The sequence below is a fragment of the Paraburkholderia terricola genome, assembly GCF_900142195.1.
Classification (GTDB): domain Bacteria; phylum Pseudomonadota; class Gammaproteobacteria; order Burkholderiales; family Burkholderiaceae; genus Paraburkholderia; species Paraburkholderia terricola.
Genome location: NZ_FRAB01000009.1, coordinates 94,075 through 198,953, shown reverse-complemented (window position 1 = coordinate 198,953; position 104,879 = coordinate 94,075). Strand labels below are relative to the sequence as shown.

Genomic DNA, 104,879 nt, shown 5'->3' with positions numbered 1-104,879 from the left:
ATACCATTGCCTCGAGCGTGGGCTACGCCATTTCGCAGCAAAAGCGCAAGTTGATCGAACAAGGCTTCGGGTGGGCCAAGACCGTGGGGCGCATGCGCCAGGTGGTGGTGCGCGGGTTGAAGAAAGTGGACCAGATGTTCGTGTTGAACATGGCTGCCTACAACCTCGTGCGCATGCGCTCACTGACACAAGTCCGTCTGTAGCAGCGAAAAACGCGGCAATGAAGCCAGAAATTGGCCTCAAACTGCCGAACAAGCGTGGAATTCACGTTGAAATTGCACAATGCGATAAACCTTGTGGCGAGAGCCGCGTAAGTGCAGAAAGGCTGCTTCTGTCGGACTGTATTTCAGCAGCCTGTTAAGGCAGTTCACGCACCCGATCAACGGCGAAGGCATATGCCGGCTGATTCATCGCCGTTATGCGAGCGCCGAAACGCAGACCTCAACAACGGAAGTGATCGATGTTCTGCCCAGCGTAAATCGCACGCGCGAGCCAGTCCGGCTTGTCGCCGTGACCGTCCCACGTATTGCCGAAGGCGTCGCGATACATCACGGCTCGCGTCTTGGCTGCGTCGGCCTCGATCGCCTCGGCTAGCGCTTCGGTCGTGATGCCGTATTCGTCCATGCGTCGGCGTATCCACAGGATCAAGCGCTCACGCGCATTCCCGTCGAGGTCGAACAGCCTTTGTTCTTCTCGCTCTTTCATAACGTACCGGTTTCGCGGCTGATAATGCTCGCGTTGGATATACAAAGAGTTCGCTAAAACAACGCGAAGCTTATGCGTGATTCAGATAGGCACGTGCGAATCGAACTCGCGACGCCTCTCCCGATGCGGGGAAACTCGCACCTGGAAATCATGCCCAACAAATCCTGGATTTCGGGGAATTGGCCGGCAAACGGCTCGAATTCGGCCCACGACTTGCCTCAGTGTTCCGAGGCTGCTTCAGCGTATGGAAGGCAATTCTAGCATCCAATTTCTTATGTTTGCAGCAAGGGTTTGCTTTACCTGCGATGTGGGGGTTTTCAAATTCTTATTGGGTTATTAGGGTCGCCCGCGCAGGCGCGCAGTTAATTAACCTTGAGACAGCAAGGATAGATACTGGCGCAAAGCTAAACACAATCCGCACGGAAAAACGCAAATGCAAGACCACACCCACTCATGCTATGTTTCATTGATTAACATCCGAGCGTACAGGAGACACACAACATGCCCGCATCGACCGCTATCGTCACGATTCTCGCCGCGCTGCTGCTCGGTGCGATGAGTCCCGGCCCGAGCTTTGTCATCGTGGCCCGCAATGCCATCGGACTATCGCGCGGCGACGGTCTCGCCACCGCGCTCGGCATGGGCATCGGCGGCGTGTTCTTTAGCGGCGTGGCGTTGCTCGGCCTATACACGTTGCTCGCCACTGTCGAATGGCTGTACATCGGCCTGAAAGTGGCGGGCGGTCTCTACCTGATCTACCTGGCGTCGAAAATCTGGCGCGGCGCGGCCAAACCGCTCGCATTCGATGCAGCCCAAGCCGCCCCGGCCAATGTGCGCAAATCTTTCTGGATCGGCCTGAGCACGCAACTCAGCAATCCGAAAACAGCCGTCTACTACGGCAGTATCTTCGCGGCCCTGCTTCCGCAACATCCGCCGCTGTGGTCCTACTTCGCATTGCCGCCCGCGATCTTCGCTATCGAAGCCGGCTGGTACACGATCGTCGCACTGTGCTTTTCGAGCAAGCGACCGCGCGAAGTCTATTTGCGCTGGAAAGCGTGGATCGATCGCGTCGCGGCGGGCGCGGTTGCGGCGCTTGGACTGCGCCTCGTTTTGACGGCACATAAAGTCGGCATCTGAAACCTCGCTTGCCGTGGTTCGGCTTGGCGCGCCGAGCCGCTTATGGTGCCGCATCGCGCGACACGCCGAACCACGGCCGCAAGGTATGCCCCGGCGAGGAGCAATAGGCCCTTTCCGAAACAGTTACAAGTTAAGTGTTGACGCTGGCATGCCCCGGCGGTTACTGTGGCGATCGAAGTTCAAGAAGTTCGATTGCTGTTCATCAATGTTCGCTCCTCAGCGGTATTCGTTGTCCTCTCCCTCCTTGACGCTTCAAGCGCTCCTCAACAGAGCAAATCTTTCTATTTTTTCCTCAAGGATTCTTCATGGATACCGGTACCGTTAAGTGGTTCAACGACAGCAAGGGCTTTGGCTTCATCACCCCGGACAAAGGCGGCGACGACCTGTTCGCGCACTTCTCCGAAATCAGCGGCGACGGCTTCAAGACGCTCGCTGAAAATCAGAAGGTGAGCTTCGAAACGAAGCAAGGCCCGAAGGGTCTGCAAGCGGCTAACATCAAGCCGCTGTAAGTTTGAAGGGCTCGGTGTCCGGCAACGGGCATCGGGCTGCAGCGACATCCTCGCGGAGCTTCGTCTCCCACAGTTGGCGCGATCGCTTTTAGCTGCACGTGTTTTTCGCAGCAAGCCCAAAGCGCCAAACGCCTCGTTGCACCTCTCATTCTCCCTCTGGCTTCAACGCCCTTTTTTCGCTTTCCGACTGCGTCGTGATTCGGCTTGCAATGGCTTGAATCGGCTCGTCCGCGTGACTCGTACAACGGTCCGCCCGGCAGGCACGCACTCGTACATCATTAAAATAAAATGACAAACAAACATAGGCATCACTACAACGGCTATGCCGTCCAACCCTCGGCGCATCGTTTGCCCGACGGCAGCTTTTCATCCAACCTGTTGCTCGAACGCGCTGACAGCGCGCGTGCCGAAGGGCGCTACCAGTTCTATTCGCTCGATTACTTCACGAACGAAGAACAGGCTTTGCAGCACTCGGCAAGCTGGGCACGCAACTGGGTCGACACGCGCGGTTAAGCGCGCGGCCCACGGCTCTACGCGATGACGCGCGCATGATTTGCGCGCGCATCTCGCGACATGACGTAGTGCGCCATGCGACACGCTTTGCAATCGCAGGCGGCCTTACTCGCCCTGCTCCGCCTTGATTCGCGCGCGCAGTTCAAACTTCTGAATTTTTCCCGTCGACGTCTTCGGCAATTCGCCGAAGCGCACCGCTTTCGGCAACTTGTATCCCGCAAGAAAGAGCCGGCAGTGCGCGATGATCTCTTCCGCGCTCACCTGAGCGCCTTCCTTGAGTTCGACGAATGCGCACGGCACCTCGCCCCATTTCGGATCGACCATCGCCACCACGGCGGCAACCGATACCGCGGGGTGACGGTACAGCGTGTCCTCGACCTCGATGCTCGAAATGTTCTCGCCGCCTGAAATGATGATGTCCTTGCTGCGATCGCGAATGCGAATGTAGCCATCGGGCATCCGCACGCCCAGGTCGCCGGTGTGGAACCAGCCGCCGCTGAACGTGGCCTCGGTGGCGCGCTCGTTCTTCAGATAGCCCTTCATGCAGATGTTGCCGCGGAACATGATCTCGCCGATCGTCTCGCCGTCGTCAGGCACGGGCGCGAGCGTGTCCGGGTCGAGCACCGTCACGGCCGCTTGCAGGTGGTAGCGCACACCTTGCCGCGCGTTCAGTTCGGCGCGTTCGCTGTCGCCGAGCGCTTCCCACTCCTCCTGTTTCGCACAGACGGCGGCCGGCCCATAGGTCTCGGTGAGTCCGTACACGTGCGTCAGATCGAAACCGATTTCCTTCATCTTCGCGATCACGGCCGGTGGCGGGGCCGCGCCGGCCACCATGGTCGACACGCGATGCTCGATGCCGTCTCGCCATTCGGCCGGCGCATTCGCCAGTGCGCTCTGCACGATCGGCGCGCCGCAATAGTGCGTGACGCATTCGCGGCGGATCAGGTCGAACACCGTCTTCGCGTCGAACTTGCGCAGACAGACGTTGACGCCGGCGCGCGCCGCCACCGTCCACGGAAAACACCAGCCGTTGCAGTGGAAAAGCGGCAAGGTCCACAGGTAAATTGCATGCTTGGGCATATCCCATTCGAGGATATTGCTGAGCGCATTCAGATAAGCGCCGCGATGGTGGTAGACCACGCCTTTGGGATCGCCAGTCGTGCCCGACGTGTAATTCAGCGCGACGGCGTCCCACTCGTCGGCCGGCATGGTCCACGCGAATTGCGGATCGCCCGATTGCAGCAACGCTTCGTAGTCGGTCGCGCGGATGAATTTGCCGGGGTCGGCGGGCATCGCGTCCGCCACGCTGATGACGTGAAGATCGGGGAACTCCAGCGCGGCGCGATGCGCGAATTCGCCGTACTCGGTATCGACGATCAGCGCCTTCGCCTCGCCGTGACGCAACATGAACAGCAGCGACGGCACGTCGAGCCGCGTATTCAGTGTGTTGAGCACGGCACCGGCCATCGGCACGCCGAAGTGCGCTTCTATCATCGGAGGAATGTTGGGCAGCAAGGCGGCGACCGTGTCACCGCGTTCTATGCCGGCCTGCCGCAACGCGCTGGCAAGACGCCGCGCGCGTTCATAGGTCTCGCGCCAGTTGCGGCGAATCTCCCCGTGGACGACCGCCGGCCGCTCACCGTAGACTTCGGCTGCGCGTACGATGAAATCGATGGGCGTCAGCGGGACATAATTGGCCTCGCGCCGCTCGAGGCCTTCTTCGAACATGTGCTTCATCACGTCGTCTCCTGAGGCGCGGGCCGCGCCGTCGATTGTTTTGATTGATGATTCAAGCCTAGCAACTGTCATGGTGAACTGTCTGTCATTCAAATGACAGAGTAGCGCGCGCCGGCTTTTGTGAATCGGCTTCGTCGGCATACGTATCCTTAACCGCTCATGAACGACGCTCCTCTCACCGCCCCGTCGGACGCTCGCTCGCACCGGCCGGCGCGGGTAGCGTGCGCCGACCTGCCGCGGCTATTCGCCACCTGCGCCTGGTTTCGCGCGCTCGCCGCCGAGCACCAGGCCATGGTGCTCTCCAGCGCGCACGCGGAGCACCTGGAAGCCGGCGCGTGGGTCGCGCGCCGCCAGGAACCGTCGAACTACTGGATCGGCGTGCATTCCGGCCTCATCAAGCTCGCGATCTACAACGCGTCGGGCCGCAGTTGCACGCTCTCCGGCGTGCCGCCCGGCGGCTGGTTCGGCGAAGGCAGCGTGATCAAGCGCGAATTGCGCAAATACGATGTGGCTGCGATTCAGCCTTCGCTCGCGATGTTCGTGCCGTCCGACACATTCCATGCACTTCTGGAATCGAGTCTGCCGTTCACCGGCTTCGTGATCCGGCAACTGAACAACCGCATGGGCGAATTCATCGCCTCGATCCAGAACAGCCGGTTGCTGGATGTGGATGCGCGCGTCGCGCAGTCGCTCGCGCAATTATTCAATCCCGATCTCTATCCCGACACGGGCCGAACGCTCGCCATTTCGCAGGAAGAAGTCGGCCTCCTGGCGGGCGTATCGCGCCAGCGGATCAATCAGGCGCTGCAAAACCTGGAAAAGCTGCGGATTCTGCGCCTCTCGTACAACCAGATCGAGGTGCTCGATCTCGAACGCCTGTACGCGTTCGGCCGTGAACAGATCTAGCGCTTACGCGCATTTTCCATGCACGGTTTCGCCGCGCGTTCAGCGGCGACCCGCCTTCTATCAGCCCACATTTTGAGCATCAGGATAAAGAAAGCACCGCAAAAGCCGTTATGCGAGCTATGCAGCGCAGATTGCAGCCCTTCCCCATTCCGAGCTCAACGTCCTGGCCAAGCTGATAATGAACCGTCTGACACTCAAACAGAAGTTGTGGGTCCCGTTGCTGCTTTGCTGGGTGGCGCTCCTGATCGTGACCGTTGTGAACGCGTTGGAAGCGCGTAGCGCTCAAATGGACGCGCGGCGCGCGGATCTGGCCGACGTCACCGACATGGCGGTATCGATCGTCGCCGACTACGCGAAGCAGGCCGACGCCGGCAAGCTCTCCGTCGACGAAGCGAAACAGCAGGCCATCGCCCGCATCAATGCGCAGCGCTATGGCACGTCCGGCTACGTGACGATCGTGCGCGGCGATTCGGTGATGATCACGCATCCGATGAGCCCGAAGCTGAACGGCAAGGACATGAGCGCCTTTCGCGACGCCAAGGGCAACGCGCTGTATCAGGACATCGCCCAGGCCGGCGGCTCGGCGGCGGGCGCCGGATATCTGCGCTACTGGTGGCCTAAACCCGGCGCAACGGCGCCGAGCGAAAAGATCGGCTACGTGAAGCGCTTCGTTCCGTGGAATTGGGATTTCATCGCCGGCGCCTATATGGACGACATCCAGGCGCAGTTCTATGCAACCCTCGGGCGTTCGGCCGGCATGCTCGTGCTGCTTGGCGTGCTGGTGTCGTTCGTGGCGTCGCGCGTGGTGCGCAATGTGTCGCGCTCGATCGGCGGCGAGCCTTCCAGCGCGGCGGCCATCGCCATGCAGATCGCCCAAGGCGATCTCGCCACGCACATCGACCTGCGCCGCGACGACACGTCGAGCCTGTTGTTCTCGCTGCATGAGATGCGCAATCAGCTTGCCGCCACGGTCGCGCGAATCAAGACCTCCGCCGAGACGATCACCGTCGCCTCGAAGGAGATTGCGGCAGGCAACCTCGATCTGTCGAGCCGCACCGAGGAACAGGCGGCTTCGTTGCAGCAAACGGCCGCCAGCATGGACGAACTGACGAAGACCGTCACACAGAATGCCGACAATGCGGCGACCGCGTCCGAACTGGCGACCGATGCATCGAATATCGCCGCGCGCGGCGGTCAGGTGGTCAACGACGTGGTCGAGAAAATGGCGGGCATCACCGAGGGTTCGCGCAAGATCGGCGAGATCATCAGCGTGATCGAAGGCATCGCGTTCCAGACCAATATCCTCGCGCTGAACGCCGCGGTGGAAGCGGCGCGCGCCGGCGAAGAGGGCCGCGGCTTCGCGGTGGTCGCGGGCGAAGTGCGCAATCTCGCTCAGCGCAGCGCGACGGCGGCCAAGGAGATCAAGGTGCTGATCGACCAGTCGGTGGCGCAAGTCGGCGAGGGCTCGACGCTGGCCGGGAGGGCGGGCAGCACGATCGGCGAGGTGGTCGACGCGGTGCACCGCGTGACGGCGATCATCAACGAGATTTCGGCGGCTTCGAAGGAACAGAGTTCGGGCATCGGCGAGATCAATCTCGCGATCCGGCAAATGGACGACGTGACGCAGCGTAACGCGGCGCTCGTCGAGCAGGCCGCGGCCGCAGCCGGTTCGCTCGATGAACAGACGGAACGGCTCCGGCATGCCGTTGCCGTGTTCAAGGTCGAGCAACATGCCTGATTGAGCGGGGCACTTTCCGCTTCGATTGAAAAAGGCCGTCACGGGCTGATCCGGTGACGGCCTTTGTTTTTGCGCTTTTCTGCGCGGTGAGGGAGGCCCGCAATCGATGCAAACGGTGCGGGTGTCAGCCATCGGTCCAAACCGCGCGTCCATAAAAAAAGGTGCCGCGAACGGCACCTTTTCGTACGACAACCAGCTTCTGCTGAAGCTTAGAAGCGGTGACGCAGACCGACCGTAGCAGCCGTCTGGTTCTTCGACGACGACGGCAGTTGCGACACGTCGCCGCTGTAGATCGACGCGACACCGCCGTCGCCCATTGCGTGCTGGTACACGGCTTGAGCGTAGACGTCCGTACGACGCGACAGCGAGTAGTCGGCTTGCAGGCCGATCTGGTGGTAACGGGTCTTCAGATCGTTGCCGTCCGCGTTGGTACCGTAACCGCGTGCGTCCGTGAACGTGTAAGCGATGCCCAGGCCCAGAGCCGGCGTCACGTTGTACTTGCCGTTGACTTCGTAGTTGTTCGAGCGGCCTTGGCGTTGGCCCACTGCGGCGCCGACGAGGTTGTCCACGCGCGATTGCGTCCATGCGAGACCGACGGTAGCCGGGCCGAATGCGTACGAAGCAGCTGCGCCGAACTCACGTTGACGGAAGTTGCCGGTAATGACGCCGGAGTTGTTCGCCAGTACGCCGTCCGAAGCACCGGTGGCGTTTGCCGCCGGATTGTTTTGCTGTGCGTAAGCCGCGCCCAAACGCAGACCTTGGAACTGGTATGCAGCACCAACGCTGTATTCACGGTTGTTCGCGAATGCGCCAGCCTGGTTCGAGAAACCGTACGTGCCGCCGAACGTGAAGCCAGCGTAGTTAGCGCTCGAGTACTTGATCGAGTTGTTGACGGAGTAGCCGCCGTTCGTGTTCAGGTTGTCGTTGTTGAACGGATGCGCGAAGTACGTGCCGCCCCAGCTGCCCGTTGCGGTCAGCGGTGCCAGGTAGTCTTGCGCAGCATCGTATTGACGACCCAGCGTGACCGAACCGAACTGGTCGCTCGCCAGACCGACGAACGCCTGACGGTTGAACATACCGTTGTTGTTAGCGAACTTGCCGTTGTTGATGTTGAAGCCGCTTTCCAACGTGAAGATTGCCTTCAGACCGCCGCCCAGGTCTTCCGAGCCGCGCAGACCGAACATGCTTTGATTGATGCCACCGCTGCCAGCGGCCCACTTCGAACTGTGGTTGACGTTGCTGGTGTAGGTCAGGCCGGCATCCAGCAGACCATACAGGGTCACGCTGCTTTGTGCGTGAGCGACGGAAGCGAACGATGCGGCAACCGCAACGACGATGAGACTCTTTTTCATGCGTGGGACTCCAGGTTCGATAATTTACGCGGGGAGCGGGACCTGCCTCAACGGCGCCTGCATCACACGCCGCCGCCCCGTTTGCTGAACCGCTTCGGATCAGCCAGGCACCCTCTGAAACGAAGCGTGAGTGTAGGTGGACACCCTGGTATCGACGCCTGCAATTCGCACAACATGATTTTTCCGAATCAGCAACAATCAGCCCGCAATAAGTAATAGTCCTTGTATTTCAGCCATTTAGCGCAAGACACAACATGTCTCGCGTCTGCCTGAGACGTAAATTATCCGCAACCAATCAATATAAAAGTTGTGCGTCTGCAACAGCGTTTTAACACTCCAGACTTAATCGGGCAGAAGTAAGAAGTTGATTCGTTAAAGAACATCGCCAATTGCTCTGCCGTTCGAATGCGGCATAAATTTATTTTAGAAATTTTGGAACTTAATAGATTTAAGACAGTCGCCCCTCTCTGGATAAAAGAAAGGGCGCGATCTTATCGCCGTGGATTGCCTCGCAATCATTTTTTGATTTGAATTCCGGCTCTTCTTCTAAGACCGAAATTTTCTCTTAGCCGCTCGGCAGTCTGTGGGCCGGGCCCCGGTGGCGGTCGCCGCCGCACGTGGGGCGGCGCGGATAAGAACCGCCGTTTAGGCGGTCACGCATTCCTGAGCTAAAGCGCACATCACTTTGCTTGGAAAAAGCCAATGCGCTGAAAGAGGGAAGCCTTCAGCACGGGCGTTGCCCGGAGGTGAATTGCGGCGCCGGCCGCCGCGTGACAAAACCCGTGCTGAGAGCGGACGGCAAACATCTAACAGCCTTCCTGATTTACTTAACGGCGCTGCCGTACCCTTTTTTACACGGAGTTTCCCTACTTTGAGGCTGGCCAGCCTTATGGCCGGTCTCGCGATCGGCCAAGCGTCTCTTCGTCTTCGGGCGAACTGCCTGGTGCGAGCGGATCGGTTTCCGGCTGCGTGTCCGGTCTGTCTGGCGACGGACGCGGTTGCTCATCTGGCTCATCTGGCTCATCTGGCTCATCGAGCGGCTGGCCGGCGGGATCGGCGATGGGATCAATGGTGGGATCGGTTTGCATGACGGGAACGTCCTCCTGGATGGGAATGCCTTCCGCCGTTCCACGCGCAACGAATATTCCCGGAACCGGGCAGCGCTTGCGAAGAATCTTGAGCGGGCAGTAGGACGACGCAGTCGGGAATCAAATCAGCGGCAATTCGCGGTGTCGGTGAGAAGACGACGGATAAAGGCCGCCTTCTAAATAACCGAATCAAATTGCTCAGCCCGATTAACACCGCAATAGAAGGGGCATATTGCCGCGCTTGATAGCCGGCTTCATGCAATAAAAAAGGGCTCCGAAATCTCGGAACCCTTCTTTTACATCCTTGGTGGGCCGGGTCGGAGTCGAACCGACGATGTCCTTTCGGAGGCGGATTATGAGTCCGCTGCCTGCAACCAGCACGGCGTCCGGCCCAAGAAAAAGACCCGGTCTCAAGGCCGGGCCTATTCGCTGATTGGCCGACATACTACACGAAAAAGGGGGCTGCGCAACCGCCTCGCCGGCGCGAAACAACCGCAACAGCCCCTTCACAGCGCTAGATCGCCAGCCGCACGTCGCGCGCTTCGGTCAATTCCCTTCGAGGAATGACTTCAGCTTGTCCGAGCGGCTCGGATGGCGCAGCTTGCGCAGCGCCTTTGCCTCGATCTGACGGATCCGTTCACGCGTCACGTCGAACTGCTTGCCGACTTCCTCGAGCGTGTGATCGGTGCTCATTTCGATACCGAAACGCATGCGCAGCACCTTCGCTTCGCGCGGCGTCAGCGAGTCGAGCACGTCTTTCACGACGTCGCGCATGCTGGCGTGCAACGCCGCATCCGCCGGCGCGACCGTGTTCGTATCCTCGATGAAGTCGCCCAGATGCGAATCGTCGTCGTCGCCGATCGGCGTTTCCATCGAGATCGGCTCTTTCGCGATCTTCATGATCTTGCGGATCTTGTCTTCCGGCATTTCCATCTTTTCCGCCAGCGTTGCCGGATCCGGCTCGAGACCGGTTTCCTGCAAAATCTGACGCGAAATGCGGTTCATCTTGTTGATCGTTTCGATCATGTGAACCGGAATCCGGATCGTACGCGCCTGGTCCGCAATCGAACGCGTGATGGCCTGGCGAATCCACCACGTTGCGTACGTGGAGAACTTGTAGCCGCGGCGATATTCGAACTTGTCCACCGCCTTCATCAGACCGATGTTGCCTTCCTGAATCAGGTCGAGGAATTGCAGACCACGGTTCGTGTATTTCTTCGCGATCGAGATCACGAGACGCAAGTTCGCCTCGGTCATCTCGCGCTTCGCCTGCCGCGCCTTCAACTCGCCCGCCGCCATCTGACGGTTGGTTTCCTTCAGGTCCTTCAGCGGCAGCACCACGCGTGCTTGCAAATCCAGCAGACGTTGCTGCTGTTCGCGGATCGCCGGAATGTTACGCGTGAGGATCGCGCTGTACGCGTGACCTTCGGCAACGATCTTGTCGGCCCATTCGAGATCCGTTTCACTGCCGGGGAAGCGTGCGATGAACTCGGCGCGCGGCATGCCGCACTTGTCGACCACCGTATGCAGAATCTGACGCTCGACCTGACGCACTTCGTCCACCTGCGCGCGCAGCGTGTCGCACAGACGCTCGACGGTACGCGCGGTGAAGCGGATCGTCATCAGTTCGTTCTGGATCGTTTCCTGCGCCTTCAGATAAGACTTGGACTTGTAGCCTTCCTTCTCGAACGCGCGACGCATCTTGTCGAACCATTCGCTGATGAGGGCGAATTTTTCGAGCGACGCACGCCTGAGCGCTTCCATCTGCGCCGCGTTGGCCGTGGCTTGCGCCGTGCCGTCGTCTTCTTCCTCGTCCTCTTCGGCTTCTTCCTCGACTTCCTCGTCCTCGCTCTCGATCGCCTCGGCCTCTTGCGCGGAGAAACCGTCCGCATCTTCCGCGTTGGCGTCGATCAGACCGTCGACCAGTTCGTCGATACGGATTTCCTCGTTCGCGACGCGTTCAGCCATCGCCAGAATGTCGGCGATCGTGGTCGGACACGCGGAGATCGCCATGACCATGTGCTTCAGGCCGTCTTCGATCCGCTTGGCGATTTCGATTTCGCCTTCACGCGTAAGCAGTTCGACCGTACCCATTTCACGCATATACATGCGGACCGGGTCGGTGGTGCGGCCGAATTCCGAGTCGACGGTGGAAAGCGCGACTTCCGCTTCCTCTTCCACTTCGTCATCCGACGAAGCGGCCGGCGCGTTGTCGTTCAGCAGCAGCGTTTCAGCGTCCGGCGCCTGCTCGTACACCGCCACGCCCATGTCGTTGAACGTGCTGATGATGCCTTCGATCGCCTCGGTTTCCGTGAAGTTGTCCGGGAGGTGATCGTTGATTTCAGCGTAGGTCAGGAAACCACGCTCCTTGCCGAGCTTGATCAGCGCGCGCAGTTTGGAGCGGCGCTCCTCGATTTCCTCGACCGTGCCGGGCTGCGACGACGCGAACGCGTCTTTCAGCAGCGCTTTTTCCTTGGCACGACGATCGCGAGCCTTGACCTTTTCCACCTTGCCGGGAACGGCTGCAGGGGTTTCTTCGCTCTGGGTTGCGTCGTCATCGACGGGTACTTCATTCAGCTTTTTCGTCATGGAGTTCGCCGTACCGGCTGTAGTCTCGACTCGCGGCTGGTGGACAACAGCCGGTTGAACCGTGGATACTGGAGTCTCGCGCACTACCGCATCGTCCTTCGCGGCAGCCGCTTCCCTTGCGCTTCTGACACCCGGCCGCCTGGCCGCGGGTGATACAGCTTTCGCCGCCCTGACCGGCTCCGCTCGCGCAGCTGAAGTGGTCGAGGATTTCTTCCCCGCAGCCGGCGCAACGCTGACGGCAGACGCCTTCTTGGCGGAAGAAGCTAACTTGGCTTCGGTGACCTTTCCGGTCCGCTCCCTGGAGCGCGTGCCTGCCGCTTTCTTTCCGCCCGTGGTCCCGTCTGAAGTCTTTGCCATCGCATCGCCTTTTCGCCTTTGCTAGGAAAACCCTTTGAAAAACAAACCGCTGGAAACCTTTAATTATACCACCCAGGTTTCCGGCGTTCCGCCTACAACCCAAGCTGACGCTTCATGTCAGCCCGCTTCCGATTCAGCTCCGAGAGTTCCGCGAACTCCTCCGGCGTATGCCGGGATTGCCGCGAAAGCTGCTCGAGACGATCGCAGTAAGCGTCGTAACGCATCTTCAGAATCGCCGCCTTCAGTTCTTCGCCAACGATCCGTTCCTGCTCGCGCCGTTCCTCGATGACGGTCGCATCTTCCGGATCCTTCAGCAGCAAATCCCGGACGTTTTCATCATAGTCTAGAATTTTGCGAAAGATTTCCTCGAAAGTTGGGGCGTTTGCGCCGTTGCGCAACAGATCCGACAACAATTGAAATTCCGCCGAATCGCCCAGCGCGCGTGCATGCGTCGTCACTTCCTCGAACAGCTCTCCGTGCCGGGTGACGCTTAGAAGCGCCTGTTCCGACTCTTCGTCGAGCACCGCCACCGTGCGCGGGTACATCACCAGATTGCGCAGCGTTTTCTCTTCGATCCCGGTCACGCTGCGCCGGTCCTTGCGTGCCGGGGCCGAACGGGCCGCCGCCGCGATGCGTGAATCGACCTCGCACAGCGCCGCCACTTCGTCGAATGGCACGTCCAGCCGGTCGGCGAACATATGCATGACCTGGGCGCGCAACGCATTGGCCGGCAGCGCCTGCAGCAGGGGCTTGGCGTCGAATAGCGCGCGGGCGCGGCCTTCCGGCTGGTCCAGCTCCTTGCCTGTCAGTACTTCGTTCAGCATGAACTGGGAGAGCGGCATGGCACGCTCGACCTGCTCGGCGAACGCCTCGGTGCCGAATTCACGCACGTAGCTGTCCGGATCGTGCTCGGACGGTAAAAAAAGGAACCGGATCGTCCGGTTGTCCGCCGCATGCGGCAGACAGGCATCGAGCGCACGGCGCGCCGCGCGCCGTCCCGCCGAATCGCCGTCGAAACTGAAGATGACCGTGTCGGTCTGGCGCATCAGTTTCTGGACATGAATCGGCGTGCAGGCCGTGCCGAGCGTGGCGACCGCGTTCTGGAACCCTAGCTGGGCCAGCGCAACCACGTCCATATAACCTTCAACCACCAGCACGTAATGCTGTTCGCGAATTGCCAGGCGCGCCTCGAATAGCCCGTACAGCTCGCTGCCCTTGTTAAATAGAGGCGTTTCCGGGGAATTCAAATATTTCGGCTCGCCACCGTCCAGCACGCGGCCGCCGAAGCCGATCACCTGCCCCTTCACATTGCGTATCGGGAACATGATCCGTTCGCGAAAGCGGTCGTATCGACGGTTCTGACCCTGTGCGTCGGACTTTTCGCTGACGATTACAAGGCCGGACTCGACCAGCGCGTCGTCACGGTAGTTCGGGAAAGCGGCTTCGAGGTTCTGCCAGCCGTCCGGCGCGTAGCCGAGCCCGAAGCGGGCCGCGATCTCGCCCGTCAGGCCGCGCTTCTTCAGATACTGGATCGCGACCGGCGCGCCGCGCAATTGCTTGCGGTAAAAGTCGCAGGCGGTCTGCATGACCTCGGAGAGCGCCGTGGTCACCGCCTTTGACGCCGCCGGCGCATAACCGCCGGAACCCCCACCGCCGCCGCCATACCCCGGCGAAGGCTCGTTCGGCACGGTCAGACCCACCGACTGCGCGAGTTCGTTGACCGCCTCGGGAAACGAGGAGCCCACATGCTCCATCAGGAAACCGATGGCCGTACCATGCGCGCCGCAGCCGAAGCAGTGATAGAACTGCTTGGTCGGGCTAACGGTAAACGAAGGGCTCTTCTCGTTGTGAAACGGGCACAGCCCCATGAAGTTCGCGCCGCCCTTTTTCAACTGCACATACCGGCCGACCACGTCGACGATATCGACGCGGTTCAGCAGGTCCTGCAGGAATGACGGTGGAATCACAGTAAATGACGCTGCCTGAAAAGCTCGAGGCCGCGCGAGCCGAGCCGCCGAGCGGCGGCAGGCGCGGACTGGAAATAGGGAATTACTTCGCGAGCGCGGCTTTGACTTGCGCCGAGACGGCGGTCATGTCGGCACGGCCGGCGAGTTTCGGCTTGAGCACGCCCATGACCTTGCCCATGTCCTGCGGGCCGGCCGCGCCGGTTTGCGCGACGGCGGCCTGGACTTCGGCGACGATCTCCGCCTCGGACATCTGCTCCGGCATGTAAGCGGACAGGATGGCCAGTTCGGCCTTTTCCTTGTCGGCGAGATCCGTGCGGCCGGCCGCTTCGAACTGGCTGATCGAGTCCTTGCGCTGCTTGATCATCTTGTCGATGACAGCGGTGATGGCGGCGTCGTCGAGCGTGACGCGCTCATCGACTTCACGCTGCTTGATCGCGGCCAGCAGCAGACGGATCGTGCCGAGACGCTCGGTCTCGCGCGCCCGCATGGCGGCCTTCATATCGTCGTTGATCTGGTCCTTGAGACTCATCACTCACCTGAATGCGTTGGAATTGAAAAACCGGCCGCGCTGCCAATTGCATCAACACAGATACCCGCTTGGGACTGCTTCCTCAAGCGGGTTGGCGCAATGTGCGTAGTGGATGCGACCCTGCCGGCTGGCCCGAAGGGCCGTGTTTTCCGTGATGGCGCCAGTTGCGCCTTCACCGTTGGATGTCGCCGCTCCGTTCGACAAGAACCGCGGCAACGCCAGAATCAGTAGAACTTCCTTGGCAGCATCTGGCTCCGCAGACGCTTGAAATGACGCTTCACCGCAGCCGCCTTCTTGCGCTTGCGCTCGGCCGTAGGCTTTTCGTAAAACTCGCGGGCGCGAAGTTCCGTCAACAAGCCGGCTTTCTCCATGGTGCGCTTGAAACGGCGCATGGCAACTTCAAACGGCTCGTTGTCTTTTACGCGGATGGTCGTCATTTTTCAATAACGGAACTTTGTAAAGGTTCAGGAGTATAGCAGAGCTTTCTCATAAAGCCATGGCGCCGTCAAGCCCCGCGGACGTACTCCGCGGCCGCCTGGCCGGCCGCCACGCCCGACGCCCACGCCCATTGAAAGTTGTAGCCGCCGAGCCAGCCGGTCACGTCCACCGCTTCGCCGATGAAGTACAGACCGGGCGCGCGGGCGCTCATCATCGTCGACGACGACAGGTCGCGCGTGTCGACGCCGCCGCGCGTCACTTCGGCCTTGCGGTAGCCTTCGGTGCCGTTCGGGGTGAGCGTCCAGCGCGACAAAGCCTCGCCGATGCGGCGCAGGGTCTTGTCGGGCAAGTCGGCGACGCGCGCTTCGGCGGCTATCTGGTGGGTCTCCAGCCACACGTGAGCGAGCCGCTGCGGCACCCAGTCCGACAACAGATTCGCAATCTGACGCTTCGTGCCGGTTTTCGCTTCGAGCAACGCCGTCACGGCCTGCTGCTCCGGCAGCAGGTCGATGTGAATCGGCTCGCCAGGCTGCCAGTAGCTCGAGATTTGCAGAACGCCGGGGCCGGACAGGCCACGGTGCGTCAACAGCAGGTCTTCGTTGAATTCGGCGCCGGTCTTTTTATCGCCGGTCGCCAGCCGCACTTCCAGCGACACCCCGGAAAGCGCCGCGAACGGCTCCCAGTCGGCGGGCGCGAAGGTCAGCGGAACCAGTGCTGGGCGCGTGTCGATCAGTTTGTGGCCGAATTGCTTGGCGAGACGGTAGGCGAAATCGGTGGCGCCGATCTTCGGAATCGACAAACCGCCGGTCGCGATCACGAGGGCGCGCGCCATGATCGGACCCGAGTGCGTGTCCAGCGTGAACCGTCCTTCGGCATCCTGCCGCACCTGTTCGACCGACAGCGGGGCGCGCCATGCAATGCCGCCCGCGTCGCACTCGTTCTTCAGCACATTGATGACGGCGTCGCTCGTCTGGTCGCAGAACAGTTGCCCCTTGTGCTTCTCATGCCATGTCACGTGATGGCGCTTGAGCAGCGCCATGAAGTCGCGCGGCGTGTAGCGCGCCAGTGCCGAGCGGCAAAAATGCGGATTCGCCGACAGATAATTGGCCGGCCCGGCGTACAGATTCGTGAAGTTGCAGCGGCCGCCGCCGGAGATGCGGATTTTTTCCGCGAGACGCTGCGAGTGGTCGATCAGCACCACGCGGCGGCCGAGTTGCCCGGCCACGGCCGCGCACATCATCCCGGCCGCGCCCGCGCCGATCACTGCGATATCGAAGGATTCCATGGGGCCGCATTGTACCTGCGCGTCCGCGGCCGGCTGCCCGCACTGCTATACTTTCAGGCTTGCTTTTTCACTTCCGGACGCCTGCCGCGCGTCCTTTCAGGTTCACCTCACCATGCTCGTTCTCGGCATCGAAAGCTCCTGCGACGAAACCGGTCTCGCGCTCTACGACACCGAGCGCGGCCTGCTCGCGCACGCGCTGCATTCGCAGATCGCGATGCATCGGGAGTACGGCGGCGTGGTGCCGGAACTGGCGTCGCGCGACCATATCCGGCGCGCGCTGCCCCTGCTCGAAGAGGTGATGGAGCGTGCGGGCGCGGCGCGTGGCGACATCGACGCGATCGCTTATACCCAGGGCCCCGGCCTCGCGGGCGCGCTGCTGGTGGGCGCGAGCATCGCCAATTCGCTGGCGATGGCGTGGGACAAGCCGACCATCGGCATTCACCATCTTGAAGGGCACTTGCTGTCGCCGCTGCTGGTGGATGAGCCGCCGCCGTTTCCGTTCGTCGCGTTGCTGGTTTCCGGCGGTCATACACAGTTGATGCGCGTGACGGACGTGGGCGTCTACGAAACGCTCGGCGAAACGCTGGACGACGCCGCCGGCGAAGCCTTCGACAAAACCGCCAAGCTGCTTGGCCTCGGTTATCCGGGCGGCCCGGAAGTCTCGCGCATGGCGGAGTTCGGCACGCCCGGCGCCGTGGTCCTGCCGCGCCCGATGCTGCATTCCGGCGACCTCGATTTCAGCTTTAGCGGCCTGAAGACCGCCGTGCTCACGCACGCAAAAAAACTTGGCGGCGCGAACATCTGCGAGCAGGCGAAAGCCGATCTGGCGCGCGCTTTCGTCGACGCGGCGGTCGAAGTGCTGGCGGCCAAGTCGCTGGCCGCGCTCAAGCGGACCAGGCTCAACCGGCTGGTCGTGGCGGGCGGCGTGGGCGCGAACCGGCAGTTGCGCGAGGCGCTTTCCGCTGCCGCGAAGAAGCGCAATTTCTATGTCCATTACCCGGACTTGTCCCTGTGCACGGACAACGGCGCGATGATCGCGCTCGCCGGCGCACTGAGGCTGCAACGCTGGCCCGATCAATCGGGAAAAGACTACGCGTTCACCGTCAAGCCGCGTTGGGACCTGACTTCCTTGGCGCGCTAATGCCGCGGCAAAACCGCGACACCATTAAAAAAGCCGCTTCTGACAGCGGCTTTTCGTTGAATCCGGCGAGCGGCTCGCCGAACTCGTGCGTCAAGGCACGCGCTTATCCCGCTCGATCACCGCATACGCGCTGTGATTGTGAATCGACTCGAAGTTCTCCGCTTCGAGCACATACGCGACGATCCGCTCATCGGCATTCAGACGCTGCGCGACGTCGCGCACCAGGTCCTCAACGAACTTCGGGTTTTCATACGCACGCTCGGTGACGAACTTCTCGTCCGGACGCTTGAGCAAGCCCCACAATTCGCACGACGCCTCTTCCTCCGCAATACGGATCAGGTCTTCCACCGCCACCTCGCCCGCCAGTTCGGCGTTGATCGTGACGTGCGAGCGCTGGTTATGCGCGCCGTACTGCGAGATCTTCTTCGAGCACGGGCACAGGCTCGTGACCGGCACCAATACCTTGATGAACAGACGCGTCGCGCCATTACGAATCTCGCCCGTCAACGTGACTTCGTAGTCGAGCAGGCTTTGCACGCCGGAGACCGGCGCGGTCTTGTTCACGAAGTAAGGAAACGACACCTCGATGCGGCCCGCCTCGGCTTCGAGCTTTTCGAGCATCGCGGCAAGCAGGGTGCGGAACGTGGCCGCCTCGAGCGGCGCCTTGTTCTCTTCGAGCAGCGCCACGAAACGCGACATATGCGTGCCCTTCTGGTCGGCCGGCAGATGCACATCGAGATTCCACATACCGACCGTCGGCTGTACCTCGCCGTCTTGCGTACGCACCGTCAGCGGATGACGCACCGCCTTGACGCCGACCCGCTGAATGGGAATCTGACGGGTATCGGGCGTGCTTTGCACATCGGGCATCACGAAGGCGGGATTCATCTGATTCATCTTTTTGTCCTCACATGCCATGCGGATCTCGACGCGCAATGGCGAACGCCGGCTCCTGCCGGCGTTGGGTGATGGGCCCGATGGCCCATCGATTCAAGTTGGAGATTGCTTGGGCCGCTATCGCCGCGGCATAGCGCACCGCAGGACGGACGAGCGACGCGACGAGCGACTCAACCAGGCTAAGCGACCCGCTTCACCGATGATTGACCGGCCATCGCGCCGCTGGAAAGAAAGCGCTCGCGAATCGACCTGGCGATGCCCGCGCCGTCAAGACCGCACGCCGCCAGCAGCTTGGCCGGATCCCCATGATCGATGAAGCGATCCGGGAGGCCCAATTGTAGTACGGGCCGCATAACCCCACTCGCGAGCAGGGCTTCGACGCAAGCCGAGCCCGCGCCGCCCATCACGCAGCCTTCCTCGACCGTGACGATAGCGTCGTGCGTGTCGGCCAGTTCACGGACCAGGTCGGCGTCCAACGGCTTCACGAAGCGCATGTTCGCGACCGTGGCGTCGAGTTGTTCGGCGGCGGCGAGCGACGGCGCCACCATCGTGCCGAACGCCAGAATCGCAATGCGCTTGCCGGCCGGCTGCGACGTCTCGCGACGAATCTCGCCCTTGCCGAGTGGCAGGGCGGCCATCTGCTTGATGGTCGCCACACCCGTGCCGGCGCCGCGCGGATAGCGCACCGCCGTCGGGTTCGGCTGCTGGAGCGCCGTGTACAGCATCTGCCGGCATTCGTTTTCGTCGGATGCGGCCATCACCGTCATGTTCGGGATGCAGCGCAGGAACGCGAGATCGTAAGCGCCCGCGTGCGTGGCGCCATCCGCGCCGACGAGACCCGCGCGGTCGATCGCGAAGACCACCGGCAGGTTCTGCAGCGCGACGTCGTGGATCAACTGGTCGTAAGCGCGTTGCAGGAAGGTCGAGTAGATCGCGACCACCGGCTTCATGCCGTCCGCGGCCAGGCCGCCGGCGAACGTCACCGCGTGCTGTTCGGCGATACCGACGTCGAAGTAGCGGTCCGGGAAGCGCTTCTCGAACTCGACCATGCCGGAGCCTTCACGCATGGCCGGGGTGATGCCGATCACGCGCGCGTCCAGTTCGGCCGCGTCGCACAGCCATTCGCCGAACACCTGCGTGTAGGTTTTCTTCGACGGCGTGGTGGCGGGCTTGATGCCCTCAGCCGGATTGAACTTGCCCGGGCCGTGGTACAGCACGGGATCGGCTTCGGCCAGCTTGTAGCCTTGGCCCTTCTTCGTGACGACGTGCAGGAATTGCGGACCGCGCAATTCCTTGATGTTCTGCAGCGTGGGGATCAGCGAATCGAGGTCGTGACCGTCGATCGGGCCAATGTAGTTGAAGCCGAACTCCTCGAACAGCGTGGCCGGCACGATCATGCCCTTCGCGTGCTCCTCGAGCTTGCGGGCAAGATCGAGCATGGGCGGCGCGACGCGCAGCACGCGCTCCACGCCCGCACGCGCGGCCGCATAGAAGCGGCCCGACATCAGACGCGCCAGATGGCGATTCAGCGCGCCGACCGGCGGCGAGATCGACATATCGTTGTCGTTGAGGATGACGAGCAGCGGCACGTCGTCTTCGACGCCGGCGTTGTTCATCGCCTCGAAGGCCATGCCGGCCGTCATCGCACCGTCGCCGATCACGGCGATGCCCATGCGGTTGTCGCCTTGCAGCTTGCTCGCGATCGCCATGCCGAGCGCGGCCGAGATCGAGGTGCTGGAGTGAGCGGTGCCGAAGGTGTCGTATGCCGACTCGTCGCGCTTCGGGAAGCCCGAGATGCCGCCCAACTGGCGCAGCGTGTGCATCTGGTCGCGGCGGCCCGTCAAGATCTTGTGCGGATACGTTTGATGGCCGACGTCCCACACGATGCGGTCATGCGGCGTATCGAACACGTAGTGCAGAGCAATGGTCAACTCGACCGTGCCGAGGTTGGACGAAAGATGGCCGCCCGTCTGCGATACGCTGTCGAGCACAAAGGCGCGCAACTCGTCTGCAAGCGGTTGCAATTGGCGGCGATCGAGGCGGCGCAGGGCTGCCGGGTCGTCGATGGTTTTCAGCAAGTCGTACATCGTCGTTCCATTGTAGGAAAACTTACGCGCCCGCACTTCATACATGCACCCCGTAGCAAAGGTGCGCGGCGGCGGGCTTTCGCGCTCAGCTAACCCGGTTCACCACCAGGTCGGCCAATTCGGCAAGACGCTGTGCCCGGGCGCCAAACGGCGCGAGGGCAGCATGGGCGTCGCTGCGCAGCTGTGCTGCGAGCGAGCGCGACGCGTCGAGGCCAATAATCGACACGTAGGTCGGCTTGCCGTCCTTCGCGTCTTTACCTGCGGTCTTGCCGAGCGTCGCGGAATCGGTCGTCACGTCGAGAATGTCGTCGACGACCTGGAACGCGAGGCCCACGGCGGCTGCATAGGCATCGAGCGAACGCATCGCCTCGGCGCCCGGCGTTTCGCCGGCGAGCGCGCCCATGCGCACCGAGGCGCGCAGCAGCGCGCCGGTCTTCATCCGGTGCATGGTTTCCAGTTGCGCGCGCGTGAGCGTATGACCGACGCTTGCGAGGTCGATCGCCTGACCGCCGCACATGCCGATCGAGCCGCTCGCCAACGCCAGTTCGCGCACGAGCGATGCCTGCTGCGCGGGCGGCAGAACGTCCGATGTCAGCGCAACGAAAGCCTGCGATTGCAGTGCGTCGCCGACCAGCAATGCCGTTGCTTCGTCATATTTGACGTGTACCGTGGGCTTGCCGCGACGCAATGCGTCGTCGTCCATGCAGGGCATGTCGTCATGCACGAGCGAATACACGTGGATCATTTCCAGCGCCGCCGCCGCCGCGCCGAGGCACTCGGCGCGCGCGCCGGTCAGTTCGCCCGCCGCGTGGCACAGCAGCGGACGAACCCGCTTGCCGCCGCCCAGCACCGCATAACGCATCGCTTCGTGCAGCCTGGCGGGCTCGGTTGCCTCGGTGGGCAGGTAGTGTTCCAATGCCGTTTCGACGCGCTCGAGCACCGAGCGGGTCCATTGTTCGAATGTCATAGGTCGTCCCCGCTTTCAGCAGCGGCTGTGCCTGCGTTATTCATAGGCAGCGGCTTGAGCGTCTCGCCGTCGAGCACGCGCACCTGCTGCTCGACCTTTTCGAGCTGCTGCTGGCAAAACGCCACCAGCGCCGCGCCGCGCCGATAGGCGGCGAGCGATTCCTCGAGGCTGAGATTGCCGCCTTCCATGCGCGCGACAAGCCCTTCCAGTTCGGCCTGCGCAGCCTCGTAATTCCCGGGCAGCGGCGTGGTGTCGACGCCCTCGGCAGGCGCGGCAGCAGGATCGTTCGACGCGGTCTTCGCCATGAATAATCGCAAAATTAAAACAAGTCGGACATTCTACGGCAAAAGCGCAATTTCCGATCCGCTCGCCACCCTGCGTCCCGCCTGCGCCCAACGCGCCGCCCTTGCAGTCTCCAGAAAAAAAACGATCGGTCTGCGGCGAAAAGCGCGAACTTCCTTGACATTTTTGACCCAAATCAGGCACTTAAGCGCCCCACATAAGGGGAAACGGGTATAATTGCGGGCTCCCTAAATCGAATCTTCGATGGTTGGGTTGTTCACTGCTTTCACGTCTTCATCGGGAGTGGGAATGTCCAATCTGAGCAATGCATTGCAGTTGCGGTCTGTTCACAGCCAGCTGCCAGTCACGGCTTACTTTGACGAAGCGCTTCTAACGCGCGAAATCGACACCCTTTTCAAGAAAGGTCCACGCTACATCGGGCACGAACTCATGGTGCCGGAAGCGGGGAATTATTTTGCCTTGCCCAGCGAGAGCGAGGGGCGTGTACTCGTCCGTAACCAGCAGTCGCAAGTCGAACTGCTGTCGAACGTGTGCCGTCACCGGCAGGCCATCATGCTCAACGGCCGCGGCCAGACGGAGAATATCGTCTGCCCCCTGCATCGCTGGACGTACGATCTGAACGGCCAGCTTCTCGGCGCACCTCATTTCGCGGACAACCCCTGCCTGAATCTCGGCGCCACGCCGCTGCAAAACTGGCAAGGCCTGCTGTTCGAAGCGCAGGGGCGCGACGTCGCGCGCGATCTTGCGCGGCTCGGCACGCGGCAACATTTCGACTTTTCGGGCTTCATGTTCGATCACGTCGAAGTACACGAGTGCAACTACAACTGGAAGACCTTCATCGAGGTCTATCTGGAGGACTACCACGTCGCGCCGTTCCATCCGGGCCTCGGCAGCTTCGTCAATTGCGACGACCTGACGTGGGAGTTCGGCGACTGGTACAGCGTCCAAACGGTGGGCGTGCACAAGTCGCTCGAACAGCCGGGTAGCCCGACCTACCGCAAATGGCACGACGAAGTGCTGCGCTTCCGCGGTGGACAGCCGCCGGAGTTCGGCGCGATCTGGATGGTGTACTACCCCGGCATCATGATCGAGTGGTATCCGCACGTGCTGGTGGTGTCATGGCTGATTCCGCGCGGTCCGCAGAAGACCACCAATGTGGTGGAGTTCTATTATCCTGAGGAAATCGCGCTGTTCGAACGCGAGTTCGTCGAAGCTGAGCGCGCCGCCTATATGGAAACAGCCCGCGAAGATGATGAAATCGCCGAGCGCATGGACGCCGGCCGCCGCGCGCTGATGGAACGCGGCGAATCGCAGGTCGGCCCGTATCAGAGCCCGATGGAAGACGGCATGCAGCACTTCCACGAGTTCTTGCGGCGTGAGCTCGGCACGATCTGACCGGTGCTCGCCCCACGCTCGATCCGATTCTTGCGCGGGCACCAGCAATGCATGGAAAGACGGACTTCGGTCCGTCTTTTTTTGTTTAGACTAACAATATAGCCCTGCCATCCGCCAACGGCGTCAAGCCGCCGGAAGCAGCCGCCATCGCCTGTATCGAGGAGACGACGTCATGCCCCACACTCACTACACCACTCTGATCTCCGCGGCCAATCTCGCGGAGCGGCTGGCCGCCGCGCCGGGCAGCGTATTCGTCGTCGATTGCCGTTTCGATCTTGCCGACACCGAAGCGGGCGAAAAGGCCTATCTCGCAGGACATCTGCCGGGTGCTCATTATCTGCATCTGGATCGCGATCTGTCGGGGCCGAAGAACGGCACGAACGGGCGTCATCCGTTGCCGGATCGCGCACGGCTGGTCGAAACACTGGAATCGCGCGGTCTGAAGCAAGGCCAGCAAGTGGTCGCCTACGACGCGCAAGGCGGCATGTACGCCGCCCGTGCCTGGTGGCTGCTACGCTGGCTCGGACATGACGCGGTCGCGCTGCTCGACGGCGGGCTGCAAGCCTGGCAAGCCGCCGGCCAACCGCTGACGCAAGACGCGCCGGCACAGAACACCGGCGATTTCAAAGCCGGCGCGCCGCTGTCGGTCACGGTCGACGTGCAAACGGTCGAGCGCAACCTCGGCTCGAAGGAACGCGTGGTGGTCGACGCGCGCGCGCCCGATCGCTATCGCGGCGAGAACGAAACGCTGGATCCGGTCGGCGGCCATATCCCCGGCGCGCTCAACCGCTTCTTCAAGGACAACCTCGCCGCCGACGGCCGCTTCAAGCCGGCCCACACGCTGCGTGAGGAATTCCACGCGCTGCTCGCCGACACGCCGCCGGAACATGTGGTCCTGCAATGCGGCTCGGGTGTGACCGCATGCGTGAACGCGCTGGCGATGGAAGTCGCCGGTCTGCACGGCGCGGCGTTGTATGCGGGATCGTGGAGCGAATGGAGTTCGGATCCGAAGCGGCCGGTTGCCACCGGGCCGAATCCTTGAACGTGAACTGAGCCGGTTGTTGGCAAAAGGCCGTTGCTGCTTTTACGCAGCAACGGCCTTTTCAATTCACGCAGGCAAAAATGACCCGACGTTCATCGCGGGCACCCGCTTCGGCCAAACGCCTCAAGCTTGAGCCTCAACCCACCCCATGCTGCTTGAACCAGGCGAGCGCCCGGCGCCAGCCGTCTTCGGCATCGGCCTTCTTGTAGCTCGGCCGGTAATCCGCGAAAAACGCGTGCCCCGCGTCGTCGTAGACGACGAATTGTGAACCGCGCCCCGCCTGCGGACCTTGCGCGATCGCCTGCTTCATCTGCTCCAGCGTGTCTTGCGGGATGCTTTGATCCTGCCGCCCATAGAGGCCGAGCACCGGCGCGTGCAGGTCCGCCACGCGGTCGAGCGGATTAGCCGGCGTCATCGCGCTCTTGTCGCCCGTCACGCGGCCGTACCAGGCGACGCCCGCCTTCAGCTTCGGGTTGTGCTCGGCGTACAGCCACGCAATCCGCCCGCCCCAGCAGAACCCGTTCACGCCAACCCGATTCAGATCGCCGCCATGCTCGCCGGCCCACGCTACAGCCGCATCGAGATCGCCCAGCACCTGCTCGTCGGGCACCTTGCTGACGAGTTGCTCGTTGAGCTGCTGCATGCTCTTGTAAACCATGGGATCGCCCTGCCGCTCATACAGATTCGGCGCGATCGCCAGATAACCCTGCTTGGCGAAGCGCCGGCACACGTCGGCGATATGTTCATGGACGCCGAAAATCTCGTGCACGACGATGATCACCGGCAAATGCGTCTTGCCTTTCGGCTGAGCGCGATACGCCGGCACGATCGTATCGCCCGAACGCACGGACACTTCGCCGGCTTCGAGGCCGTCGCTATCGGTATGGATGGTTTGCGCCGACACCGGCAACACGGCCGCGGCAAAACCGGTGCCGAGCGCGGCCTTGATGAAGGTGCGTCGATTGAAGGGAACGTGCGGGACCAGGCTGTCGATATCGGGTTTCAGCATGCGGCGCTCCTCGCGGTTGACTCGTGTGAATCGGTTGAACGTTGGAGGCAACAGGATACGCCTCGCGCGCGTCCTGTTGCATCTGCAACGTTCGCGAGCACCGTCAGTGCAGCTTGACCCGCGGCAGCGTGGTGCGCCGCAGCCAGTGCGCGAAGGTATCGAGCACCATCCGCGCATAGCCGTGCAGGGCGGCGATGTGCAGCCGGTACAGCGACATGTACATGAAACGCGCGAACAGCCCCTCGATCAGCATATTGCCGCCGATCACGCCGCCCATCAGATTGCCGACCGCGCTGAAGTGCCCGAGCGACACCAGCGAGCCGAAGTCGCGATACGTGAATTCCGGCAGCGGCTTATTGTCGAGCCGCGCCGCCAGCGCCTTCAGCAGAAAGCTCGCCTGCTGGTGCGCCGCCTGCGCGCGCGGCGGCACGTTGCGCTCATTGCCCGGCCACGGGCAGGCGGCGCAATCGCCGAGCGCGAAGATGCTGTCGTCGATTTCGGTTTGCAGCGTGCGGCGCACGTTCAGCTGGCCCAGCCGATTGACCGGCAGGCCGTCGAGTTCGCTCAGAATAGGCGGCGCCTTGATGCCCGCCGCCCACACCGTCAGATCGGCGCGCACGGTTTTGCCGCTGGCCGTGCGGATGATGCCTGGCGCGACCTCGGCCACCGTCTCGCCGGTCATCAGCTTCACGCCGAGCTTGGTGAGCAGTTCGGCCGTGGCTGTCGAGACACGTTCCTGCAAGGCCGGCAAGATGCGCGGTCCCGCCTCGATCAGCACGATGCCGACGTCGTGCCGCGGATCGAGCTTATGCAAGCCATACGCGGACAACACCTGCGCCGTGTTACGCAGTTCAGCCGATAGTTCGACGCCCGTTGCGCCACCGCCGACGATCGCCACCTGGATGCGCGGCTCCGTGGAAGGCGAGGTGCCCGGTCCCGATTCGACGGGTTCATGCACCTGATGCTCGGCGCGCATGCATGCCGCGATCAGCCGCTTGCGGAAACGCTCGGCCTGGCCGACCGTATCGAGCGCGAGGGAGAATTCGGGTGCGCCTTTCACGCCGAAGAATGCCGTGGTGCTGCCGATCGCGATGATCAGCGTGTCGTATTCGAGCTGGCGTTCCGGCAGCAGCTCAGCGCCATCGTCGTCGAGCACGGTGCCGAGCGTGATGCGTTTGTTCGCGCGGTCGAGTCCCGTCAGGTCGCCCTGCTGAAACTCGAAACCATGCCAGCGCGCCTGCGCCGCGTATTCGAGCTCCTGCGTGAACGGGTCCATGCTGCCGGCCGCGACTTCATGCAGCAGCGGCTTCCAGATGTGGGTGGGATAGCGGTCGACGAGCGTGACATGCGCCCGCACGCCGCCCTTGTTCTTGTGGGGCGCATAGCGATCACCCAGGCGTGTCGCCAACTCCAGCCCCCCCGCGCCTCCGCCAACGACGATGAAACGATGCATTGAACTCTCCGTGTTTGCCGATGGGTTATGCGTCGCGACGGCGCGCGTGAAACGCGCTGTCTTTCAGAGATTGTCCGCGAGCCGCACGGTTTGTCACAAGCCATCAATACGGATGTGTGACATGCGCACGACGATATCGCCCGGTATCTCCGATACCGACCGCTATCGCGCGCGCCGTCACAGGCTTGTCAATGCGCTTCTTCCCAGTTCAGGCCGGCGCCCACCTCGGCGACCAGCGGCACCTTCAGGTCGGCGACACCGCACATCAACTCGGGCAAGCGCTTGCGCACGTCGGACAACTCTTCGTCCGGTACTTCGAGAATCAATTCGTCATGCACCTGCATGATCATGCGCGTGCCGATCTTCGAGTCCTCGATCCACTTCTGCACCGCGATCATCGACAGCTTGATGAGGTCGGCAGCCGTGCCTTGCATCGGCGCGTTGATCGCGGCGCGCTCGGCGGCCTGGCGGCGCGGACCGTTGCCGCCGTTGATCTCCGGCAACCACAGGCGGCGGCCGAACACGGTCTCGACGTAGCCCTTGGCCTTCGCGCTCACGCGCGTTTCGTCCATATAACGCGCGACGCCCGGATACCGTGCGAAATAGCGGTCGATATACAGCTTGGCCGCATCGCGCGTAATGCCGAGATTCGAGGCGAGACCGAACGAGCTCATGCCGTAGATCAGGCCGAAGTTGATGACCTTGGCCACGCGCCGCTGATCGTTCGAGACTTCGAGCGGCGTCACGCTGAAAATTTCCGCGGCGGTGGCGCGGTGAATGTCTTCGCCTTGCGAGAACGCGCGCAGCAATGATTCGTCGCCGGAAATGTGCGCCATGATGCGCAACTCGATCTGCGAGTAGTCCGCGGACACGAGCTTATGGCCCGGCGGCGCGATGAACGCCTCGCGAATCCGACGGCCCTCGCCGGTTCGCACGGGGATGTTCTGCAGATTCGGATCGTTCGACGCCAGCCGGCCCGTGACCGCGACGGCCTGCGCGTAATTCGTGTGCACGCGGCCCGTGGTGGCGTTGACCATGCGCGGCAGCTTGTCGGTGTAGGTCGATTTCAGCTTCGACAAACCGCGGTGTTCGAGCAGGATCTTCGGCAGCGGATAGTCTTCGGCGAGTTTTTGCAGCACCTCTTCGTCGGTGGACGGCGCGCCGCTCGGGGTCTTCTTGACCACCGGCAATTCGAGCTTTTCAAAAAAGATCTGACCGATCTGCTTCGGCGAGCCGAGGTTGAATTCGCCGCCGGCCAGCACGTAGGCTTCGCTTTCGAGCTGGATCAGCCGCGTGGCGATTTCACTGCTTTGCTGACGCAGCTTTTCAGCGTCGATCAACACGCCGGTGCGCTCCATCTTGCGCAACACCCGCGAGGTCGGCACCTCGATGTCGCGATAGACGTGCTCGAGCGTCTTCTCGGCGGCCACTTGCGGATACAAGGTCTGGTGCAGACGCAAGGTGATGTCGGCGTCTTCGGCCGCGTATTCGGCGGCCTTGTCTAACGCGACTTCGTCGAAACCGATCTGCTGCGCGCCCTTGCCCGCCACCTCTTCGTATTTGATCGTCTTGACGCCGAGATGGCGCAGCGCGAGGCTGTCCATGTCGTGCGTGCGGTGCGATTCCAGCACGTACGATTGCAGCAGCGTATCGTGTTCGATGCCGCGCATTTCGATGCCGTAGTTGGCCAGCACCTGCTCGTCGTATTTCACATGCTGGCCGACCTTCTTGTGTTCAGCGCTTTCGAGCCACGGCTTGAGCTTGCCGAGCACTTCGTCGCGCGGCAATTGCACGGGCGCGTCCGGGCCGCGATGCGCGAGCGGCACATAAGCGGCGCGCCCGGCTTCCACCGCGAACGACAGACCGACGATCTGCGCGGTCATCGGATCGAGCGAGGTGGTTTCCGTATCGAACGAGGTCAGCTCGGCCGCGTTGAGCCTTTCGAGCCACGCGTCGAATTGCTCCCACGTCTGCACGGCTTCATAGTGGCGTTCGTGGTCGACGGTTAGCGCCGGCGACACGTCCGTTTCCGGACCTTCCACCGCGTCCGCGATTTCCACTTCGCGCAGCCAGGTCTTGAAGCCGTGGCGCGTGAATACCTCGCGCAACTCCGCGCGCGATTCCGGCTGGCTTTGCAGGCTTTCCTCGATCGACACGATATGGTCGGTCAGATCGCAATTGCGCTCGACGGTGACGAGTTTCTTCGCCATCGGCAGAAAATCGAGCGCACGCCGCAGATTGTCTCCTACCGCACCTTTGATTTCGTCCGCATGTGCGACGATGCCATCCAGCGTCTCGTATTGCGCGAGCCATTTGAGCGCGGTTTTCGGCCCGCATTTCTCGACACCCGGCACGTTGTCGACGGTATCGCCGATCAACGACAGGTAGTCGACGATGCGCTCGGGCGGCACGCCGAACTTGGCGAGCACGCCGGCGCGATCGAGCGTTTCGTTGGTCATCGTATTGATGAGGGTGACATGATCCGACACGAGCTGCGCCAGATCCTTGTCACCCGTCGACACGATCACCTTCATGCCGCGCTTTTCCGCCTCGGTGCTGAGCGTGCCGATCACGTCGTCGGCCTCGACGCCGTCGATCATCAGCAAGGGCCAGCCGAGCGCGCGCACGGCGACGTGAATCGGCTCGATCTGGCGCGAGAGATCGTCCGGCATCGCCGCGCGATTCGCCTTATAGTCGGCGTACCAGTCGTCGCGAAACGTTTTGCCCTTGGCGTCGAACACGCACGCGCTATACTCTGCTGTGACTTCCTTGCGCATGCGCCGCAGCATGTTGATCATTCCATAGAGCGCACCCGTCGGACCACCTTCGGGCCCGCGCAGATCAGGCATCGCATGGTAGGCCCGGTACAGATAACTCGAACCGTCGACCAATAGCAGGGTCTTACCTTCAAGGCTTCGTTCTTCAGGCATTATGACTAAGAGAAAAGTGATTCCGAGTCTGCGATCACTCGCAGATCAAGAGCGCGCAACGGCAAAAAAGGCCCGCGCATCGTGGCAGATGTTCACGATTATGGCAGAGTTTATCGAGGCGACCGAGTACCTCTCGGAGATTCGCCCGGCTGTCAGCATCTATGGTTCGGCGCGCCTGAAACCGAACTCGCCGTACTACAAACTGGCCACGCAAATCGCGCGCAAGCTGTCCGACGCCGGCTTCGCGGTGATCTCCGGCGGCGGCCCCGGCATCATGGAAGCGGCCAATAAAGGCGCACATGCAGGCAAGGCGCCGTCGGTCGGCCTGAACATCGAACTGCCGCACGAGCAATCGGGCAATCAGTGGCAAGACATCTCGCTGCGCTTCCGCCATTTCTTCACGCGCAAGGTGACCTTCGTGAAGAATTCGGATGCGGTGATCGTGATGCCGGGCGGTTTCGGCACACTCGACGAGCTCGCCGAAGTGCTCACGCTGATCCAAACCAAGAAGTCGCGTCATGTGCCGATCATCCTGGTGGGCGCCGAGTTCTGGGAAGGTCTGCTCGCGTGGTTCAAGAATTCGCTCACGCCGATGGGCCTGATCAATCCGACCGATATGGACTTGATGCAGGTGATCGACGATCCGGACCAGGTGCTCGAGGCGGTGCTGAAGTTCTACGAAGACCGCGAAGAAGCCGAACCGCATCCGGCCAAGTCGGATGAAGACCGGATGTTCTATCTGTGACGGCCTGCTTTTCGCGCCTCAACCGCGCGAATTGAATAGCCAATCAGCACACGCGCGCGCTAGCGGGCGGCTTCCAGGCCGCCCGTTTCCGTTTCATCGGTCTGGTCGCCTTGCGCTTGCAGCCACTCGCAGAATTGCGCCACCAACGGCGCATGCGCGACCTCGCGCCTTGCCACCCACCAATAGCCGCGTGCGTCGATACGCGGGGCGGCCAGCGGCACGACGAGCCGCCCCGACGCAAGTTCGTCCGCCAGCAACGGCAACGGGCCGAGCGCCACGCCGAGCCCGTCCACCGCAGCCTGCAGGGCCAGATAGAAGTGATCGAACGACTGCTTCTTGCGGCACTTCGCCGTCACGCCGGCTGCCGATAGCCAGTGGCGCCAGGCGTCGGGGCGCGTGTCGGAATGCAGCAGCACGTGTTTGGCGAGGTCGTCGGCTGTGTTGATCGGCAGGCGCTGCAGCAGCGCGGGACTGCACACCGGCAACTCGCTTTCGCCGAGAAAATGCCCGCTCACGCAGTTCGCCCAATGAGCCGGCCCGCGCCGCACGGCGACGTCGAAGCTGTCCAGCGTTTCCACCGGCGCGTTCGAGGTCGACAACCTCAACTCCACATTCGGCACCTTGCGCTGAAACTGATGCAGACGCGGCAGCAGCCATTTCATCGCGAAGGTCGGCAACGCATTCACGCGCAGCACATGAACGACGCCAGTGTCGCGCAATTGATCCGTGGCGAGCGCGATGCTGTCGAACGCCGCCTGCACGGTGCCCAGATAACGGCGGCCGTCTTCGGTTAGACGCACGCGTTTGCCGCGACGCTGGAACACTTGCACGCCGAGCCACGTTTCGAAAGCCGCGACCTGACGGCTGATTGCACCGTGCGTCACATGCAGTTCGTTCGCGGCAGCGGTGAAGCTTTCGTGCCGCGCGGCGGCCTCAAAGGCACGCAGCGCTGGAAAAGGAGGAAGGTTACGGGACATGCTTGTGATTCTAGATCACAAAGGCGCGCTCAAAAATCGTTTTGCTGGCCGCCGCTTCGGCGCTAACCTCGTGAGCTTCAACTGGAAGCTAGCGACATGGACCACAAACTGACCTCGCCCGAATCCGCACTGGCGCCCACGCCCACGGTGCGGGAAATTTTCAGCGGCTTTCTCGGCCTTGGGCTGATCTCGTTCGGCGGCGCGCTGCCATTGGCGCGCCGCGCGCTGGTCGAGCAGCGCCGCTGGCTGAGCGCCGAGGAATTCACCGACTTGCTGGGCCTCTGCCAATTCCTGCCGGGCGGCAACGTGATCAATCTTTCGGTGGCAATGGGCATGCGCTTTCGCGGCGTGCCCGGCGCGCTGGCCGGCCTGCTCGGATTGATCGCGGGACCGTCGCTGGTGGTCATCGGCCTTGGCGTGCTGTACGAGAACACACAAAACGACCCGCACGTTCGCCATCTGTTCGCCGGGCTCGCCGCCGCCGCGGCGGGCCTGCTGATCTCGATGGCCGTGAAAATCCTGCTGCCGCTGCGCAACAAGCCGATGGGCGCCCTCATCGCGGCGCTGGGTTTCATCGCGATCGCGATCATGCGCCTGCCGCTTCTGCCCACCATGCTCGTGCTGACGCCGCTCAGCATCTACCTCGCGGCGAGGAATGCACAATGACCGACACGCTCGTTTCCCTCGCCATCATCTTCAGCCAGCTTTCGTTGCTCGCGTTCGGCGGCGGCAACACGATTCTTCCGGAGATGCAGCGTCAGGTGGTCGAGGTGCATCACTGGATGCCGGCCAGCGAATTCAGCGCGTTGTTCGCGCTCGCTCAAGCCGCGCCGGGGCCGAATCTGATGGTCGTCACGCTGGTCGGCTGGCACGTGGCCGGATGGGCGGGAATGCTCGTGACGTCGGTGGCGAAGTTCGGGCCGTCGTCGATCGTGACGATACTCGCGCTGCAAGCTTGGGACCGCTTCAAGGACCGTCCGTGGCGGCGTCACGCGCAAATGGGGCTGGTGCCGGTGACGGCCGGCATCGTCGCGGCGAGCGCGGCCCTGATCGCCGAGGCGTCGAACCCGACGGCGATTGCGTGGGCGATTACCGCGTTCACCGCCGTCATGGCGTTGAAAACGCGCATTCATCCACTGTGGCTGCTGGCGGCCGGGAGCTTGATCGGGCTGACCGGATTCGGGCAGCCTTGAGCATTTCGCGCGGCGCGCAAATAATGCCAGCGGGGCGCGCTTGCGCTCGCCCGCGCCGCGCCGCCTGAACTGAAAACCCGCTGCTTACTGAAACGCCACTTCCGCGAAACTCCGCAGCTTGCGGCTATGCAGACGATGCAGCCCGTTCATCCGCAACAACTCCATCGCTTTCACGCCGATCTGCAGATGCTGATCCACTTGCGCGCGATAAAACTGATCCGCCATGCCGGGCAGTTTCAGCTCGCCATGCAGAGGCTTGTCCGACACGCACAGTAAGGTGCCGTAAGGCACGCGGAACCGGAAGCCGTTCGCGGCGATCGTCGCGCTTTCCATATCGAGCGCGATCGCGCGGCTTTGCGAGAGCCGCTGCACCGGCTCGCGATGATCGCGCAACTCCCAGTTGCGGTTGTCGACGCTCGCCACGGTGCCCGTGCGCATCACGCGCTTCAACTCGACGCCGTCCAGTTGCGTGACTTGCGCAACCGCGCGCTCCAGCGCCACCTGCACTTCGGCGAGCGCCGGAATCGGCACCCACAGCGGCAAGTCGTCGTCGAGCACGTGATCCTCGCGCACGTAGCCGTGGGCGAGGACGTAGTCGCCGAGACGTTGCGTATTACGCAGACCCGCGCAGTGGCCGAGCATGATCCACGCATGCGGACGCAGCACCGCGATGTGATCGGTGATGGTTTTCGCGTTCGACGGCCCCACGCCGATGTTGATCATCGTGATGCCGCTGCCGTCCGCGCGCTTGAGGTGATACGCGGGCATCTGCGGCAGACGCGGCGGCGCGGTGCCTTCCTGCGCCTGCTCGCCGAGATTCTCGTTGTACGTGACCACGTCGCCGGGTTCGACGAACGACGTGTATTCGCTGCGATAGGCGCGCAGTTCCTCGTCGTCGGTATGGGCCATCATGGCGCGGCCGAGTTTGACGAACTCGTCGATATAGAACTGGTAGTTCGTGTACAGCACATAGTTCTGGCAATGCGTGGGCGACGTGGCCGTATAGTGCTTCAGCCGATGCAGCGAGAAATCGACCCGCGCCGCCGTGAACAGCGCCAGCGGATGCGGCTCGCCCGGCGGCGGCTCATAGGTGCCGTTGACGATGCGGTCGTCGAGCAATGCGAGGTCGGGCGTGTCGAACACGTCGCGCATCAGGAACAGGCGCTCGCGGTCCAGATCGCCTTCGAGATGAATGCCCTCCGCAAACGCGAAGTGAATCGGAATCGGCTGGTCGGACACGCCCACTTCGATCTGCACGTGATGGTTTTTCGCCAACAATCGCAATTGCTCGCGATAGTAGTTGCCGAACAGGTCCGGGCGCGTCACGGTGGTCTCGAACACGCCTGGGCCCGCGACGAAACCATACGAGCGGCGCGAGTCGATATGCGTGTTGACCTCGGTGCATACGCGAACGAACGGGTAGCACGCGCGCACCCGGCTCTCGAACAGCTCGTTGCGGCGATAGCGTGCGAAGGCGTCGCGCAGGAACGAGGTGTTCGCTTCGTAGATCGCCGACAGCCGCGTGACGGCCTCGGTGGCGTCGTCGAAGGATTCAGTTGGAAAGCTGTGCGCGGGAGTCTGCACCGCGCGTTGGTTGGTATCGTTTTTCATCTTCGTTGGCCTCGAGTGATGAGACGACATTACCACGGAACCCGCGATCGCCAAATGACCGCGCGGCGCTTGTTTCCACCGCTGCAACAGCGGTCGCGACAGGGGCGGCACGCCGCGCCGAAGCGGCGCAAAATAAGGCTGTCGCGCCCGGAAGCTGGCCTGGATTTGCTAGAATCGCGGGCACCTATTGGAGAATCACCATGAAGCCGCTCCTTCCCGTCGCCGTGGCACTGGCCCTTGCCTTTGGCAACGCCGCGATGGCTGCCCAGCCCGTCGATGACACTCCGCCCGCCGGCGCGCCCCAGTCCGCCAATGAACGGGCCGGTCTGCCCGATCTGGAGAAGATCAATCGTCCGGCCGCGCAGGTCAGCTCGAAGGTCGAAATCAATGTTCCGCGCACCCCGAGCTTCCACGAACGTAGCGCCAACGGCACCGAAATCACCGAATACCGCGACAAAGGCAAGCCCGTTGAGATCAACGTGCGCTCGAATCTCGGCACGCGCTACCAGATGAGCGCGCCGCTCGATACTTCGCCCGCCGTGCGTGATAACGGTCGTGCGAGCACGCGTTTGCCGTCGGTGAATCTCAGGTATTGATGTATCGTCGGCACGGTGGCCGAACCGTGCCGTTGTTGCTTGGGGCGTCGTGTTTGCGCTGGGCTGCATGCCTTGCTTCATGCGGCGTCGGGGTTCCTCCGGGAGTGCGACGCCGGAACGTCTTTCAAACCGGTACTCCGTTCACAACGCCTTCGGCACCGCATCTGTCACGGCATTGGCACCACGCTTGCCACATTCAGCACTGGCCGCACCATGCCAGCCCGACTCAACCTGATCCGACGTTTCCCGCATGGCTGTCTTCACCGCTGTCACCGAACCCCAACTCGCAGAATGGATGCGCCATTACGATCTCGGCGAAGTCGTCGAGTTTCGCGGCATTCCGTCCGGTATCGAGAACAGCAATTTTTTTCTGACGACGACGCGCGGCGAATACGTCCTCACGATTTTCGAAAAGCTGACGGCCGAACAACTGCCGTTCTATCTCGACCTGATGCGGCATCTGGCCTCGCACCGCGTGCCGGTGCCGGACCCCATGCCGCGCGAAGACGGTGCGCTGTTCGGCACCTTGCATGGCAAGCCCGCCGCCATCGTGACCAAGCTCGAGGGCGCGCCGGAGTTGGCGCCGCGTGTCGAACACTGCATCGAGGTCGGGCAGATGCTCGCGCGCATGCATCTGGCGGGACGCGATTACGCACGTTATCAGCCGAATCTGCGCAGCCTGCCGTGGTGGCGGGAAACCGTGCCCATCGTCCTGCCGTTTATGGAAGGCGCGCAACGCGACCTGCTGTCAACCGAACTGGCGCATCAGGAAGCCTTCTTCGCCTCCGCGGATTACGCCGCGCTGCCCGAAGGCCCATGCCACGCCGATCTGTTCCGTGACAACGCGCTGTTCGCGCATGCCGCGCCGGATACGGGCCACGAAGTACGGCTCGGGGGCTTCTTCGACTTCTATTTCGCCGGCTGCGACAAGTGGCTGTTCGACGTCGCCGTGACGGTCAACGACTGGTGCGTCGATCTCGCCACCGGCAAGCTGGACGACGCGCGCACCGAAGCGATGCTGCGCGCCTATCAAACGGTGCGCCCCTTCACCGTCGAAGAAAACCACCATTGGGGCGATATGCTGCGTGCGGGCGCGTACCGTTTCTGGGTCTCGCGCCTGTATGATTTTCATTTGCCGCGCGCGGCCGAACTCCTCAAACCGCACGACCCCGGCCATTTCGAGCGCATTCTGCGCGAACGCCTTTGCGGCGTTCCACTTCCAGGCATTCATACCTCATGCAACTGATCGAAGTTCCCGCGAAAACCGGCTATGTGTGGTTCCGGCAGGGTATCTGGCTGTTCCGCAAGAACCCGCTCGCGTTTCTGACGCTGTTCTTCACGTACCTGCTGGTGATGACGCTGGTGTCGCAGATTCCGGTGATCGGCAGCGTGCTGCCGCTGGTGTTCATTCCGGGCGTCGCGGTCGGCTTCATGGCGGCGTGCCGCAATACGATCGCGGGCAAACCCGTGTTCCCGACGATCCTCGTCGATGGCTTTCACTCTTACGGCCCGGTGGTCGCCAAACGGCTGCTCGTGCTCGGCGTGCTGTATGTCGTCGCGATGGCGCTGGTGCTGGCCGGTTCCGCGCTCGCCGACGGCGGCATGCTGCTGAAGGTGATGCTCGGCGGCGCGACGATGGATCAGGAAGCAATCGCCAACAGCAATATGCCGCTTGCGGTTCTCACCGCCTTCGCGTTCTACATTCCGGCGGCGATGCTGTTCTGGTTCTCACCGATTCTCGCCGCGTGGCATGACGTGCCGCCCATCAAGGCGATGTTCTTCAGCTTCGTCAGTTGCTGGCGCAATCGCGGGGCGTTCATCGTATTCGGCGCGCTGTGGTTCGCGGTGGCGATGACGGTATCGCTTGGTTTGTCTGCGTTGATGCAGGCGCTGGGCGCCGGCGACTATGCGTTCGCGATCCTGATGCCCGCCACGATGATCGTCACGACCATGCTGTATTGCTCGTTCTACGCAACGTACCGCGGTTGCTTCGGCGTGCAGACGCCCGAAGCGCCGGATTTGCCGACCACGCCGGCGGCTTGAACGATATCCTCCGCGGGCGCGCGTCGCGGCGCCCGCCCACGCGCTCCGTCCGCTCGGCACACCTCTGTGCCGCTTCCATCCGCCCTCCAGCATTCGTCAACACACGCCGATTTGCGGCACAATGGTTCGCACGCAATCCATTTGCACGCTCTTTTACACGAGATGCATCATGACTCAGCGCCCCGCTCTGCCCTTCACGCTCGACGAACAACTCTGCTTCGCCCTCTATTCGACCTCGCTCGCGATGACGAAAGCGTACAAACCGTTGCTCGACAAGCTCGGCCTCACGTATCCGCAATATCTGGCGATGCTGGTGCTCTGGGAGACCGATGACGTCACGGTCAAGGACATGGCCACGCGCCTGAACCTCGATTCGGCGACGGTCACGCCGCTGCTCAAACGTCTTGAGGCGCAAGGGTTGGTGGAACGGGCACGCGGTGTCGACGACGAACGGCTCGTGTACATACGGCTCACCAAAACCGGCACCGCACTCAAGCGTCAGGCACGTGAAGTGCCGGCGGAAATCTTTTGCGCGACCCAGCAGACGCCGGAATTCCTGCTGCGTCTGCGCGATGATCTGACACGCCTGCGCACCACTCTCAGCGATTACATGGGCCAATAGTTGGTCTGCTGCTAAAGGCATGCTATCGCCGTGATGCGAAATTTCATTTGCACACTAATCATTAGTGTACTATCTTAGCCACATGCCGCTTCAACACGCGTCCGTCAGAAGGCGGGCAAAGCATCAGCGGCAAACATGCGGACCCTGACCACCCAAATAAAGGAGCAGCACAATGAACATCCTCTACAAAGCAAGCGCAACCAGCACCGGTGGCCGTGACGGTCGTGCGGTGTCGTCGGACAATGCGTTGGACGTGAAGCTCGCGGCACCGCGCGAACTCGGCGGTAACGGCGCGGCGGGCACTAATCCAGAGCAACTGTTTGCGGCGGGCTACTCGGCCTGTTTCCTGAGCGCGATGAAGTTCGTCGCCGGCCAGCGCAAGCAGACCTTGCCGGCCGATACGCAAGTCACCGCTGAAGTGGGCATCGGTCCGAACGACAACGGCGGCTTCGCACTCGACATCGATTTGCGAATCTCGCTGCCGGGCCTCGCCGCGGACGCTGCCAAGGAACTGGTTGATGCGGCGCATCAGGTCTGCCCGTACTCGAACGCTACGCGCAACAACGTCGCGGTTCGTTTGCAGGTTGCGTAAATTGCCGACCGCGTGAATCGCGGATGGATGTGATTTGTGGACACGGCGCGGCAAAACCGCATCGTGACTAGCGGCGCCCGCGCCCGGCAGTACCGGCGCGGACGCCGTTTTCTTGTCGCGAACGCGGCATGTAATGTGCGGCACCGACTGTTGCCGATAATTTGCTGGGTCGATCGCGCGCGACCGGCTTTGCGAATCATCAAGGCGATCAGTAACGTCGTCGCCTGACGTGAGTCTTTTTTGCGCGGTCGACTTTCCCGCCCCGCAACCATCGCCCCCGCCCGCGAATCCCCGATGACACGCGTTCGACGACCGAGCGACACTTTCAATACTGGTCTGGTCTGGATTCGCCGCGACCTGCGCAGCACGGACAACGCCGCGCTCTACCAAGGGCTCAAGCATTGCGAGCGCGTCTGGTGCGTAATTGTGCTCGACACGACGATCCTGCAACCGCTGATCGACAGTTGGCAGGCTCGCCATGCCGATGCACAGCCGCAAGACCGCCGCATCGAGTTCACTCTTGCGGCGCTGGATGAATTAGATAAAGCGTTACGCGCCTAGTCTCGGCGGCTGACACCCACGCCGCTGTAACTCGGTAACCCCACCGCAAGCACCGGCGTTTCGATACCCCGGTGCTTCAACCTACGCAGCTTAGTGCTGGGTCATCCACGACGGCTGACGGACGTTCATGTCACGGTCGAGCTTGCGCATGCGGAATTCGAGATCGTAGAGATCGGTTGCCTCGGCGAGAAACGCGTCAGCGCGTTCCTTCGCGAGTTGATCGGGCGACTTGGTCAGAAACAGGAAAAGGCGGGTAAGCAGATACATGGTCGACCTCGGCAATGATGTTAGGCGTTAACGCCTAGGGGATAACCCGTATTATAGGGAAAACCCTAGGCTTAGCCAACATTTCATTTCGAAGCGTTGTTCGCAAGTCACCGTGCGTCCGCAGAAGCCGCTGTGGCGGTGCTTTCCGCCGCACGGCCTGCACCCGTGCGGCGCTGGTGCCTGAAAAACTCCCACACCAACGCGCTCGCGTCCGGACCTTTGGCGGAGTGAAACGGCAACGCGTCGTCGCCGCCGCTCCAGGCGTGAGCGAGCCCTTGCACCCGGCATAGCCGAACCACTCGCCGTCCGCCGCGCACATAATCGCGCATCACCATGCCGCCCTTGCGTTCTTCGCGTATGTCGCCGGATTTGCGCGCGCCGCTTTCGTCGACGATCCGGTTCAGGCGGAGAAACTGCACCGCCAATTGTTCGGCGTTGACGGGCGCGACCACATGATCGGCGTCGCCATGGATGATCAGCGCCGGCATGCCGGGGTATTGCTTCACATCGGCGATTTCGTCGACGAGTTCGGCCGGTTCGCCGCGCGCGCCGCGCCGCATCACGTCCATTGCCGTGATGCCGGAGTGAGCCTCGCCGAAAGCCGGGCCCGAGTGCAGCGCGACCGCCGCAAAACGTTCCGGGTAATTGATGGCGAGGAGCGCCGTCAGGCCGGCTCCGGCGGAGATTCCGGCGACATACACGCGCTCGCTGTCGAAACCATGCTCGGCGACCAGCGCGTCCACCAGCGAAACGACCGCGCGCGTCTCGGCGCCGCCGGCGCTGTCGCTGGCGTCGTACCAGTGCCAGCAGCGATGCGAATGCGCATGCTTCGACTGCTCCGGATAAACCACGGCAAAGCCAAAGCGGTCCGCCAACACGTTCATGCGCGTGCCCGCGGCGAATTCGTCGATCGATTGGGTGCAGCCGTGGAGCATGACCACCAGCGGCATGGCCTCGAGCGCATGGCCGGACGGGATATACAGGCCGTACTGAAGGTGGTTGACGAGCCGCCCCGGCGCCGCGGGCGCGGAGTGAAACGAACGCGTCCATGAGCCGCTGGCCCATGCCGAGGCGCGCGGACGAACGCGCGATTCACGCGCGGTGCGCGGCGCTTCGCGTTTCGCGGGCGCGCGCAGCGCTTCCGTCGGCTTGATCGGACGAACTTTCGCCGAGGGCTTGCTGGTGGCGGGCCGCGCCGGCCGCGTGGCAATGCGCTTGGTGGTTTTATGCGCGTGTTCGGTCTGGATCGCGAGCAACCGCTTGAGGCCGCGCAGCCAGATTTTCGATAGACTTTTTGCCATCGGCGGATAACCTCGCAAAAAGGGACGGGGTCCGTTCGCTAGAACGGCATTTTGTTGTGCAATGCACAATAACACCAATCCTCATGCGATGCTGACAGCATAAAGCGATGCCCAAGTCGGAAATTTCGTCACCGGCGAACCTTGCGGCGGACCAGGCGTCCAATCGCGGCAAGACATGTTCGCCAGCCAACGTCCGCAGGTAAAAACGTGCGCCGCGCAGCGAGACCGCAGTACGGCGCCGCGTCTATACTGGCAGTTGATCTTGATGCGCGGGCCTTCCCCGCGTCGGCGATTCAAGCCGTTCACGCGCTAATTCATACAACCAATTCTACGCGGCCTTGGTCGCGCTTTTTTGCCATGCCCGATTTACCTGCCAACCTGTGGTATTCGATCACCAGCCTCGGCGGCGCCGGTATGACGCTGCCGCTTGCGTTTGCCATCGCGCTTTGGCTGGCGCTCGGCTACACCTGGCGCATGGCCGCCGGCTGGTTGCTGTTGCTCGGCACCGCCATCGGCGTCGTGACCGTAACCAAGCTGGCGTTCCTCGGCTGGGGTGTCGGCGTGCGCGAACTGGATTTCACCGGCGTCAGCGGCCATGCGATGCTGTCCACCGCCGTTTATCCGGTCGCTCTGTTCCTGATGCTGTTGCCCACACGCACGGTGCCTCGGCTGCTCGGCGTTGCGCTCGGCCTCGTCGCCGGCATCGCGGTGGGGTTGTCGCGAGTCGTGTTGAGCGCTCACTCGCCGTCCGAGGCCGTCACCGGCTGCCTGGTCGGCGCGCTCGCCGCGCTGATATTCGTGCGCATGGCGTGGAATGCGGAGCCCGGCCGGCTTTCCGCCCTGGGGGTCACTGCGAGCCTGATGGTTCTCGCGGTGCTCATGCACGGCGTGCACGTGCCCACGCACCGCTGGGTCACGCACATCGCACTGAAGGTGTCCGGACATGAGAGGCCGTTCATTCGCGCGAAATGGAAAGCCGTGCGCGATGTCCGCCCCGCCACGGCGCCGCTCTCGCAAACACTCAACAGGCTCACGCCGCCGCGTTCTTCCGACGCCTGAAAAATACGCTATCGCTGACTTACTCGCCGCTTGCCGCGGCCCGCCGAAGCAGCGTCATGCCTACCGCTATAACGGCGTCTATATTACGATGGCGTTTTAACCCGCCGCTCCGGCCCATGTCGGACATCCGAGCTTTCATGACCCTGTCCCGTCGCCTTGCGAAACATGCGCTGTTCGCCGTCAGCGCCGTCTCCCTTGCCGTCAGCGCCAATGCACGCGCCGACGAACTCGTCGTCTCCGCCGCCGCCAGCCTGACCAACGCGTTCAAGGCGGTCAGCGAGGCCTTCGAGCAGCAGCATCCCGGCACCAAGGTGCTGCTGAACTTCGGGGCATCCGACGTATTGATGCAGCAGATCGTCAAGGGCGCACCCGCCGACGTGTTCGCGTCCGCGGATCAGAAAGCCATGGACAAGGCGGCCGCCGAAAAAGTGATCGTGCCCGCCACGCGCAAGGATTTCGCCGCCAACTCTCTGGTGCTGATCGTGCCAACGGACAGCCATTTCGCGCCCACCAGACTGAATGAACTGGCTTCGGCGAACGTCAAGCGCATCGCGTACGGCGACCCGGCGTCCGTGCCGGTCGGCCGCTACACGCAAGGTGCGCTGCAGGCCGCGGGCATTTGGGATGCGGTCAGCGCCAAGGCGGTGCTCGCCGCGAACGTGCGCCAAAGCCTCGACTACGTGTCGCGCGGCGAAGTCGACGCCGGCTTCGTGTTCGGCACCGACGCCGCGGTCATGCCGGACAAGGTCAAGATCGCGATGACCGTGCCGACGCAAACGCCGATCACCTACCCGATCGCGCAAGTCGAAGGCAGCCGCCATGCCGCCGACGCGCAGGCTTTCACGCGCTTCGTGCTGTCGCCCGCCGGCCAGGCCGTGCTGGCGAAGTACGGTTTCAAGCCCGCGCATTAACTTCCAGCATTAACCTCCATTAACCTCACGCAAGCACCGCACGCTCATGCAACAGGCCTGGATTCCGCTCTTGCTGTCGCTCAAAGTGGCGGGCTGGGCCACCGCGCTCAATCTGGTGTTCGGCGTCGCGGCGGGCTTCGGTTTGTCGCGCTGGCGCTCGGGCGCGCGCGACGTGATCGATTCGCTGCTGATGCTGCCGCTCGTGATGCCGCCCACCGTGCTCGGCTACTACCTGCTGGTGCTGCTCGGACGGCGCGGCGTGATCGGCGCCTGGCTCGACCGCTTCGATATTCAGTTGGTGTTCACCTGGCAGGGCGCGGTAATCGCGTCGACGGTGGTCGCCTTTCCGCTCGTGCTGAAGTCGGCGCGCGCCGCCTTCGAAGCCGTCGATCCGCAACTCGAGCGGGCCGCGCGCACGCTCGGCGTCAGCGAGACGGCGGTGTTTTTTCGCGTGACGCTGCCGCTCGCCGCGCGCGGCATTCTGGCCGGCGGCCTGCTGGCGTTCGCCCGGGCGCTCGGCGAATTCGGCGCGACGCTGATGATCGCGGGCAATTTGCCGGGGCGCACGCAAACGCTGTCGGTGGCGGTCTATTCGGCTGTGCAAGCCGGCGATGACGGCACCGCGAATTTCCTTGTGCTCGTGACTTCGGTGACGTGTGTCGCCATCCTGTTGCTCGCGGGCCGCCTCGTGCCGCAGCACACGCTTTTGGCTTCGCGTTGATATGCCGCTCGCCGTCGACATCCGCAAAACTTTCGAGAGCGCCGAGCGCCGTTTCACGCTCGACGTCTCGTTCAAGGCGAGCACGCAGCGCGTCGTGCTATTCGGGCCGTCCGGCGCGGGAAAAACGCTGACGTTGCAGGCCATCGCCGGCCTGCTGCGTCCCGACGAGGGCAAGATCACGCTGAACGGCGACACCTTGTTCGACAGCGCGCGCGGCGTCGACCTGAGACCGCAAGCGCGCAGGGTCGGGTATCTGTTTCAGGATTACGCGCTGTTTCCGCATCTGAACGTGCGGCAAAACATCGGCTTCGGTTTGCAGCAAGGCTGGCTCAATCCGCGTGCGCGGATCGCGCATCCGCAGGTCGATTACTGGCTCGACGCGCTGGAACTGAGAAGCGTCGCGGGCAATCATCCCGCCCAGCTTTCAGGCGGACAAAAGCAGCGCGTGGCGCTGGCGCGAGCGCTTGTCGCGCAACCGCGCCTGCTGTTGCTCGACGAACCATTTTCGGCGCTCGATAGCGTGCTGCGTCAACGTATGCGGCGCGAACTGTCGGATCTGCAAACGCGGCTCGATATTCCGATGGTGCTAATCACGCACGATCCCGATGACGTCGCCGCGTTCGGCGACCAGGTCGTGCAGGCGACCGACGGCTGTGTGCGTGAGAATCAGCCGTTCACCGGCTACGTGCGCAGCGAGCCTTGACCGGGCGCGCGGTTTTCGCGGCCTTGCGAGCCTTTCAAACCGTCCGCGCCTCAATCCTTCACGCCAAGAATCACACTCGACGCCTTGAACGCGGCCACGGCGCTTTTTCCTTCCGCGAGGCCGAGCGTGTCGACGCTCTCATTGATGACGACCGCGGTGATCACCGCGCCGCCGTCCAGCAGCAGCGACACCTCGGCATTAACAGCGCCACGTTTCACGCTCTGCACCGTGCCGCGCAATTGATTGCGCGCCGAAAGTTTCAGCGGCGCGCCGCGTTCGTCCTCGACGAGCAGCACCACCCATGAAGCCTTGATCAACGCAAACGCCGCCGTGCCTTCGACGAGCCCCAGCGTCTCGGTGCTTTCATGCGTCAACACCGCGACGATCGACTGGCCGCCGGGCAGCGCCAGCGACACCTCATCGTTCACCGTGCCGCGCGTGATCGCCGACACCGTGCCATAGAGTTGATTGCGCGCGCTCGTCTTTACACCGATACGGCCGATCAGATCCCAATCCATCGCGAAACCTTCAATCGCCGCCCCCGCCCGTTCGAGAAAGCGCCGATGCTCGCGCTCCACCGCGCGAAACGTCTCGATCAGCTTCACGGCGCGCGGCGTGAGGGTGGTGCCGCCACCGCCCTTGCCGCCGGTCAGCCGCACGACGAGCGGCTCGCCGGCGAGGTTGTTCATCGTGTCGATGGCGTCCCACGCGCCTTTGTAGCTCATGCCGACCGCCTTTGCGGCGCTGGTGATCGAACCGGTCTCGCCGATCGCCGCAAGCAGCGCGATCCGCGACGCGCCGCCGAGCGTTTGCTCGCCCGCCTGAAACCAGACGGAGCCGCCCAGTTCGAGCGGTTCGTGGGAAGAATCGGTGGACTTGGATGTCATGGCTGAGACCGCCAGATGAGCGGGAGAAAGGCAGCGAATCATTATAACGACGCACACGTGAGCGACCGGACGCGCACGCAGCGATACGCCAATGGCAGCGAGCCGAACTCGAAAACGGATAGATGGGATACTCGAACGCGAAGCATCGAACACCTCGCCCTTTCCATTTTCGGCGCGGCGGGCTTGGGTCTTCGCTTGAATCCGTGCGCCGCAACTTCAGCAAGGAGCAAGACAGTGAATATCGATCTATCGGGCAAGACCGCGATTGTCAGCGCATCCACGGCGGGCATCGGCCTCGCGATCGCCACCGGCATTGCAGCGTCCGGCGCGGAAACGCTCATCAACGGACGCAAGCAGGACGCCGTGGAGCGCGCCATCGAAACCATCCGCAAGACTGCGCCGCACGCGAAGCTGCGCGGCTTCGCCGGCGACCTCGGCACGCGCGAGGGCTGCGACGCGTTGGCGAAAACCGTGCCGCAGACAGACATTCTCGTGAACAACCTCGGCGTGTTCGGCCCCGGCGACATCTTCACCACCGAAGACGACGATTGGGAGCGCTACTTCCAGGTCAACGTGATGTCGGGCGTTCGGCTCACGCGCCATTACCTGAAGGGAATGATGGAACGCAAATGGGGCCGCGTGGTGTTCATCTCGTCGGAGTCCGGCTTGAATATTCCGGCGGATATGCTCGCTTATGGCTTCTCGAAGACCGCGCAACTGAGCATCGCGCGCGGCATCGCCAAGCACGCGGCCGGCAGCGGCGTGACCGTGAATTCCGTGCTGCCGGGACCGACGCTCTCGGCCGGCTTCCGCTCGATGGTGGAGGAGACGGCGAAGGAGCAAGGCAAGACCGTCGAGCAGGTCGGCACCGAGTTCGTGCGCGCGCATCGCAGCAGCTCGATCATCCAGCGGCCGGCCACCACCGAGGAAGTCGCGAACATGGTCGTCTACGTCTGCTCGCCGCAAGCCTCGGCGACCACCGGCGCGGCGCTACGCGTGGACGGCGGCGTGGTCGATACGATCGCGTGACGACGGCGCGCCGCTTCTAAAAACCAACGGGCGGCGGCATGGTCAAGTGAAATAGACGCCGCCCGTTCAGCACGCGTGCATCTCACACGCGGTGACGTTGGTCCCCGCATTCAAACCGCGTACTGCGCGATCCCGTTGCCGAACGACCAGTTCTCCTTGTCCACCTCGACGAGACTGATGAACACATCTTCTCGCCGCAGCCCCGGCGACTGCGCGAGTTCATCCGCGATGCGCTGGTACAGCGCCCTCTTCTGCTCGAGCGTGCGCGTGTTGCTCACCGTGAGTTGAATCGCGACGAAATCATCGCTGCGCTCGATGTTCAGATACTGCCTGTCGTAAATCAGATTGCCGGCCTCGTGCTCGCTGAGAAGCATGAAGACGTCGTCCTTCGGGACGTTGAACGTGCCGACCAGCGCGCGCTGGATGCTGTCGGTCAGCGCCTTCCGGTATTCGGCCGGTTTGCCGGCGCGCAGGGCGATTCGTGTGAGCGGCATGGTCAAACTCCTTCGCTGCGGTTGATTGGATAAACCCAGCTTAGGCGCACTGATTCATAATGAACAGACATCGTTGATGATTTCATTCATATCCATTCAAAATGAAAGTTCTCGATCTGGATGCCGTGCGAGCGTTCGTTCTGGTTGCCGATCTGCGCAGTTTCACGCGCGCCGCGGATGCGCTCGACACCACGCAATCGGCCGTCAGCCTGAAGCTCAAGCGGCTGGAGGCGCACCTCGGCAAGCAGTTGCTGGAGCGCACGCCGCGCGTCGTGCGCCTTTCCGCGGACGGCAACGCGTTTCTCGGCGCCGCGCGCGATCTGCTGAACGCGCATGAACGCGCGCTGGGTGCGCTGTCCGTGGAGCGCAGACGGCTCGCGCTGGGACTGAGCGAGCACGTCGCCGGCGCGGACCTGCCACGCTTGCTCGCGAGGCTCAACGCGCACGATCCGGGTTTGATCGTGGAATTGCACATGGGGACGTCCGCGTCGCTGCTCGCGCAATTCGACGAACGCCGCCTCGACGCGGTCATCGTTCGCTACGGCGTCGACCAGCCGCCGCGCGACGACGCGCAGGTGCTGTTCAGCGAACCGCTCGGATGGCTCGCCACGCCGGAATGGTTGCCTCGCGTCGGCGAGCCGTTGGCGCTGGCTCTGTTGAGCCCGCCGTGCAATGTGCGCGACGTCGCGCTGCGCACGCTGACGGCGGCGGGCATTGCGTGGCAGGAAGTGTTCGTCGGCGGCGGTGTGGCGGCCGTTGGAGCGGCGGTCGCGGCGGGCCTCGCCGTGTCGCCGCTGGCGCGCAGAGTGGCGCCCCCCGGTTTGGCCGATGTCGGCGCGCGGCTAGGCTTGCCGCCACTGCCGCAGTCGCGCGTGACGCTGCATTCGCGGGTCAGGGACACGCGGACGGCGGAAACCTTGCGGTTGGTGGCGAATGGATTGGCGAGCGTCTGAGGCATGCGCCCGCGTCGTCAGCGCGCGAGTCGATCCGATTTCAGCGAAGAATCGGCGGCAGCGAGCCGCTGCTGGCGGTGGCCGGGTTGGTCGCGGCGTCGGCCGGATTGGCGCTGACGTTGACCGATTTGGCCGATGCGGTCGCGTGAGATGCGGCCGGCTTCGCCGCGACCTCGACCGCGTGGGCATGTGCCGGACGATCCTGGGCCACGTTGGCATGCACGAGCTTCGGCTGAGCCGATTTCGCTTGAGCGACTTGTGCGTGGGGCTTGTTGGCCTGTGCCATCACAGCAGTCTTTTGCGGCGACTTGGGCTTGCCCGCGGCCGGCCCCTTGATCGCGCCTGTCGCGCCGCCTTTCGTCGCCCCTTTGGCTGCCGCCTTTTTCACGCTGCCATGCGTTGCGGCCTTCTTGCCGCCCTGTGTAGACGAAGCGATGCGTTGCGTCGTGTGCCGACCACTCGTCGCATGCTTCGAAGCTGACTTGGCCGCAGCCCTTGAACCGGCCGCCGGGTCGCCCTTGCCCGCGCCGGCCGCTTTCCTCGCCGGCTTCGCGCCATGCGCGCTCGCCTCCGGCGGGTTCCACACCTCCTGATAGCCGGCTGCCATCGCCACACCCGACACGCACCACACGGCAACCGCCGTTGCTACTGCTCGAACCCACATCGCCCGCTTCTCCTAATTTTCGGCTTCTCATAACGAGCCGGGATTATATTCCCTTGCAAAAATCCCTTTTTAGACTAGTATTAGTTTTAAGTACAGATAAGGACTTACCCGCTCATGCCTCACGCCGCCCGCGCCACGCAGTCCGAACCGCCGATTCACCGGCCCGTTTCGGAACCCACGCTCACGGAAATGTCCGCGGCGGGCCTACGCGCGTTCTTCAACATCGCGCGCGACTGGAACCTGAGCGCGGACGAGCAAATCGTGCTGCTCGGCTCGCCCGGCCGCTCCACGTACTTCAAATGGAAGTCGGCGCCCGAAACGGCCCGCCTCGGGCGCGACACGCTGGAGCGCCTGTCGCTGCTGCTCGGCATCTACAAGGCGCTGCAAATCCTGCTGCCGCAACCCAGCGCCGCCGACGCATGGATCAAGCGCCCCAATAGCGCCCCGCCGTTCGGCGGACGCCGCGCGCTGGACCGCATGCTGGCCGGCAACATCAGCGACCTCGTGGCCGTGCGCCAGTATCTCGACGCAATGCGAGGCGGCTGGGCGTGACACAACCGTATTGGCAGGACCGCTGGCGCACCGCGCCGCTCGACTGGTCGCCCGCGTATCGCGTGATTCCCACGCGCTTTCCGGCCGTCAATCTGTTCGACCGGGTGGCTTCGCCGGAAGACTTCGACGCGCTATACGCGCTCGAGGCCATGACCAACGACCGTCTGCGCACCGAAATCGGCGAACTCGATCTGGTGCCGCGCGAAGAGCGCCGCTTCGGGCCCGGCTACGGGCCGATAATGGCCGCGCTCACCCATCTGAATCCGCTCGGCAGCCGTTTCTCCGACGGCACCTACGGCGTGTTCTATTGCGCCTGCTCGCGCGCCACGGCAATCGCCGAAACGCGCTACCACACGGGAAAATTTCTGGAGGCAACCGCCGAGCCGCCGATGCGCCAGCAAATGCGCCTCTACACGGTGCTCGCGCAAGGCGAGGTGGTCGACATCCGCGACGATGCTTCGCTCGATCTCGCGGTGCTGTCGCCGGACGATTATCTCGCCGGACAGTCGCTCGGCCGGGCCGTGCGCGAGGCGGGCGCGCCGGGCATCGCGTATCCGTCGGTGCGGGACGACGGCGGCGAATGCCTCGCCGCGTTCAAAACGACGCTGCTGCGCGACTGCCACCACGCGGCGTATCTGGAATACAACTGGAACGGCGCGAGCGTCGACATGGTGTTCGAGCTCAGCCAGGTCGGCTGATGGACCCGGCAGGCGCCGCGGCAAGCCATCAAGGCAAGGCGAGCGCGTCGGCGCCCTCGGCGAGCGCGGCTTCGACCGAGATCGACCAGCGCTGCAACGCCAACGGCTCGACAATTGTCAGCTTGCCGCCCGGTCCGAATGCACCGGTGTCGATGAATACCTGCGAGCCGATCTGCTGAATGTCGCGCATCGGCGTATGGCCGCAATAGGTGAGTGAAAGACCGCGTTGCAGCGACGGATCGCCGTTGCCCAACGCCAGTTCGCGGCCCCACAGCAATTGCTGGCGCGTTTCGGCGGAATAGTTGCCGGCGTCGAGATCGGCGTCGGTGCCGAAGAATTCAGCGTGCAAAATGTTGAAGCGCTCCTTGCCGCTGCCGACCACGCGCACGAGCGGCAGCGTGCGCAGACGTTCCGCGTAGTGCTGCAAGCGTTCGTCGGGCAAATCCGCCGCCCACGTTCCACCGATTCCATACCACCACTGACGCCGCAAGCGGCCGTCCGCGACGGCGCATAACGCGTCTTCGTGATTGCCGAGCACGGCGAAGAACCACGGCTTGTCGAGCAGCGCCAACGCCTGCTCGGAATGCGCGCCGCGGTCCACCAGATCGCCCACCGAAAAGAGCCGGTCGCAAGCCGGGTCGAACGCGATCGTGCGCAGCAGATAGCGCAACGCATCGACACAGCCATGCAGGTCGCCGACTACAAAGTCGCGGCCGCTCGGGTTGGCCGAATGATGCTGAACGGAGTTGACGAGTACGGAAGCCATGTGTTCATGATAATGCCGCGTGGGCGAATACGTATGCGCGTTGCCGATCCTAACGCACGGCGAGCGCTCCAGGCCGCGTAGAATCCGCGGCACGGACGTCTCCCCACCTCTATTCCATGCCCGCAAAATATTATCCGCAGGTTTTTCGCAATCGCCCGCGCATGCTGGCCGGCCTCGTCGTCGGCATCGTGGCGGCGCTGTTCGTGCCCGAGCCGGCGCGGCCGATGGTCCGCATACTGGCCGGCTGGGACGCAGCCGTCTGGAGCTATCTGCTGCTGATCTGGGTGCACATGGCCGCGGCCGACGAAAGCCGGGTCCGCGCCTTCGCCCGACGCGACGATGAAAACGCGGGCGTGGTGCTGTTCGTGATCTGCGTGGCGACGGTCGCGAGCATTGCCGCGATCGTGCTCGAACTGGCCTCGATAAAAGGCACGGCCGGCGCCTCGACCGTATGGCACTACGTGCTCACCGGACTCACGCTGATGGGCGCGTGGTTCATGATCCCGACCATTTTCGCGCTGCACTACGCGCGGCTTTACTACGACACCGACGCCACGGAAACCGCGCTCCTGTTTCCCGACCATGCGCTCGAGCCGGACTATTGGGACTTTCTGTACTTCTCCTTCACCATCGCCGTGGCCTCGCAGACCGCCGACGTGGTGCTGCGCTCGCGCTCGATTCGCCGCGCCGCGCTCGCGCAATCCATTCTGTCGTTCTACTTCAACGTCGCGGTGCTTGGGCTTTGCGTGAATATCGCGGCGGGGCTGCTCGGTTCGTGACCGTGCCTCGCGCGCGGCAATGCCCTTAGCGCGCTTAGCGCAATATCACCTGCCGCCGCGCTCGCGCCTCGTGCGCGGCAGTGACCATCCCCGTCTCAACCGTCTCGTGTAAAACCCGGACCACCTCCGCCCGTTTTACACGCAGGCCGTCCCCGCCAGCGAACGCCGCTTCGCTTCCACCTTTCAGCGCGCTTCCCGACAGGGCGCACGTTCGCGCATCCCACGTTCCGCTCGCGACACGCTTGGCACAAGCCTTGCTGCGCCTACGCGCATTGAACTGGCCCACCCGTGCGTCCGACGCCTGGCGTCAAAATGCGCTTCACTTGGCCAGCGGCGTGACGATCTTTGCACTACATTGACCGATACGCGCCTACGCTTCATTCATCGCGCGGTACCCGGCCCTGGAAGCCCAACGAACGTTGTGATCGCATGCCCATTGCATCCACACCGCAGCAGGACGAATCTGGAAACGACCGATGGAATCTCCGAACAGGTACGCGCCGCGGATCTACTTTTTTCATTCACTTCTAGTTGGTCCGCTCGACGCGTGGCCTGCGCGGTTCGCTCACGCGGCCTCGCTGGGCTTCGATCACGCGCTGATCGGCAGCCTCTTCGAGCCTGGGCAGGCCGGCCACGGACAGGTGGTCGGCAATCACGCCCGGCTGCATCCGGTGTTCGAGACTCAGCAAGCCGCCGCCGACGCGATCCGCACGCTCGCGGACGCCGCGAGCCAGAACGGCCTGACCTTGCTGGTCGATCTCGTGATCGACCGGATGGCCGCCGACGGCGCGCTATACGCCGAACACGCCGACTGGTTCCATCCGTTCGAGTCTGACGAGGCGCGGCTCGATCCGCGCCATGTGCATCGCGAGGACAACGTCGCGTATGCGAACTTCAACGATGCCGGCAGCCGCGCCGCGCTGGCCGACTGGTGGACGCGCCAACTGCTCGCGCTGGCCGACGCCGGCGTGGGCGGCTTTCGCTTCGACTCGCCGCATCGCGTGCCTGGCGCCGTCTGGCGCCAACTCGGCGACGCCGTGCGCCTGAAGCATCCCAACGTGCGTTTTCTCGCCGCGACGCCGGGCCTCTCGCGCAGCGATCTGCCGGACCTCGAAGGCGCGGGCTTCGACAGCGTGTTCTCATCGGTGCGCTGGTGGGACTTCCGTTCGAGCTGGATGGTCGAGGAGCATGCCGCGCTCGCGCGCATCGCCGGGCCGGTCGCGTTTCCCGAAGCGCCGTACGGCACGCGCCTCGCCGCCGAGTTCAGCGATGCGCACGACGCCGCCATCGTCGAGCGTGCCTACCGTCGCGCAATGTTGACGGCGGCCTCGATCGGCACCGGCTGGATGATGCCGATGGGCTTCGAATACGGCGTGACCGAACCGATGTCGCAAACGCGCGGCGACGCCTCGCAGTACGCGCTCGCCTGCCAGGCAAAAAAATTCGATCTCGCCGAGCCGATCGCGCGCCTGAACGAGATCGTGCGCAATACCTCGTCGCTGCAAGCCAACGGCGAACTGCGCCCGCTCAGCGGACCCGGAGCGCCCGCGGCCGTCCTGCTGCGCGCCGATCACGCCGACCTGCGCGATGCCGGCGAGGCGATCCTGATCGCGATCAATCCCGAACTCGGCGCGCCGGTGCGCGTCGATCCGGCGCGCTTTCTCGCCGGCGTGCCGGGCAACTTCACGCGCTTCGTGCCGCTCGACGCGCCCGGCCACGTCACGCCCGCCACCTTGACGCCCTTCACGCTCGCGCCCGGCGCGGCGCGCCTGTTCCGCGCGGTAACCGAAAAGCCGATCTGTCTCGCGCCGCCGATCGACAAGCCGAACAGCAAGCGCAGCGGCCACAAGGCCGTGCTCGAAGCGCTCAATGCGCCGCGCGTGGCGATCGAGAGCGTAACGCCTTCGGTCGATCATGGCCGCTTCGCGGCCAAGCGCTCGGTGGGCGAGCGCGCCGAAATCAGCGCGGCGATTTTCGCCGAAGGTCACGACAAGATCGCGGCAGCCGTGATCTGGCGCGCCGCCGACGAAACCGCCTGGCACGAAGTGCTGATGACTCCGGCGCAGCCCGCCGGCCTCGACATCTGGAAGGCGCGCATTCCGCTCGAACGCCTCGGCCGTCACGAGTTCACCGTGATCGCGTGGCGCGACGACTTCGCGTCGCTGGTCGAGCACATCGAGAAGAAGCTGAAAGCCGGCCAAACCGTCGAACTCGAACTCGACGAAGCCGCGCATCTGTTCGCGCTGGTGCTGGCCGAAGTGGAAACGGCGGAAGGCGCGGTGACCGAGCCGCTCGAACGGATCGTCACGCAGTTCACGAAGGCCGACGTCGAAGCGAAGCTCGCGCTGATTCTCGCGCCGGCCACGGCGAAAGCGATGACCGCCGCGCGCCACCGCCCGTTCCTGAGCCGCGACCCGGTGGTCTACAAGATCGACGCGGACCGCGCCGCCGCGCGCTTCGCGAGCTGGTACGAGATATTCCCGCGTTCGATGAGCGACGACGAATCGCGTCACGGCACCTTCGCCGACGTCACGAAGAAACTGCCGCGCATCCGCGACATGGGCTTCGACGTGTTGTACTTCCCGCCGATTCATCCGATCGGCCTCGCGAATCGCAAGGGGCGTAACAACACGCTGAACGCGCAGCCGGGCGATGTGGGCAGCCCGTATGCGATCGGCGCGGCCGAAGGCGGGCACACCGCCGTGCATCCGCAGCTCGGCACGCTCGACGACTTCAAGCAGATGCTCGCCGCCGCGCACGCGCACGGCCTCGAAATCGCACTCGACTTCGCGATCCAGTGTTCGCCGGATCATCCGTGGCTCAAGGAGCATCCGACGTGGTTCGCCTGGCGTCCCGACGGCACGCTGCGTTACGCGGAGAATCCGCCGAAGAAGTATCAGGACATCGTCAATCCCGACTTCTATGCGCACGACGCCAAGCCCGCTTTGTGGCTCGCGCTGCGCGACGTGATCCTGTTCTGGATCGAAGCGGGCGTGCATATTTTCCGGGTCGACAATCCGCACACCAAGCCGCTGCCGTTCTGGGAATGGATGATCGACGACGTGCGCGCGCGCTACCCCGACACGATCTTCCTCGCGGAAGCCTTCACGCGGCCACGCATGATGAACCGGCTCGGCAAGATCGGCTTCTCGCAGTCGTACACATATTTCACGTGGCGCGAGTCGAAGCGCGACTTCATCGAGTATCTGAGCGAGCTGACGCAAACCGATGCGCGCGATTCCTACCGGCCGAACTTCTTCGTCAATACGCCGGATATCAACCCGCGGCATTTGCAGTCGCAGGGACGCACGGGTTTTCTGATTCGCGCGGCGCTCGCGTCGACGTTGGCCGGCTTGTGGGGCGTGTATAGCGGCTTTGAATTGTGCGAGGCCGCCGCGCTGCCGAACAGCGAGGAATATCTCGACTCCGAGAAGTATCAACTGCGCGCGTGGGACTGGCACCGGCCGGGCAACATCGTCGGCGAGATCAGCGCGTTGAACCGGATCCGCCGGGCGAATCCGGCGCTGCAAACGCATCTGGGTCTCACCTTCCTGCCCGCGCACAACGACCACGTGCTGTTCTTCGAGAAGGCGACCGAGGCACGCGACAACGTGATCGTCGTCGCGATCAACCTCGACCCGTTCAACGAGCAGGGCGCGGATATCGAACTGTCGTGGGAGACATTCCGGCGCTGGAATCTGCACGACCACGCCGCGCTGGAAGTCACCGATCAGATGACCGGCGCGCGCTTCGAATGGCATGGCCGCTGGCAGCACGTCCAGCTCGGCTCGGGCCAGCCGTTCTCGATCTGGCGCATCGCGCCGCTCGGCGGCCTGCCCGCCGACCGGCCGGATGAAGCCGACAGCGACTATCACGCAGACGCTGGCAACCCAATCCCAACGGAAGGTGCGACATGAAGCGTGACGACCCAGCCCAAACCACGTCGCAAGCTCATACGAGCGCGGCCACCGGCGGCGCGGCCAGAACGCGGACGTCGCGGCGCGGCAAGCCCGCCGCGCTCAGCGACGATCCGCTCTGGTACAAGGACGCGATCATCTATCAGGTGCACATCAAGTCGTTCTTCGACGCGAACAACGACGGCGTCGGCGATTTTCCAGGCCTGATCGCGAAGCTCGATTACATCGCCGAGCTCGGCGTGAATGCGATCTGGCTGCTGCCGTTCTATCCGTCGCCGCGACGCGACGATGGTTACGATATCGCGGATTACCGCAACGTGCACCCGGACTACGGACAGCTCTCCGACGTCAAGCGCTTCATTCAGGAAGCGCACGCACGCGGCATCCGCGTGATTACCGAACTCGTGATCAACCACACCTCGGATCAGCACCCGTGGTTCCAGCGCGCACGCCGCGCGAAGCCCGGCTCGAATCATCGCAACTACTACGTGTGGTCGGACACCGATCAGAAGTACCTTGAAACGCGGATCATCTTCATCGATTCGGAGCCGTCGAACTGGACGCACGATCCGGTGGCCGGCGCTTATTACTGGCACCGTTTCTATTCGCACCAGCCCGATCTGAACTTCGACAATCCGTCCGTGCTGCGCGAGGTGTTGCAGGTCATGCGCTTCTGGCTCGACATGGGCATCGACGGTCTGCGGCTCGACGCGGTGCCGTATCTGGTCGAACGCGAAGGCACCAACAACGAAAACCTGCCCGAAACGCATTCGGTGCTGAAGAAGATCCGCGCGACCATCGACGCGGAATACCCGAACCGGATGCTGCTCGCGGAAGCCAACCAATGGCCGGAAGACGTGAAGGAATACTTCGGCGAAGAAGACGAATGCCACATGGCATTCCACTTCCCGCTGATGCCGCGCATCTACATGTCGATCGCGAGCGAGGACCGCTTCCCGATCACCGACATCATGCGGCAAACGCCTGACCTCGCTCCGTCGAACCAGTGGGCGATTTTCCTGCGCAATCACGATGAACTGACGCTGGAAATGGTTACGGATTCCGAGCGCGACTACTTGTGGAACACCTATGCGAGCGATCGCCGCGCGCGGCTGAACCTCGGCATTCGCCGCCGTCTCGCCCCGCTGATGGAGCGCGACCGCCGCCGCATCGAACTGATCAATTCGCTGCTGCTGTCGATGCCGGGCACGCCCGTGATCTATTACGGCGACGAACTCGGCATGGGCGACAACATCCACCTCGGCGACCGCGACGGCGTTCGCACGCCGATGCAGTGGTCGTCCGATCGCAACGGCGGCTTCTCGCGCGCCGATCCCGAGCAACTGGTGCTGCCGCCGGTGATGGGTTCGCTGTACGGCTTCGACGCGGTGAACGTGGAAGCGCAAAGCCGCGATCCGCATTCGCTGCTCAACTGGACCCGGCGCATGCTCGCCACCCGGCGCGCCAAGCAGACGTTCGGACGCGGCACGGTGCGTTTTCTGAAGCCGGAAAACCGCAAGATACTCGCGTATCTGCGCGAGCTGCCGGACGAGCCGCCGATTCTCTGCGTGGCGAATCTGTCGCGCGCGCCGCAAGCGGTGGAACTGGATCTGTCGGAATTCAACGGCGCGGTGCCGATCGAAATGACCGCCGATTCCGTGTTCCCGGCCATCGGCCAACTCACGTATCTGCTGACCTTCCCGCCGTATGGCTTCCTGTGGTTCATGCTGTGCCCCGGCGGTCAACGTCCGACGTGGGCGCAAGCGCATTCGGAACCGCTGCCCGAATTCGTCACGATCGTGATCCGCGAGGGCCAGGCCGGGCCGACGCCGGAGAACGTGCGGCTGCTCGAATCCGAAGTGTTGCCGTCATGGCTGAGCCGGCGCCGCTGGTTCGCGTCGAAGGATCAGAAGATGCATGCGGTGCGCCTCGCCGCGTTGACCACGATTCCGAACGGCGGCTTCGCGTTCACCGAAATCGAGGCGGACGTGGGCAAGCACACCGAGCGCTACGTGGTGCCGATCGCGATCACGTGGGGCGGCGAAACCACCACGCCGCTGTTCATTCAACTGGCGTTGGCGCGCGTGCGGCGCGGCCGCAACGTCGGCCATCTGACCGACGCGTTCGCGCTGCCGATCTTCGCGCACGGCGTGTTGCGCAAGCTGCGCGAACGCGCTGTCGTGCCGACCGTGCAGAAGAGCGAGATCCAGTTCATCCCGACCGAGCGTTTCGCCGAACTCGACAATCTCGGCGAGCGGCCCGACATCCGCTGGCTGGCGGCCGAGCAAAGCAACAGTTCGCTGATCATCGCGGACGCCGCGGTGCTGAAGCTGGTGCGCCGACTCGTGAGCGGCGTGCATCCCGAAGCGGAAATCAGCCGCTACCTGACCCAGCTCGGCTACGCGAACACCGCGCCGCTGTACGGGGAAGTGGTGCGCGTGGACCCCGAAGGCGTGCCGCACACGCTCGCCATCCTGCAAGGCTTTATCGAGAATCAGGGCGACGCCTGGAACTGGTCGCTCGACTACCTGCGCCGCTCGGTGGACGAACTCGCCGTCGCCGTCGACACGGAAGCGCAAGTGCCCGACCGCGACAACGAAGCGATCCTGGTGGAAGGCTACAGCGCGTTGACCGGCATCATCGGCAGGCGGCTCGGCGAGTTGCACGTGGCGCTCGCCTCGGCTTCCGACGACCCGGCGTTCGCGCCGGAGCCCGCCAGCGCCGAACAGGTGAAGGCCTGGATCGACGGCACGCAGGCGATGCTCGCCGCCGCGCTCGATCTGCTCGCGCCGCGCATCCCGCAGATGCTGGACCCCGAAACCCAGGCGCTGGCGCAAAGCCTGATCGACCGGCGCGCGGCGCTCGTCGAGGCGGTCGACAAACTCGTGCAGGACGACGCGCAGGCGCTGCGCATCCGCATTCACGGCGACTTCCACCTGGGCCAGGTGCTGGTCGCGCAGGGCGACGCGTATCTGATCGATTTCGAAGGCGAGCCCGCGCGTTCGCTCGAGGAGCGGCGGCAGAAGTCGAGTCCGTTGCGCGATGTCGCCGGCTTGCTGCGCTCGCTGTCGTATGCGAGCGCGGCGGCGCAGTCCACCACGGAAAGCGCGCCGCAGCAGACCGCCGATCGCAAGCGCGCGCTGTTCGACCGTTTCCGCGCGCACGCCACCGAGGCGTTCCTCAACGAATATCGCGCCGCCGCCGCGAACGCTCCGACGCCGCTGGTCGCGCCCGAGGCCGAACAGGCCTTGCTCGATCTGTTCCTGATCGAGAAAGCCGCCTACGAAATCCGCTATGAAGCGGCCAACCGTCCGACGTGGCTCAGTTTGCCGGTGCGCGGCCTCGCCGCGCTCACCAGCCGTTTGCTCGGCGACACCGGCGCACCGCCCGCGCACGACGCCCCAACCCAGGCGCCTGGCGCCGCCACACCGCCTCATCCGGCCGAGGGCGATTATGAGTGAGCACGATCCGGCCGTGGGCCTTCAACCGCTCGACATCGACGCGCTCGTCGAAGCGCGCCATCCCGATCCTTTCTCGCAGCTAGGCTTGCATCAGACGGACGCGGGTCCGATGGTGCGCGCGCTGTTGCCGAACGCCGCGCACGTCAGCGTGATCTCGCGCGCCGACGGTTCGCCGCTCGGCGAACTCCAGCAATTGCGGCCCGGGCTGTTCGCGGGGCGCGTCGCCTCGGCGGCGCCGTATCGCTTGCGCATCGACTGGCACGGCGTGGTGCAGGAGATCGAGGACACGTATTCATTCGGCCCGGTTCTCGGCGACGAACCGTTGGGGCGTCTCGCCGGCGGCGATCCGTACGCGGTGCTCGAATGCCTCGGCTCCCGGCCGATGGAAATCGACGGCGTGCCGGGCGTGCGCTTCGCCGTGTGGGCGCCGAACGCGCGGCGCGTCTCGGTGGTGGGCGACTTCAATGCATGGGACGGCCGCCGTCATCCGATGCGGCTGCGCCATCAGGCAGGCGTGTGGGAGTTGTTCGTGCCGCGGGTCGGCGCCGGCACGCGCTACAAATACGAGTTGCTCTCTCGCGACGGCCATCCGTTGCCGCTGAAGGCGGACCCGTGCGCGATGCAAACGGAGAAGCCGCCCGGCACCGCCTCGGTGGTCGCGCACGTCGACGAGGTCGAGCAGTTTCCGTGGACCGATCAGGACTGGATTCAGTCACGCGCCGGCAAGCAGACGCCGCGCGCGCCGATCTCGATCTACGAAGTGCATGCCGAATCGTGGCTGCGCATCGCCGAGGAAGGTCAGCGCGGCCTCGACTGGGAAGAGCTCGCCGAGCGGCTGATTCCCTACGTGAAGAGCATGGGCTTCACGCACGTCGAATTCATGCCGGTCGCGGAGCATCCATTCGGCGGTTCGTGGGGCTATCAGCCGCTCGGGCAGTTCGCGCCGTCCGCGCGCTTCGGCAAGCCGGAGCAGTTCGCCGGCTTCGTCAACAAGGCGCACGAAGCCGGACTCGGCGTGATTCTCGACTGGGTGCCCGCGCATTTTCCGAACGACGCGCACGGTCTCGTCGACTTCGACGGCACGCCGCTTTACGAGCACGCCGATCCGCGCGAAGGCTATCACCAGGACTGGAACACGATGATCTACAACCTCGGCCGCCACGAGGTGAGCGCGTTCCTGATCGCCTCGGGCCTGGCGTGGCTCAAGCGCTATCACGTCGACGGCCTGCGCGTGGATGCGGTCGCCTCGATGCTGTATCGCGACTATTCGCGCGCCGCCGGCGAATGGGTGCCGAACATCTACGGCGGCCGGGAAAATCTCGAATCGATCGCGTTTCTGAAGCGGCTCAATCACGAAGTGGGCTACGTGCCGGGTGTGCCGGGCGCGATCACGATCGCCGAGGAATCGACCGCCTGGCCCGGCGTGACGGCGCGCGTGGAAGACGGCGGGCTCGGCTTCCAGTTCAAGTGGAACATGGGCTGGATGCACGACACGCTGCACTACATGGCCGAAGACCCCGTCTATCGACAGTACCATCACCACAACATGACCTTCGGGATGGTGTACGCGTATTCCGAGCGCTTCGTGTTGCCGCTCTCGCACGACGAAGTGGTGCACGGCAAGGGCTCGCTGCTCGGCAAGATGCCGGGCGATACGTGGCAGCGCTTCGCCAATCTGCGCGCGTACTTCGGCTTCATGTGGACGCATCCGGGCAAGAAGCTGCTGTTCATGGGCGGCGAATTCGGCCAGTTCGCGGAGTTCGATCACGACGCGTCGCCGCATTGGAATCTGCTCGACGATCCGAACCATCACGGCGTGCAGATGCTGGTGCGCGATCTCAACCGGCTCTATCGGGAGGAGCCCGCGCTGTACCTGCTCGACAGCGAGCCGGGCGGCTTCGAATGGCTGATCGGCGACGACAGCGGCAACAGCGTGTTCGCGTGGCGCCGCACGGATCGCGCGGGCCGCGAAGTCGTGGTCGTCTGCAACATGACGCCGGTGCCGCGGCTGGGTTACCGGATGGGCATGCCGCAGAGCGGCCGCTGGTCGGAGGTGCTGAACACGGATGCCAGCGTGTACGGCGGCTCGAACATGGGCAACGGCGGCGTGATCCATACCGAGGCCATGCCGAGCCACGGCTGGCCGCATTCGGCATCGCTCACGCTGCCGCCGCTCGCGACGATCGTATTGCGCGCGGATTGATTGCGGGTGCTGCAAGGACGAGCGCGCGGCCAACGGCCGCGCGCTCGTCGCATCAAGACCACGATAGGCGCTCATCAATCAGAACAAGGAAGGGGAACATGTCGCATGCAATGCCCGACCGGCTGTTGCCGGGCTCGCCTTATCCGCTCGGCGCCCATTGGGATGGACTCGGCGTCAACTTCGCGGTGTTCTCGGCGAACGCGCAGAAAATCGAGCTTTGCCTGTTCGAGCCGACCGGCCGCAAGGAACTCCGCCGCTTCCCGCTGCCCGAATGCACCGACGAAATCTGGCACGGCTATCTGCCGAATGCGCATCCGGGCACCGCCTACGGTTTTCGCGCGCATGGGCCGTATCAACCGCAGCACGGGCATCGCTTCAATCCGCACAAGCTGTTGCTCGATCCGTACGCGCGCAAGCTCGTCGGGCAGTTCCGCTGGTCGGATGCGCTGTTCGGTTATCGCGTGCATTCGAATCGCGCCGACCTTTCCATCGACCGGCGCGATTCGGCGCCGGCCATGCCCAAGTGCGTCGTGATCGACGAAGCGTTTGACTGGTCGCACGACAAGCGCCCGAACGTGCCTTGGGGCGAGACCGTGATCTACGAAACGCATGTGCGGGGCGCCTCGATGTTGCGCGCCGACTTGCGGCAGCACGAGCGCGGCACCTTCGCCGCGCTGGCTTCGCCCGAGTTCATCGAGCATTTGCTGAAGCTGGGCGTGACCGCCGTCGAATTGCTGCCGGTGCATGCGTTTCTCAACGACCGCTTTCTGGTGGAGCGCGGGCTGCGCAACTACTGGGGTTACAACACCGCGGCGTTTTTCGCGCCGGAGCCCTCGTATCTGAGCACGCACCGGCTCGATGAAATGCGCATCGCCGTGCGGCAGTTGCACGCGGCCGGCATCGAGGTGATTCTCGACGTGGTCTACAACCACACCTGCGAAGGCAACGCGATGGGGCCCACCGTCTCATGGCGCGGCCTCGACAACGCGAGCTACTACCGCCTGATTCCCGGCGACGAGCGCCACCATATCAACGATACCGGCTGCGGCAACACGCTCAATCTGCCGCATCCGCGCGTGCTGCAAATGGTGATGGATTCGCTGCGCTACTGGTCGACGGCGTTCAATATCGACGGCTTCCGTTTCGATCTCGGCGTGACCCTCGGCCGCGAGCAACACGGTTTCGATCCCGGCTCGGGTTTCTTCGACGCCTTGCGCCAGGACCCGATCCTGTCGCAACGCAAGCTGATTTCCGAACCGTGGGACATCGGCCCCGGCGGCTATCAGCTCGGCAACCATCCGCCGGGCTTCGCGGAATGGAACGACCGTTTCCGCGACACCGTGCGCCGTTTCTGGCGCGGCGACGCGGGCTTGCGGCCCGATCTCGCCGCGCGTCTCACGGGCTCGGCCGATCTGTTCAACCGGCGCTTCAGAAAACCGTGGGCGTCGATCAATTTCGTGGCGTCGCATGACGGTTTCACGTTGGCCGACATCACCGCTTACGAGCAGAAGCACAACGAAGCCAATCAGGAAGACAACAACGACGGTCACAATGAAAACTGCAGCCGCAACTGGGGCGTCGAGGGCCCGACCGACGATCCCGAGATGCTGGAAACGCGCAAGCGCGTGGCGCGCTCGCTGATCGCCACGCTGCTGATCGCGCTCGGCACACCGATGATGCTGGCCGGCGACGAATCCTTGCGCACGCAGAACGGCAACAACAACGCGTACTGCCAGGACAACGACTTATCATGGATCGACTGGGAACGCGCGCAAGCGCCGGACGGCCGTCAGATGACCGAGTTCGTCGCGCGCGTGATCGCGTTGCGCAAGCATCATCCGCTGCTGCGCGAGACACGCTTTCTGTTCGGCGATCGTGAAGTGTTGCCGGGCCTGTTCGACGTCGGCTGGTTCGACGAAAACGGCGACCCGCTCACCATCGAAGCCTGGGAAGACCCCGAAGGCCGCGCGTTCACGCTGCGGCGCGCGGGCCCGGGCCTGAACGGCGAAACCGAAGTATTGTTGATGATGCTCAACGCGGGCGACGAAACGCTGCGCTTCGCGCCGCCGCCGCCGCACCTGGAATGGCATGTGCTGCTAGACACTGCCGAGCCGGACAGCGCGCCGCATCGACTGGCGGTTCCCGAGGTGGAGGTGGCCGCGCATAGCCTCGTGATGCTGGCCGCGCAACCGGTGGGCGAGGCCGATTGGCAGGCGGGCTGGAAGGCCGGCGCGCAACATGGGCCGCGGCTGTTGACCGCGCTGCCGCCCGATCCGGGTGCGCATGCGCCCAGCAGCGATACGTCGCCGACCGCTTAGGCGGCAAGCGCGTCGCGACAGGCACGGCATGCATGGCGTGAAAAAGGCGGCAGCGTCGAGCCGCCCCCGGAGCCCGGAGAGACACGACGGACAGGTAACACGCGGCACGCAGGCAAAACCGAATGGTGACGACTCATGTCAGAAAGCCCGATTGATCCTCACGCGCATCATCACGCGCATTGTCTGCCCTTCGGCGCTCAGTTGGTGGGCGCCGCGGGGACCAATCCCTGCACCCGCTTCCGTTTCTGGGCGCCGTCGTGCAAGAGCGTCCAGGTCGAAATCGAGAGCGGACCGGCGGCCGGCGCGCACGACATGGCGCCCACCGGCAACGGCTGGTTCGAAGCCACGGTCAACGGCGGCGCGGGCACGCTGTACCGCTTCCGGCTGGATGGCGAGCATGCGGTGCCCGATCCGGCGTCGCGCTTTCAGCCGCACGATGTGCATGGGCCGAGCGAGGTCATCGACCCGCGCGCGTATCGCTGGGAACACGCCGACTGGCACGGCCGGCCGTGGGAAGAAACGGTGCTCTACGAGTTGCATGTCGGCGCGATGGGCGGCTATGCGGGCGTGAAGAAGCGCTTGCCGGCGCTCGTCGCACTCGGCGTGAGCGCCATCGAGTTGATGCCGTTGAACGATTTTCCCGGCAAGCGCAATTGGGGCTATGACGGCGTGCTGCCGTATGCGCCGGATTCCGCCTATGGCCGCCCCGAGGAACTGAAAGCGCTGATCGACGCCGCACACGGTCTCGGCCTGATGGTGTTTCTCGACGTGGTCTACAACCACTTCGGGCCGGACGGCAACTATCTGCACGAATACGCCCGCTCGTTCTTCCGCGACGGCACGCATACGCCCTGGGGTCCGGCGATCGATTTCGAGCGCTGTGAAGTGAGCGACTTCTTCACGGACAACGCGGTCTACTGGATCAACGAATATCGCATCGACGGTCTGCGTTTCGATGCGGTGCACGCGATCGACAGTCATGCGTGGCTGCGCGAACTCTCCGACCACATTCGCGCGCGGGTGCAGCATGGCCGGCATGTGCATCTGGTGCTGGAAAACGAACACAACAGCGCGAGCCTGCTGGAAACCCATTTCAGCGCACAGTGGAACGACGATGCGCACAACACGCTGCACGTTTTGCTGACCGGCGAAACCGAAGGCTATTACCACGCGTATGAAGATCAGCCGATCCGCCGGCTGGCGCGTGTGCTGTCGGAAGGCTTCGCGTATCAGGGCGATCCGTCGCCGCTGCACGACGGCGCGCCGCGCGGCGAATCGAGCAGGCATCTGCCGCCCACGTCGTTCGTGATGTTCCTGCAGAACCACGATCAGATCGGCAACCGCGCATTCGGCGAGCGTCTGCGCAAGCTGACGTCGGACGACGCATTGCGCGCCGCCACCGGTTTGCTGCTGCTATCGCCGCACATTCCACTGCTCTTCATGGACGAGGAATACGGCTCCACGCAGCCGTTCCTGTTTTTCACCGACTACACCGGCGAGCTCGCCAACGCCGTGCGCGAAGGACGGCGCCGCGAATTCGCACGCTTCTCCGCGTTCAGCGACGCCCGGCGGCGCGAGCAGATTCCCGATCCGAACGATGAACAGACGTTCATCGCGTCGTCGCCGCCGGAGCCCGTTCAGCCGCCCGCGCAAACCGACGAGGCGAAGGATCGGCTCGACTGGATGCACTTCTACAAATCGGCGCTCACCGTGCGGGCGAAATTGATCACGCCACGTCTGAGGCACGGCAAGGCGCTCGGCGCGGCCGTGCTGAGCACCGAAGGCGGCGCCGACGCCCATGCGCTGGTCGCGCGCTGGCAACTCGGCGACGGCGAGACCTTGTCGGTGGCGTTGAATCTTTCGAAGGAGAGCGTGCCGTTCAACCACGTGCCCGCCGGCAAGGTGATTTTCGAAACGCCGCCGCGCGTGCGCGAACAGGTCGACGTCAACGTACTGCCGCCGAATGCGTTCGTCGCATGGCTGACCGGCGACGTGAGCGACTACGCGATCGGCCACGATGCCCGCGTTGTCGGCCAACAGGAGCACCACGCGTGAACAGCACCCGACGCCCCAGCGACACGATCCTGACGCTCGCCACGCGCGCCGGCTTCGAGGTGGAGTGGCAGGATGCGCATCGTAAGACGCAACACGTGCCCGAGAACACGCTCACGGTGCTGCTCGAACGGATGGGTCTGCCGTGCGCCAACGCGACGCAAATCCGCCAGAGCGCCGCCGCGTTGGAAGCCGAGTTATCGGGCCGCAAACTGCCGCCGCTGATGACCGCGCAGGTCGGCCGCGGCATCGCGTTTCCCGCCGCGCCGATCAAATCCGGCAGCCACTATCGGATCGAGCTCGAAAGCGGCTCGATCATCGACGGCCGCTTCACGGCGCCCAAAGGCGAGGAAGCCTTGCTCGCGCCGATCGACGAGCCCGGCTACCACACGCTGGTGATCAACGAGCAACGCGTGACGCTGGCGGTGGCGCCGCGGCGCAGCTATACCATCGCCGACGCGTGGCGCACGCTGCATGGCGACAGCGCCGCGCGCACACCGCCGCTGTGGAGCATCGCCGCGCAGCTATACGGCTTGCGACGCGCGGGCGATGGCGGCATCGGCGACTATTCGGCGCTCGCGCAACTCGCGATCGGCAGCGCGAAGCGCGGCGCGCATGCGCTCGCCGTCAGCCCGACGCACGCGATGTTCAGCGCGGAGCCGAACCGCTTCAGTCCGTATTCGCCGTCGTCGCGTTTGTGGCTGAACGTCACGCATATCGATCCCGCTGCCGTGTTCGGCGCGGACGCGGCGCGCGCCGCGCTCGAAGCCGCTGGAGCCAGCGACGCGTGGTCGAATCTCGAAGCCTTGCCGCTGATCGACTGGCCGAACGCCGTCACGCTGAAGCTGAAGGTCTTGCGCACGCTCTACGAAAATTTCTGCGCGCACGAACGCGCGCGGAATGCGCCGCGCGCGCTGGAATTTCACGGCTTCTGCGAGCGGGCCGGACGCGCGCTCGAAGACCACGCGCGTTTCGAAGCGCTGCAAGCGTGGCAACTCTCACAGGAAGGCGGTCACGGTCATTGGCGCAACTGGCCTGCGGCGTTGCGCGATCCGCGCAGCCCGGAAGTCGAGGCCTTCGCCGAAGCGAATCGTCATGAAGTCGACTTTCATCTGTTTCTGCAATGGCTCGCCGCGAAGGGTTTGTCGCACGCCCAGCATGCGGCACGCGATGCGGGCATGGCCGTCGGCCTGATCGCCGATCTCGCCGTGGGTTGCGATAGCGCCGGCAGCCATGCGTGGTCGTATTGCGACGACATGCTGCAAGGGGTGTCGGTCGGCGCGCCGCCCGATCTGTTCAATCAGGCCGGGCAGGCGTGGGGCCTCACCACGTTCTCGCCGCGCGCAATGCGCACGCAAGGTTTTTCGGCCTTCATCGACATGCTGCGCGCCGCGTTCGCGCACGCGGGCGGCATCCGCATCGACCACATTCTCGGTTTGCGCCGCCTATGGCTCGTGCCCGAGGGCGAAAGCGCGCGCAACGGCGCGTATCTGCGCTATCCGCTCGAAGATCTGCTGCGCCTCATCGCGCTCGAATCGTGGCGGCATCGCGCGATCGTGATCGGCGAGGATCTGGGCACCGTGCCGCCCGGCTTTCGCGAACGGCTCGACGAGCACGGCATCGCCGGGATTCGCGTGCTGTGGTTCGAGGGCGGGCACGACGGCAAGGGTTTCAAGCCGCCGCGCGAATGGGACCGCAATGCGGTCGGCACCACCACCACGCACGATCTGCCGACCGTGGCCGGCTGGTGGCGCGGCAGCGACATCACGTGGCGCAACCGGATCGGCCAGACGATGGCGCGCGCCGACGGCCGCGATCCCGAGCAAGCCGCGCATGAAGACCGCGCGAACGACCGCGCCGCGCTGTGGCGCGCGTTCCAGCAGGCCGGCGTGGCCGCGCCGGACGTGGCCGCGCCGCCGCCGGATGAAGCGCCCGTGGACGAAGCGCTCGCGTTCGTCGCCGCCACGCCGGGACCGCTCGTCACGTTTCCGCTCGAGGATTTGCTCGCGCAGGTCGAGCAGCCGAATCTGCCGGGCTCGATCGACGAGCATCCGAACTGGCGCCGCCGCATGAGCTTGCCCGTCGACGCGCTGTTCACGGACGACACCTTCTGCGATCGTCTGCTCGCGGTGGACCGCGCGCGTGGCGCCGCAACCGTTCCCTCCTCCAGCGCCTCCAACGCTTCCAGCGCTTCCCCGGAGCCTGATACGCCATGACCGTCCCACGCTCCACGCTGCGCCTCCAGTTCCATCGAGGCTTCACCTTCGACGATGCCGCGAGGCACGTCGACTATTTCGCCGCGCTCGGCATCAGCCACGTGTACGCGTCGCCCGTCACGACCGCCGAGCCGGGGTCGATGCACGGCTACGACACCGTCGACTACACGCAGGTCAACGCCGAATGCGGCGGCGAAGCGGGCCTAAGGCGTCTCGCCGACAAGCTGCGCGCGCACGGCATGGGACTGATCGTCGATATCGTGCCGAACCATATGGGCGTGGGCGGTTCGAGCAACGCATGGTGGCTCGACATTCTCGAATGGGGCCGCCACAGCGCGTATGCGCGCCATTTCGATGTCGACTGGCATTCGCCCGATCCGGCCTTGCGCGGCAAGGTGCTGGTGCCGACGCTCGGCGCGCCGTATGGCGACGAGCTCGCGGCGGGCCGCATCGCGTTGCGTTTTTCCGCTGACAGCGGGCGCTTTCATATCGGCTACGGGCCGCATGTGTTTCCGGTGTGTCCGACCGATTACGCGTCGATCCTGCAAAGCGCGGACCGCGCCGATCTCAGCGCGCTTGCCGAGCGCTTCCAGGGATTGACCACCCAGCCCGCCGATCAGCCGCGCGCCGCCGAGGCGCGCGAGATGCTGCGCGAGTTCGTCGCGCGAAACGGCACGTCGGCGCTCGAGTTCGTGTTGCAGACGTACGCGCCCGAGGAACCCGTCACGCGCGACCGCCTGCATCGGCTGATCGAACGGCAGCACTTTCGCCTCGCATGGTGGCGCACGGCTTCCGATGAAGTGAACTGGCGGCGCTTCTTCGACATCTCGACGCTGGCCGGCGTGCGCGCGGAACGGCCCGAAGTGTTCGACGCGGTGCACGCGCTGGTTTTCCGGCTGTATCAGGAAGGCGTGGTGGACGGCTTGCGGATCGATCACGTCGACGGCCTGGCCGAGCCGCGCGAGTACTGTCAGCGCGTGCGGCAACGTCTCACGGAACTGCGCGACACCGCGCCGTATGTGGTGGTCGAAAAGATCCTCGGGCGCGGCGAACGCTTGCGCGACGACTGGCCGGTGGACGGCACGACCGGCTATGACTTCATGAACGACGTGGGCGCGCTTCTGCACGATCCGGCCGGCGCGGAACCGCTCGCGCAAACGTGGGCCGAACTCACCGGCCGCAGCCAGCGCTTTGCCGACGAAGCGCTGGCGGCACGGCGCAAGATTCTGGTCGAAAACCTGTCGGCGGAACTGGACCGCGCGGCACGGGCGCTCCATCGCATCGCCCGCGATTCGCTGAGCACACGCGATTTCACCTTCACCACGCTGCGCCGCGTGCTGACCGAACTGGTCGTGCATTTTCCGGTGTATCGCATCTATCCGCAGAACGGTTTGCGCAGCGCCGCCGACAACGTGTATTTCGAGCAGGCGCTCGCCGGCGCGAACGAGACGCTGCCGCGCGCGGACCATGTCGCACTCGATCGCGTGAACGCATGGCTGGGCGGCAGCGCCGAGGAAGCGCCCGCCGCGCGGCCCGGCGCGCAACCGCAGCAGGGCCAGAACGGCGGGCCGCCGGGTCACTCGGGTTCCGCGCGGCGCACCGCGCAGATCCTGTTTTCGCAATTGACCGCGCCGGTCGCCGCGAAGGCGGTCGAGGACACGGCGTGTTACCGCTATGGCCGTCTGTTGTCGCGCAATGAAGTTGGCGCGGACCCCGGCGAGTTCGCGTTGTCGGTCGACGAATTTCACGCGGCCAACCTGGAGCGCTCGCAGCGCTTTCCTCATGCGATGCTCGCCACCGCCACGCACGATCACAAACGCGGCGAGGACGTGCGCGCGCGACTCGCGGTCTTGAGCGAGATCGCGCACGACTGGGGCTCGACCTTGCGCGCGTGGTCCACGTTGAACGCGCCGCACCGCCGCGCGCTCGACGGCACACCGGTCAGCAGCGTCGGCCAGGATATGAGCTATGACTGGGCGCCCGGCCCCGCCGCCGAGGCGATGCTGTACCAGACGCTGGTGGGCTGCTGGCCGCCCGATCTGCAGCCGGACGACGAGGCCGGCATCAAGGCATTGGCCGAGCGCGTCGCGCAATGGCAGTTGAAGGCGCTGCGCGAGGCGAAGCTGCAAACCGGCTGGCTCGCGCCCGACGAAGGATATGAAGCCGGCTGCCGCGATTTTCTGTTCGACATCCTGGCGCCGCAGCGGCGCGACGGGTTCCTCGCGGAGTTGTCCGGGTTCGTCGCGCGAATCGGCCGAGCCGGCGCGCTCAACAGCTTGCAGCAGACGGTCTTGCGGCTGGCGTCGCCTGGCATCCCCGATCTTTATCAAGGCACCGAGTTGTGGGACTTCAGTCTGGTCGATCCCGACAACCGCCGTCCCGTCGATTTCGCGAAACGCGAGGCGTGGCTCGCGCAGACGCCGCCGTCCGAATTTCTGCCGGGTTGGCGCGATGGACGCGTGAAGCTCGCGGTGGTGCAGCGCGTGCTGGCACTGCGCGCGCATCTGCCGGAGTTGCTGAGTCAGAGTGCGTATCTGCCGCTCGCGGTGCGCGGCGCGCATGCGTCGCATGTGATCGCGTTTGCGCGACGGCATGGCAACGCGTGGGCCGTGGTGGTGGCCAGCCGGCTCGCCGCCGGCCTGCTCGGCGAGGATGGCGATTTGCCGCTAGTCGAACCGGCGAAATGGGAGGATACGGCGGTGGAGGTGCCCTCCGACCTTTCGGCGAGGGCGTTGTTCGACTGGCTGAGTCCGGCCGCGCCGAAGGTGGGAGAGAACGGCTTGCTGTATCTGCGCGACGCGCTCGCGGCGATGCCGATTGCGCTGCTGGTGGAGGATGGCGTGCCGCGCAGTTAGGGCGGCGGTTCACCGCCTCATGACTCAGCCGCCTTCGTCGTCGAAGATTTTCGGGTACACGCGCACGAGCACGATGCGCGGTCCCTTCATTTTCTTGACCACCACGTCGAAGCGGTCGAACTCCACTCTCTGACCTTCAGACGGCAGATCGTTCAGCGCCTGAATCACGAGGCCGCCGACCGATTCGGCCTTGCCCTCGTCGATATCGATGCCCAGCGCGCGCTCCAGCGACACCACCGGCAAGCTGCCCTTGCCCATCAACGTGCCGTCGTCCATGCGCGACCAGTCGGCGTCGCCCTGACGGAATTCGTCGTGAATCTGGCCGACCAGCGCGCCGAGCAGGTTGTCGAGCGTGAGAAAGCCGATCGGCTTGGAGTTCTTGTGACCGACCAGCGCGAAATGCGGCGCACCCTTGCGGAAGCGGCGAAACAGTTCGAGCGCCGGCATCTCCGGCTTCACATACTGCACGGGGCGGGCGTACTTGGAGAGGTCGTCGAGCGTGCTGCCCGCGTGCCGCGCCAGCAGCAGGTCTTTCAGATGGATCATGCCGGCCACGCGCTCGCCGGATGCGTCTTCGAACAGGGGATAGCGGCTGAAGCGATGCTGCGCCACGACGTGCATGTTTTCGCGCGTGGGCAGATCGAGCCGCAAGCCGATCATTTCATAGGCCGGACGCATCAGGTCGGACACAGTCATGCGCGAGAAATCGAGCGAATGCGCGATGGTGTTCCACTCGTCCTGACTGTATGCGCCCTCCGGCGAACCCAGCTCGCTCGCGACGTTGGTGCGGCGGCCGCGCAAAATCAGCTTGAGTTCGTCGGTTGAATAGTGCGAGTCGTGACCGTGGTCCTCGGCGAGTCCCGCGAATTTCAGCACCGCGTTGGCGCTGCTATTGAGCACCCAGATCGCCGGGTACATCGCCCAGTAGAAACCGTACAGCGGCATGGCGGTCCACAGCGAAACCTTCTCCGCCTCGCGAATCGCCAGCGACTTGGGCGCGAGTTCGCCCACCACGATATGCAGAAAGGAAATGCACGAGAACGCGAAGAACAGCGAGATGCCGTGGATCAGCTTTTCCGACTCCACGCCGATCAGGCTGAAGACCGGCATGAGCAGTTCGGCGAACGCCGGCTCGCCGATCCAGCCGAGCCCGAGCGAAGCGAGCGTAATGCCGAGCTGGCAGGCGGACAGATACGCGTCGAGACGCCCGTGAACTTTTGCCAGCAGCCGTCCGCGCAGGCCGTGCCGGTTGGCGAGGCTTTGCACCCGCGTCTGCCGCAACTTGACCAGGCCGAATTCCGCGGCGACAAAAAAACCATTGAGGGCAACGAGCAACAACGCACCGATAAGGGCGACGACCTGGATCAAAGCTGGGGGCTCCGGCAACAAAAGTTGTCAGTATAGAGGGTGAAAGCTCGTTGAAACCTCAATGGCGCGTGGGAAAGCGCCGCAGTCGGCGGTCGCTCACCTCGCTGCGGCCGCGCTTAGCGGCACCTTCAGCGCGAGCGTGGCCGCTGCGCTCTCGGTTGCGTCGCTTTGCTCGAAGCTGCCGCCGTGCGCTTCCGCCACGCGTTTGCAGAGCGCCAGCACCCACGCGATCCGCTTGGCTTCGCGCGGCTCGCGCGCCTGCTTGCGCGCAAAGGCTTCGAGCACATGAGGCAACGACGGATCGTTCAGCGCGGTAGCGTTCGTGTCGTACGTGACGGTGGCGTGCCAATTCGTCGCGTCCGCGCGTGTGGCCAATGCGGCCGTGGCGCCCTGCGCGCTTGCTTCGACCGCGAAGGTCAGCATCACCCACAAGGCGCCGGCGAGTCGCTCGCGGTCGCCGTTGAGCTGCTCGGTGGCGAGTTGCGAATCGACCTTGACCTCCACGCCGCGCGCGCGAGCCAATCCCGAGCGGACCTCTTCCACGGTTTCGTCGATCAGCGGATGCAGCGGAAATGGCGCGTATGCGAGCGCCAGCGATTTCGTCTCGGCGCGCGTGGCGTCGACGATCGTCTCGAGCAGCTTCACCTGCTGGTCCACGCCGTTACGAATGCCGGTGACGGCGCGTTGCGCATTGGCGTCGTTCGCGTCGAGCTTGCGCTCGAGCACGTAGGCCCAGCTATGAATGGCGTTCAACGGACCGCGCAAGTCGTGCGAAACCAGCGAGAGCACATGATCGCGCATGAACAGCGCGGTTTCCGCACGAAGGCGGGCAGTGCGTTCGGAGACGGCGAAGCCGGAAGGAGCCGGCTGTTCGCCGGCGGAGCCGGCGTAAGACGTGGTCACGATCGAGCCCTCAGGCGTTGCATGAATGGTTTGAAGAAGCCCCATTATAGGCATGCGGCCTGGCGCAGCCAGCCTGGCCGGATGGCCAGTCTGGTCGCAATCGGCATGCCACGCGGCAATCCTCGGCATGCGGCGCCAACGCGCCTACAATGTCGGTTTTTACGTTTTTGACCTGAGGAGCGACTATGTCGACAGTAACAACCGAATCCGGCCTGAAGTACGAAGACATCGTCGAAGGCACCGGCGCCGAAGCCGTGGCCGGCAAGACCGTCAGCGTGCACTACACCGGCTGGCTGACCGACGGTCAGAAGTTCGATTCGAGCAAGGACCGCAACGACCCGTTCGCTTTCGTGCTCGGCGGCGGCATGGTCATCAAGGGCTGGGATGAAGGCGTGCAAGGCATGAAGGTCGGCGGCACGCGCAAGCTGACGATTCCGCCGCAACTCGGCTACGGCGTGCGCGGCGCGGGCGGTGTGATTCCGCCGAATGCGACGCTCGTGTTCGAAGTCGAATTGCTCGGCGTTTAAGTTTTTCGCTGTTTTGTAATTGCGCATCGCCAACGAGTCACGCCGATGGGCCACGCCGCCGTCACCGCACCCAGCGTTTCGCTGCGCCGCTACGGCGCGGTCGAAGCGTCGGACGTGCACGACTTTCATCAGGTCGTGCTCGGGCTCGACGGCGCGATGGTGATGGCGGTGGACGGCGTCGCGCAACAGATCGACGCCGGCTCCGCCTGGCTGATCCCGGCGGGTGCGCGGCACGACTATGCGGGCGTCGGCGAGAACCGGCAGTTGGTGCTGGATTTGCCGGCCGCCTCGCTGGCCGTGCCGGAGCGTTTGTTCGACCGCGCGCGAGCCGTTGCGGTGGACCCGTCGCTCACGCAACTGGTGCATCGGATCGCGGCGCACGCCACCGGCGGTGCGGCAGGCGACGATCACCTGCATACCAGGCGCTTTCATTGGGACGCGGCCGCGCGACTCGGTGCCGCATTGGTGGCCGACGCGGGCACGACAGCCGCGGGTGTCCCTGCACCTGGCGCCGGTCTGGACTTCGCGCGAATCGACCGCTGGCTTCGCGCGCATCTATCGGAACCGCTGCGTATCGCCGATCTCGCCGCACATTGCGGCTTCGGCATGCGGCGCTTTCATCAGCTTTTTATTGAAGCGTTCGGCGAAACGCCGCATCGCTATTTGCAGCGCCTGCGGCTCGACACGTCGCTCACGCTGCTTTCCGATCCACGCCTCTCGTTGACCGATATCGCATTGGAAATCGGCTTCGGCGATCAAAGCGCTTATACGCACGCCTTCACGCGGCGTTTCGGGCTGGCGCCCGGTCAGTGGCGCGCGTTGCGCCACTGAGTTTCACTGCGCGAGCCGCCGGCTGAGGCGACCCGCTCCCCGCGTTCAAACCGCTCGATCAACCTGCCAGGCCGCGCGCCAGATCGCCGCGAATGTCACCGGCGTTTTCCAGACCCACTGCCAAACGGATCAAGCCTTCGCTGATGCCCGCGGCCGCGCGCGCTTCCGGCGTCACGCGAGCATGCGTGGTGGTGGCCGGATGCGTGATGGTCGTGCGCGTGTCGCCGAGATTGCCGGTGATCGAGCAGATCTTCGTGTTGTCGATCACGCGCCAGGCGTTCGCGCGCATCTGCTCGGGCGTGTCGCCCTTCAGTTCGAACGAGAGAATCGCGCCGCCCGCCTTCTGCTGACGCATCGCCAGCGCATGCTGCGGATGCGATTCGAGCCCAGGGTGGAACACGCGGTTCACGGCGGGATGCGTTTCGAGCCAGCGCGCGATTTCGAGCGCATTCGCCGACTGTTTTTCGACACGCAGTGACAGCGTTTCCATGCCCTTCAACAATACCCAGGCGTTGAACGCGGACAGCGTCGGCCCGGTGCTGCGCACGAACGGGAACACCTTTTCCATGATGAATTTCTTCGAGCCGACCAGCGCGCCGCCGAGCACGCGGCCCTGGCCGTCGAGGAACTTGGTGGCCGAATGCATCACGACGTCCGCGCCGAGCTTCAGCGGCTGCTGCAAGGCCGGGCTGCAGAAGCAGTTGTCGACCACGAACAGCGCGTTCGCCGCTTTCGCAATCTTGCTGATTGCTTCGATGTCGGCGACTTCGGTCAACGGGTTCGACGGCGTTTCGAGGAAGAACATCTTCGTTTCGGGACGCACGGCATTTTTCCACGCATCCAGATTGGTCGGATCGACGAACGTGGTCGCGATGCCGAACCTGCTGAAGATCTGCGAGAACATGCCGAGCGTCGAGCCAAATAGCGCCTGCGAGCTCACCAGATGGTCGCCCGCCTGCAACGTCGACATCACCACCGACATGATCGCGGCCATGCCCGAAGCCGTGGCCATGCACGCCTCGCCACCTTCGAGCGCGGCCAGCCGGTCCTGGAACATCGTGACGGTCGGGTTCGTGAAGCGCGAATACGTGTAGTTCTCTTCGGAATTCTTGAAGCGTTCGGCGGCGTCCGCGGCACTCGTGAACATAAAGCTCGAGGTCAGGAAAATCGCTTCCGAATGTTCGTTGAAGCCGCTGCGCACAGTGCCCGAGCGGACTGCCAGCGTGTCGAAGTTCAGGGAGTCGTCCATGTTGGTTCTGGTTTCCAATGTTCCGTGGCTGCGTTCGGCGCGCGTGGCTCAGGTGAATGAACTGTGCGCGAACGGCAGCAACAAAAAAGCCCGCTTTTGCGTCGGCATAAGCGGGCTTCATGTGCGGGGAAAGCTGGAGCGGAGGCGGATGACTGCGGCTTTTCCACCATTCGCTTTAGCTGTTTCGGGTTGCCCCGCGTCCGCAAGCTGAGATCAAATCGACGCAAGCCGTCATGCTAACACGCTCGCGGCGCGGCGTGCAGTGCGCCACTGCCATGCCATGCCGCGAGCGCAACCGTTCAACCCACCGACAGTTGCAGATGCAGTTGCGAACGTGCCGGGCCGCCGCCGTCGATCGCTTCGCTCGCGGCGTCGCGGTCCGATTGCGAGGACGGTGCGAGACGCGCGGTTTCGATGCGATCGAGATACTCGGTGGTGACGTCGCCGGTCACGTAGTTGCCGTCGAAGCAGGACGCTTCGAATTCCTTCAACGCCGGGTTGATGTCGCGCACCGCCTGCTTGAGCGCATCGACGTCCTGATAGACGAGATGATCGGCGCCGATCATGCGCGCGACTTCGTCGTCCGAGCGGCCATGGGCGACGAGTTCGCCACGGGTCGGCATGTCGATACCGTAGACGTTCGGGAACTTCACCGGGGGCGCCGCCGAAGCGAAGATCACCTTGTTCGCGCCGGCATCGCGCGCCATCTGCACGATTTCATGCGAGGTGGTGCCGCGCACGATCGAGTCGTCGACGATCAGCACGTTCTTGCCCTTGAACTCGATGCCCATCGCGTTCAGCTTCTGGCGCACCGACTTCTTGCGCACCGCCTGGCCCGGCATGATGAAGGTGCGGCCCACGTAGCGGTTCTTGAAGAAGCCCTCGCGGTATTCGACGCCCAGCTTCTTCGCGACCTGCATCGCGGCCGGACGCGACGAATCCGGAATCGGCATCACGACGTCGATCGCGACGTCGGGCAGCTCGCGCTTGATCTTTTCGGCGAGATAGTCGCCCATGCGCAGACGCACGTTGTAGACCGGCACGCCGTCCAGCACCGAATCGGGACGTGCGAGGTACACGAGTTCGAAAATGCACGGGTTCAGGCTCGGGTTCGTCGCGCATTGCTGCGAGTGCAGATTGCCGTCGAGGTCGATGAAGATCGCTTCGCCCGGCGCGATGTCGCGGACGAACTCGAAGCCGATACCTTCGATCGCCACCGATTCCGAAGCCAGAATCCACTCGACGCCTTCCGGCGTTTCCTGCTTGCCGAGGCACAGCGGGCGGATGCCGAACGGGTCGCGGAAACCGAGCAGGCCGTAGCCGGCGATCAGCGAGACGATCGCATACGAACCCCGCACCCGGCGATGCACGCCCGAGACCGCCTTGAACAGCGCGGCCGGATCGAGTTGCAGGCCAGAACTGGAGAGCTGCAATTCGTGCGCGAGCACGTTGAGCATCACTTCGGTGTCGGAATTGGTGTTGATGTGGCGGCGATCGATGCGGAACATCTCATCTTTCAGTTGCTGCCAGTTGGTCAGGTTGCCGTTGTGCGCGAGGATGATGCCGAACGGCGCGTTCACGTAGAACGGCTGGGCTTCTTCTTCGCTCGACGCGGAACCGGCGGTCGGGTAGCGGACCTGGCCGATACCGGTCGTGCCGGGCAGGCTGCGCATGTTGCGCGTGCGGAACACGTCGCGCACCATGCCGTTAGCCTTGTGCATGTGGAAATTGCTACCGTTCGCGGTGGCGATGCCGGCGGCGTCCTGACCGCGGTGCTGCAAAAGCAGCAGGCTGTCATAGATCAGCTGATTGACCGGAGAATGGGAAACTACGCCTACGATGCCGCACATGGCATGTCCTTCAAAGGTACGAAATTCGTCATGGCCGCCGGGTGCCCACGGTGTTACGCAATGGTGCGCGTTGCTATGCGCCGGTACTTAGGGCAACCGGTTTGCGCCGGAGTCCTGCTGCGTTCCCTCGACTGCTCGGCTGATCGTCAAACACGGACGTAGGCAGCAAGCGTTTCCGGAAGCAGCGGTTTCATTACGTGCACGCCCTCGACCGCATAGGGCCGAAGCAAGGCGTTGCGCCAGAATTCCTGTTGCGGCAGTTCGGTCAAGCCTGCAAGGGCGACCAGAATCACCACCAGAACGACCCCGCGCGCGAGGCCGAACATCAAACCGAGCGAGCGGTCCACGCCGCTCAAGCCGGTTGCCTGCACGATACGGCTCAGCAACGCATTCAGCACGCTCGCCACCAGCACCACACCGATCGCGACCAGCGCGAAGGCCAGCAGCCATTGAGTCAACGCACCGCCCGGCCAGGTGGACGGAATGTACGGCACGACATAACCGACGAAGCGGCAAGCAATGAAAAATGCCGCGATCCAGCCGATCAGCCCGAATATCTCGGACAGAAACCCGCGCCACGTGCCGCGCAAGGCCGACAAACCAATCACCGCCATTACAGCGTAGTCGAATGCAGTGAACATCGCTCGCTTACTGTGCGGCGCCGCTGTTCGCGCCCGACGTCAAGCCGGCCTCGCGAACTTTTGCAATCGCAGCGCTGGCGGCCGCACGGTCGGCGAACGGACCGGCGCGCAATAGCGTAAGCGTCGTACCGTCGGCCTGCTTTCCATGTTCGATATATGCGGGCACACCCGCCGCTTTCAACTTGGTTGCCCAATTACGCGCGCTGGCGTCGTTCGCAAATGCGCCCAACTGGACGGCAAAGCGGCTGCCCGGCGGCGATGCCGGCGTGCCGGAATTGGCGTCAGCGCTGGCGGCGGTGGTGTTCGAGTCGTCTGTGTTAGCGGCGGCAGCGGTCGCCGCGCCGCGCGTGGCCGGCGGTTTGGCCGCCGGCTTGGCGGGGGCCGCAGGCGCGATGTTGGCGGCGACGGCCGGTGTTTGCGGTTTCGCTGACGGTTTGGCTGCGGACGCCGCGTTTGTTTCGGCGCTCTGCCCGGTTTGCTGTCGCGCCGTGCCGGATTGCTCACGTTGCGTGGCGGCCGTTGCCGGCGCCGGTGCGAGGCTGGAAGCGGCAACCGCCGCGTCGGGCGTCGGATTGTCGGGTGCTACGCCGGCCTGCGTGTCCTCGTTGGTCCTCGTGGCCTTCGGCGCCGGACGGCTGGGGATGTCGATCGAAATGTCGTCGGTGACGGGTTTGGGATGCGAGTCCAGCACCATCGGCAGGATGACCACCGCCGCTACTACCATCGCGATCGCGCCGACGAGCCGGCGCCGCGCACGCTGTTTTTCCGGCAATGTGGGGTCAAGCAGCATCGCATCGGCATCGACGGTGCGCTCCGTGCGGCGGGTTCGCCGCTCCACGCGCTCGCCCCGGGCCGCACGAGTGGAACTGGTGTTTGCGCCACGCCGGCTAGGCGCGTCGTCTTTCTTGCCGAACGAGAAAATTCCCATGAATCGCTTGGTTCGAGCCTGGCGCTCGTTCAGTGTTGCTGCGATTTACGGTAGGACATGACGCCAGCTACCGTATAGAAACTGCCGAAAATCACGATTCTATCATTCTCTGACGCTCGTTTTAGCGCGTCTTGGAAAGCCTCGGCCGGTGTTGCGTAGCGCGTTACGCTGCTGTCCGCGTCGTCGCTGACGCCGAGGTCACGCAAGGCTGCTTCCAGTTGTTCGGCCGACGCCGCGCGCGGAGTCGGCAGATCGGTTACGCACCAATGGTCGATCTCGCCTTTCAGATGCGTCAGGATGCCGGCGATGTCCTTGTCGCGCATGGCGCCGAATACCGCGTAGGTATAGGGAAAGAAGCCCATGTTGCCGAGATTCTGCGTCAACACGGCGGCCGCGTGCGGGTTATGGCCGACGTCCAGCACGATGGCCGGCTTGCCGGGCAGGACCTGGAAGCGCCCCGGCAATTCGACATTGGCAAGGCCGAGCCGGATGTCCTGCGCCGAGACCGGCAAACGGTCGCGCAGCGCCTCCAGACCGGCCAGCGCGGCCGACGTGTTGATCAGCTGATTCGCGCCGCGCAATGCCGGGTAGGCAAGCGCCGAGCGGCGCATGGTCGGGCCGACGTAGCTCCATTGCTGCCGCTCGCTGCCGGCCTGCCCTTCGTAGCGAAAATCGCGGCCGAACAGCCACAGTTCGGCGCCGATCTTTTCGGCATGATCGATCAGCGTTTGCGGCGGCACCGGGTCCGCGCAGATCGCCGGCTTGCCGGGGCGGAAAATGCCGGCTTTTTCGAAAGCGATTTTCTCGCGCGTATCGCCGAGATAGTCCGCGTGATCGATATCGATGCTGGTGATGATCGCGCAGTCCGTATCGATGATATTGACGGCGTCCAGCCGGCCGCCCAGACCGACCTCGAAAATCACCGCGTCCAGTCCGCGCGAGGCGAACAGGCTCATGATCGCCAGCGTCGTGAATTCGAAGTAAGTCAGTGAGACCGGTTCGGCGAGGCTCGTGCGCGCGGCTTCGACAGCTTCGAAGTGCGCGAGCAGATCGGCGTCGCTCGCCATTTCACCGTTCACGCGCGCCCGCTCGTTGAACGACAGCAAATGGGGCGACGTGTGGCAGCCCACCGTGAAACCCGCGCGCAGCAGAATCGATTCGAGGATCGCGCAGGTGGAACCCTTGCCGTTCGTGCCGCCCACCGTGATGACCGGGCACGCGAACGACAACTGCATCGCGTCGCGAACCTGGCTGATGCGCGCCAATCCCATGTCGATGCCGACCGGATGCGCGGATTCGAGGTGCGTGAGCCACGCGTCGAGGGTGGGGAATGTGGTCATCGGGTGAATCGCGAGTGAATCGGTTAGGCAGTGTGATGGAGGTGCGCGGGTCGGCCGATTGCCCGGCGCGGCGCGCCATGGCGGCGCTCGAACAATCGCTCGGCAGCGCCTGTTTCGCAGACTTTATGCGCACAAAACCGCATCTGGCCGCGCGAGCAACCGGCGCTCGGCGCTCGATTGCGAGACCGTGATTATCGCGGAAATGACAGCGCGCCGCTTGATTGCTCATGCGGCGCGCTATTTTTTGACTGCTTCCTGACGATGACCGCGCTCGCACGGCGCGGCGGCCAATGGCGATCGCGGCTCAGGCGACCGCGTCCGCCGGTTGATGGCTCAACAGTGCCATCAGTTGCGCCAGTTCCTCGCGCAGCTTGCGACGGTCGACGATCATGTCGATCGCGCCCTTCGTTAGCAGGAACTCGGCGCGCTGGAAACCTTCCGGCAATTTTTCACGCACGGTTTGTTCGATCACGCGCGGGCCGGCAAAGCCGATCAGCGCCTTCGGCTCTGCGATCACGACGTCGCCGAGGAACGCGAAGCTTGCCGACACGCCGCCCATGGTCGGATCGGTCAGCACGGAGATGAACGGCAGCTTGGCTTCGGCGAGCTTGGTGAGCATGGCCGTGGTTTTCGCCATTTGCATCAACGACAACAGGCTTTCCTGCATGCGCGCGCCGCCCGAAGCGGTGAAGCAGATGAACGGCACTTTCTGTTCGAGCGCGTTCTGCGCGCCGCGCACGAACCGTTCGCCGACCACCGAACCCATCGAGCCGCCCATGAACGAGAACTCGAAGCATGCGACCACCACCGGCAACGTGTGGATGGCGCCGCCCATCACGACCATTGCGTCGGTTTCGTCGGTGTCGTCCATCGCCTCTTTCAGGCGATCCGGGTACTTGCGGCTGTCCTTGAACTTGAGCGCGTCCACCGGGACGACTTCCTGGCCGATTTCATAGCGGCCTTCGGCGTCGAGCAGGCCGTCGAGCCGCTCACGCGCGCCGATGCGCATGTGATGCTCGCACTTCGGGCAAACGTGCAGATTGGCCTCGACGTCGTTGCGATACAGCACGGCTTCGCACGACGGGCACTTGATCCACAGGCCTTCCGGAATCCCCTTGCGGTTCTTCGGGTCGGTTTGTTTGATTTTCGGCGGCAGCAGCTTGTCGAGCCAGCTCATATTGAATCCTTCTGGGGTCAGCGGTTGCGCAAACGGCGGGACGGACCCGCCGCTCACACTTCAGACGACAAAAAATGACTGTTATCGGGCAGTCGCGACGCTATCGAGCGCTTCGCGCACTTCGGCGACGAAACGCGTGAGCGCCTCGGCGGCAGCTTCCGGGGCCGCTTGTTCGAGCAATTGCACGATACGGCTACCGATCACGACGGCATCGGACACCTCCGCCACCAGACGCGCTGTTTGCGCGTCGCGGATCCCGAAACCGACGCCCACCGGCAAGGGCACGCGCGACTTGATGGCCGGGATTTTACTCGCGATGCTGGAAACGTCCAGATTTGCCGCTCCGGTCACGCCTTTCAGCGAGACATAGTAGACGTAGCCGCTGGCGATCTTGCCGACTTCCGCGATGCGCTCATCCGTCGAGGTGGGCGCAAGCAAAAAGATCGGATCGATGCCTGAGGAGCGCATCTGTTCGGCGAACTTGACGCACTCTTCAGGCGGGTAGTCGACCACCAGCACACCGTCGACACCGGCTTCCTTCGCCGCCTTGGCAAAGGCCTCGGTGCCCATGCGCTCAATCGGATTGGCGTAGCCCATCAAGACGACGGGCGTCTTGTCGTTGGTCTCACGGAAACGCTTGACGTCGGCGATTACATGGCGCAGCGAGACGCCCTGCGCCAACGCGCGCTCGGACGATTGCTGGATGACCGGGCCATCGGCCATCGGGTCGGAAAAGGGCACGCCGAGCTCGATGACGTCCGCACCGCCAGCGGCAAGCGCGTGCATGAATTCGACTGTACGGGCCGGGTCTGGATCGCCGGCCGTCATGAACGGAATCAGGCCTTTCTTGCCTTGGGCGGACAGTGCGGCAAACGTATTCTTGATACGGGACATGGAAATATTCTCGGTTTTGGGCTACTGCGCTTATTGCACGTTGCTCATTGCACTTCGGTCTGCCGTTGAGCCCTGGCTTTAACCGAGCGGGGCGCGGCAGGGGCTGCCGCGGCACTGACGCGTTCACGCGCTATCGCGCAGTAACTTTCATTGATCTCATAGCCGACGAATTCGCGCTGCTGACGGGCGCAAGCGACTGCGGTGGTGCCGCTGCCCATGAACGGGTCGAGAACGCGCCCGCCCTTTGGGCAGCTTGCCAGCACCATGCGCTCGACAATTTCCAGAGGTTTCTGGGTAGGGTGATCAACGCGCTCGGCATGTTGCCGATGCAGCCGCGATACCGACCAGACGTCCTTCGGGTTATAGCCAAGCTCCAGCCATTTGCTGCCTTCAAACAACTTACGCGAACGTGCCTTCTTCGTGACGGCATCGTACGGGATACGGACGGGATCGAGGTCGAAGTAGTAATCCTTCGACACCGCGAAAAAGCCGATGTTGTCATGCACCGAGGTAAATCGGCGCACCGTCCCGCCCATGCTCGGCACGCGCCGGTCCCAGATGATTTCGTTGATCATCGTGAGTTTGGTCTTCAGATAGCTGAAGATTTCCGGGGCGTACTGCCAGGTGCAGAAGATATAGAGCGAACCCGACGGCTTGAGCTTCGGAATAGCCAGCTCGAGCCAGCCACGCGTCCAGGCGAGAAAATCGTCGCCGCTTCGCATGTCGGAGTCGTTGCCATAATCCTTGCCGAGCCCGTAGGGCGGATCGCAAAGGATCAGGTCGATCGACCCGTCGGGAATGTTCGCCACATCGGTCAGGAAATCGCGGTTCAACAGCTGGATGCCGGCCGGCACCTGCGGTAGCAAGGATGCAGGGGCCTCGGCCGCCGGTGTCCCGGCGGCCGGCGTGGTTTCAAGCGCCGGCTGCGGCTCGTCGAACTCGTCGCGCATCGTCGCGGCGCTCAGAACTGAATGCCCGATCGCTCGGCGACCGTATGCATGTCCTTGTCGCCACGGCCCGACAAATTGACTAGCAGCACTTTGTCCTTGGGCAACGTCGGCGCGAGTTTCGCGGCGTAGGCCAGCGCATGGCTGGATTCCAGCGCCGGAATGATGCCCTCGATGCGGCAGCAATCGTGAAACGCCTTGAGCGCTTCCTCGTCGGTGATGCCGACGTATTGCGCGCGATTGCTCTCTTTTAGCCAGGCATGCTCCGGGCCGACGCCCGGATAGTCGAGACCCGCCGATACCGAATGCGTCTCGATGATCTGACCGTTCTCGTCTTGTAGCAGATAGGTGCGGTTGCCGTGCAGCACGCCGGGACTGCCGCCGATCAGAGAGGCTGCGTGACGACCGGTTTCGAGGCCGTCGCCGGCCGCTTCCACGCCGATCAGCTTCACCGAAGCGTCGTCGATGTACGGGTAAAAGATACCCATCGCATTCGAACCTCCGCCAACGCACGCGATGACGGCGTCCGGCTGGCGGCCGACGAGTTCGGGCATTTGCACCTTGCATTCGTCACCGATTACCCGCTGGAAGTCGCGCACCATCATCGGATACGGGTGCGGTCCCGCCACTGTGCCGATGATGTAGAACGTGCTTTCGACGTTCGTCACCCAGTCGCGCATCGCTTCGTTGAGCGCGTCCTTCAACGTACGCGAGCCCGACTCGACCGGCACGACGGTCGCGCCGAGCAGCTTCATGCGGTACACGTTCGCAGCCTGGCGGCGGACGTCTTCCGAGCCCATGTAGACCACGCACTCCATGCCGAAGCGCGCTGCGATGGTCGCCGTGGCGACGCCATGCTGGCCCGCGCCGGTTTCCGCTATCACGCGCGGTTTACCCATCCGCTTGGCGAGTAGCGCCTGGCCAATCACGTTGTTGATTTTGTGGGCGCCGGTGTGATTCAAGTCTTCCCGCTTGAGAAAAACTTGCGCGCCACCCAGCATTTCGCTCCAGCGCTGCGCGTGATAAATCGGCGACGGACGGCCGACGAAATACTTCAATTCGCGCTCATACTCGGCGACGAATTCGGGGTCTTTCTGATATTTCTCGTAGGCGGTGCGCAGCTCGTCAAGTGCGTGAACCAGCGTTTCGGCGACGAACACGCCGCCAAATTGGCCGAAATGGCCTCTTTCATCAGGCAAGTTGTACATGTGATCACTCTTCTCAGTGTGGCGCGCGGCCTTGCTATGCGAAAGCCGCGCCGCCGGAGTCATTCGGCGTCCGCTGCGCGCACCGCGCGTACGAACGCCGCCATCCGGGCGTGATCCTTCACGCCCTTGGCGCCCGGCACTTCGATGCCGCTCGAGACATCGACCGCGTACGGGCGCACGTGATGGATCGCATCACTGACGTTTTGCGCGTTCAACCCACCACTCAAAACGGCCCGACGCGCGAGCTCTGCTGGAATAAGTGACCAATCGAAAACCTTCCCGCCGCCGCCATAGCCCTCGACATGGGTGTCGAAGAGAAAGCTGCTGGCTGCTGAATAGTTAAGCGCCGATTTTACCAAATCGGCCGGCCGAGTATCCGCCGCAACGCGCAGCGCACGCAACCAAGGCAAACCCGCAACGCCGGCGAGCGATTCGCACTGTTCCGCCGTCTCGTCGCCGTGAAATTGCAACAATGTCAGCCCGACGTTGCCCGCGACTTCGCGAATCCAGTCGGGCGTGGCGTTGACGAACAAACCCACCACCGACACGAACGGCGGCACATCGCGCACCAGTTCGACGGCCTGCGCGACGCTCACCGAGCGCGGGCTCGGCGGATAAAAGACGAGGCCGATTGCGTCGGCGCCGAGTTCGATCGCGTGGGTCACATCCTCCGGCCTGGACAACCCGCACAGTTTGATGCGCGTGCGATGAGGCACGGCGGCGCCGGTTTCGTCTGGTAGTTTGTCGGTTGAGTTCATGTCTTCGGTTGCTCGGTCCATACGGTGCTCCACGGCACGCTGCCCGTTTGCGGCGCGGGCACGGCGAAATGCTCAGGATAGCCCACCTGCGCGAGATACAAGCCGTCCGGCATGAAGGTCGGTGCGGCGTATTCGCGGTCGCGGCTCGCCAGAACCTCGGCCATCCATTCGGCCGGGCGACGGCCACGGCCGATGTAGACCAGACAGCCCATCAGGTTGCGCACCATATGATGCAGGAACGCGTTCGCCCGGAAGCGGAAATGGATGAAGTCGCCCTGCCGCACGACGTCGATCTGATACAGATGCTTGAACGGCGTCTTCGACTGACATTGCGACGAACGGAACGCCGAAAAATCGTGCTCGCCGATCACATACGCGGCGGCAGCGCGCATCGCGTCCACGTCGAGCGGCGTGTGCACCCAGCCGGCCCGCGTCGCCAGCATGGGCGAGCGCACCGGATGAACATACAGAACGTAGTAATAAGTCCGCTCGAACGCCGAGAAACGCGCGTGGAATTCGTCGGGCATCGGCTTGGCCCACTGCACCGCAATCGTCTTCGGCAAGAACGAATTGGTGCCGCGAACCCAGGAAACGTCCGCGCGATCGAGTTCGGTATCGAAATGCACGATCTGGCCGAGACCATGCACGCCCGTGTCCGTGCGACCCGCGACGACGGTTTGCACCCGCGTCTGCGCGAATTCGCGCAGCGCCCGTTCGAGTTCGTCCTGCACGGTCTGGCCGTGCGGCTGCGACTGCCAGCCGAAGAATGCCGAACCGTCGTACTGGACGCCTAGTGCAATACGCTTCACGACAACGGTGCGAGCGTCGAGAGCAACGCGCGGGCCTCGGTGCGCGTGGCCGGGTCGTTTGCCTCGATGACTTCGTTGATGAGCGCGCGGGCGCCGGACAGATCGCCGAGTTCGATGTACTCGGCGGCAAGGTCGAGCTTGTTGCGGGCGATGCGGACGAGATCGGCCTGGGTAAACGCCGGCAACGGCTGAGCCGGACTCGGCGGCAACTCGAGGTCGAAATCGAGCTTCAACGCCCCGAAGCCGGCCGCGCCGAGACCCGCGATGGCGGCGTGACGCCCGGTGCCGGCGGCAATTTCGTCGGCGATATGTGGGGCGTCTTCCTCGTCGTGCGGTACGGCCGGATGCTGTGGGGCCGCTTCCGGCGAAGTCGCGGCACGCACGCTTTCCGCACCCGGTTCGGCGCGAGGCGGCAACGGCATGTCGAGACTGCCGAATGCGTCGACAGCGTCGCGCGGGAATTCGGTCGGCATGGCCGGCGCGGGCTGAGCTTGCGACACGGGCGCGGGCTCGAACGCCGGCGCGCCGCCTGGCGTCGCTGTTTGCGTCGACGGTGGTTGCTCGTCGGACGGTTGATAGGGGGGGGCGACGTGCGCTGTTTCCTGATGCGCTGGCGGGGCGCTCTCGGACAGCGGAGGCGCTGAGGTCTCGCTGTACGGCTCGCCGGACAGCGAAGTCGTATGCGGCTCGACGTGTTGCTTCGCGAAGCCGGTCGCCTGTGACTGTACGTTCAGAGGCTCGTGCGGTTCGCTCGACAACCGTGCATCTGCATCCTGCGTTGTAGCTGGCGCGCCCGGTGTGGGTTCGTCAGTTGCGACGTGTTCTGCTGCTGCGTGTTCTGCTGCTGCACGCTCTGCCTCAGCACGTTCCGCCTCAGCACGTTCCGCCTCAGCACGCTCTGCGGCCGCCTGCTCTCCCGCCGCTTGTTCCGCCGCTGCCTTCTCCGCCTCAACTCGCTCTGCCGCCGCTCGTTCCGCGAGTGCGTGTTCCTCAGCCGCACGCTCCGCAGCCACCTGCTCGGCCTGCGCACGTTCCGCCGCAACTCGCTCCGCAGCCGCCTGCTCCGCCAACGCACGTTCCGCCGCAGCTCGCTCCGCCGCCGCTGCTTGTTCCACCGACGCCGCCTCTGCCGCAAGGCGCTCTGCCTCCGCCCGCTCAGCAGCTTCGCGTGCCGCCGCCTCCCTCGAGGCCGCCCGGAGAATTTCCGCCTCGCGCTCCGCTGCGATCCGCTCCGCCATCTCGCGCGCCGCCGCCTCGCCCTCGGCAGCTTCGCGTTCAGCGGCGGCAAGCGCCGCCGCCTGCCGCACCGCGTCGTCGTCGCTTACATCCGAAGCCTCACGTACCGGAGTCGGCTCATGGGCCGACTCGACCTGGCGCAAATCCGCGCTTTTCGCCGATGCCGGCGCCGCGGCTTCGGCATCCGCCGACGCAGCTTCCGCCGCGGCAAGCCGCTCGCGCTTAGCCCGCCGCAGACGCAAGGCTCCCAGCAGCACGACCAACGCAGCGCCAATCGCCGCCGCCACGCTCAAACTCGTTTGAGACATGCCGGCTTCATTCGATGCCGGGATCGCCGCGCCGCCGTGGCCCGACACAACCGCGGCGGCTGAAGCGCCAGCCGCCGGCTGCGCGCCGCTCGTCGACGCAGTGCCCGTGGCCGCCGGCGCGCCACCGATGCCATGCTTCTGCAATTCCATCAACACGCGGTTTTTCAACGCCAGCAATTGCTGCAGGCTCGACACCTGCGCGCGAGGCTGCGACGCGGACTGCACGGCTGACGTCGCCGGGGCGGCCCCTGCGATGGCTGCTGATGCGCCTTCGGCAGCCTCGCTGGCCGAGGGCTGGATCGATCCCGACCAGACATGCGCGCCGCCGGCGGCCGACGCCGCCGTCTGCGAACCTGCGAGCGGCGCCGACGACGCCGCTCCACCCACCGCCGCGCCGCCCGACGTCGTCTGGCTTGCCTCGCTCGCCGCACTGCCCGTTCCCGAAACCGCGGGCGCGGCCGGCGCCGCAGCCGCATTGACCTGCGAAGCGCCGCTCGCCGCCCCGACCGCCACCGCTGCATTCGGCGCCGAAGCAGCCGCAGCCACGGGAGCCGAAGCGGCCGACGCCGCCGTGGTCGCCGAGGCGCCAGAGCCCGCAGCCGCCGCAGAAGCCGCCAGCGCACCCGACGCATCCAGTGCCGGCACGGTCAACACCGCACCCACACGCATCCGGCTCGGGTCATGACCCATGAAAGCGCCCGGATTCGCGTCGAACAACGCGCGCGTCGCGCGTGCGAGCGTCGCGCGGTCGCGGGACTGGGTGACGGCGATCGCGACGTCGTTCAACGACTGTCCGGGCTTCACCGTATATTGACCGCCGGCCGCATAGGAAACTGAAGCGGCATCCGGCGCGCTCGCCGCCTCGGCGGGCGCCGCGATTGCGCCGCTGACGCCACCGCCAGTCAGCGCAAGCGCCAAAACGACGGCAGCCGCCAATCGATCCGTCAATCGGCCTGTAACTCGATGAATGAACATAGCCCGAAGGGAAGAGAGTCGAAGATTCATCGGGACTCCTGGCGCTTCAGCGCGCAGCCCTTTTTTGCGGTTGGAAGGAGACAAGATAATCGGAGCACACAATGAAAAAGCGCCGCGCAAGCGCGACGCTTCTTGAGTTTTCTACGCGTCGTGAGCGCGTAGTTTACTTTACTTGTCGAGCACAATGCGAAGCATACGACGCAATGGTTCGGCTGCGCCCCACAGCAACTGGTCACCGACCGTGAAGGCCGACAGGTATTCGCCGCCCATCGCCAGTTTGCGCACGCGGCCGACCGGCACGGTCAGCGTGCCCGTCACCACTGCGGGCGACAGATCGCGCATGGATGCTTCACGTTCGTTCGGCACGACCTTGACCCAGTCGTTGCCCGAGGCGAGGATGCTGTTCACTTCGTCCAGCGGCACATCCTTGTTCAGCTTGATGGTGAGCGCCTGCGAGTGGCAGCGCATCGCGCCGATCCGCACGCACAGGCCGTCTACGGGGATCGAGCCCGGCGTGCCCATGGCCGGCTTGCCGAGAATCTTGTTGGTTTCCGCGCCGCCCTTCCACTCTTCCTTCGACATGCCGTTGCCGAGATCCTTGTCGATCCACGGAATCAGCGAACCGGCGAGCGGCACGCCGAAGTTGTCGGTCGGCATGCGGTCGCTGTTCATCGCGCTCAGCACGCGACGGTCGATGTCGAGAATCGCCGACGACGGATCCGCCAGATCTTCCTTGGCCGCACCGTAGAGCGTGCCCATTTGCTGCAGCAGTTCGCGCATGTTCTGCGCGCCCGCGCCCGAAGCGGCCTGATACGTCATGGCCGTCATCCAGTCGACGAGGTTTTCGCGGAACAGGCCGCCCAGCGCCATCAGCATCAGGCTGACCGTGCAGTTGCCGCCGATGAAATTCTTCTGGCCCTTGACCAGTGCGTTTTTGATTACGCCGAGATTGACCGGATCGAGAATGATGACCGCGTCATCCTTCATGCGCAGCGACGAAGCCGCGTCGATCCAGTAGCCATTCCAGCCCGCCGCACGCAGCTTGGGGAACACTTCGTTCGTGTAATCGCCGCCCTGACAGGAGATGATCGCTTCACACTTCTTCAGGTCTTCGATGCTTGTCGCATCTTTGAGCTTGGTCTCGTTTTTGGCGAACGACGGCGCGTTGCCGCCCGCATTGCTGGTGCTGAAAAACACCGGTTCGATCAAGTCGAAATCGCCTTCCTGCTGCATACGCTGCATCAGGACGCTGCCGACCATGCCGCGCCAACCTACGAGACCTACGTTCATGACTTCATACCCTTCGAGTGGAAACTTCCCCGCATCTTTGCCCGCAGTGACCGCGCGGGGAAGATGAGCGGGCACGACGGACGATCAGCGTTTCGTGATCGTTTTCGGGGTAATCGTTTTGGTAGTAATGGCGAACTCAACCACACGGGCCGTTTTGCCGTGGGTTTGACCGTGAATGGTCGAAATCGAGGAGATTTGAGAGATCCGCGCCATCGCTACAATATACACGAAAACCGAAATTTGGCGACGCCAGTCGCCGCTCTCGCCCGTATTGCGCGCGAATCCACCCATTTCGAGGCGGATTCACGCTTTAAAGGTTGCTTTACAGCCCGTTTGACAATCCGACTATTGCTTCAGACCGGCGACATTGTTTACAGCGCGGCAACCACCGCATCGCCCATTGCCACTGTGCCGACCTGCTTGCAACCCGGCGTGAGAATATCGCCGGTGCGATACCCCTGTTCGAGCACCTTTTTCACCGCGGTTTCGATGCGGTCCGCCTGCTCCGCCTTGTTCAGCGAATAGCGCAGCATCATGGCGGCCGAGAGGATCGTCGCCAGCGGATTGGCCACGCCCTTGCCGGCGATGTCGGGCGCCGAACCGTGCGACGGTTCGTACAAGCCCTTGTTGTTCTTGTCCAGCGACGCCGACGGCAGCATGCCGATCGAGCCCGTGAGCATCGCCGCTTCGTCCGAAAGAATGTCGCCGAACATGTTGCCGGTGACGATCACGTCGAACGACTTGGGCGCCTTCACCAACTGCATCGCGGCATTGTCGACATACATATGCGACAACTCGACGTCGGCGTATTCCTTCGACACGTCGATCATCACGTCTTTCCAGAATTGCGACGTTTCGAGCACGTTGGCCTTGTCCACCGAGGTCAGCTTCCTGCCGCGCTTTTGCGCCGCCTGAAACGCGACGTGCGCGATGCGGCGCACTTCGGGCTCCGAATAGCGCATCGTGTCGAAGCCTTCCTTCGAGCCGGCAAAGAGACCATCCGGCGCTTCACGCACGCCGCGCGGCGCGCCGAAGTAGATGTCGCCGTTCAGTTCACGCACGATCAGGATGTCCAGACCCGAAACGATCTCTTCCTTCAACGACGAAGCGCCGGTGAGTTGCGGATAGCAGATCGCCGGGCGGAAGTTCGCGAACAGTTGCAGATGCTTGCGCAGACCGAGAATCGCCTGTTCGGGGCGCAGCGCGCGTTCGAGCTTGTCGTACTTCCAGTCGCCGACGGCGCCGAACAGAATCGCGTCGGCTTCCTTCGCCAGCGCCAGCGTTGAATCGGGCAGCGGGTGGCCCTTCGCTTCGTAGCCCGCGCCGCCGACCGGCGCTTCTTCGAGTTCGAACTTTTCGCCGAGTACGTTCAGGACCTTGACGGCCTCCTTGACGATTTCGGGGCCGATGCCGTCACCCGGCAACACTGCGATCTTCATGCGAATTCCTTGATGATTTTCTTGGGACGTTCAAGCGCCAATCCGCGAGCGGCGCTTTAACCGACAATGCGATGAGCCAGCCAAGGCTGCTTCGCAATACACTCCGCTTCGAACTGGCGAATCTTGTCCGCGTGACGCAGCGTCAGGCCGATATCGTCGAAACCGTTCAACAGGCAGTACTTGCGAAAGCCCGCGACTTCGAACGGATACTCCGCGCCGCCGTCCGAGGTGCGCACCACTTGCGCTTCCAGATCGATGGTCAGCTTGAAGCCGTTGAACGCATACGTTTCGTTGAACAGGTGATCGACTTGCTGTTCGGTCAACACGATCGGCAACAGGCCGTTCTTGAAGCAGTTGTTGTAGAAGATATCGGCGAAGCTCGGCGCGATGATCGCGCGGAAACCGTATTGCTGCAGCGCCCACGGCGCGTGTTCACGCGAGCTGCCGCAGCCGAAATTCTTGCGCGCCAGCAACACGGACGCGCCTTGATAACGCGGCTGATTCAGCACGAAATCCGGATTCAGCGGGCGCTTCGAATTGTCCTGACCCGGCTCGCCGTGGTCGAGGTAGCGCCATTCGTCGAACGCGTTCGGCCCGAAACCGGTGCGCTTGATCGACTTCAGGAATTGCTTCGGAATGATCGCGTCCGTGTCGACGTTCTCACGATCGAGCGGCGCCACGACGCCGGTGTGTACGATGAATTTATCCATGACGCTTGCGCCTGTTTCAAGACCGGGCGATGCGCGTGGCGGCTGTCGAACCGCTCGGTGCATCGCCGGCAAAAATCAAAAACCGCTTATTTGTCAGCGTGGTTGCTGATCGAATTGCCGAGGTGCGACATGTCCTCGCCGAATCCGTGCACCGTGTTGCAGCCCGTCAGACCGAGCAGCAACCCAGCCAGCGTACCGAGCGCGAAGCGGCGCAGTAGAGTGATGCGATTCATGTTCTTCATGATGCGTTTTATCCAAGCTTGCGAATATCGACGAAATGCCCTTCAATGGCCGCGGCTGCGGCCATTGCGGGGCTCACGAGGTGGGTACGGCCACCGGCGCCCTGACGACCTTCGAAATTACGATTCGACGTGGACGCGCAACGCTCGCCCGGATCCAACCGGTCGGCGTTCATCGCGAGACACATCGAGCAACCCGGCTCGCGCCATTCGAAACCGGCGTCGGTAAAGACCTTGTCCAGCCCTTCCCGCTCCGCTTGCGCCTTCACCAGACCCGAACCCGGCACGACCATGGCGAGGCGGATGTTCGGCGCAACGCGGCGACCGAGCTTCTTGACGACGTAAGCCGCGGCGCGAATGTCTTCAATGCGCGCGTTGGTGCACGACCCAATGAAGATTTTATCCGGCTTGATCGACTCGATCGGCGCATTCGGCTCGAGCGCCATGTATTTCAGCGCGCGCTCCATGGCGTCGCGCTTGACCGGGTCCTTCTCGCGTTCCGGGTCCGGCACGCGGCCGTCTACTGCCGTGACCATTTCCGGCGACGTGCCCCACGTGACTTGCGGCACGATTTCGGCAGCGTTCAGCTCGACCACGCGATCGAACTGCGCGCCGTCGTCCGACTTGAACTGCTTCCAGTACTCGACCGCGTGATCCCACTCGACGCCTTCCGGCGAGAACGGGCGGCCTTTCAAATATTCGATGGTGGTGTCGTCCACTGCGACCATGCCAGCGCGCGCGCCCGCCTCGATCGCCATGTTGCAGACCGTCATGCGGCCTTCCATGGACAACGCGCGAATCGTCGAACCGCCGAATTCGATCGCGTAGCCGGTGCCGCCCGCCGTGCCGATCTTGCCGATGATCGCGAGCACGATGTCTTTCGCGGTACAGCCGCGCGGCAACGTGCCTTCCACCTTGACCAGCATGTTCTTGCTCTTCTTCTGCAAGAGCGTTTGCGTGGCGAGCACATGCTCGACTTCCGAGGTGCCGATGCCATGCGCGAGCGCGCCGAACGCGCCGTGCGTGGACGTGTGCGAGTCGCCGCAGACGATCGTCATGCCCGGCAAGGTAGCGCCCTGCTCCGGCCCGATGATGTGCACGATGCCTTGGCGCAGGTCGTTCATCTTGAACTGCGTGATGCCGTAGGCGTCGCAGTTTGAATCGAGCGTGTCGACTTGCAGCCGGGAAACCGGATCGGCGATGCCGTGACTGCGATCCGTGGTGGGGACGTTGTGATCCGACACCGCCAGATTCGCGCTGATGCGCCACACCGGACGCTCAGCCAGCTTCAGGCCCTCGAACGCCTGTGGGCTGGTCACTTCGTGCAGCAGGTGACGGTCGATATAAAGAATCGTCGTACCGTCTTCTTCCGTGTGGACCACGTGTGTGTTCCACAATTTGTCGTAGAGAGTCTGTGCCATGGTATGCGGGGTAGTAGTGACTGCGGACTGACCGTGTCGGTCGATTATGCCATGCAGCGGCTCGCATTGTGCCCCACGCCATCGAAAAAACCGATAAAAAACAGGGAGTTGGGTGGTAGTGTCGATACCTGTATTGGCGTTACCCGGCAAGGGTGCGGGGGGGCGCCCCACGCGCCACCCCGTGCATGCGAACGCTTAGCGCACGAGATCGAAGCCGAGTTGCGAGCGTCCCAGCGGAGTCAGGTCGCTTTCTTCCGCGCGTGCGATGAAGTCGGTTTCGAAGTGATCGGCCGGAAAATCCGGCGGGCTCTCGCCGCGCAGGAAGCTCGGCAACTGGCGCTCGAGATACGCCTCGTTTTTCGCGCACCAGGGCGCGGACGAGATGTACATCACGTTGCTGTAGCCGTTGCCGCGGTGCGCGTCTTCCACGGAATGCACGACGTCGCTATGCCAGAACACGGCGTCTCCGGCCTGCATGTGCGGAATCGGCGTGACCGCTTCGAGCAGCAGGCTGTGCCACGCCGGTTGGATCGACAGCGCGCGGGCCGGCTGGGCGCCGCAGAGCTCGTCGTCGGGAACATCGTCTTGCAGCGCGCGCAGGATCACGTAGGCCATCGCGTTGGCAACCGGGATCAATTGCAGCGTGCCGTCGCCGGGCCCTTGCGGCGTCAGCGCGGTCCAGCCCTGGAACGTGCGGAACATCGAGCAGACCGCCGGCGAGGGAATCTCCTGCACGTCGGGACGGAATGCGGCATCGAACGGATCGTACGCGCGCCAGTTGCCCGACAGCACGTGCCGATACACCTTGCGGAAATTCGGATCGAGCCAGCGCTCGACGGAGCCGCCATCCACGTGCGGCGACAAACCCAGCGATTCCGATCCGGGCGGCCGGCGACGAATCCGGTCGGCGTAGACCGGTATGCGCTCGGGATCGAAGTGCTGCCTGCCTTCGCTCTCCGACGTCCAGAGGCGGTTCAGGAACACGCGCGTGTTGGTGAGTTGCTGCGATTGGCGCGCCATCGTCTGGGGCTTGGACCAGTAGACGCCATAGATCTGCGGCTTGCTCGACGACAGGTTGCCGAAGTATTTGTCTTCGGCGCGGTGCGCGAGCTTGTCGTCGAGCTTGTTGCGCTGCACGTAGTCGGCGATTTCGTCGTTCCAGTCGCTTGCCTGCCGCGGATCGAACACGCGTCGCACGACGCATGCGCCCCGCGTTTTGATGCGGACGATGGCGGCCTGGTCGACGTCGCCGGAAACGATCGCCGAATAGTCGAAAACGGGAATCGCGTCACGCCCTTGGTCGCGCTCGCGACGGATGGCGTCGACTTGCTGCCTGATCGCGCTATCGACTTCGTCGAACACCTGCCTGTGGTTCGGTAACGCCGTTTGCAGCGCGCGCTTCGTAGCGCGGATCGCGTCGGGAAGATTGTCGATCACGAGCGGCATGGCCTGTCTCCTTGCATCGGTTTTGTCGGGATGGGGTGCGTCCAGATTAGGCATCTTTGGCACCCAGCATGCATCTCATCCGGCCAATTATCGATACAATTTGGACATTCGCCGCTTACCCCACGCGCGGCCAGGTTGCGTCCCGTGAAACCTCAGTACGAACGCGTCACCATCCCGGACGGCTGTTCGATTCGCGTCTACCACCGGCAGCTCGCGCAGATCCCGTTCGAATGGCATCACCATCCCGAGTACGAACTCACGCTGACGATGAATAGTCGCGGCCGTCGCTTCGTCGGCGATCACAGCGCTGATTACAGCGGCGACGATCTCGTGCTCGTGCCGCCGGATATGCCGCACACGTGGGCGTCGACGGAGCCTATCGATGCGCGCGAGCCGCAAGTGGCGGTTGTCATATGGTTCAGCGGCGACTGGGCGCGACGGGTGGCGGATTGTTGTCCGGAGTTTGCGTCGTTGCGTACGCTGCTGAGACGCGGCGCGCCAGGATTGCGGTTTGCGCCCGAAGCCGCGGCGCTCATGCGCGCGCAGTTGGGTGCGTTGCTGAATGAGTCGCCGCGTGTGCGGCTGGGTGCCGCGTTGGATGTGCTCGCCTGTCTCACCGAGGCAAAGTCGGAGCCGTTGGCGTCACCGGCTGCGCATGGGCGGAACGGACGACAACAACGGGGCAGCGGCGCGCAACCGGCGCGAATCGCTCAACAGGCTGATCTGGTGCCCACGGCCTCTTCCGGCGGCAGCTCATCAGAAGCGGAACGGCTGAATCGCGTACTGGATCTGCTCGATCGACGCTTCCACGAACGGTTGCGTATCGCCGAATTATGCGAGGTAGCCAATCTCTCAGAGCGCTCGCTGCACCGTTACTTCGTGCGGCACGTCGGCGAAAGCGTGGGACGTTATCTGAACCGGCTGCGCATCGGTTACGCAACGCGGCAATTGACCGACACAAGCTGGCCCATCGCGCTAATCGCCACCAAGGCCGGGTTTCCGAACCTGGCGAATTTCAATCGACAGTTTCTTTCGGCGCGAGGCACGACGCCGAGTGCGTACCGGCGCTTCTTCGAAACCTATGGGCATGCGCCGCAAATCTCAGCGGAACCGCAAGCGCTCGGGATGCGCTCGCCGTCACTGGAGCGTACGAAAGCTAACGGTTCGCGACGTAAATCACATTCGGCCGCTTGATGCGTCGTTCACTGCAATGTTGATCCACGTCAGTCACCGCTCAGGACAGAAGCAAAACGCCTCAAAGGAAGATCCGTTGAGGCGTTTTTCTTACCACTTGCCGCCGCGCGGCTCGCAGGCTTCACAGCGTGCGTGCCGGGCGGTGACGCGACCGCTTAACGCTGCGCAATCGGCTTCGCCTCACGCTGCGTATCGCCAATGAACAGCTGACGCGGACGGCCAATCTTCTGTTCCGGATCCGCGATCATTTCATTCCACTGTGCAATCCAGCCAACGGTACGCGCCATCGCGAAGATACACGTGAACATCGACGTCGGAATACCCAGTGCGCGCTGCACGATGCCCGAGTAGAAGTCGACGTTCGGGTACAGCTTGCGCGACACGAAGTATTCGTCTTCCAGCGCGATTTTTTCCAGCGCCATGGCCAGCTTGAACAGCGGGTCGTCGTGCAGGCCGAGTTCGTTCAGCACTTCGTGGCAGGTTTCGCGCATCAGCTTCGCGCGCGGATCGTAGTTCTTGTAGACGCGGTGGCCGAAGCCCATCAGCTTCACGCCCGAGTTCTTGTCCTTCACCTGCTTGATGAACTCAGGAATGTTGTCGACCGAGCCGATTTCTTCCAGCATGTTCAGCGCGGCTTCGTTCGCGCCGCCGTGCGCCGGGCCCCACAGACAAGCGATACCGGCCGCGATACACGCGAACGGATTGGCGCCCGACGAACCGGCGAGACGCACGGTCGAGGTGGATGCGTTCTGCTCGTGGTCTGCGTGAAGAATCAGGATACGGTCGAGCGCGCGCACCAGCACGTCGTTGACCTTGTAGTCTTCGCACGGGTTCGAGAACATCATGTGCATGAAGTTCGCGCTGTACGAGAGGTTGTTCCTCGGATACGCAAACGGCTGGCCGATGCTGTACTTGTACGCCATCGCGACCAGCGTGGGCAGCTTCGCGATCATGCGAATGGCCGACACGTCACGGTGACGCGGATTGTTGATGTCGAGCGAGTCGTGGTAGAACGCCGACAGTGCGCCGACTGCCGCGACCAGAATCGCCATCGGGTGTGCGTCGCGACGGAAACCGCGGAAGAAGAAGTGCATTTGCTCATGCACCATCGTGTGATTCGTAACGGTCTTCACGAACTCCGCTTTTTGCTGTTCGTTCGGCAGTTCGCCCTTCAGCAGCAGGTAGCAGGTTTCGAGGAAGTCGGCGTTTTCCGCGAGGTTGTCGATCGGGTAGCCGCGGTACAGCAGTTCACCCTTGTCGCCGTCGATGTACGTGATCGCCGAGTTGCAGGCCGCCGTCGACATGAAGCCCGGATCGTACGTAAATTTGCCGGTCTGGCCGTACAGTTTCCGGATGTCGATCACGTCCGGGCCGAGAGTGCCCTTGTAGATCGGCATTTCAACGCTCGGCGAATTGTCGCTGAACGATAGCGTGGCTTTAACATCTGACGGGGTCATAGCACATCCTCAATCGAAGTATGGAAACAGGGTTTCGATAATTGCACGCCTGGAACAACGGACAAGCGGCGCTCAAGCCGGTTAGGCGTTGCGCAGCAGCTCCAGCACCCGGATCACATCCGGGTCGGCAAGGTCGCCCTCAGGTTCCTTGCGCACGAGCAGCAAGTCCATCAGGTCGTTATCGCTCAGCTCTAGCAGGCGGGTGAGTGCGCCTACGTCGGCGTCGCTGAGGTCATGCTCATATCGGCTGAAGAAACGCTCAAAGATCAGATCGTTTTCCAGCAAGCCCCGCCGTGCGCGCCAGCGAAGGCGCGCGCGGCGAAGAGGGTCGGACTGATGTGATGATTCGTCCATCTCAGACAGCGCGGCGAACCATCAATTCCTTGATCTTGCCAATCGCCTTGGTCGGGTTAAGGCCCTTCGGGCAAACGTCGACGCAATTCATGATGGTATGGCAACGGAACAGACGGTACGGATCTTCCAGGTTGTCGAGGCGTTCACCCGTCGCTTCGTCGCGGCTGTCCGCGATGAAACGATAGGCTTGCAACAGGCCGGCCGGACCGACGAACTTATCCGGGTTCCACCAGAAGCTCGGACACGAGGTCGAGCAGCTAGCGCACAGGATACATTCGTACAGACCGTCGAGTTCGTCGCGCTCTTCGGGCGACTGCAGACGTTCCTTTTCCGGCGGCGGCGTATCGTTGATCAGGTACGGCTTGATCGAGTGATACTGGTTGAAGAACTGCGTGAAGTCGCAGATCAGGTCGCGCACGACCGGCAAGCCCGGCAGCGGACGCAGCACGATTTTTTGCGGCAGGTCGTTCAGGTTCGTGAGGCACGCCAGGCCGTTCTTGCCGTTGATGTTCATTGCGTCCGAACCGCACACGCCTTCACGGCACGAGCGGCGGAACGACAGCGTTTCGTCCATAGCCTTGAGCTTGACGAGCGCGTCTAGCAGCATGCGTTCGTGCGAGTCGATTTCGATGTCGTACGACTGCATGCGCGGCGCTGCGTCCTTGTCCGGATCGTAGCGGTAGATTTCAAATGTACGCTTAGCCATTTCTGAATTCCTTTGACTTGTGCCTTAGAAGGTCCGCGCTTTCGGCGGAACCGATTCGACCGTCAGCGGTTGCATGTGAACCGGCTTGTAGTCGAGGCGATCGCCTTCACTGAACCACAGCGTATGGCGCAGCCAGTTTTCGTCGTCGCGATGTTCGAAGTCGTTTTGCGCGTGGGCGCCGCGGCTTTCCTTGCGCGCTTCGGCGGAGACCATCGTGGCGCGCGCCACTTCGATCAGGTTCGCCACTTCCAGCGCTTCGACACGTGCCGTGTTGAACACCTTCGACTTGTCTTTCAGGTGGATGCTGTCGACCCGCTCAGCCACTTCGCGGATGCGTTCAACGCCCTCGGACAGCAATGCCGAAGTACGGAACACGCCGGCGTGCTTCTGCATGGTCGCGCGAATGTCGTTCGCGACGTTTTGCGTGTACTCGCCCGACGACGACTTCTCGAGCTTGTCGAGGCGCGACAGCGCGAAATCGGCGGCGTCGGCCGGCAGCGGCTTGTGCTCCTTGATTTCCTTGACGTGCTTGACGATGTGGTTACCGGCGGCGCGCCCGAACACCACGAGGTCGAGCAGCGAGTTCGTGCCGAGACGGTTCGCGCCGTGCACCGACACGCACGAGCATTCGCCCACTGCGTAGAAACCGTTCACCGGCTCTTCGTGCCCCTTCGACGTGCCCACGACCTGGCCGTGAATATTCGTCGGAATGCCGCCCATCTGATAGTGAATGGTCGGCACGACCGGAATCGGCTCTTTGATGCAGTCGACGTTCGCGAACTTCAGCGCGATTTCGCGGATCGACGGCAGACGCTTCATGATCGTCTCCGCGCCGATGTGCGACAGGTCGAGCAGCACGTGGTCCTTGTTCGGACCGACGCCGCGGCCTTCCTTGATTTCCTGGTCCATCGAACGCGAGACGAAATCGCGCGGCGCCAGATCCTTCAGCGTGGGCGCGTAGCGCTCCATGAAACGCTCGCCGTTCGAGTTGCGCAGAATGCCGCCTTCGCCGCGCACGCCTTCGGTAATCAGCACGCCCGCGCCGGCCACGCCGGTGGGGTGGAATTGCCAGAATTCCATGTCTTGCAGCGCGATGCCCGAACGCGCGGCCATGCCCAGGCCGTCACCGGTGTTGATGAACGCATTCGTGGATGCCGCGAAGATCCGGCCCGCGCCGCCCGTGGCGAACAGCGTGGTCTTGCCTTCGAGAATGTAGACGTCGCCGGTTTCCATTTCCAGCGCGGTCACGCCGAGCACGTCGCCCTCGGCGTCGCGGATCAGGTCCAGCGCCATCCATTCGACGAAGAACTGCGTCTTGGCCGCCACGTTCTGCTGATACAGCGTGTGCAGCAGCGCGTGACCGGTACGGTCAGCAGCCGCGCAAGCGCGTTGCACCGGCTTTTCGCCGTAGTTCGCGGTGTGGCCGCCGAACGGGCGTTGGTAAATCGTGCCGTCGGCGTTACGGTCGAACGGCATGCCGAAGTGTTCGAGTTCGTAGACTGCGTTCGGTGCTTCGCGGCACATGAACTCGATCGCGTCCTGGTCGCCGAGCCAGTCGGAACCCTTGATCGTGTCGTAGAAATGATAGTGCCAGTTGTCTTCGCTCATGTTGCCGAGCGAGGCGCCGATGCCGCCTTGAGCAGCAACCGTGTGTGAGCGCGTGGGGAACACCTTGGACAGCACGCAGACCGACAGACCGGCGCGCGCCAGTTGCAGCGAAGCACGCATTCCCGAGCCGCCCGCGCCGACGATAACCACGTCAAACTTGCGACGCGGCAGAGAATTCTTGATTGCAGCCATTCTTTTACACTCTCCAGAGAATCTGCGCAGCGTAGCCCGCACATGCGAGCAGCCAGACGATCGTCAGCGCCTGAAGGAACAGGCGCGTGCCAACGGGCTTCACATAGTCCATCCAGATGTCGCGGATACCGACCCACGCGTGATAGAACAGCGAGAGCAGCGTGACAAACGTGGCGAGCTTCATCCATTGCGTGGCGAAAATCGAGGCCCAGCCTTCGTACGAGAAGTCGCGCGCACCGAAGAACCATGCGAGCAGGATCACCGTGTAGATCGCCATCACGCAGGCGGTAATGCGCTGGGCAAGCCAGTCGCGCAGACCGTAATGTGCGCCGACGACGAGACGCTTCGGACCGATTCGGTTATTAGCTGCCATTTTTTAAAAAACTCCGAACAGTTTTGCCGCGAATGCAATCGTAAGAAGCGACGACACGACGAGAACGACGATGGAGGTTTGCTTGCCGCCTTCCTTCGTGACCGCGCGGTGCGTGTCCATCACGAGGTGACGGACGCCCGCGCAGAAGTGAAACAGGAAGGCCCACGCAAGAACGAGCGTGATGAGCTTGACGATGACGTTGGAGAGGAAACCTTTGAAGACCTCGAAACTCAGTTCGGAAGTCAGGCTTTGATCGAAGAGGTACAGCAGGAACGGAAGAAAAACAAAAAGCAGACCACCGCTTAAGCGATGCAAGATCGAAACTCGCCCCGCCAGCGGGAGACGGTATGCCGTCAATATCTGCCCGATACCGATGTTCCGGAACTCCGGCCTCGGTTTTTTTACGGCTTCAGCCATGCTAGACCCCTACTATGTAGTCACACTAATCCGCGATTTTAGCGCCTTTTTATATCGCGCTGCAGCGAAAACCACGACAGGTCCGTTACAGCGTGCGCGATAAAGGTGCCTTCAAACAGGCGTGCGTGTGGGACGCCGCGCCTCGTTCAGCCCGACTCAGCTCAGGTCGTTCTGATAGTAATACCCGGTTGTGACATACCAACCTCTTCGCACTTCCACCGGCCGATCCCCATACGTGTACGACACTCGTTCGACCGACAGCAGCGGGAAGCCGGCAGGCACGCGCAGGAGATCCGCAACCGTTGGCTCGGCCGCCACCGCGCGGATTTTTTCCGTTGCGCGGATCATGCGTGTGCCGAATTCCGTTTCGAACATCGCATAGAGCGGGCCCTTGTACTCCGACAGCCGCTCGAGTGTGAGTCCGCGAAATACCGCGCCGGGCAGCCAGATTTCGTCGAGTACGGTGACTTCGCCATCGAACTGCAGCAAACGCTTGATCAGCACCACGGGATCGGCGGGTTTCAGATCGAGCTGCCGGGCGATATCCGCCGATGCTCGCAAGCGCCGGCATTCCAGCAGGCGGCTGACGTGCGGATGTTCCGCGCCGTCATCGGCCAGCAATCTAAGGAAGCGAAACTGGGCGCGGTCTTCGTTGTGCGTTGCGACAAACGTGCCCTTGCCCTGGCGGCGCACCAGCAGGTTGTCGGCGGCGAGTTCGTCGATCGCTTTGCGCACCGTTCCCTGGCTGACCTTGTATCTGGCCGCCAATTCGACTTCACTAGGAATGATCTCGCCGGGTTTCCATTCGCCACTTTCGAGGCTCTGCGTAATCAAGCCCTTGATCTGCTGATACAACGGGCTGAAGGTGGGCGACGCAGCGGCGGGCACGGCAGTGGATACACCTTCTCCCGTGGCGCTGGAGCCATTCGGATTCGTGGTGTTCGCCGGGTTCGAATTCATGCGCGCATTTCATCATAAAGGGCTGGGCCACGTCTAGGGTTTTCCCCTCAATAGATATGTCTTATATAAGACATAAGATAATGTTGACTTTGTGTCTGACGACTCCTACACTCCCTTCCGAGCAAGGGTTTGCGGGTTTTTCGGCGCCTCTTTTCAGGCCGCGCCGTAGCGCACCGGCAGTCACTCTGCACCATGCTGTTCCCACGCAGTCCCGGTTTCGATTCGCCGCCATTCTTTGGCCAGACGCGTGCCGAAACGCGCTGTTTGCAGGAGCCCGCATCGTGCAGCGGCTACCCGGCGCTACCCCTATCCACCTCTGCTCGTGAGTAAGGTTTCCGGCATGGCGGTCTTGCCGCAGTGCGCCGCACGGCCTCGGCATTTCGGGGCTGTCCGCGAGTAGTGAATTCCGCCGTGTTTCACAACGCTTCGCTGAACGCGCATATAGAATGGCGTTTTCCCTAGCGTCTAACGCATCGTCCTGGAGATTTCTCAATGGCTAAGCCCGCAAAGCGCGTTGCCGTCACCGGCGCCGCAGGTCAAATCGCTTACTCCTTGCTGTTCCGCATCGCCAATGGCGACCTGCTCGGCAAGGACCAGCCGGTTGTCCTGCAACTGCTCGATCTGCCGCAAGCGCAAGGCGCCGTGAAAGGCGTCGTGATGGAACTGGATGATTGCGCATTCCCGCTGCTGTCGGGCGTCGTGATCACCGACGATCCGAAGGTTGCATTCAAGGACGCCGACGTGGCCCTGCTGGTCGGCGCGCGTCCGCGTTCGAAAGGCATGGAACGCAAGGACCTGCTGTCGGCCAACGCCGAGATTTTCACCGTCCAAGGCAAGGCGCTGAACGAAGTCGCCAGCCGCGACGTGAAAGTGCTGGTGGTCGGCAACCCGGCCAACACGAACGCCTACATCGCCATGAAGTCGGCGCCGGATCTGCCGAAGAAGAACTTCACCGCCATGCTGCGTCTGGACCACAACCGCGCGCTGTCGCAACTGGCGGCCAAGTCGGGCAAGCCGGTCGCTTCGATCGAAAAGCTGGCTGTGTGGGGCAACCACTCGCCGACCATGTACCCGGACTTCCGTTTCGCCACCGCGGAAGGTCAAGACCTGACCAAGCTGATCAACGACGACGAATGGAACCGCAACACGTTCATCCCGACCGTCGGCAAGCGTGGCGCGGCAATCATCGAAGCGCGCGGCCTGTCATCGGCGGCGTCGGCGGCTAACGCTGCAATCGACCACGTCCGCGACTGGGTGCTCGGCACGAACGGCAAGTGGGTCACGATGGGCATCCCGTCGGACGGCTCGTACGGCATTCCCGAAGACATCATCTACGGTGTGCCGGTCACGTGCGAAAACGGCGAGTACAAGCGCGTCGAAGGCCTGGCAATCGACGCGTTCTCGCGCGAAAAGATGGACGGCACGCTGCAGGAACTGCTGGAAGAGCGCGAAGGCGTTCAGCATCTGCTCGGCTAAGCGCCTGATGCAGGCAAACCGGAACTCGTGAGAAAACGCTGGGCCGCCCAAATTTTTTTCGCTCTGCTGGGATCCTCTTGAGCATGGAGATCCCCTCGGGCGGCCCAGCGCGAAACGCCATGTCCGGGGGCGCTCCCGGGCATCGCCTCAGCGAGTGAGTTCCGGTTTTTTACGTGCGAATGCAGCTATTCGCATCTGATCCGAGCGCGTTTTGCGCCGCTGCGCAATGAGCGTCAGCAGAGCGCGCCCGAATCAGATTCCCTAAACACGACCACCCCAAACCCTGACGCCGAAGATGCGCGCCCTCACACCCGCCGAAGTGCTGTTTGACGGCGAAGTGCCGCCCGCTGTGCTGCCTGCCTGCGATCACTACGCCGGCAGCGAAAAGCTGATGCTGAAATCGCTCGCGTTGCAGCAACAACTGGGCCCGGTGTTCGACATCACGCTTGATTGCGAAGACGGCGCGCAGGTCGGCCGGGAGGCGGAACACGCTGAGCTGGTCGCTTCCCTGCTGGGCAGCGAGCATGACCGCTTCGGCCGGGTCGGCGTGCGCATTCACGACTTCGATCACGCGCACTGGCGCGACGACGTCCGCCTCATTCTGCGTGCGGCGAGACGAGCACCTGCTTACATCACCCTGCCGAAGATCCGCAACCTGCCCGACGCCGCCGAGATGGTCGCGTTCATCGAGGCGACGCGATGCGAATTCCGCATCGCCCAGCCGGTGCCGGTGCAATTACTGGTTGAAACCCACGGCGCGCTCATGCGTGTGTTCGATCTGGCCGCGCTACCAGGTGTGGAAGCACTGAGCTTCGGCCTGATGGACTTCGTCTCCGCGCACGACGGCGCAATTCCCGATACCGCGATGCGCTCGCCCGGCCAGTTCGATCATCCGCTGGTGCGGCGCGCGAAGCTGGAAATTTCGGCAGCCTGCCATGCGTACGGCAAAGTGCCATCGCACAACGTCAGCACCGAAGTGCGCGACATGGGCGTGGTCGCCAACGATGCCGCCCGCGCCCGCAGCGAGTTCGGTTACACGCGCATGTGGAGCATCCACCCGGCGCAGATCGAGGCGATCGTAGCCGCGTTCGCACCGCGCGACGAAGAGATCGCCACCGCAACCGAAATCCTGCTGGCCGCGCAGTCCGCGCATTGGGGACCGACGCGCCATCACGACACGCTGCACGACCGCGCCAGCTACCGCTACTACTGGTTCGTGCTTCGCCGAGCGCAATCCACTGGCCGCGCCGTTCCGCAAGACGCCGCGCCGCTCTTTGCGAAAGTGGGCGCTAACGTGCAAACCGCTTCATGAAGGCGATTATCAATGCGACAGCCGGCGCCGCAGCGTTCAACGGCGTTCACATGCAGGGCCATTCGGCCGGATCATGGCATGACCTGCCGCGGCGCAAAGCAGTCACCAGCGCTGCAAGACGACCGCAAGCGGCACAGAGGCACCAAGGAGACAGCGGGAGATGAGCGATACGACGCAAACCGCCGGCGCACAAGGCGGGAACGAAGCCCAAGGCGGCTTCAAACCGAAAAAGTCCGTGGCGCTGTCCGGCGTGACCGCGGGGAATACGGCGCTGTGCACGGTCGGCAAGACCGGCAACGACCTGCACTACCGGGGCTACGACATTCTCGACCTCGCCGGCGCGTGCGAATTCGAGGAGATTGCGTATCTGCTGGTCCACGAGAAACTGCCGACCCAGGCCGAACTGGGCGCCTACAAGACGAAACTCAAGGCGCTGCGCGGCCTGCCCGCGAACGTGAAGGCCGCGCTCGAATGGATTCCCGCCGCCGCGCATCCGATGGACGTGATGCGCACGGG

91 protein-coding genes, 1 tRNA gene and 1 pseudogene are annotated in these 104,879 nt (G+C 63.6%); 41 read left to right on the top strand and 52 right to left on the bottom strand.

The features are described 5' to 3' along the window. Positions 1–203 (top strand): transposase (locus tag BUE39_RS10820; protein WP_200799508.1); only part of this gene is annotated, 203 nt, incomplete at its 5' end. Between the two features lie 238 nt (positions 204–441). Here BUE39_RS10820 and BUE39_RS10815 read toward each other — a convergent pair. Then, a complete protein-coding gene (locus BUE39_RS10815; RefSeq protein WP_073428647.1) occupies positions 442–705 on the bottom strand; it encodes an H-NS family nucleoid-associated regulatory protein in 264 nt (87 codons plus the stop codon). A gap of 501 nt (positions 706–1,206) precedes the next feature. On the opposite strand from BUE39_RS10815, the gene BUE39_RS10810 reads away from it, so the two are divergent. The 3 genes from BUE39_RS10810 to BUE39_RS10800 all read left to right on the top strand — a co-directional run bounded on the left by BUE39_RS10810 (position 1,207) and on the right by BUE39_RS10800 (position 2,864). Continuing rightward, positions 1,207–1,842: a LysE family translocator gene (locus BUE39_RS10810; protein ID WP_073428646.1), complete on the top strand. Its 636-nt coding sequence runs from the start codon at positions 1,207–1,209 to the stop codon at positions 1,840–1,842. A 305-nt stretch (positions 1,843–2,147) separates the two neighbouring features. Beyond that, a complete protein-coding gene (locus BUE39_RS10805) occupies positions 2,148–2,351 on the top strand; it encodes a cold-shock protein (protein ID WP_012428559.1) in 204 nt (67 codons plus the stop codon). Between the two features lie 288 nt (positions 2,352–2,639). Beyond that, positions 2,640–2,864, top strand: a complete 225-nt coding sequence (locus BUE39_RS10800) for a hypothetical protein (RefSeq protein ID WP_073428645.1) — start codon at positions 2,640–2,642, stop codon at positions 2,862–2,864. Between the two features lie 105 nt (positions 2,865–2,969). On the opposite strand, the gene BUE39_RS10795 is transcribed toward BUE39_RS10800, so the two are convergent. Further along, positions 2,970–4,601 (bottom strand): acyl-CoA synthetase, encoded by a 1,632-nt coding sequence (locus BUE39_RS10795; protein ID WP_073428644.1) that lies wholly within the window; start codon positions 4,599–4,601, stop codon positions 2,970–2,972. A gap of 159 nt (positions 4,602–4,760) precedes the next feature. Here BUE39_RS10795 and BUE39_RS10790 point away from each other — a divergent pair, with 159 nt between their 5' ends. Both BUE39_RS10790 and BUE39_RS10785 read left to right on the top strand, forming a co-directional pair. Then, on the top strand, positions 4,761–5,507 hold the full coding sequence (locus tag BUE39_RS10790; protein ID WP_073428643.1) for a Crp/Fnr family transcriptional regulator: 747 nt from the start codon (positions 4,761–4,763) through the stop codon (positions 5,505–5,507). A gap of 178 nt (positions 5,508–5,685) precedes the next feature. Further along, the gene (locus BUE39_RS10785; RefSeq protein WP_073428642.1) at positions 5,686–7,245 is read left to right on the top strand and encodes a methyl-accepting chemotaxis protein; all 1,560 of its coding nucleotides are present in this window, start codon (positions 5,686–5,688) and stop codon (positions 7,243–7,245) included. Between the two features lie 209 nt (positions 7,246–7,454). On the opposite strand, the gene BUE39_RS10780 is transcribed toward BUE39_RS10785, so the two are convergent. The 8 genes from BUE39_RS10780 to BUE39_RS10745 form a co-directional block, all read right to left on the bottom strand. After that, positions 7,455–8,597, bottom strand: a complete 1,143-nt coding sequence (locus BUE39_RS10780) for a porin (RefSeq protein ID WP_073428641.1) — start codon at positions 8,595–8,597, stop codon at positions 7,455–7,457. An 887-nt stretch (positions 8,598–9,484) separates the two neighbouring features. After that, a complete protein-coding gene (locus tag BUE39_RS10775; RefSeq protein ID WP_073428640.1) occupies positions 9,485–9,685 on the bottom strand; it encodes a hypothetical protein in 201 nt (66 codons plus the stop codon). Positions 9,686–9,990: 305 nt separating this feature from the next. Next, positions 9,991–10,078, bottom strand: a tRNA-Ile gene (locus tag BUE39_RS10770). 153 nt (positions 10,079–10,231) lie between these two features. After that, a complete protein-coding gene (gene rpoD / locus BUE39_RS10765) occupies positions 10,232–12,631 on the bottom strand; it encodes an RNA polymerase sigma factor RpoD (protein ID WP_073428639.1) in 2,400 nt (799 codons plus the stop codon). A gap of 92 nt (positions 12,632–12,723) precedes the next feature. Further along, positions 12,724–14,598, bottom strand: a complete 1,875-nt coding sequence (gene dnaG, locus BUE39_RS10760) for a DNA primase (RefSeq protein ID WP_073428638.1) — start codon at positions 14,596–14,598, stop codon at positions 12,724–12,726. 82 nt (positions 14,599–14,680) lie between these two features. After that, positions 14,681–15,127, bottom strand: coding sequence for a GatB/YqeY domain-containing protein (locus BUE39_RS10755; protein WP_073428637.1), 447 nt, complete (start codon positions 15,125–15,127; stop codon positions 14,681–14,683). Positions 15,128–15,351: 224 nt separating this feature from the next. Then, positions 15,352–15,564, bottom strand: coding sequence for a 30S ribosomal protein S21 (gene rpsU / locus BUE39_RS10750; RefSeq protein ID WP_073428636.1), 213 nt, complete (start codon positions 15,562–15,564; stop codon positions 15,352–15,354). A gap of 68 nt (positions 15,565–15,632) precedes the next feature. Next, a complete protein-coding gene (locus BUE39_RS10745; protein ID WP_073428635.1) occupies positions 15,633–16,850 on the bottom strand; it encodes a BaiN/RdsA family NAD(P)/FAD-dependent oxidoreductase in 1,218 nt (405 codons plus the stop codon). Positions 16,851–16,962: 112 nt separating this feature from the next. Here BUE39_RS10745 and tsaD point away from each other — a divergent pair, with 112 nt between their 5' ends. Next, on the top strand, positions 16,963–17,991 hold the full coding sequence (gene tsaD, locus BUE39_RS10740; protein ID WP_073428634.1) for a tRNA (adenosine(37)-N6)-threonylcarbamoyltransferase complex transferase subunit TsaD: 1,029 nt from the start codon (positions 16,963–16,965) through the stop codon (positions 17,989–17,991). A gap of 90 nt (positions 17,992–18,081) precedes the next feature. Here the strand turns inward: tsaD and folE2 are convergent, their stop codons facing one another. From folE2 to BUE39_RS10720, 4 genes are all read right to left on the bottom strand, one after another. After that, positions 18,082–18,888 (bottom strand): GTP cyclohydrolase FolE2, encoded by an 807-nt coding sequence (gene folE2, locus BUE39_RS10735; protein ID WP_073428658.1) that lies wholly within the window; start codon positions 18,886–18,888, stop codon positions 18,082–18,084. Positions 18,889–19,067: 179 nt separating this feature from the next. After that, positions 19,068–20,975, bottom strand: coding sequence for a 1-deoxy-D-xylulose-5-phosphate synthase (dxs, locus tag BUE39_RS10730; protein WP_073428633.1), 1,908 nt, complete (start codon positions 20,973–20,975; stop codon positions 19,068–19,070). Positions 20,976–21,060: 85 nt separating this feature from the next. After that, the gene (locus tag BUE39_RS10725; protein ID WP_073428632.1) at positions 21,061–21,942 is read right to left on the bottom strand and encodes a polyprenyl synthetase family protein; all 882 of its coding nucleotides are present in this window, start codon (positions 21,940–21,942) and stop codon (positions 21,061–21,063) included. Then, positions 21,939–22,247, bottom strand: a complete 309-nt coding sequence (locus BUE39_RS10720) for an exodeoxyribonuclease VII small subunit (RefSeq protein ID WP_073428631.1) — start codon at positions 22,245–22,247, stop codon at positions 21,939–21,941. Before BUE39_RS10720 ends, BUE39_RS10725 begins: the two co-directional genes overlap by 4 nt. A 286-nt stretch (positions 22,248–22,533) precedes the next feature. Between BUE39_RS10720 and BUE39_RS10715 the strand changes: the two genes are divergently transcribed. Together BUE39_RS10715 and BUE39_RS10710 are read left to right on the top strand one after the other, a co-directional pair. Beyond that, positions 22,534–23,640 (top strand): aromatic ring-hydroxylating oxygenase subunit alpha, encoded by a 1,107-nt coding sequence (locus BUE39_RS10715; protein ID WP_073428630.1) that lies wholly within the window; start codon positions 22,534–22,536, stop codon positions 23,638–23,640. Between the two features lie 172 nt (positions 23,641–23,812). Continuing rightward, a complete protein-coding gene (locus BUE39_RS10710; RefSeq protein ID WP_073428629.1) occupies positions 23,813–24,682 on the top strand; it encodes a sulfurtransferase in 870 nt (289 codons plus the stop codon). A 136-nt stretch (positions 24,683–24,818) separates the two neighbouring features. On the opposite strand, the gene BUE39_RS10705 is transcribed toward BUE39_RS10710, so the two are convergent. The 3 genes from BUE39_RS10705 to polA form a co-directional block, all read right to left on the bottom strand. Beyond that, positions 24,819–25,691 carry a dienelactone hydrolase family protein gene (locus BUE39_RS10705; RefSeq protein ID WP_073428628.1) on the bottom strand — a complete coding sequence of 291 codons (873 nt, stop codon included), beginning with the start codon at positions 25,689–25,691 and terminating at the stop codon, positions 24,819–24,821. A gap of 103 nt (positions 25,692–25,794) precedes the next feature. Further along, positions 25,795–27,144: an NAD(P)/FAD-dependent oxidoreductase gene (locus BUE39_RS10700; protein WP_073428627.1), complete on the bottom strand. Its 1,350-nt coding sequence runs from the start codon at positions 27,142–27,144 to the stop codon at positions 25,795–25,797. A gap of 188 nt (positions 27,145–27,332) precedes the next feature. Then, positions 27,333–30,074 carry a DNA polymerase I gene (polA, locus tag BUE39_RS10695; protein WP_073428626.1) on the bottom strand — a complete coding sequence of 914 codons (2,742 nt, stop codon included), beginning with the start codon at positions 30,072–30,074 and terminating at the stop codon, positions 27,333–27,335. A gap of 1 nt (position 30,075) precedes the next feature. On the opposite strand from polA, the gene BUE39_RS10690 reads away from it, so the two are divergent. After that, the gene (locus tag BUE39_RS10690) at positions 30,076–30,819 is read left to right on the top strand and encodes an LOG family protein (RefSeq protein ID WP_073428625.1); all 744 of its coding nucleotides are present in this window, start codon (positions 30,076–30,078) and stop codon (positions 30,817–30,819) included. A gap of 59 nt (positions 30,820–30,878) precedes the next feature. Here the strand turns inward: BUE39_RS10690 and BUE39_RS10685 are convergent, their stop codons facing one another. After that, on the bottom strand, positions 30,879–31,796 hold the full coding sequence (locus tag BUE39_RS10685) for a transcriptional regulator GcvA (RefSeq protein ID WP_073428624.1): 918 nt from the start codon (positions 31,794–31,796) through the stop codon (positions 30,879–30,881). 96 nt (positions 31,797–31,892) lie between these two features. On the opposite strand from BUE39_RS10685, the gene BUE39_RS10680 reads away from it, so the two are divergent. Both BUE39_RS10680 and BUE39_RS10675 read left to right on the top strand, forming a co-directional pair. Next, on the top strand, positions 31,893–32,462 hold the full coding sequence (locus tag BUE39_RS10680) for a chromate transporter (RefSeq protein WP_073428623.1): 570 nt from the start codon (positions 31,893–31,895) through the stop codon (positions 32,460–32,462). Continuing rightward, entirely contained in the window at positions 32,459–32,989 is a 531-nt protein-coding gene (locus BUE39_RS10675; protein ID WP_073428622.1) for a chromate transporter, read from the top strand. The genes BUE39_RS10680 and BUE39_RS10675 overlap by 4 nt, the downstream gene beginning before the upstream one ends. A gap of 84 nt (positions 32,990–33,073) precedes the next feature. Here the strand turns inward: BUE39_RS10675 and BUE39_RS10670 are convergent, their stop codons facing one another. Then, positions 33,074–34,600: an AMP nucleosidase gene (locus BUE39_RS10670; RefSeq protein WP_073428621.1), complete on the bottom strand. Its 1,527-nt coding sequence runs from the start codon at positions 34,598–34,600 to the stop codon at positions 33,074–33,076. Between the two features lie 200 nt (positions 34,601–34,800). Here BUE39_RS10670 and BUE39_RS10665 point away from each other — a divergent pair, with 200 nt between their 5' ends. The 6 genes and pseudogenes from BUE39_RS10665 to BUE39_RS10640 all read left to right on the top strand — a co-directional run. Then, positions 34,801–35,196 carry a hypothetical protein gene (locus BUE39_RS10665; protein ID WP_073428620.1) on the top strand — a complete coding sequence of 132 codons (396 nt, stop codon included), beginning with the start codon at positions 34,801–34,803 and terminating at the stop codon, positions 35,194–35,196. Between the two features lie 250 nt (positions 35,197–35,446). Next, on the top strand, positions 35,447–36,442 hold the full coding sequence (locus BUE39_RS10660) for a homoserine kinase (RefSeq protein ID WP_073428619.1): 996 nt from the start codon (positions 35,447–35,449) through the stop codon (positions 36,440–36,442). Next, complete coding sequence (locus BUE39_RS10655; protein ID WP_073428618.1) at positions 36,433–37,239, top strand: BPSS1780 family membrane protein; 807 nt, start codon at positions 36,433–36,435, stop codon at positions 37,237–37,239. The genes BUE39_RS10660 and BUE39_RS10655 overlap by 10 nt, the downstream gene beginning before the upstream one ends. A 169-nt stretch (positions 37,240–37,408) precedes the next feature. Continuing rightward, on the top strand, positions 37,409–37,861 hold the full coding sequence (locus tag BUE39_RS10650) for a MarR family winged helix-turn-helix transcriptional regulator (protein ID WP_073428617.1): 453 nt from the start codon (positions 37,409–37,411) through the stop codon (positions 37,859–37,861). 172 nt (positions 37,862–38,033) lie between these two features. Next, positions 38,034–38,453, top strand: coding sequence for an organic hydroperoxide resistance protein (locus BUE39_RS10645; protein WP_073428616.1), 420 nt, complete (start codon positions 38,034–38,036; stop codon positions 38,451–38,453). 294 nt (positions 38,454–38,747) lie between these two features. Further along, positions 38,748–39,011: pseudogene (locus BUE39_RS10640) on the top strand (deoxyribodipyrimidine photo-lyase); the annotation flags it as partial. Positions 39,012–39,104: 93 nt separating this feature from the next. Here BUE39_RS10640 and BUE39_RS10635 read toward each other — a convergent pair. Further along, entirely contained in the window at positions 39,105–39,281 is a 177-nt protein-coding gene (locus tag BUE39_RS10635) for a DUF3563 family protein (RefSeq protein WP_073428615.1), read from the bottom strand. Between the two features lie 107 nt (positions 39,282–39,388). Continuing rightward, a complete protein-coding gene (locus BUE39_RS10630) occupies positions 39,389–40,582 on the bottom strand; it encodes an extracellular catalytic domain type 1 short-chain-length polyhydroxyalkanoate depolymerase (RefSeq protein WP_073428614.1) in 1,194 nt (397 codons plus the stop codon). A gap of 357 nt (positions 40,583–40,939) precedes the next feature. On the opposite strand from BUE39_RS10630, the gene BUE39_RS10625 reads away from it, so the two are divergent. The 4 genes from BUE39_RS10625 (at position 40,940) to BUE39_RS10610 (ending at position 43,976) form a co-directional block, all read left to right on the top strand. Further along, the gene (locus tag BUE39_RS10625) at positions 40,940–41,641 is read left to right on the top strand and encodes a phosphatase PAP2 family protein (protein ID WP_073428613.1); all 702 of its coding nucleotides are present in this window, start codon (positions 40,940–40,942) and stop codon (positions 41,639–41,641) included. Positions 41,642–41,778: 137 nt separating this feature from the next. Beyond that, entirely contained in the window at positions 41,779–42,552 is a 774-nt protein-coding gene (modA, locus tag BUE39_RS10620; RefSeq protein WP_073428612.1) for a molybdate ABC transporter substrate-binding protein, read from the top strand. Positions 42,553–42,598: 46 nt separating this feature from the next. Further along, on the top strand, positions 42,599–43,273 hold the full coding sequence (gene modB, locus BUE39_RS10615; protein WP_073428611.1) for a molybdate ABC transporter permease subunit: 675 nt from the start codon (positions 42,599–42,601) through the stop codon (positions 43,271–43,273). A 1-nt stretch (position 43,274) separates the two neighbouring features. After that, positions 43,275–43,976, top strand: coding sequence for a sulfate/molybdate ABC transporter ATP-binding protein (locus BUE39_RS10610; RefSeq protein WP_073428610.1), 702 nt, complete (start codon positions 43,275–43,277; stop codon positions 43,974–43,976). A 50-nt stretch (positions 43,977–44,026) separates the two neighbouring features. Here BUE39_RS10610 and BUE39_RS10605 read toward each other — a convergent pair whose 3' ends face one another. Then, entirely contained in the window at positions 44,027–44,863 is an 837-nt protein-coding gene (locus BUE39_RS10605; RefSeq protein ID WP_073428609.1) for a TOBE domain-containing protein, read from the bottom strand. Positions 44,864–45,097: 234 nt separating this feature from the next. Here BUE39_RS10605 and BUE39_RS10600 point away from each other — a divergent pair, with 234 nt between their 5' ends. Next, positions 45,098–45,892, top strand: coding sequence for an SDR family NAD(P)-dependent oxidoreductase (locus tag BUE39_RS10600; RefSeq protein WP_073428608.1), 795 nt, complete (start codon positions 45,098–45,100; stop codon positions 45,890–45,892). A gap of 110 nt (positions 45,893–46,002) precedes the next feature. Here BUE39_RS10600 and BUE39_RS10595 read toward each other — a convergent pair whose 3' ends face one another. Then, entirely contained in the window at positions 46,003–46,386 is a 384-nt protein-coding gene (locus BUE39_RS10595; RefSeq protein WP_073428607.1) for a tautomerase family protein, read from the bottom strand. 101 nt (positions 46,387–46,487) lie between these two features. Here BUE39_RS10595 and BUE39_RS10590 point away from each other — a divergent pair, with 101 nt between their 5' ends. Then, positions 46,488–47,339, top strand: a complete 852-nt coding sequence (locus tag BUE39_RS10590) for a LysR family transcriptional regulator (RefSeq protein WP_073428606.1) — start codon at positions 46,488–46,490, stop codon at positions 47,337–47,339. 40 nt (positions 47,340–47,379) lie between these two features. Here the strand turns inward: BUE39_RS10590 and BUE39_RS10585 are convergent, their stop codons facing one another. Continuing rightward, the gene (locus BUE39_RS10585; protein WP_073428605.1) at positions 47,380–48,003 is read right to left on the bottom strand and encodes a hypothetical protein; all 624 of its coding nucleotides are present in this window, start codon (positions 48,001–48,003) and stop codon (positions 47,380–47,382) included. Positions 48,004–48,117: 114 nt separating this feature from the next. On the opposite strand from BUE39_RS10585, the gene BUE39_RS10580 reads away from it, so the two are divergent. After that, a complete protein-coding gene (locus tag BUE39_RS10580) occupies positions 48,118–48,555 on the top strand; it encodes an MbcA/ParS/Xre antitoxin family protein (RefSeq protein ID WP_073428604.1) in 438 nt (145 codons plus the stop codon). Continuing rightward, positions 48,552–49,253, top strand: coding sequence for an RES family NAD+ phosphorylase (locus tag BUE39_RS10575; protein ID WP_073428603.1), 702 nt, complete (start codon positions 48,552–48,554; stop codon positions 49,251–49,253). The genes BUE39_RS10580 and BUE39_RS10575 overlap by 4 nt, the downstream gene beginning before the upstream one ends. A gap of 28 nt (positions 49,254–49,281) precedes the next feature. On the opposite strand, the gene BUE39_RS10570 is transcribed toward BUE39_RS10575, so the two are convergent. After that, positions 49,282–50,019 (bottom strand): metallophosphoesterase, encoded by a 738-nt coding sequence (locus tag BUE39_RS10570; RefSeq protein ID WP_090518761.1) that lies wholly within the window; start codon positions 50,017–50,019, stop codon positions 49,282–49,284. 116 nt (positions 50,020–50,135) lie between these two features. Here BUE39_RS10570 and BUE39_RS10565 point away from each other — a divergent pair, with 116 nt between their 5' ends. The 8 genes from BUE39_RS10565 (at position 50,136) to treY (ending at position 69,820) form a co-directional block, all read left to right on the top strand. Beyond that, on the top strand, positions 50,136–50,798 hold the full coding sequence (locus tag BUE39_RS10565; RefSeq protein ID WP_073428602.1) for a DUF1345 domain-containing protein: 663 nt from the start codon (positions 50,136–50,138) through the stop codon (positions 50,796–50,798). 476 nt (positions 50,799–51,274) lie between these two features. After that, the gene (locus BUE39_RS10560; protein ID WP_073428601.1) at positions 51,275–54,715 is read left to right on the top strand and encodes a maltotransferase domain-containing protein; all 3,441 of its coding nucleotides are present in this window, start codon (positions 51,275–51,277) and stop codon (positions 54,713–54,715) included. Beyond that, a complete protein-coding gene (gene treS / locus BUE39_RS10555; protein WP_073428600.1) occupies positions 54,712–58,176 on the top strand; it encodes a maltose alpha-D-glucosyltransferase in 3,465 nt (1,154 codons plus the stop codon). The genes BUE39_RS10560 and treS overlap by 4 nt, the downstream gene beginning before the upstream one ends. After that, the gene (gene glgB / locus BUE39_RS10550) at positions 58,169–60,379 is read left to right on the top strand and encodes a 1,4-alpha-glucan branching protein GlgB (RefSeq protein WP_073428599.1); all 2,211 of its coding nucleotides are present in this window, start codon (positions 58,169–58,171) and stop codon (positions 60,377–60,379) included. Before treS ends, glgB begins: the two co-directional genes overlap by 8 nt. 98 nt (positions 60,380–60,477) lie before the next feature. Continuing rightward, the gene (gene glgX / locus BUE39_RS10545; RefSeq protein WP_073428598.1) at positions 60,478–62,697 is read left to right on the top strand and encodes a glycogen debranching protein GlgX; all 2,220 of its coding nucleotides are present in this window, start codon (positions 60,478–60,480) and stop codon (positions 62,695–62,697) included. 135 nt (positions 62,698–62,832) lie between these two features. Then, positions 62,833–64,752 (top strand): malto-oligosyltrehalose trehalohydrolase, encoded by a 1,920-nt coding sequence (gene treZ / locus BUE39_RS10540; RefSeq protein WP_073428597.1) that lies wholly within the window; start codon positions 62,833–62,835, stop codon positions 64,750–64,752. Then, entirely contained in the window at positions 64,749–66,965 is a 2,217-nt protein-coding gene (gene malQ / locus BUE39_RS10535; RefSeq protein WP_073428596.1) for a 4-alpha-glucanotransferase, read from the top strand. Before treZ ends, malQ begins: the two co-directional genes overlap by 4 nt. After that, positions 66,962–69,820 carry a malto-oligosyltrehalose synthase gene (treY, locus tag BUE39_RS10530; RefSeq protein ID WP_073428595.1) on the top strand — a complete coding sequence of 953 codons (2,859 nt, stop codon included), beginning with the start codon at positions 66,962–66,964 and terminating at the stop codon, positions 69,818–69,820. The genes malQ and treY overlap by 4 nt, the downstream gene beginning before the upstream one ends. Positions 69,821–69,844: 24 nt before the next feature. Here treY and BUE39_RS10525 read toward each other — a convergent pair whose 3' ends face one another. Further along, positions 69,845–71,188, bottom strand: a complete 1,344-nt coding sequence (locus BUE39_RS10525) for a hemolysin family protein (RefSeq protein WP_073428594.1) — start codon at positions 71,186–71,188, stop codon at positions 69,845–69,847. A gap of 96 nt (positions 71,189–71,284) precedes the next feature. Next, positions 71,285–72,091: a sensor histidine kinase gene (locus tag BUE39_RS10520; protein ID WP_073428656.1), complete on the bottom strand. Its 807-nt coding sequence runs from the start codon at positions 72,089–72,091 to the stop codon at positions 71,285–71,287. A gap of 185 nt (positions 72,092–72,276) precedes the next feature. Here BUE39_RS10520 and BUE39_RS10515 point away from each other — a divergent pair, with 185 nt between their 5' ends. Continuing rightward, positions 72,277–72,618, top strand: a complete 342-nt coding sequence (locus tag BUE39_RS10515) for an FKBP-type peptidyl-prolyl cis-trans isomerase (RefSeq protein ID WP_027803023.1) — start codon at positions 72,277–72,279, stop codon at positions 72,616–72,618. A 45-nt stretch (positions 72,619–72,663) separates the two neighbouring features. After that, the gene (locus BUE39_RS10510) at positions 72,664–73,449 is read left to right on the top strand and encodes an AraC family transcriptional regulator (protein ID WP_073428593.1); all 786 of its coding nucleotides are present in this window, start codon (positions 72,664–72,666) and stop codon (positions 73,447–73,449) included. A gap of 58 nt (positions 73,450–73,507) precedes the next feature. Here BUE39_RS10510 and BUE39_RS10505 read toward each other — a convergent pair whose 3' ends face one another. From BUE39_RS10505 to BUE39_RS10450, 12 genes are all read right to left on the bottom strand, one after another. Beyond that, the gene (locus BUE39_RS10505; protein WP_073428592.1) at positions 73,508–74,698 is read right to left on the bottom strand and encodes an O-succinylhomoserine sulfhydrylase; all 1,191 of its coding nucleotides are present in this window, start codon (positions 74,696–74,698) and stop codon (positions 73,508–73,510) included. Between the two features lie 299 nt (positions 74,699–74,997). Then, a complete protein-coding gene (gene purF, locus BUE39_RS10500; RefSeq protein WP_073428591.1) occupies positions 74,998–76,548 on the bottom strand; it encodes an amidophosphoribosyltransferase in 1,551 nt (516 codons plus the stop codon). Between the two features lie 146 nt (positions 76,549–76,694). Then, positions 76,695–77,189 (bottom strand): CvpA family protein, encoded by a 495-nt coding sequence (locus BUE39_RS10495; protein WP_073428590.1) that lies wholly within the window; start codon positions 77,187–77,189, stop codon positions 76,695–76,697. 7 nt (positions 77,190–77,196) lie between these two features. Then, a complete protein-coding gene (locus BUE39_RS10490; RefSeq protein WP_073428589.1) occupies positions 77,197–78,117 on the bottom strand; it encodes an SPOR domain-containing protein in 921 nt (306 codons plus the stop codon). Positions 78,118–78,146: 29 nt separating this feature from the next. Then, a complete protein-coding gene (gene folC, locus BUE39_RS10485; RefSeq protein WP_073428588.1) occupies positions 78,147–79,457 on the bottom strand; it encodes a bifunctional tetrahydrofolate synthase/dihydrofolate synthase in 1,311 nt (436 codons plus the stop codon). Between the two features lie 304 nt (positions 79,458–79,761). Then, positions 79,762–80,634 carry an acetyl-CoA carboxylase, carboxyltransferase subunit beta gene (accD, locus tag BUE39_RS10480; RefSeq protein ID WP_073428587.1) on the bottom strand — a complete coding sequence of 291 codons (873 nt, stop codon included), beginning with the start codon at positions 80,632–80,634 and terminating at the stop codon, positions 79,762–79,764. An 81-nt stretch (positions 80,635–80,715) separates the two neighbouring features. Next, the gene (trpA, locus tag BUE39_RS10475; protein ID WP_073428586.1) at positions 80,716–81,528 is read right to left on the bottom strand and encodes a tryptophan synthase subunit alpha; all 813 of its coding nucleotides are present in this window, start codon (positions 81,526–81,528) and stop codon (positions 80,716–80,718) included. Positions 81,529–81,572: 44 nt separating this feature from the next. Continuing rightward, positions 81,573–82,478: a DNA-methyltransferase gene (locus BUE39_RS10470; protein WP_073428585.1), complete on the bottom strand. Its 906-nt coding sequence runs from the start codon at positions 82,476–82,478 to the stop codon at positions 81,573–81,575. An 11-nt stretch (positions 82,479–82,489) separates the two neighbouring features. After that, positions 82,490–83,683 (bottom strand): tryptophan synthase subunit beta, encoded by a 1,194-nt coding sequence (trpB, locus tag BUE39_RS10465; protein WP_073428584.1) that lies wholly within the window; start codon positions 83,681–83,683, stop codon positions 82,490–82,492. 59 nt (positions 83,684–83,742) lie between these two features. After that, positions 83,743–84,441: a phosphoribosylanthranilate isomerase gene (locus BUE39_RS10460; protein WP_073428583.1), complete on the bottom strand. Its 699-nt coding sequence runs from the start codon at positions 84,439–84,441 to the stop codon at positions 83,743–83,745. Then, entirely contained in the window at positions 84,438–85,250 is an 813-nt protein-coding gene (truA, locus tag BUE39_RS10455; protein ID WP_073428582.1) for a tRNA pseudouridine(38-40) synthase TruA, read from the bottom strand. The genes BUE39_RS10460 and truA overlap by 4 nt, the downstream gene beginning before the upstream one ends. Then, positions 85,247–87,463, bottom strand: a complete 2,217-nt coding sequence (locus tag BUE39_RS10450) for a FimV/HubP family polar landmark protein (RefSeq protein ID WP_235004853.1) — start codon at positions 87,461–87,463, stop codon at positions 85,247–85,249. Before BUE39_RS10450 ends, truA begins: the two co-directional genes overlap by 4 nt. Positions 87,464–87,482: 19 nt before the next feature. Here BUE39_RS10450 and BUE39_RS35890 point away from each other — a divergent pair, with 19 nt between their 5' ends. Continuing rightward, complete coding sequence (locus BUE39_RS35890) at positions 87,483–87,608, top strand: hypothetical protein (protein WP_268801992.1); 126 nt, start codon at positions 87,483–87,485, stop codon at positions 87,606–87,608. Positions 87,609–87,937: 329 nt separating this feature from the next. On the opposite strand, the gene asd is transcribed toward BUE39_RS35890, so the two are convergent. From asd to BUE39_RS10415, 6 genes are all read right to left on the bottom strand, one after another. Beyond that, positions 87,938–89,059 carry an aspartate-semialdehyde dehydrogenase gene (asd, locus tag BUE39_RS10445; RefSeq protein ID WP_073428580.1) on the bottom strand — a complete coding sequence of 374 codons (1,122 nt, stop codon included), beginning with the start codon at positions 89,057–89,059 and terminating at the stop codon, positions 87,938–87,940. A gap of 371 nt (positions 89,060–89,430) precedes the next feature. Further along, a complete protein-coding gene (leuB, locus tag BUE39_RS10435) occupies positions 89,431–90,498 on the bottom strand; it encodes a 3-isopropylmalate dehydrogenase (RefSeq protein WP_073428578.1) in 1,068 nt (355 codons plus the stop codon). Between the two features lie 56 nt (positions 90,499–90,554). Continuing rightward, a complete protein-coding gene (leuD, locus tag BUE39_RS10430) occupies positions 90,555–91,208 on the bottom strand; it encodes a 3-isopropylmalate dehydratase small subunit (RefSeq protein ID WP_073428577.1) in 654 nt (217 codons plus the stop codon). Positions 91,209–91,294: 86 nt separating this feature from the next. After that, positions 91,295–91,453: an entericidin A/B family lipoprotein gene (locus BUE39_RS10425; RefSeq protein WP_073428576.1), complete on the bottom strand. Its 159-nt coding sequence runs from the start codon at positions 91,451–91,453 to the stop codon at positions 91,295–91,297. 5 nt (positions 91,454–91,458) lie between these two features. Then, positions 91,459–92,868 carry a 3-isopropylmalate dehydratase large subunit gene (leuC, locus tag BUE39_RS10420; protein WP_073428575.1) on the bottom strand — a complete coding sequence of 470 codons (1,410 nt, stop codon included), beginning with the start codon at positions 92,866–92,868 and terminating at the stop codon, positions 91,459–91,461. A 195-nt stretch (positions 92,869–93,063) separates the two neighbouring features. Beyond that, entirely contained in the window at positions 93,064–94,314 is a 1,251-nt protein-coding gene (locus BUE39_RS10415) for a DUF1479 domain-containing protein (RefSeq protein WP_073428574.1), read from the bottom strand. Positions 94,315–94,458: 144 nt separating this feature from the next. Here BUE39_RS10415 and BUE39_RS10410 point away from each other — a divergent pair, with 144 nt between their 5' ends. After that, positions 94,459–95,508, top strand: coding sequence for a helix-turn-helix domain-containing protein (locus BUE39_RS10410; RefSeq protein WP_073428655.1), 1,050 nt, complete (start codon positions 94,459–94,461; stop codon positions 95,506–95,508). A gap of 155 nt (positions 95,509–95,663) precedes the next feature. Here BUE39_RS10410 and gltA read toward each other — a convergent pair whose 3' ends face one another. The 7 genes from gltA to BUE39_RS10375 all read right to left on the bottom strand — a co-directional run bounded on the left by gltA (position 95,664) and on the right by BUE39_RS10375 (position 101,575). Then, positions 95,664–96,965 carry a citrate synthase gene (gltA, locus tag BUE39_RS10405; RefSeq protein ID WP_073428573.1) on the bottom strand — a complete coding sequence of 434 codons (1,302 nt, stop codon included), beginning with the start codon at positions 96,963–96,965 and terminating at the stop codon, positions 95,664–95,666. 81 nt (positions 96,966–97,046) lie between these two features. After that, positions 97,047–97,319: an FAD assembly factor SdhE gene (locus BUE39_RS10400; RefSeq protein ID WP_073428572.1), complete on the bottom strand. Its 273-nt coding sequence runs from the start codon at positions 97,317–97,319 to the stop codon at positions 97,047–97,049. Position 97,320: 1 nt separating this feature from the next. Beyond that, positions 97,321–98,025: a succinate dehydrogenase iron-sulfur subunit gene (locus tag BUE39_RS10395; protein WP_073428571.1), complete on the bottom strand. Its 705-nt coding sequence runs from the start codon at positions 98,023–98,025 to the stop codon at positions 97,321–97,323. A 24-nt stretch (positions 98,026–98,049) separates the two neighbouring features. Beyond that, a complete protein-coding gene (sdhA, locus tag BUE39_RS10390) occupies positions 98,050–99,825 on the bottom strand; it encodes a succinate dehydrogenase flavoprotein subunit (protein WP_073428570.1) in 1,776 nt (591 codons plus the stop codon). A gap of 4 nt (positions 99,826–99,829) precedes the next feature. Beyond that, positions 99,830–100,198 (bottom strand): succinate dehydrogenase, hydrophobic membrane anchor protein, encoded by a 369-nt coding sequence (gene sdhD / locus BUE39_RS10385; protein ID WP_073428569.1) that lies wholly within the window; start codon positions 100,196–100,198, stop codon positions 99,830–99,832. A gap of 3 nt (positions 100,199–100,201) precedes the next feature. Continuing rightward, positions 100,202–100,615, bottom strand: coding sequence for a succinate dehydrogenase, cytochrome b556 subunit (sdhC, locus tag BUE39_RS10380; RefSeq protein WP_073428568.1), 414 nt, complete (start codon positions 100,613–100,615; stop codon positions 100,202–100,204). 156 nt (positions 100,616–100,771) lie between these two features. Beyond that, complete coding sequence (locus tag BUE39_RS10375) at positions 100,772–101,575, bottom strand: GntR family transcriptional regulator (RefSeq protein WP_073428567.1); 804 nt, start codon at positions 101,573–101,575, stop codon at positions 100,772–100,774. A gap of 492 nt (positions 101,576–102,067) precedes the next feature. Between BUE39_RS10375 and BUE39_RS10370 the strand changes: the two genes are divergently transcribed. The 3 genes from BUE39_RS10370 to BUE39_RS10360 form a co-directional block, all read left to right on the top strand. Further along, on the top strand, positions 102,068–103,051 hold the full coding sequence (locus tag BUE39_RS10370; protein ID WP_073428566.1) for a malate dehydrogenase: 984 nt from the start codon (positions 102,068–102,070) through the stop codon (positions 103,049–103,051). Between the two features lie 295 nt (positions 103,052–103,346). After that, positions 103,347–104,363: an HpcH/HpaI aldolase/citrate lyase family protein gene (locus BUE39_RS10365; protein ID WP_073428565.1), complete on the top strand. Its 1,017-nt coding sequence runs from the start codon at positions 103,347–103,349 to the stop codon at positions 104,361–104,363. A 160-nt stretch (positions 104,364–104,523) separates the two neighbouring features. After that, positions 104,524–104,879 (top strand): citrate/2-methylcitrate synthase (locus BUE39_RS10360; RefSeq protein ID WP_327083064.1); only part of this gene is annotated, 356 nt, incomplete at its 3' end.

Coding starts and splice junctions, on each gene's coding strand:
- BUE39_RS10815 (WP_073428647.1), bottom strand. CDS start 705: ATGAAAGAGCGAGAAGAACAAAGGCTGTTCGACCTCGACGGGAATGCG.
- BUE39_RS10810 (WP_073428646.1), top strand. CDS start 1,207: ATGCCCGCATCGACCGCTATCGTCACGATTCTCGCCGCGCTGCTGCTC.
- BUE39_RS10805 (WP_012428559.1), top strand. CDS start 2,148: ATGGATACCGGTACCGTTAAGTGGTTCAACGACAGCAAGGGCTTTGGC.
- BUE39_RS10800 (WP_073428645.1), top strand. CDS start 2,640: ATGACAAACAAACATAGGCATCACTACAACGGCTATGCCGTCCAACCC.
- BUE39_RS10795 (WP_073428644.1), bottom strand. CDS start 4,601: ATGAAGCACATGTTCGAAGAAGGCCTCGAGCGGCGCGAGGCCAATTAT.
- BUE39_RS10790 (WP_073428643.1), top strand. CDS start 4,761: ATGAACGACGCTCCTCTCACCGCCCCGTCGGACGCTCGCTCGCACCGG.
- BUE39_RS10785 (WP_073428642.1), top strand. CDS start 5,686: ATGAACCGTCTGACACTCAAACAGAAGTTGTGGGTCCCGTTGCTGCTT.
- BUE39_RS10780 (WP_073428641.1), bottom strand. CDS start 8,597: ATGAAAAAGAGTCTCATCGTCGTTGCGGTTGCCGCATCGTTCGCTTCC.
- BUE39_RS10775 (WP_073428640.1), bottom strand. CDS start 9,685: ATGCAAACCGATCCCACCATTGATCCCATCGCCGATCCCGCCGGCCAG.
- rpoD (WP_073428639.1), bottom strand. CDS start 12,631: ATGGCAAAGACTTCAGACGGGACCACGGGCGGAAAGAAAGCGGCAGGC.
- BUE39_RS10755 (WP_073428637.1), bottom strand. CDS start 15,127: ATGAGTCTCAAGGACCAGATCAACGACGATATGAAGGCCGCCATGCGG.
- rpsU (WP_073428636.1), bottom strand. CDS start 15,564: ATGACGACCATCCGCGTAAAAGACAACGAGCCGTTTGAAGTTGCCATG.
- BUE39_RS10745 (WP_073428635.1), bottom strand. CDS start 16,850: ATGGAATCCTTCGATATCGCAGTGATCGGCGCGGGCGCGGCCGGGATG.
- tsaD (WP_073428634.1), top strand. CDS start 16,963: ATGCTCGTTCTCGGCATCGAAAGCTCCTGCGACGAAACCGGTCTCGCG.
- folE2 (WP_073428658.1), bottom strand. CDS start 18,888: ATGAATCAGATGAATCCCGCCTTCGTGATGCCCGATGTGCAAAGCACG.
- dxs (WP_073428633.1), bottom strand. CDS start 20,975: ATGTACGACTTGCTGAAAACCATCGACGACCCGGCAGCCCTGCGCCGC.
- BUE39_RS10725 (WP_073428632.1), bottom strand. CDS start 21,942: ATGACATTCGAACAATGGACCCGCTCGGTGCTCGAGCGCGTCGAAACG.
- BUE39_RS10720 (WP_073428631.1), bottom strand. CDS start 22,247: ATGGCGAAGACCGCGTCGAACGATCCTGCTGCCGCGCCTGCCGAGGGC.
- BUE39_RS10715 (WP_073428630.1), top strand. CDS start 22,534: ATGTCCAATCTGAGCAATGCATTGCAGTTGCGGTCTGTTCACAGCCAG.
- BUE39_RS10710 (WP_073428629.1), top strand. CDS start 23,813: ATGCCCCACACTCACTACACCACTCTGATCTCCGCGGCCAATCTCGCG.
- BUE39_RS10705 (WP_073428628.1), bottom strand. CDS start 25,691: ATGCTGAAACCCGATATCGACAGCCTGGTCCCGCACGTTCCCTTCAAT.
- BUE39_RS10700 (WP_073428627.1), bottom strand. CDS start 27,144: ATGCATCGTTTCATCGTCGTTGGCGGAGGCGCGGGGGGGCTGGAGTTG.
- polA (WP_073428626.1), bottom strand. CDS start 30,074: ATGCCTGAAGAACGAAGCCTTGAAGGTAAGACCCTGCTATTGGTCGAC.
- BUE39_RS10690 (WP_073428625.1), top strand. CDS start 30,076: ATGACTAAGAGAAAAGTGATTCCGAGTCTGCGATCACTCGCAGATCAA.
- BUE39_RS10685 (WP_073428624.1), bottom strand. CDS start 31,796: ATGTCCCGTAACCTTCCTCCTTTTCCAGCGCTGCGTGCCTTTGAGGCC.
- BUE39_RS10680 (WP_073428623.1), top strand. CDS start 31,893: ATGGACCACAAACTGACCTCGCCCGAATCCGCACTGGCGCCCACGCCC.
- BUE39_RS10675 (WP_073428622.1), top strand. CDS start 32,459: ATGACCGACACGCTCGTTTCCCTCGCCATCATCTTCAGCCAGCTTTCG.
- BUE39_RS10670 (WP_073428621.1), bottom strand. CDS start 34,600: ATGAAAAACGATACCAACCAACGCGCGGTGCAGACTCCCGCGCACAGC.
- BUE39_RS10665 (WP_073428620.1), top strand. CDS start 34,801: ATGAAGCCGCTCCTTCCCGTCGCCGTGGCACTGGCCCTTGCCTTTGGC.
- BUE39_RS10660 (WP_073428619.1), top strand. CDS start 35,447: ATGGCTGTCTTCACCGCTGTCACCGAACCCCAACTCGCAGAATGGATG.
- BUE39_RS10655 (WP_073428618.1), top strand. CDS start 36,433: ATGCAACTGATCGAAGTTCCCGCGAAAACCGGCTATGTGTGGTTCCGG.
- BUE39_RS10650 (WP_073428617.1), top strand. CDS start 37,409: ATGACTCAGCGCCCCGCTCTGCCCTTCACGCTCGACGAACAACTCTGC.
- BUE39_RS10645 (WP_073428616.1), top strand. CDS start 38,034: ATGAACATCCTCTACAAAGCAAGCGCAACCAGCACCGGTGGCCGTGAC.
- BUE39_RS10635 (WP_073428615.1), bottom strand. CDS start 39,281: ATGTATCTGCTTACCCGCCTTTTCCTGTTTCTGACCAAGTCGCCCGAT.
- BUE39_RS10630 (WP_073428614.1), bottom strand. CDS start 40,582: ATGGCAAAAAGTCTATCGAAAATCTGGCTGCGCGGCCTCAAGCGGTTG.
- BUE39_RS10625 (WP_073428613.1), top strand. CDS start 40,940: ATGCCCGATTTACCTGCCAACCTGTGGTATTCGATCACCAGCCTCGGC.
- modA (WP_073428612.1), top strand. CDS start 41,779: ATGACCCTGTCCCGTCGCCTTGCGAAACATGCGCTGTTCGCCGTCAGC.
- modB (WP_073428611.1), top strand. CDS start 42,599: ATGCAACAGGCCTGGATTCCGCTCTTGCTGTCGCTCAAAGTGGCGGGC.
- BUE39_RS10610 (WP_073428610.1), top strand. CDS start 43,275: ATGCCGCTCGCCGTCGACATCCGCAAAACTTTCGAGAGCGCCGAGCGC.
- BUE39_RS10605 (WP_073428609.1), bottom strand. CDS start 44,863: ATGACATCCAAGTCCACCGATTCTTCCCACGAACCGCTCGAACTGGGC.
- BUE39_RS10595 (WP_073428607.1), bottom strand. CDS start 46,386: ATGCCGCTCACACGAATCGCCCTGCGCGCCGGCAAACCGGCCGAATAC.
- BUE39_RS10590 (WP_073428606.1), top strand. CDS start 46,488: ATGAAAGTTCTCGATCTGGATGCCGTGCGAGCGTTCGTTCTGGTTGCC.
- BUE39_RS10585 (WP_073428605.1), bottom strand. CDS start 48,003: ATGTGGGTTCGAGCAGTAGCAACGGCGGTTGCCGTGTGGTGCGTGTCG.
- BUE39_RS10580 (WP_073428604.1), top strand. CDS start 48,118: ATGCCTCACGCCGCCCGCGCCACGCAGTCCGAACCGCCGATTCACCGG.
- BUE39_RS10570 (WP_090518761.1), bottom strand. CDS start 50,019: ATGGCTTCCGTACTCGTCAACTCCGTTCAGCATCATTCGGCCAACCCG.
- BUE39_RS10565 (WP_073428602.1), top strand. CDS start 50,136: ATGCCCGCAAAATATTATCCGCAGGTTTTTCGCAATCGCCCGCGCATG.
- BUE39_RS10560 (WP_073428601.1), top strand. CDS start 51,275: ATGGAATCTCCGAACAGGTACGCGCCGCGGATCTACTTTTTTCATTCA.
- treS (WP_073428600.1), top strand. CDS start 54,712: ATGAAGCGTGACGACCCAGCCCAAACCACGTCGCAAGCTCATACGAGC.
- glgB (WP_073428599.1), top strand. CDS start 58,169: ATGAGTGAGCACGATCCGGCCGTGGGCCTTCAACCGCTCGACATCGAC.
- glgX (WP_073428598.1), top strand. CDS start 60,478: ATGTCGCATGCAATGCCCGACCGGCTGTTGCCGGGCTCGCCTTATCCG.
- treZ (WP_073428597.1), top strand. CDS start 62,833: ATGTCAGAAAGCCCGATTGATCCTCACGCGCATCATCACGCGCATTGT.
- treY (WP_073428595.1), top strand. CDS start 66,962: ATGACCGTCCCACGCTCCACGCTGCGCCTCCAGTTCCATCGAGGCTTC.
- BUE39_RS10515 (WP_027803023.1), top strand. CDS start 72,277: ATGTCGACAGTAACAACCGAATCCGGCCTGAAGTACGAAGACATCGTC.
- BUE39_RS10510 (WP_073428593.1), top strand. CDS start 72,664: ATGGGCCACGCCGCCGTCACCGCACCCAGCGTTTCGCTGCGCCGCTAC.
- BUE39_RS10505 (WP_073428592.1), bottom strand. CDS start 74,698: ATGGACGACTCCCTGAACTTCGACACGCTGGCAGTCCGCTCGGGCACT.
- purF (WP_073428591.1), bottom strand. CDS start 76,548: ATGTGCGGCATCGTAGGCGTAGTTTCCCATTCTCCGGTCAATCAGCTG.
- BUE39_RS10495 (WP_073428590.1), bottom strand. CDS start 77,189: ATGTTCACTGCATTCGACTACGCTGTAATGGCGGTGATTGGTTTGTCG.
- BUE39_RS10490 (WP_073428589.1), bottom strand. CDS start 78,117: ATGGGAATTTTCTCGTTCGGCAAGAAAGACGACGCGCCTAGCCGGCGT.
- folC (WP_073428588.1), bottom strand. CDS start 79,457: ATGACCACATTCCCCACCCTCGACGCGTGGCTCACGCACCTCGAATCC.
- accD (WP_073428587.1), bottom strand. CDS start 80,634: ATGAGCTGGCTCGACAAGCTGCTGCCGCCGAAAATCAAACAAACCGAC.
- trpA (WP_073428586.1), bottom strand. CDS start 81,528: ATGTCCCGTATCAAGAATACGTTTGCCGCACTGTCCGCCCAAGGCAAG.
- BUE39_RS10470 (WP_073428585.1), bottom strand. CDS start 82,478: ATGCGCGACGAGTTCGACGAGCCGCAGCCGGCGCTTGAAACCACGCCG.
- trpB (WP_073428584.1), bottom strand. CDS start 83,683: ATGTACAACTTGCCTGATGAAAGAGGCCATTTCGGCCAATTTGGCGGC.
- BUE39_RS10460 (WP_073428583.1), bottom strand. CDS start 84,441: ATGAACTCAACCGACAAACTACCAGACGAAACCGGCGCCGCCGTGCCT.
- BUE39_RS10450 (WP_235004853.1), bottom strand. CDS start 87,463: ATGCGTGTGGGTGCGGTGTTGACCGTGCCGGCACTGGATGCGTCGGGT.
- BUE39_RS35890 (WP_268801992.1), top strand. CDS start 87,483: ATGAAAGCGCCCGGATTCGCGTCGAACAACGCGCGCGTCGCGCGTGCG.
- asd (WP_073428580.1), bottom strand. CDS start 89,059: ATGAACGTAGGTCTCGTAGGTTGGCGCGGCATGGTCGGCAGCGTCCTG.
- leuB (WP_073428578.1), bottom strand. CDS start 90,498: ATGAAGATCGCAGTGTTGCCGGGTGACGGCATCGGCCCCGAAATCGTC.
- leuD (WP_073428577.1), bottom strand. CDS start 91,208: ATGGATAAATTCATCGTACACACCGGCGTCGTGGCGCCGCTCGATCGT.
- leuC (WP_073428575.1), bottom strand. CDS start 92,868: ATGGCACAGACTCTCTACGACAAATTGTGGAACACACACGTGGTCCAC.
- BUE39_RS10415 (WP_073428574.1), bottom strand. CDS start 94,314: ATGCCGCTCGTGATCGACAATCTTCCCGACGCGATCCGCGCTACGAAG.
- gltA (WP_073428573.1), bottom strand. CDS start 96,965: ATGACCCCGTCAGATGTTAAAGCCACGCTATCGTTCAGCGACAATTCG.
- BUE39_RS10400 (WP_073428572.1), bottom strand. CDS start 97,319: ATGGACGAATCATCACATCAGTCCGACCCTCTTCGCCGCGCGCGCCTT.
- BUE39_RS10395 (WP_073428571.1), bottom strand. CDS start 98,025: ATGGCTAAGCGTACATTTGAAATCTACCGCTACGATCCGGACAAGGAC.
- sdhA (WP_073428570.1), bottom strand. CDS start 99,825: ATGGCTGCAATCAAGAATTCTCTGCCGCGTCGCAAGTTTGACGTGGTT.
- sdhD (WP_073428569.1), bottom strand. CDS start 100,198: ATGGCAGCTAATAACCGAATCGGTCCGAAGCGTCTCGTCGTCGGCGCA.
- sdhC (WP_073428568.1), bottom strand. CDS start 100,615: ATGGCTGAAGCCGTAAAAAAACCGAGGCCGGAGTTCCGGAACATCGGT.
- BUE39_RS10375 (WP_073428567.1), bottom strand. CDS start 101,575: ATGAATTCGAACCCGGCGAACACCACGAATCCGAATGGCTCCAGCGCC.
- BUE39_RS10370 (WP_073428566.1), top strand. CDS start 102,068: ATGGCTAAGCCCGCAAAGCGCGTTGCCGTCACCGGCGCCGCAGGTCAA.
- BUE39_RS10365 (WP_073428565.1), top strand. CDS start 103,347: ATGCGCGCCCTCACACCCGCCGAAGTGCTGTTTGACGGCGAAGTGCCG.